At 69.4% G+C, this 112,698-nt stretch carries 100 protein-coding genes and 1 pseudogene (2 of these 101 cut by a window edge); 51 read left to right on the plus strand and 50 right to left on the minus strand.

All coding sequences use genetic code 11. From position 1 onward, the window contains the following. The 5 genes in view from A176_RS35775 to orn are tightly spaced (at most 39 nt apart) and all read left to right on the plus strand, a layout consistent with a single transcriptional unit that may run on beyond the window. Positions 1-330, plus strand: the 3' portion of a protein-coding gene (locus A176_RS35775; protein WP_044890011.1) for a phosphoribosyltransferase. It extends 354 nt beyond the left edge of the window; 330 of the gene's 684 nt are visible here — the last part of the coding sequence; the start codon falls outside the window, past its left edge; it ends in the stop codon at positions 328-330. 24 nt (positions 331-354) lie between these two features. Continuing rightward, entirely contained in the window at positions 355-1,047 is a 693-nt protein-coding gene (locus A176_RS40945; protein ID WP_002633925.1) for a dienelactone hydrolase family protein, read from the plus strand. Further along, entirely contained in the window at positions 1,044-1,520 is a 477-nt protein-coding gene (locus tag A176_RS35785) for an archease (RefSeq protein ID WP_002633924.1), read from the plus strand. The genes A176_RS40945 and A176_RS35785 overlap by 4 nt, the downstream gene beginning before the upstream one ends. Positions 1,521-1,522: 2 nt before the next feature. After that, on the plus strand, positions 1,523-2,725 hold the full coding sequence (locus tag A176_RS35790; RefSeq protein ID WP_002633923.1) for a bifunctional alpha/beta hydrolase/OsmC family protein: 1,203 nt from the start codon (positions 1,523-1,525) through the stop codon (positions 2,723-2,725). A gap of 39 nt (positions 2,726-2,764) precedes the next feature. Continuing rightward, the gene (orn, locus tag A176_RS35795) at positions 2,765-3,316 is read left to right on the plus strand and encodes an oligoribonuclease (RefSeq protein ID WP_002633922.1); all 552 of its coding nucleotides are present in this window, start codon (positions 2,765-2,767) and stop codon (positions 3,314-3,316) included. Here orn and A176_RS35800 read toward each other — a convergent pair. The 3 genes from A176_RS35800 to A176_RS35810 form a co-directional block, all read right to left on the minus strand. Next, on the minus strand, positions 3,313-3,681 hold the full coding sequence (locus A176_RS35800; RefSeq protein ID WP_002633921.1) for a response regulator: 369 nt from the start codon (positions 3,679-3,681) through the stop codon (positions 3,313-3,315). The two genes, orn and A176_RS35800, sit on opposite strands and share 4 nt — an antisense overlap. Then, positions 3,678-5,225 (minus strand): ATPase domain-containing protein, encoded by a 1,548-nt coding sequence (locus A176_RS35805; protein WP_002633920.1) that lies wholly within the window; start codon positions 5,223-5,225, stop codon positions 3,678-3,680. The genes A176_RS35800 and A176_RS35805 overlap by 4 nt, the downstream gene beginning before the upstream one ends. A 101-nt stretch (positions 5,226-5,326) precedes the next feature. Further along, positions 5,327-6,895, minus strand: coding sequence for an AMP-binding protein (locus A176_RS35810; protein WP_002633919.1), 1,569 nt, complete (start codon positions 6,893-6,895; stop codon positions 5,327-5,329). Positions 6,896-7,077: 182 nt separating this feature from the next. On the opposite strand from A176_RS35810, the gene A176_RS35815 reads away from it, so the two are divergent. The 7 genes from A176_RS35815 to A176_RS35845 all read left to right on the plus strand — a co-directional run bounded on the left by A176_RS35815 (position 7,078) and on the right by A176_RS35845 (position 17,570). After that, entirely contained in the window at positions 7,078-8,322 is a 1,245-nt protein-coding gene (locus A176_RS35815) for an HlyD family secretion protein (RefSeq protein WP_002633918.1), read from the plus strand. Further along, a complete protein-coding gene (locus A176_RS35820) occupies positions 8,319-10,748 on the plus strand; it encodes an ABC transporter permease (protein ID WP_002633917.1) in 2,430 nt (809 codons plus the stop codon). Before A176_RS35815 ends, A176_RS35820 begins: the two co-directional genes overlap by 4 nt. Before the next feature lie 63 nt (positions 10,749-10,811). Then, on the plus strand, positions 10,812-11,573 hold the full coding sequence (locus tag A176_RS35825; RefSeq protein ID WP_002633916.1) for an ABC transporter ATP-binding protein: 762 nt from the start codon (positions 10,812-10,814) through the stop codon (positions 11,571-11,573). 18 nt (positions 11,574-11,591) lie between these two features. Continuing rightward, positions 11,592-14,009: an ABC transporter permease gene (locus tag A176_RS35830; RefSeq protein ID WP_002633915.1), complete on the plus strand. Its 2,418-nt coding sequence runs from the start codon at positions 11,592-11,594 to the stop codon at positions 14,007-14,009. Between the two features lie 18 nt (positions 14,010-14,027). Further along, positions 14,028-14,705, plus strand: coding sequence for an ABC transporter ATP-binding protein (locus A176_RS35835; protein WP_002633914.1), 678 nt, complete (start codon positions 14,028-14,030; stop codon positions 14,703-14,705). A gap of 103 nt (positions 14,706-14,808) precedes the next feature. Continuing rightward, positions 14,809-16,230 carry a sigma-54-dependent transcriptional regulator gene (locus A176_RS35840; RefSeq protein WP_002633913.1) on the plus strand — a complete coding sequence of 474 codons (1,422 nt, stop codon included), beginning with the start codon at positions 14,809-14,811 and terminating at the stop codon, positions 16,228-16,230. Further along, positions 16,227-17,570: a sensor histidine kinase gene (locus A176_RS35845; protein WP_044889951.1), complete on the plus strand. Its 1,344-nt coding sequence runs from the start codon at positions 16,227-16,229 to the stop codon at positions 17,568-17,570. The genes A176_RS35840 and A176_RS35845 overlap by 4 nt, the downstream gene beginning before the upstream one ends. Before the next feature lie 15 nt (positions 17,571-17,585). Here A176_RS35845 and A176_RS35850 read toward each other — a convergent pair whose 3' ends face one another. Then, the gene (locus A176_RS35850) at positions 17,586-18,119 is read right to left on the minus strand and encodes a hypothetical protein (protein ID WP_002633911.1); all 534 of its coding nucleotides are present in this window, start codon (positions 18,117-18,119) and stop codon (positions 17,586-17,588) included. Between the two features lie 218 nt (positions 18,120-18,337). Here A176_RS35850 and A176_RS35855 point away from each other — a divergent pair, with 218 nt between their 5' ends. Then, positions 18,338-20,911: a glycoside hydrolase family 15 protein gene (locus A176_RS35855; RefSeq protein WP_044889950.1), complete on the plus strand. Its 2,574-nt coding sequence runs from the start codon at positions 18,338-18,340 to the stop codon at positions 20,909-20,911. Between the two features lie 102 nt (positions 20,912-21,013). Here the strand turns inward: A176_RS35855 and A176_RS35860 are convergent, their stop codons facing one another. Next, complete coding sequence (locus A176_RS35860) at positions 21,014-22,870, minus strand: penicillin-binding transpeptidase domain-containing protein (RefSeq protein ID WP_144429812.1); 1,857 nt, start codon at positions 22,868-22,870, stop codon at positions 21,014-21,016. Positions 22,871-23,217: 347 nt separating this feature from the next. Here A176_RS35860 and A176_RS35865 point away from each other — a divergent pair, with 347 nt between their 5' ends. Together A176_RS35865 and A176_RS35870 are read left to right on the plus strand one after the other, a co-directional pair. Then, the gene (locus tag A176_RS35865; RefSeq protein WP_002633907.1) at positions 23,218-23,721 is read left to right on the plus strand and encodes a CinA family protein; all 504 of its coding nucleotides are present in this window, start codon (positions 23,218-23,220) and stop codon (positions 23,719-23,721) included. 84 nt (positions 23,722-23,805) lie between these two features. Then, positions 23,806-24,273 carry a DUF4150 domain-containing protein gene (locus A176_RS35870; RefSeq protein WP_002633905.1) on the plus strand — a complete coding sequence of 156 codons (468 nt, stop codon included), beginning with the start codon at positions 23,806-23,808 and terminating at the stop codon, positions 24,271-24,273. A gap of 24 nt (positions 24,274-24,297) precedes the next feature. On the opposite strand, the gene A176_RS35875 is transcribed toward A176_RS35870, so the two are convergent. From A176_RS35875 to A176_RS35925, 10 genes are all read right to left on the minus strand, one after another. Beyond that, positions 24,298-25,095, minus strand: a complete 798-nt coding sequence (locus tag A176_RS35875) for an immunity 49 family protein (protein WP_002633904.1) — start codon at positions 25,093-25,095, stop codon at positions 24,298-24,300. A 6-nt stretch (positions 25,096-25,101) separates the two neighbouring features. After that, a complete protein-coding gene (locus A176_RS35880) occupies positions 25,102-25,683 on the minus strand; it encodes an imm11 family protein (protein WP_082282892.1) in 582 nt (193 codons plus the stop codon). A gap of 67 nt (positions 25,684-25,750) precedes the next feature. Then, on the minus strand, positions 25,751-26,332 hold the full coding sequence (locus A176_RS35885; protein WP_002633902.1) for an imm11 family protein: 582 nt from the start codon (positions 26,330-26,332) through the stop codon (positions 25,751-25,753). Positions 26,333-26,450: 118 nt separating this feature from the next. After that, a complete protein-coding gene (locus tag A176_RS35890) occupies positions 26,451-27,029 on the minus strand; it encodes an imm11 family protein (RefSeq protein ID WP_002633901.1) in 579 nt (192 codons plus the stop codon). 102 nt (positions 27,030-27,131) lie between these two features. Continuing rightward, positions 27,132-27,713 (minus strand): imm11 family protein, encoded by a 582-nt coding sequence (locus A176_RS38480; RefSeq protein ID WP_226994091.1) that lies wholly within the window; start codon positions 27,711-27,713, stop codon positions 27,132-27,134. 31 nt (positions 27,714-27,744) lie between these two features. Continuing rightward, complete coding sequence (locus A176_RS35905; protein ID WP_002633900.1) at positions 27,745-28,464, minus strand: hypothetical protein; 720 nt, start codon at positions 28,462-28,464, stop codon at positions 27,745-27,747. Beyond that, entirely contained in the window at positions 28,461-29,588 is a 1,128-nt protein-coding gene (locus A176_RS35910; RefSeq protein WP_044889945.1) for a beta-ketoacyl synthase N-terminal-like domain-containing protein, read from the minus strand. Before A176_RS35910 ends, A176_RS35905 begins: the two co-directional genes overlap by 4 nt. A 38-nt stretch (positions 29,589-29,626) precedes the next feature. Beyond that, a complete protein-coding gene (locus A176_RS35915; RefSeq protein ID WP_002633898.1) occupies positions 29,627-30,943 on the minus strand; it encodes a TIGR02270 family protein in 1,317 nt (438 codons plus the stop codon). Between the two features lie 37 nt (positions 30,944-30,980). Continuing rightward, positions 30,981-32,012 (minus strand): DUF2169 family type VI secretion system accessory protein, encoded by a 1,032-nt coding sequence (locus A176_RS35920; RefSeq protein WP_002633897.1) that lies wholly within the window; start codon positions 32,010-32,012, stop codon positions 30,981-30,983. A gap of 91 nt (positions 32,013-32,103) precedes the next feature. Then, entirely contained in the window at positions 32,104-32,727 is a 624-nt protein-coding gene (locus tag A176_RS35925) for a hypothetical protein (RefSeq protein WP_002633896.1), read from the minus strand. Between the two features lie 193 nt (positions 32,728-32,920). Here A176_RS35925 and A176_RS35930 point away from each other — a divergent pair, with 193 nt between their 5' ends. Genes A176_RS35930 through A176_RS35945 form a run of 4 tightly spaced genes read left to right on the plus strand, consistent with a single transcriptional unit; the run spans position 32,921 to position 39,411 of the window. Continuing rightward, positions 32,921-35,788 (plus strand): FG-GAP-like repeat-containing protein, encoded by a 2,868-nt coding sequence (locus A176_RS35930; protein WP_044889944.1) that lies wholly within the window; start codon positions 32,921-32,923, stop codon positions 35,786-35,788. Beyond that, positions 35,785-36,558 carry a hypothetical protein gene (locus A176_RS35935; RefSeq protein ID WP_002633894.1) on the plus strand — a complete coding sequence of 258 codons (774 nt, stop codon included), beginning with the start codon at positions 35,785-35,787 and terminating at the stop codon, positions 36,556-36,558. The genes A176_RS35930 and A176_RS35935 overlap by 4 nt, the downstream gene beginning before the upstream one ends. A 7-nt stretch (positions 36,559-36,565) precedes the next feature. Beyond that, positions 36,566-38,233 (plus strand): GH3 family acyl-acid amido synthetase, encoded by a 1,668-nt coding sequence (locus A176_RS35940; RefSeq protein ID WP_002633893.1) that lies wholly within the window; start codon positions 36,566-36,568, stop codon positions 38,231-38,233. After that, on the plus strand, positions 38,230-39,411 hold the full coding sequence (locus A176_RS35945) for an aromatic ring-hydroxylating oxygenase subunit alpha (protein ID WP_002633892.1): 1,182 nt from the start codon (positions 38,230-38,232) through the stop codon (positions 39,409-39,411). Before A176_RS35940 ends, A176_RS35945 begins: the two co-directional genes overlap by 4 nt. A 17-nt stretch (positions 39,412-39,428) precedes the next feature. Here the strand turns inward: A176_RS35945 and A176_RS35950 are convergent, their stop codons facing one another. The 3 genes from A176_RS35950 to A176_RS35960 all read right to left on the minus strand — a co-directional run bounded on the left by A176_RS35950 (position 39,429) and on the right by A176_RS35960 (position 43,092). Beyond that, the gene (locus A176_RS35950; protein ID WP_002633891.1) at positions 39,429-40,853 is read right to left on the minus strand and encodes an ATP-binding protein; all 1,425 of its coding nucleotides are present in this window, start codon (positions 40,851-40,853) and stop codon (positions 39,429-39,431) included. A 254-nt stretch (positions 40,854-41,107) separates the two neighbouring features. Then, the gene (locus A176_RS38485; protein ID WP_002633890.1) at positions 41,108-41,698 is read right to left on the minus strand and encodes a hypothetical protein; all 591 of its coding nucleotides are present in this window, start codon (positions 41,696-41,698) and stop codon (positions 41,108-41,110) included. Between the two features lie 149 nt (positions 41,699-41,847). Next, entirely contained in the window at positions 41,848-43,092 is a 1,245-nt protein-coding gene (locus tag A176_RS35960; protein ID WP_002633889.1) for a trypsin-like serine peptidase, read from the minus strand. Positions 43,093-43,228: 136 nt separating this feature from the next. On the opposite strand from A176_RS35960, the gene A176_RS35965 reads away from it, so the two are divergent. Further along, entirely contained in the window at positions 43,229-43,654 is a 426-nt protein-coding gene (locus A176_RS35965; RefSeq protein WP_002633888.1) for a 2TM domain-containing protein, read from the plus strand. A gap of 11 nt (positions 43,655-43,665) precedes the next feature. Here the strand turns inward: A176_RS35965 and A176_RS35970 are convergent, their stop codons facing one another. Then, positions 43,666-44,643: a gamma carbonic anhydrase family protein gene (locus tag A176_RS35970; protein ID WP_226994092.1), complete on the minus strand. Its 978-nt coding sequence runs from the start codon at positions 44,641-44,643 to the stop codon at positions 43,666-43,668. A 301-nt stretch (positions 44,644-44,944) separates the two neighbouring features. Here A176_RS35970 and A176_RS35975 point away from each other — a divergent pair, with 301 nt between their 5' ends. Both A176_RS35975 and A176_RS35980 read left to right on the plus strand, forming a co-directional pair. Further along, positions 44,945-46,399 (plus strand): MATE family efflux transporter, encoded by a 1,455-nt coding sequence (locus A176_RS35975; protein ID WP_044889943.1) that lies wholly within the window; start codon positions 44,945-44,947, stop codon positions 46,397-46,399. Between the two features lie 18 nt (positions 46,400-46,417). Beyond that, the gene (locus A176_RS35980) at positions 46,418-48,271 is read left to right on the plus strand and encodes a PPC domain-containing protein (RefSeq protein WP_021781208.1); all 1,854 of its coding nucleotides are present in this window, start codon (positions 46,418-46,420) and stop codon (positions 48,269-48,271) included. 6 nt (positions 48,272-48,277) lie between these two features. Here A176_RS35980 and A176_RS35985 read toward each other — a convergent pair whose 3' ends face one another. Then, positions 48,278-49,384: a hypothetical protein gene (locus tag A176_RS35985; RefSeq protein ID WP_002633884.1), complete on the minus strand. Its 1,107-nt coding sequence runs from the start codon at positions 49,382-49,384 to the stop codon at positions 48,278-48,280. 106 nt (positions 49,385-49,490) lie between these two features. Between A176_RS35985 and A176_RS35990 the strand changes: the two genes are divergently transcribed. Further along, positions 49,491-49,688, plus strand: coding sequence for a hypothetical protein (locus A176_RS35990; protein WP_002633883.1), 198 nt, complete (start codon positions 49,491-49,493; stop codon positions 49,686-49,688). Between the two features lie 36 nt (positions 49,689-49,724). Here A176_RS35990 and A176_RS35995 read toward each other — a convergent pair whose 3' ends face one another. From A176_RS35995 to A176_RS36010, 4 genes are all read right to left on the minus strand, one after another. Further along, positions 49,725-51,398 (minus strand): ABC transporter permease, encoded by a 1,674-nt coding sequence (locus A176_RS35995; protein ID WP_002633882.1) that lies wholly within the window; start codon positions 51,396-51,398, stop codon positions 49,725-49,727. Continuing rightward, positions 51,395-52,441 (minus strand): ABC transporter substrate-binding protein, encoded by a 1,047-nt coding sequence (locus A176_RS36000; protein ID WP_002633881.1) that lies wholly within the window; start codon positions 52,439-52,441, stop codon positions 51,395-51,397. Before A176_RS36000 ends, A176_RS35995 begins: the two co-directional genes overlap by 4 nt. Positions 52,442-52,558: 117 nt before the next feature. After that, positions 52,559-53,800, minus strand: coding sequence for an SO2930 family diheme c-type cytochrome (locus A176_RS36005; protein ID WP_193409826.1), 1,242 nt, complete (start codon positions 53,798-53,800; stop codon positions 52,559-52,561). Between the two features lie 23 nt (positions 53,801-53,823). After that, a complete protein-coding gene (locus A176_RS36010; protein ID WP_002633879.1) occupies positions 53,824-55,368 on the minus strand; it encodes a parallel beta-helix domain-containing protein in 1,545 nt (514 codons plus the stop codon). 199 nt (positions 55,369-55,567) lie between these two features. On the opposite strand from A176_RS36010, the gene A176_RS36015 reads away from it, so the two are divergent. The 3 genes from A176_RS36015 (at position 55,568) to A176_RS36025 (ending at position 58,484) form a co-directional block, all read left to right on the plus strand. After that, positions 55,568-56,491 carry a heme-dependent oxidative N-demethylase family protein gene (locus tag A176_RS36015; protein WP_002633878.1) on the plus strand — a complete coding sequence of 308 codons (924 nt, stop codon included), beginning with the start codon at positions 55,568-55,570 and terminating at the stop codon, positions 56,489-56,491. Between the two features lie 222 nt (positions 56,492-56,713). Next, positions 56,714-57,496, plus strand: a complete 783-nt coding sequence (locus A176_RS36020) for an FKBP-type peptidyl-prolyl cis-trans isomerase (protein ID WP_002633877.1) — start codon at positions 56,714-56,716, stop codon at positions 57,494-57,496. A gap of 157 nt (positions 57,497-57,653) precedes the next feature. Then, the gene (locus A176_RS36025) at positions 57,654-58,484 is read left to right on the plus strand and encodes a dienelactone hydrolase family protein (RefSeq protein WP_002633876.1); all 831 of its coding nucleotides are present in this window, start codon (positions 57,654-57,656) and stop codon (positions 58,482-58,484) included. Here A176_RS36025 and A176_RS36030 read toward each other — a convergent pair. The 4 genes from A176_RS36030 to A176_RS36045 form a co-directional block, all read right to left on the minus strand. Further along, positions 58,478-59,071 carry a CAP domain-containing protein gene (locus tag A176_RS36030; protein WP_002633875.1) on the minus strand — a complete coding sequence of 198 codons (594 nt, stop codon included), beginning with the start codon at positions 59,069-59,071 and terminating at the stop codon, positions 58,478-58,480. The genes A176_RS36025 and A176_RS36030 overlap by 7 nt on opposite strands. Positions 59,072-59,176: 105 nt before the next feature. Continuing rightward, positions 59,177-59,848, minus strand: coding sequence for a CAP domain-containing protein (locus A176_RS36035; RefSeq protein WP_002633874.1), 672 nt, complete (start codon positions 59,846-59,848; stop codon positions 59,177-59,179). A 76-nt stretch (positions 59,849-59,924) separates the two neighbouring features. Further along, positions 59,925-61,265, minus strand: coding sequence for a DUF1552 domain-containing protein (locus A176_RS36040; protein ID WP_002633872.1), 1,341 nt, complete (start codon positions 61,263-61,265; stop codon positions 59,925-59,927). After that, the gene (locus A176_RS36045; protein WP_044889942.1) at positions 61,262-62,956 is read right to left on the minus strand and encodes a DUF1592 domain-containing protein; all 1,695 of its coding nucleotides are present in this window, start codon (positions 62,954-62,956) and stop codon (positions 61,262-61,264) included. Before A176_RS36045 ends, A176_RS36040 begins: the two co-directional genes overlap by 4 nt. Before the next feature lie 465 nt (positions 62,957-63,421). Between A176_RS36045 and A176_RS36050 the strand changes: the two genes are divergently transcribed. Beyond that, complete coding sequence (locus tag A176_RS36050) at positions 63,422-64,171, plus strand: ferredoxin--NADP reductase (protein ID WP_002633869.1); 750 nt, start codon at positions 63,422-63,424, stop codon at positions 64,169-64,171. 66 nt (positions 64,172-64,237) lie between these two features. Here A176_RS36050 and A176_RS36055 read toward each other — a convergent pair whose 3' ends face one another. Then, the gene (locus tag A176_RS36055) at positions 64,238-66,346 is read right to left on the minus strand and encodes a M3 family metallopeptidase (RefSeq protein WP_002633868.1); all 2,109 of its coding nucleotides are present in this window, start codon (positions 66,344-66,346) and stop codon (positions 64,238-64,240) included. Positions 66,347-66,428: 82 nt separating this feature from the next. Between A176_RS36055 and A176_RS36060 the strand changes: the two genes are divergently transcribed. From A176_RS36060 to A176_RS36080, 5 genes are all read left to right on the plus strand, one after another. Next, positions 66,429-67,253 carry a CheR family methyltransferase gene (locus tag A176_RS36060; protein ID WP_002633867.1) on the plus strand — a complete coding sequence of 275 codons (825 nt, stop codon included), beginning with the start codon at positions 66,429-66,431 and terminating at the stop codon, positions 67,251-67,253. A gap of 124 nt (positions 67,254-67,377) precedes the next feature. Continuing rightward, positions 67,378-68,274 (plus strand): hypothetical protein, encoded by an 897-nt coding sequence (locus tag A176_RS36065; protein ID WP_044889941.1) that lies wholly within the window; start codon positions 67,378-67,380, stop codon positions 68,272-68,274. 18 nt (positions 68,275-68,292) lie between these two features. Further along, on the plus strand, positions 68,293-68,655 hold the full coding sequence (locus A176_RS36070; protein WP_002633865.1) for a hypothetical protein: 363 nt from the start codon (positions 68,293-68,295) through the stop codon (positions 68,653-68,655). 17 nt (positions 68,656-68,672) lie between these two features. Beyond that, on the plus strand, positions 68,673-69,230 hold the full coding sequence (locus A176_RS36075) for a hypothetical protein (protein ID WP_002633864.1): 558 nt from the start codon (positions 68,673-68,675) through the stop codon (positions 69,228-69,230). A gap of 203 nt (positions 69,231-69,433) precedes the next feature. Then, positions 69,434-70,054, plus strand: coding sequence for a hypothetical protein (locus tag A176_RS36080; RefSeq protein ID WP_002633863.1), 621 nt, complete (start codon positions 69,434-69,436; stop codon positions 70,052-70,054). Between the two features lie 27 nt (positions 70,055-70,081). Here the strand turns inward: A176_RS36080 and A176_RS36085 are convergent, their stop codons facing one another. Next, positions 70,082-70,483: a hypothetical protein gene (locus tag A176_RS36085; RefSeq protein WP_002633862.1), complete on the minus strand. Its 402-nt coding sequence runs from the start codon at positions 70,481-70,483 to the stop codon at positions 70,082-70,084. A 145-nt stretch (positions 70,484-70,628) separates the two neighbouring features. On the opposite strand from A176_RS36085, the gene A176_RS36090 reads away from it, so the two are divergent. Continuing rightward, positions 70,629-71,288, plus strand: a complete 660-nt coding sequence (locus A176_RS36090) for a hypothetical protein (RefSeq protein ID WP_021781205.1) — start codon at positions 70,629-70,631, stop codon at positions 71,286-71,288. A 62-nt stretch (positions 71,289-71,350) separates the two neighbouring features. Here A176_RS36090 and A176_RS36095 read toward each other — a convergent pair whose 3' ends face one another. From A176_RS36095 to A176_RS36110, 4 genes are all read right to left on the minus strand, one after another. Beyond that, a complete protein-coding gene (locus A176_RS36095) occupies positions 71,351-71,650 on the minus strand; it encodes a hypothetical protein (RefSeq protein ID WP_226994095.1) in 300 nt (99 codons plus the stop codon). Between the two features lie 215 nt (positions 71,651-71,865). Then, on the minus strand, positions 71,866-72,354 hold the full coding sequence (locus A176_RS36100; protein WP_044889938.1) for a hypothetical protein: 489 nt from the start codon (positions 72,352-72,354) through the stop codon (positions 71,866-71,868). Between the two features lie 145 nt (positions 72,355-72,499). Further along, entirely contained in the window at positions 72,500-74,008 is a 1,509-nt protein-coding gene (locus tag A176_RS36105) for an HAD-IG family 5'-nucleotidase (protein WP_002633858.1), read from the minus strand. Positions 74,009-74,103: 95 nt separating this feature from the next. Next, a complete protein-coding gene (locus A176_RS36110; protein WP_002633857.1) occupies positions 74,104-74,655 on the minus strand; it encodes a glutathione peroxidase in 552 nt (183 codons plus the stop codon). Between the two features lie 134 nt (positions 74,656-74,789). On the opposite strand from A176_RS36110, the gene A176_RS36115 reads away from it, so the two are divergent. The 6 genes from A176_RS36115 (at position 74,790) to map (ending at position 78,244) form a co-directional block, all read left to right on the plus strand. Continuing rightward, a complete protein-coding gene (locus A176_RS36115; protein WP_002633856.1) occupies positions 74,790-75,407 on the plus strand; it encodes a hypothetical protein in 618 nt (205 codons plus the stop codon). Beyond that, on the plus strand, positions 75,404-75,643 hold the full coding sequence (locus tag A176_RS36120) for a hypothetical protein (protein WP_002633855.1): 240 nt from the start codon (positions 75,404-75,406) through the stop codon (positions 75,641-75,643). The genes A176_RS36115 and A176_RS36120 overlap by 4 nt, the downstream gene beginning before the upstream one ends. Positions 75,644-75,808: 165 nt before the next feature. Then, positions 75,809-76,456, plus strand: coding sequence for an START domain-containing protein (locus tag A176_RS36125; protein ID WP_226994096.1), 648 nt, complete (start codon positions 75,809-75,811; stop codon positions 76,454-76,456). Between the two features lie 183 nt (positions 76,457-76,639). After that, a complete protein-coding gene (locus A176_RS36130; protein ID WP_002633853.1) occupies positions 76,640-76,903 on the plus strand; it encodes a TraR/DksA family transcriptional regulator in 264 nt (87 codons plus the stop codon). A gap of 127 nt (positions 76,904-77,030) precedes the next feature. After that, positions 77,031-77,252: a hypothetical protein gene (locus tag A176_RS36135; protein WP_002633852.1), complete on the plus strand. Its 222-nt coding sequence runs from the start codon at positions 77,031-77,033 to the stop codon at positions 77,250-77,252. Then, complete coding sequence (gene map, locus A176_RS36140) at positions 77,249-78,244, plus strand: type I methionyl aminopeptidase (protein WP_002633851.1); 996 nt, start codon at positions 77,249-77,251, stop codon at positions 78,242-78,244. Before A176_RS36135 ends, map begins: the two co-directional genes overlap by 4 nt. Positions 78,245-78,295: 51 nt before the next feature. Here the strand turns inward: map and A176_RS36145 are convergent, their stop codons facing one another. Further along, the gene (locus A176_RS36145; RefSeq protein ID WP_002633850.1) at positions 78,296-79,030 is read right to left on the minus strand and encodes a class I SAM-dependent methyltransferase; all 735 of its coding nucleotides are present in this window, start codon (positions 79,028-79,030) and stop codon (positions 78,296-78,298) included. A 239-nt stretch (positions 79,031-79,269) separates the two neighbouring features. Here A176_RS36145 and A176_RS36150 point away from each other — a divergent pair, with 239 nt between their 5' ends. From A176_RS36150 to A176_RS36160, 3 genes are read left to right on the plus strand one after another with little or no spacing between them, the layout of a single operon-like run. Further along, a complete protein-coding gene (locus A176_RS36150; RefSeq protein ID WP_226994097.1) occupies positions 79,270-80,175 on the plus strand; it encodes a sigma factor-like helix-turn-helix DNA-binding protein in 906 nt (301 codons plus the stop codon). Beyond that, entirely contained in the window at positions 80,172-83,303 is a 3,132-nt protein-coding gene (locus A176_RS36155) for a serine/threonine-protein kinase (protein WP_002633848.1), read from the plus strand. The genes A176_RS36150 and A176_RS36155 overlap by 4 nt, the downstream gene beginning before the upstream one ends. 21 nt (positions 83,304-83,324) lie before the next feature. Then, complete coding sequence (locus tag A176_RS36160) at positions 83,325-83,930, plus strand: hypothetical protein (RefSeq protein WP_002633847.1); 606 nt, start codon at positions 83,325-83,327, stop codon at positions 83,928-83,930. Positions 83,931-83,969: 39 nt separating this feature from the next. On the opposite strand, the gene A176_RS36165 is transcribed toward A176_RS36160, so the two are convergent. Together A176_RS36165 and A176_RS36170 are read right to left on the minus strand one after the other, a co-directional pair. Beyond that, the gene (locus A176_RS36165) at positions 83,970-84,743 is read right to left on the minus strand and encodes a hypothetical protein (protein ID WP_002633846.1); all 774 of its coding nucleotides are present in this window, start codon (positions 84,741-84,743) and stop codon (positions 83,970-83,972) included. An 84-nt stretch (positions 84,744-84,827) separates the two neighbouring features. After that, positions 84,828-85,172, minus strand: coding sequence for a DUF2917 domain-containing protein (locus A176_RS36170; RefSeq protein ID WP_002633845.1), 345 nt, complete (start codon positions 85,170-85,172; stop codon positions 84,828-84,830). A gap of 193 nt (positions 85,173-85,365) precedes the next feature. Here A176_RS36170 and A176_RS36175 point away from each other — a divergent pair, with 193 nt between their 5' ends. Beyond that, positions 85,366-86,802, plus strand: a complete 1,437-nt coding sequence (locus A176_RS36175) for an aminotransferase-like domain-containing protein (RefSeq protein ID WP_044889934.1) — start codon at positions 85,366-85,368, stop codon at positions 86,800-86,802. 8 nt (positions 86,803-86,810) lie between these two features. On the opposite strand, the gene A176_RS36180 is transcribed toward A176_RS36175, so the two are convergent. Next, the gene (locus A176_RS36180; protein ID WP_002633843.1) at positions 86,811-87,524 is read right to left on the minus strand and encodes a hypothetical protein; all 714 of its coding nucleotides are present in this window, start codon (positions 87,522-87,524) and stop codon (positions 86,811-86,813) included. 389 nt (positions 87,525-87,913) lie between these two features. On the opposite strand from A176_RS36180, the gene A176_RS36185 reads away from it, so the two are divergent. After that, on the plus strand, positions 87,914-89,908 hold the full coding sequence (locus A176_RS36185) for an FG-GAP-like repeat-containing protein (RefSeq protein ID WP_144429680.1): 1,995 nt from the start codon (positions 87,914-87,916) through the stop codon (positions 89,906-89,908). A gap of 111 nt (positions 89,909-90,019) precedes the next feature. Here the strand turns inward: A176_RS36185 and A176_RS36190 are convergent, their stop codons facing one another. Both A176_RS36190 and A176_RS36195 read right to left on the minus strand, forming a co-directional pair. Continuing rightward, the gene (locus tag A176_RS36190; RefSeq protein ID WP_044889932.1) at positions 90,020-92,449 is read right to left on the minus strand and encodes an ABC transporter permease; all 2,430 of its coding nucleotides are present in this window, start codon (positions 92,447-92,449) and stop codon (positions 90,020-90,022) included. Between the two features lie 155 nt (positions 92,450-92,604). Beyond that, on the minus strand, positions 92,605-94,428 hold the full coding sequence (locus A176_RS36195; RefSeq protein ID WP_002633837.1) for a hypothetical protein: 1,824 nt from the start codon (positions 94,426-94,428) through the stop codon (positions 92,605-92,607). A 179-nt stretch (positions 94,429-94,607) separates the two neighbouring features. On the opposite strand from A176_RS36195, the gene A176_RS36200 reads away from it, so the two are divergent. Both A176_RS36200 and A176_RS36205 read left to right on the plus strand, forming a co-directional pair. Beyond that, entirely contained in the window at positions 94,608-95,072 is a 465-nt protein-coding gene (locus tag A176_RS36200; protein ID WP_002633836.1) for an acyl-CoA thioesterase, read from the plus strand. After that, positions 95,069-95,839 carry a methyltransferase domain-containing protein gene (locus tag A176_RS36205; protein WP_002633835.1) on the plus strand — a complete coding sequence of 257 codons (771 nt, stop codon included), beginning with the start codon at positions 95,069-95,071 and terminating at the stop codon, positions 95,837-95,839. Before A176_RS36200 ends, A176_RS36205 begins: the two co-directional genes overlap by 4 nt. Positions 95,840-95,891: 52 nt before the next feature. Here A176_RS36205 and A176_RS36210 read toward each other — a convergent pair whose 3' ends face one another. Both A176_RS36210 and A176_RS41310 read right to left on the minus strand, forming a co-directional pair. Continuing rightward, positions 95,892-96,605 (minus strand): immunity 52 family protein, encoded by a 714-nt coding sequence (locus tag A176_RS36210; RefSeq protein ID WP_021781204.1) that lies wholly within the window; start codon positions 96,603-96,605, stop codon positions 95,892-95,894. Positions 96,606-96,617: 12 nt separating this feature from the next. Beyond that, positions 96,618-96,824: pseudogene (locus A176_RS41310) on the minus strand (AHH domain-containing protein); the annotation flags it as partial. A 173-nt stretch (positions 96,825-96,997) separates the two neighbouring features. On the opposite strand from A176_RS41310, the gene A176_RS39500 reads away from it, so the two are divergent. Continuing rightward, positions 96,998-97,168: a hypothetical protein gene (locus A176_RS39500; RefSeq protein ID WP_002633833.1), complete on the plus strand. Its 171-nt coding sequence runs from the start codon at positions 96,998-97,000 to the stop codon at positions 97,166-97,168. Positions 97,169-97,325: 157 nt separating this feature from the next. Here the strand turns inward: A176_RS39500 and A176_RS36220 are convergent, their stop codons facing one another. From A176_RS36220 to A176_RS36235, 4 genes are all read right to left on the minus strand, one after another. Continuing rightward, positions 97,326-98,225, minus strand: a complete 900-nt coding sequence (locus tag A176_RS36220; protein WP_144429681.1) for a hypothetical protein — start codon at positions 98,223-98,225, stop codon at positions 97,326-97,328. Then, entirely contained in the window at positions 98,222-98,806 is a 585-nt protein-coding gene (locus tag A176_RS39000) for a DUF6932 family protein (protein WP_420811423.1), read from the minus strand. The genes A176_RS36220 and A176_RS39000 overlap by 4 nt, the downstream gene beginning before the upstream one ends. A gap of 427 nt (positions 98,807-99,233) precedes the next feature. Continuing rightward, positions 99,234-99,500 carry a hypothetical protein gene (locus tag A176_RS36225; protein WP_049872433.1) on the minus strand — a complete coding sequence of 89 codons (267 nt, stop codon included), beginning with the start codon at positions 99,498-99,500 and terminating at the stop codon, positions 99,234-99,236. Positions 99,501-100,529: 1,029 nt separating this feature from the next. Then, positions 100,530-101,612 (minus strand): hypothetical protein, encoded by a 1,083-nt coding sequence (locus A176_RS36235; RefSeq protein WP_002633830.1) that lies wholly within the window; start codon positions 101,610-101,612, stop codon positions 100,530-100,532. Between the two features lie 201 nt (positions 101,613-101,813). Here A176_RS36235 and A176_RS36240 point away from each other — a divergent pair, with 201 nt between their 5' ends. From A176_RS36240 to A176_RS36255, 4 genes are all read left to right on the plus strand, one after another. After that, entirely contained in the window at positions 101,814-102,197 is a 384-nt protein-coding gene (locus A176_RS36240) for an Mpo1-like protein (protein ID WP_002633829.1), read from the plus strand. A gap of 172 nt (positions 102,198-102,369) precedes the next feature. After that, complete coding sequence (locus A176_RS36245) at positions 102,370-104,436, plus strand: carbon starvation CstA family protein (RefSeq protein ID WP_002633828.1); 2,067 nt, start codon at positions 102,370-102,372, stop codon at positions 104,434-104,436. A gap of 1 nt (position 104,437) precedes the next feature. Then, positions 104,438-104,641: a YbdD/YjiX family protein gene (locus A176_RS36250; protein ID WP_002633827.1), complete on the plus strand. Its 204-nt coding sequence runs from the start codon at positions 104,438-104,440 to the stop codon at positions 104,639-104,641. 125 nt (positions 104,642-104,766) lie between these two features. Next, positions 104,767-105,489 carry a YebC/PmpR family DNA-binding transcriptional regulator gene (locus A176_RS36255; RefSeq protein ID WP_002633826.1) on the plus strand — a complete coding sequence of 241 codons (723 nt, stop codon included), beginning with the start codon at positions 104,767-104,769 and terminating at the stop codon, positions 105,487-105,489. A 60-nt stretch (positions 105,490-105,549) separates the two neighbouring features. Here A176_RS36255 and A176_RS36260 read toward each other — a convergent pair whose 3' ends face one another. The 4 genes from A176_RS36260 to A176_RS36275 all read right to left on the minus strand — a co-directional run. Beyond that, positions 105,550-106,353: a lectin OAA family protein gene (locus A176_RS36260; RefSeq protein ID WP_002633825.1), complete on the minus strand. Its 804-nt coding sequence runs from the start codon at positions 106,351-106,353 to the stop codon at positions 105,550-105,552. Between the two features lie 298 nt (positions 106,354-106,651). After that, on the minus strand, positions 106,652-111,112 hold the full coding sequence (locus A176_RS36265) for a discoidin domain-containing protein (RefSeq protein WP_226994098.1): 4,461 nt from the start codon (positions 111,110-111,112) through the stop codon (positions 106,652-106,654). Positions 111,113-111,410: 298 nt separating this feature from the next. Continuing rightward, on the minus strand, positions 111,411-112,067 hold the full coding sequence (gene msrA / locus A176_RS36270; protein WP_002633822.1) for a peptide-methionine (S)-S-oxide reductase MsrA: 657 nt from the start codon (positions 112,065-112,067) through the stop codon (positions 111,411-111,413). An 84-nt stretch (positions 112,068-112,151) separates the two neighbouring features. Continuing rightward, positions 112,152-112,698, minus strand: partial view of an ATP-binding protein gene (locus A176_RS36275; RefSeq protein WP_002633821.1) — the final stretch only. It continues 1,484 nt past the right edge of the window; the window shows 547 of its 2,031 coding nt (coding positions 1,485-2,031); its start codon lies beyond the right edge, outside the window — the gene reads right to left on this strand; its stop codon occupies positions 112,152-112,154.

The following is a 112,698-nucleotide window of genomic DNA, read 5'->3' on the forward strand; positions in this document are numbered from 1 at the left end:
GGCGGGTGCACGGTGCTGCTGGTGGATGACGGCCTGGTGTCGGGCGCCACGGCGCTGGCCGCGCTCCAGACGCTGCGCAAGCAACGCCCGGCCCGGCTGGTGCTGGGCATCCCCGTGGGCACGCCCCATGGCCTGGCGCGCGTGCGGTCCGCGGCGGACTCCGTGCAGTGCGTGGAGGTGCTGCCCGCGATGCGCACCGTGGGCGAGGCGTACGACGACTTCCGGCCGTTGCCGGACGTGGAGCTGCGGCAGTTGCTCGCGCGAGCCCGCGAGCCCGTTCAGCCGCGCGAGGTCCTCGAGTCCACGGACCTGAGTGGCTTCTGGATGTGAGCCAAGACAGGGAGGCAACGCGACATGCGGCAGGAAATCAGCATGGACCCGGACGTCCGGGAGGTGAGCGTTCAGGCCGGTGGGGTGACGCTGGGCGGCAGTCTGGGTGTTCCCACGGGAGCCCGCGGCCTGGTCATCTTCGCCCATGGCAGCGGCAGCAGCCGCTTCAGTCCACGCAACCGCGCCGTGGCCCGGGTGCTGCGCGCGTACGGACTGGCCACGCTGTTGTTCGACCTGCTCGATGAGGCGGAGGAGGTGGAGGACGCGGGCTCGGGGGAGCTGCGCTTCGACATCCCCTTCCTCGCGCGGCGTCTGGCGGCGGTGACGGACTGGGCGCGGATGGAGCCGGAGCTGGCGTCGCTGCGCCTGGGCTACTTCGGCTCCAGCACCGGGGCCGCGGCGGCGCTCGTCGCGGCGGCGCTGCACCCGGACCTCATCCACGCCGTCGTGTCGCGCGGCGGACGCCCGGACCTGGCCGGCCCGGTGCTGCACCGGGTGCAGGCGCCCACGCTGCTGCTGGTGGGAGGCCAGGACGTGGGCGTGCTGGAGCTGAATGAGTCGTCGCTGGCGCGCCTGGAGGGATTGAAGGGCATCCAAATCATCCCGGGGGCCACGCACCTCTTCGAGGAGCCCGGCGCGCTGGAAGAGGTGGCGCGACTGGCGGGGGCGTGGTTCCGGCGCTTCCTGGGCCGCGCGGAGCTGGAGGCACGCGCGTGAGCCTGGAGCCCGGACAGTCCAACGAAGGCGCGGGGCCCGCGGCGACACCGGGCACGCCCGCGTGCTGGGAGCACGTGACGCGCGGCTCGGAGCGGCTGGTGCGGGGGCGGGGCCGCTCGCTGGAGGTGGCCTTCGAGCAGGCCGCGGTGGCGCTGTGCGCGCTGGTGGAGGACCCCTCGACGGTGGAGGTTCGTGAGGAGGTGGAGTTGGTGTGCGAGTCGCCGGAGCTGGACCGGCTGCTGGCGGACTGGCTGCGCGCCGTCGTCCATAAAATGGCGTCGCGTCATCTGGCCTTCCGCTGCTTCGCGGTGCGCATGGATGGCACGCGCCTCTTCGGCCACGCCTTCGGAGAGCCCCTGGACCGGGAGCAGCACCCCTTCGCGGGGGACGTGCGCGGCGTGTCGCTGGTGGACGCCCACGTCTGGCAGGGCGCGGACGGGCTCTGGACGGCCGAGTGTGAAGTGGAGCTGTGAGCATGGGCACGCGGGACGTGACGCTGCGGGGCGCGGAGGGCGAGGTGGCGACGGCGCGGTTGGACCTGCCGCCAGGGCGCGCCGTGGCCAGCGCCGTGCTGGTGGGCTGCTTCGCCTGCTTGGGGCCTTCCCCCGGGCCTTCGCGATTGGCCCACGCGCTGGTGGCGCGCGGCTTCGCGGTGCTGACGCTGGACTTCACCTCACCCCCTTCCACGGGGGCGAGCAATCGGCCGGACACGGTGCCCTCGGTGGACGCGGTGGTGGCCGCCGCGGCGTGGCTGCGCGAGCGTCATCCTCCAGCCCGGCTCCTGGTGGGCCACAGCCTGGGCGGCACGGCGGCGGCGGCGGCGTTGCCCCGGCTGCCGGAGGTGGCGGCGTTGGCGCTCGTCAATGCGCCGGTGGGCGGCGCGCCCGTGCGCGAGCGGCTGCCCTCACCGGCGCGCGAGGCGGGCGAGGGGGACGTGGACTTCGGGCCCGGGCGGCTGCGCCTCACGCACGGCTTCATGCGGGACATCGACGAGGCGCGGTTGCGGCAGGCCCTGGGAGCCTTCCCTGGCGCGGTGCTGGCGATGCAGGCCCCGGAGGACCGGTACGTGTCGCTGGAGCACGCCCGGCGGTGGATGGCGATGGCGCGCCGCTCCGCGAGCCTGATGCTCCTGGAGGGCGCGGACCACTTCCTGTCGCATGACGCGGACGCGGGCTTCGCCTCGGACATCCTGGGCGCCTGGGCCACGCGGCAGGTGGCGCCGGTGCGGGAGCGCGAGGCGCCGCTGCCGCCAGGGGTGGTGGAGGTCCACGAGGCAAGGGAGGGCCGCTTCGCGCAGGACATCCGCGTGGGCGCGCACCGGCTGCGCTCGGACGAGCCGATGTCCGTGGGGGGCGAGGACACCGGTCCCACGCCCTTCGGCCTGCTGACCGCCGCGCTGGGCGCGTGCACCGCGATGACGCTGCGCCTCTATGCCGCGCGCAAGGGCTGGCCGCTGGAGCACGTCCACGTGCGGCTGAGCCACCAGAAGGTGCACGTGAAGGCCTGCGAGGAGTGCGAGGAGAAGGACGGGAAGATGGACCAGCTCCGGCGCACGGTGAAGCTGGAGGGGCCGCTGACGGAGGAGCAGCGCGCGCGGCTGGTGGCCATCGCGGACCGTTGCCCGGTGCACCGGACGCTCGCCTCGGAGGTGAGCGTCCGCACGGACGAGGAGCAATGAACGCCCCCCGCTCACTCGGGGACTGCTAGGGTCCGCCGCATGAGTTCGCGTGAGCAGCGCCTGGTCTGGCTGGACCTGGAGATGACCGGGCTGGACCCGGAGACGTGTTCCATCATCGAGGTTGGCGTCATCATCACGGGCCCGGACCTGCGGCCCCTCGCGGAGTTCGAGCGGGTCATCTGGCAGCCGGAGGAGTCGCTGCTGCGCATGGAGCCCGTCGTCCGGGAGATGCACACCCGCAACGGGCTGCTGGAGAAGGTGCGCGCCTCCACGACCTCGCTGCGCGTGGCGGAGCGGGAAGTGACGGCGCTCGTCGCGGAACACTGCGCCCTGGGCGAGGGCATCCTCGCCGGCAACTCCATCCACACCGACCGGCGCTTCCTGATTCGCTACATGCCCCTGCTGGAGCGCTACCTGCACTACCGCATGGTGGATGTGACGAGCCTCAAGGTGCTGACGCGCGCCTGGTACCCGAACCTGGTGGAGCCTCGCAAGGCGCCCAGCGGGCACACGGCGCTGGCGGACCTGCGCGCCAGCATCTCCGAGCTCCAGTACTACCGCGACACGCTCTTCCGCCCGACGCCGGCCTAGGCGTTGGGCTGGGGCTCGACGAGCAGCTCGGCGATGGTGTCGAGCAGCACGTCCAGCTCGAAGGGCTTGGCGAGGAAGCGCGCGCTGGAGCGGCGCTCCTCGTCGGAGATGCGGCCCGCGCTCATCACCACCACGGGGATGCCCTGCAGCCCGGCGTCCTCGCGCATGCGGCGCAGCATCTCCCGGCCGTCCATGACGGGCATCATCAAGTCGAGCAGCACCAGGTCCGGCCTCGCGTCCGCCATGCGGTGCAGGCCCTCGGCGCCGTTGAAGGCGGTGACGATGTCGTAGCCCTCCACGGACAGGATGTCCTGGAGCGCCTCGACGATGGCCAGCTCGTCGTCCACGATGAGAAGCCGCTTCATTCTCCGCGTCCCCCGCGCCGGGGCGGCTTGCCTCGCCGCGCCGGTTTCGCCCCTGTCTTCGATTTCGACCTCCGCGCCGGCTTCGCCCGGGCGGGTGCGCGCCCGCTGAAGATGGCCTCGGCGCTCTCGCTGTCCTTCGCCACGTCGATGCCCCGGGCCGTCATCGTGAACTGCCGCCAGGCGGCATCATGCCCGCTCTCCCGGGCCTTCGGCACGGAGATGACATGGAAGCGCCGCGAGCGCAGGTCCACCTGGCGGAGCTCGAGGATGGTGTCGACGAGCACCTCCACCCCCTGGGGCAGCACATCCCCCGAGGGGGCGATGAGCGGGCGGGTCTGCTGGATGGCCAGCGGGGTGACTCCCAGGGAAAGCAGTTCGTGCATGAGCGCGGCGAGAAAGCGGGGTGTGCGTTCCGGGTCCGTGAGCTCCTGGCAGAAGGACGCCAGCCCGTCCAGTACGAGGCGCTGGGTGCCGTGTTGTTTCACATGGCGGAACAGCTCCTCGGCCATCGCATCCGGCAGGGACTCCGCCGCCGCGCGGGTGCGCAGGTGGATTCGCCCCGCCTCCACGTGCTCCCGCAGGCCCAGGCCCATCCGCTCCGCCTTGTCGATGAGCCGGGGCGGCGTCTCCACGAAGCCGAAGAACAGCCCGGGCTCGCCCTGGCGCGCGCCCTCCGCCAGGAAGTGCAGGCCCAGCAGCGTCTTCCCGCTGCCCGCGGAGCCTGCGACGAGCGTGGACGACTCGCGCACCAGGCCGCCCGTGAGCATCCCATCCAGCGCGGGGATGCCGAAGGCGAGCCGTTCATCCAGCGAGGGCACCCGGAGGGGTTGCGGGATGTGGAGTGTCTCGATGCGGGGATGGACGCACACGCCATCGTTGGTGATTTCGAAGCTGTGCCGGCCGGAGAGCTGCTCGCCGCCGCGGAACTTCGACACCTCGATGGAGCGCACCGCCTTCACGCCGAACTGCTCCTGCGTCACGCCAATGATGCCGTCCACCATGGTGTAGCGCGGGTCGGCCGGGTCATTGTGCTGCCCGGTGAGCATCAGCGTGGTGCAGCCCGCGAGCGCGTTGTGGACGCACAAACCGTGGAGGAACTCCCGCAGGCCGGGCGCGTTCTCCGACCGCTCCTCCAGGGCCATCAGCCCGTCCACCACCAGCACCGTGGCGCCGTGCTCGCGCACCGCGCGGAAGATGAGCCGGCTGAGTCCTCCCAGCCCCTCGGACTTGAGGGCCGCGGAGCCGCTCTCGTAGTTCAGCGCGCGGCCAACGTCCTCCTGGCGGAAGAAGCGCTGGCTCTTGAGGTGCAGCATCATCCGCGAGTGGGATTCGCCCATCACCGTGAGGTAGATGGCCCGTCCTCCGCGCGCGACGGTGGTGAAGCAGAACTGGTTGCCCAGAATCGTCTTCCCCGTCCCCGGCGCGCCCGTGACGATGTACGTGCCCCCGCGAAGAAAGCCGCCGCGCAGGAGCGCGTCCAGCCCTGGCACGCCGCTGGGAACCCGCGCGTCGGGTTCGGCCGGCCGCTCAGAGGTGTCCGTCACACGATGCTCCTTCCATCTTGGGGCGCGAACCTAGGCCAGCACGGAGCGCGTGCCACGCATTTGCACAGCGTGTGTTCGGAACCGGGCGCTGGCGGCGGCGCTCACCGCGCGCCGGGCGTCCCGGCTGTCGACAGCGAGGCGCGGAGCAGGTGCTTCTGGACCTTGCCCAGCGCATTGCGCGGCAGCGCGTCCGTGAAGACGACCTGACGGGGCTTCTTGAAGCTGGCGAGCCGGTCCTTGCACCAGTCCACCAGGGCCTGTGGCTCCGGCGCGGAGGTGCCCGCGTGGGGCACCACCACGGCCACCACCTGCTCCCCCAGGTCCGCGTCTGGCAGGCCCAGCACGGCCACCTCGGCGACGGCGGGGTGCATGGCGAGCACCTCCTCCACCTCGCGCGGGTACACGTTGAAGCCGCCGCTGATGATGAGCTCGCGCGCGCGTCCGGTGATGCGCAGGTAGCCTTGCGCGTCGAACTCCCCCAGGTCGCCCGTGCGGAACCAGCCGTCGGCGTCGAAGGACTCGGCGGTGGCGTCCTGACGGCGCCAGTAGCCCGCGAAGACGTGAGGCCCCCGCACTTCGATTTCCCCCGTCTCACCGGCGGGCAGGAGCTGACGCGAGCGCACGTCCACCACGCGCGCCTCCTGGCCCGGGTAGGGGACGCCCACCGTGCCCGGCCGGCGCTCGCCGTCGTAGGGGTTGGTGGTGTTCATGATGGTCTCCGTCATCCCGTAGCGCTCCAGGATGCGGGCGCCCAGCTCCGCCTCGATGTCCGTGAAGAGCTGGGGGCTGAGCGGCGCCGACCCGGACACCCACAGGCGCAGCGCGCGCGGCTTCACGCGGGACGCGCGGGCCTCCTCCAGCAGGCGGCTGTACATGGTGGGCACGCCGAAGAACATCGTGAGGGAGGCGTCGTCGCGCAGCGTGGCCAGCACCTCCGGCGCGGTGAAGCGACGGCGCAGGTCCACGCTGGCGCCGGTGAACAGCGTGCCATGCAAGCCCACCATGAGCCCGTGGGTGTGGAAGAGCGGCAGGGCGAGCAGGAGCCGGTCCTTTTGCGTCCACCGCCACGCCTCGGTGACGGCCCGCACGTTGGCCAGCAGGTTGCGGTGCAGCAGCATGGCGCCCTTGGAGCGGCCCGTGGTGCCGGACGTGTAGCCCAGCACCGCCAGGTCCTCCGGACGCGGCAGCGCCAGCGGCGCGGTGGACGCCGTGCCCTCCGCCAGCAGCGTGTCGAAGGGGACCATGGCCAGGGACTCCGGCAGCGCGGCGGTGGGCGGCTCCACCGTGACGAGCCACTGGAGCGAGGGGAGCTGCGGCCGCAGCGGGGCCAGCTCGGCGGCGCCCGCGGCACCGGTGACGCAGACGCACACCTCCGCGTCGGACAGGATGTGCGCCAGCTCCACCTGCCGGTAGGCGGTGTTCACCAGCACCACCACGCCGCCCGCGGACTGCACGCCCAGGTAGGCGATGGCGAAGCGGGCGCTGTTCTCCAGGAACAGGGCCACCCGCTCTCCGGGCTGGAGCCCGCGCTGCTTCAGGCCTCGCGCGAAGGCCGTGACGTGCGTGGCGAGCTGTCCGTACGTGAAGGACTCCCGCTCGAACGTCAGCAGGGGCTGTCCGGGGGCTCGGTGCGCGTGGTCCAGGAACACTTCGAGAAGGGAGGACGACATGGGCGCGCACCTTAACGCCGCCGCACCCCAGGGCTTCCACCCCTTGAGGGGGCTGTCCGCTTCTGGGACGAAGCTTTTCGCAAGCGGGCACGGCCTCCCCGGGAGGTCCTCGGGTCCTGAATGGTTTCAGGGGGTTGGGTGACGAAAAGGCCTTGGCACGCGCCTCGCTCTAGGGAGGCCCCGTGGACATTCCCAAAGCCAAGAAGCCACGTCGCAAGCCCTGGATTCTCGCCATCGGTGGCGCCTGCGCGCTCCTGGCGGTGACGGTCGGGCTGTCGCGGCTGCGCCCCGCCGCGCCCTCCGTGGAGCGTGCCTCGGTGTGGCTGGACACGGTGAAGCGCGGGCCCATGGTGCGTCAGGTGAAGGGCGCGGGCACGCTGGTGCCGGAGTACATCCGCTGGCTCACCGCGGACACGGCGGGCCGGGTGGAGCGCATCCATGTGCGCGCGGGCGCCACGGTGACGGCGGACACGCTCCTCATCGAGCTGTCGAACCCGGACGTGCAGCTCCAGGCCCTGGAGGCGGAGCGGCAGCTCGCCAGCGTGGAGGCGGACCTCATCCAGGTGCGCATGGAGCTGGAGACGCAGCGGTTGGCGCAGGAGGCCACCGTGGCGACGCTGGTGAACGAGTCCGCCGAGGCCGGGCGTCGCGCGGAGGCGAACGAGGCCCTCCTCGGGAAGGAGCTCATCGGCGACCTGGAGGCGCGGCAGACGCGCGACAAGGCGGCCGAGCTGCGCCGCCGGCTGACCTTGGAGGAGAAGAAGCTCGTCGTCGTGGCCTCCAGCATGAAGGAGCAGCTCGCCGCGCAGCAGGGGCAGGTGGACCGCCTGAAGGCGGTGGCCCGCTTCCGCCGCGCGCAGGTGGAGTCCATGAAGGTGCTGGCGGGCGAGGACGGCGTGCTCCAGGACCTGCCGCTGGAGCTGGGGCAGTGGGTGACGCCCGGCGTGCTGTTGGCGAAGGTCGTCAAGCCGGATCGGCTGAAGGCGGAGCTGCGCATCGCGGAGACGCAGGCGCGCGACATCTTGCCGGGGCTGAAGGCGTTGGTGGACACGCGCAACGGCGTGGTGGAGGGCGAGGTGGCGCGGGTGGCGCCCGCCGCGAGCCAGGGCACCGTGCGCGTGGAGGTGTCGCTGCCCGCGGAGCTGCCCCGGGGCGCCCGGCCCGACCTGACGGTGGAGGGCACGGTGGAGCTGGAGCGGCTGGGCAACGTGCTGTCGGTGGGGCGCCCGGCCGGCGCGCAGCCCAATGCCACCATGGCCCTCTTCCGGTTGATGCCGGGCAGTGATGAAGCCGTCCGCGTGCCCGTGCAGCTCGGCCGGGGTTCGGTGAACGCCATGGAGGTGCTCCAGGGCCTCCAGGAAGGCGACCAGGTGGTGCTGTCGGACATGGCCGCGTGGGACGCGGTGGAGCGGGTGAGGCTGCGATGACGACCCTGGACACGTTGCGGCAGGACCTCCGCTACACGCTGCGCGCGTTGAAGAAGAGCCCGGGCTTCGCCGTGGTCGCGGTGCTGGCGCTGGCGCTGGGGATTGGCGCGAACAGCGCGGTCTTCAGCGTGGTGAACGGCGTGCTGCTCACGCCGCCCCCGTATGCCGAGCCCGACCGGTTGGCGCACCTGGGCGGGAACATGGCGGCGCTGGACCTGCTGAACATCTCCGTGTCCGTGCCGGAGTACCAGGACCTGCGCTCGCGGCCTCACGTCTTCGAGTCGGTGGCGGCCTACCACCCGGCCAGCGCGACGTTGACGGGAGGGGAGACGCCCCAGCGACTGGGCGCGGCCGTGGCCACGGCGTCCTTCTTCTCCACGCTGGGGGTGAAGCCCGCGCTGGGACGCGGCTTCACCGAGGAGGAGGAGGTTCCGGGCCGTCATCACGTGGTGGTGCTCACCGACACGGCGTGGCGCGTGCACTTCGCCAGGGATCCGAACGTGCTGGGCCGTGACCTTCAGCTCAGTGGTGAATCCCATACGGTGGTGGGCGTGTTGCCGCCGGGCGTGGCCTATCCCTCCTGGGCGGAGGTGTACCTGCCCTTTGCGCCCACCGACGAGCAGCGCGAGGAGCGCCGCCGCGGCGCCCGGTTCTTGTCGGTGCTCGCGCGGCTGAAGCCCGGGGTGACGTTGGACGGTGTGCGGCAGGACCTGGCGCGCGTGACGCGGGACCTGGAAGCAGACCACCCGGAGCGCTACCGGAAGGTGGGGTGGTCCTTCTCGGTGCTGTCGCTGGAGGAGGAGGTCGTCGGCGGTGTGCGAGGCACCCTGTGGCTGCTGCTGGGCGCGGTGGGGTTCGTGCTGCTGGTGGCGTGCAGCAGCGTGGCCAACCTGCTGCTGGCGCGGGCGGCGGCGCGGGGGCGCGAGGTCTCCATTCGCGCCGCGTTGGGCGCAGGCCGTGGCCGGCTGGCGGCCCAGTTCCTCACCGAGAGCCTGGTGTTGTCCGTGGCGGGCGGCGTGTTGGGCCTCTTGCTGGCGCTGTGGGGCACGGACGCGTTGCTGGCCCTGGTGGGGGACGCCCTGCCGCGTGCGAGTGAGGTGCGGCTGGATGCGCGTCCGCTGCTGTTCACCGCCGGGGTGAGCCTGCTGACGGGCCTGCTCTTCGGCCTGGGGCCGGCGGTGCAGGGCAGCCGGGCCGACTTGCGCGCCGCGATGCACGAGGGCGCGCGAGGCTCGGACGGGCGCGGCTCCGGCAGGCTGCGCGGGGGACTGGTGGTGGGCCAGGTCGCCCTGGCGCTGGTGCTGCTGGTGGGCGCGGGCCTCTTGTCGAAGAGCTTCCTCGCGCTGCGCTCGGTGGACGCGGGCTTCACGCCGGAAGGTGTCCTGACTGGCAACCTGGCCCTGCCCGAGTCGGCCTATCCCGACGCGGCGCGGAAGCAGGCCTTCCAGCGCGAGCTGCTGGCGCGTCTCGAGTCCCTGCCGGGGGTGGAGTCCGCGGGCTTCACCACGCTGCTGCCGCTGGGCGGCCGGTCGGACCAGAGCTTTGAAATCGAAGGCCGCCCGAAAGAGCCCGACGCGCAGTGGCCCGCGGTGGAGTTTCGCGCCGTCAGCGCCGGTTACCTGCGCGCGCTGAAGGCCACCTTGCGCCAGGGCCAGCTCCCGGAAGGCGTGGAGGGACCGGAGTCCCCCTGGCAGGTGGTCATCAACAAGACCTTCGCGAACACGTATTGGCCTCAAGGGGACGCGCTGGGCCAGCGGCTGAAGCCGCACGGAGCGACGGCGCAGTGGACCACGGTGGTGGGCATCATCGATGACGTGCGCGAGTGGGGGCTGGACACGCCGTCGCGTCCCACCGCGTATTACTCGGTGGCGCAGTATCCCTCCGCGTACCTGGGGTTGGCGGTGCGCGCGAAGCGCGGGGACCCGGAGGCGCTGCGTCCCAGCATCGAGGCGGAGCTGCGCGCGGTGGACGCGAGCCTGCCGTTGTTCGGCGTGGCGCCGCTGACGTCCATCGTGGATGGGTCCATCGCCTCGCGTCAGTTGGCGGCGCTGCTGATGGGGTTGTTCGCGGGCACGGCGCTGCTGCTGGCGGCGCTCGGCATCGCGGGCGTCATCGGTTACTCGGTCACGCAGCGCACGCGGGAGATGGGCATCCGCATGGCGCTGGGGGCCACGCGCACGAGCGTGCTGACGCTGGTGTTGAAGCAGGGCCTTCGGCTGACGGGACTGGGCGTGGCGGTGGGCCTGGCCTTGTCGCTGGGCCTCGCACGGCTCCTGGACGCAATGCTGTACGGGGTGGCGGCGTATGACGTGTGGACCTTCGCGGGCGTGGCGGCGCTGCTGAGCACGGTGGCGCTGGTGGCCACGTGGCTGCCAGCTCGCAGGGCCACACGCGTGGACCCCATCATCGCGTTGCGCGCGGAGTAGCCAGGTGGCGTTTTCGAATTCAGACAGGGCCGCGGGGAACGCGGTGGAGCGGGTGAGGCAGCCATGATGACGAACGAGACGAAGACAGACGCTTCCCCCGAGAGCTCGGCGGTGCATGGCGGCGTGGGTGCGGAGCCGGGCAAGCCGCTCATCCATCTGGACGGGCTGACCAAGGTCTTCGAGACCGAGGACGTGGAGACGCACGCGCTCTCCAACATCCACCTCAACGTGCACAAGGGCGAGTGGGTGGCGATTGTCGGCCCCTCGGGCTCCGGCAAGTCCACGTTGCTCGCGGTGCTGGGCCTCCTGGACACGGCGACGCGCGGGGCCTACCTGCTGGACGGCCGCAGCGTATTGGACCTGTCCGCGGCGGACCGGGCCTTGGTTCGCAACCGGCACATCGGCTTCATCTTCCAGAGCTTCAACCTCATCGGCGACCTGACGGTGTTCGAGAACGTGGAGCTGCCGCTCACGTACCGGGGCATGCCCGCCGCCGAGCGCAAGCAGCGGGTGGAGCGCGCGCTGGAGAAGGTGGGCATGGCGCACCGCGCGCGGCACATGCCGGGGCAGCTCTCCGGCGGTCAGCAGCAGCGCGTGGCGGTGGCGCGCGCCGTGGCGGGAGACCCCCTCATCCTCCTGGCGGACGAGCCCACCGGTAACCTCGACTCGAAGAACGGCGAGGCGGTGATGCAGCTCCTGACCGAGCTGCACAAGGCCGGGGCCACCATCTGCATGGTGACGCACGACCCCGCGCACGCGCGCGTCGCCACGCGCACGGTGAGCCTCTTCGACGGCCGCATCGTCCAGGACGAGCAGCGCCGCTGACCGGCCGATAGGAACCTCATGGACCCCCTCCTGCAGGATGTCCGCTACGCCCTGCGCTCGCTGCGCAAGAGCCCGGGCTTCGCCGTGGTCGCGGTGCTCGCGCTGGCGCTGGGGATTGGCGCCAACAGCGCCGTCTTCAGCGTGGTGAGTGGGGTGCTCCTCACGCCACCGCCGCTGTCCGAGCCGGACCGGCTGGTGGACCTGTCGAACACCTTCGCGAAGGCGGGCCGCAAGGGCCTCACCTCGTCGGTGGCGGAGTACCGCGACTACCGCGAGCTGCCGCGCGTCTTCGCGTCCGTGGCGGCCTTCACGGACGGGGACATGACGCTCACCGGCCTGGACACGCCGCAGCACCTGCGCGTCGTGGAGGCCACCGCGTCCTTCCTGCCGACGCTGGGCGTGACACCGGCGCTGGGCCGTGGCTTCACCGAGGACGAGGAGACGCCCGGACAGCACCAGGTGGTGGTGCTCTCGCACGCGATGTGGCGGACCCACTTCTCCGAGGACCCGGGCGTGCTCGGGCGCACGCTCCAACTCGACGGCGAGCCCTACACGGTGGTGGGCGTGCTGCCCCGGGGCGTGGTGTTCCCGGCGGACTCCGACCTCTACCGGCCCTTCGCGCCCTCGCCGGAGCTGGCCTCCGAGGAGAAGCGGGAGACGCGCTTCCTGGAGGTGCTCGCGCGCTTGAAGCCCGGGGTGACGTTGGAGGCGGCGCGAAAGGACCTGGCGCGCGTGTCGTTGGCGCTGGCGGAGGCGCATCCCAAGTACGGGCTGGCGGAGCGCTCCATCGGCATGGACTCGCTGGAGGACACGTTGGTGGGCGAGGTGCGCGGCCCCTTGTGGCTGTTGCTGGGCGCGGTGGGCTTCGTGCTGCTGGTGGCGTGCAGCAGCGTGGCCAACCTGCTGCTGGCGCGGGCTGCGGCGCGGGGGCGCGAGGTCTCCATTCGCGCCGCGTTGGGCGCGGGCCGTGGCCGGCTGCTCGCGCAGTTCCTCACCGAGAGCCTGGTGCTCTCCGTGGCGGGCGGCGTGCTGGGGCTCTTGCTGGCGCTGTGGGGGACGGACGCGCTGCTGGCCCTGGTGGGCGACGGGCTGCCGCGCGCGGCCGAGGTCCGGCTGGACGGGCGCTCGCTGCTCTTCACCACGGGGGTGAGCCTGCTGGCGGGCCTGCTCTTCGGCATGGCACCGGCGCTCCAGGCGAGCCGCGCGGACCTGGGCGCGGCGATGCGCGAGGGGGCGCGAGGAACGGCGGGGGGCAGGTCGAGCCGGGTGCGCTCGGCGCTGGTGGTGGCGCAGGTGGCGCTGGCGTTGGTGTTGCTGGTGGGCGCGGGGTTGATTGGCAAGAGCCTGGTCGCGTTGCTGTCGGTGGACACCGGCTTCACGCCGGAGGGACTGCTCACCGGCCAGTTCTCGCTCCCGGACACGGCCTATGCCGAGCCGGAGCGGAAGGTGGCGTTCCAGCGGGAGTTGCTGCGGCGGCTCCAAGGCGTTCCGGGAGTGGAGTCCGTGGGGCTCACCAACGCGCTGCCCCTGGGGCGCTCCATCACCTTCGGCTTCGCCATCGACGGCCGGACGCGGGAGCCCGGTGAGGTGTGGCCCGCGGTGCAGTTCCGCACCGTCAGCGCGGACTACCACCGGACGTTGCGCGTGCGGCTGCGGGAGGGCCGCCTGCTGGAGGCGACGGATGGGCCCCAGGCGCCCTGGGCGGTGGTCATCAACAAGACCTTCGCGGACACGTACTGGCCCCAGGGCGACGCGCTGGGGCAGCGGCTGAAGCTCAACCGCCCCGACGCGGAGTGGACCACGGTGGTGGGCATCGTGGAGGACGTGCGCGAGTGGGCGTTGGACCGGCCCACGCCGCCCATGGCGTACTACGCCGTCGACCAGCTCCCCAACAGCGGCCTGGCGCTCGTGGTTCGCGCCCGGGCTGGCAATCCGGAGTCACTGCGTCCCGGCATCGAGGCGGAGCTGCGCGCCGTGGACCGGAACGTGCCGCTCCACGGTGTGGCGCCCATGGTCCGGCTGGTGGATGCGTCCATCGGGTTCCGGCGGCTGTCGGCGCTGCTGATGGGGCTGTTCGCGGGGACGGCGCTGCTGCTGGCGGCGCTCGGCATCTCCGGCGTCATCGGTTACTCGGTGGCGCAGCGCACGCGGGAGATGGGCATCCGCATGGCGCTGGGGGCCACGCGCACGAGCGTGCTGGCGCTGGTGCTGAAGCAGGGCCTGCGGCTGACGGGCCTGGGCGTGGCCGTGGGCCTGGCCCTATCGCTGGCCTTGGCGCGGTTTCTGGATGCAATGCTTTACGGGGTGGCCGCGTATGACGCGGGGACCTTCGCGGGCGTGGCGGCGGTGCTGGCCCTGGTCGCCCTGGTGGCCACGTGGCTGCCAGCACGCAGGGCCACCCGTGTGGACCCCATCATCGCCCTGCGGGCGGACTGACCCTTCGAGACGACTCCCATGACATCACCGCTCATCTCCCTGAGGAACGTCGAGAAGTCCTACCCCCTGGCGGGAGGCCGGGCCTGGGTGCTGCGCCGCATCGACCTGGACATCCAGCCGGGCGAGTTCGTCACGCTCATGGGCCCCTCCGGCGCGGGCAAGTCCACGCTGCTGTCCATCCTGGGCATGCTGGACGTGGACTGGACGGGCGAGTACCTGCTGGACGGTCAGGCCGTCCACGCCATGAAGCCCAAGGCGCGCGGCGAGCTCTCCCGAAGCACCATCGGCTTCGTGTTCCAGCAGTACCACCTGTTGGACAACCTGACGGTGGCGGAGAACCTGGAGGTGCCGCTGTCCTACCGCGACCTCAAGCGCGGCGAGCGCGAAGCCCTGGTGGGCGACATGCTGGACCGCTTCCAGCTCGTGGGGAAGAAGGACCTGTTCCCCTCGCAGCTCTCTGGCGGGCAGCAGCAGCTCGTGGGCATCGCCCGGGCGCTCATCGCCAGCCCCAAGGTGCTGCTGGCGGACGAGCCCACGGGCAACCTCCACTCGCAGCAGGCGAAGCACATCATGGAGGTCTTCCAGCGGCTCAACCAGGAGGGCACCACCATCATCCAGGTGACGCACTCGGACGCCAACGCCGCCTACGGCCACCGCGTCATCCAGCTCACGGACGGCTGGTTGCAGAAAGCGTGAATCCTCACTGACGCCCATGGCCCGGCTCCCTCAATGGGCGAGCGGGCCATCGGCGCGTGGTTGTCCCCAAGTCCTTCTGGCACATTCCACCCCCGGTACCCCCGTGTCCGAACCCGCCCTGTCCCTCCCGAATCCCCCCGGCGCCGTCGCGCGCCCTCCCTGTGTCCTCATCGCCGATGACCAGGCCGATGTCCTGGAAGCCCTGCGGCTGCTCCTCAAGCGGGACGGCCTCACCGTCGTCACCGCGCAGTCGCCCGCGGGCGCGCTCGCCACGCTCGAGGCCGAGGACGTGGACCTGGTCTTGATGGACCTGAACTACGCGCGTGACACAACGTCCGGGCAGGAGGGCATCGACCTGCTCGGCCGCATCCGTGCCCAGGACGCCTCCTTGCCCGTGGTGGTGATGACGGCGTGGGGCAGCGTGGAGGGCGCGGTGGAGGCCATGCGCGCCGGTGCCCGCGACTACGTGCAGAAGCCCTGGGACAACACGCGCCTGCTGGCGACGCTGCGCACCCAGTTGGAGCTGCGCCGCGCGCTGAAGCGCAGCCGCCGGCTGGAGGAGGAGAACCAGCGCCTGCGCCAGGGCCAAGGAGGCCTGCCCTCCATGGTGTCCGAGTCCCGCGCCATGGTGCCGGTGCGGCGCCTCATCGAGCGCGTCGCGCCGTCGGGCGCCAACGTGCTGGTGACGGGCGAACACGGCACGGGCAAGGAGGTGGTGGCGCGGCTGCTCCACGCGGCCTCCACGCGTTCGGAGCGGGCCTTCGTCGCGGTGAACTCGGGTGGCCTGTCCGAGGGCGTCTTCGAGAGCGAGCTCTTCGGCCACGTGAAGGGCGCCTTCACCGACGCCAAGGCGGACCGCATCGGTTGCTTCGAGCTGGCGGACGGCGGCACGCTGTTCCTGGATGAGATTGGCAACATGCCGCTGTCGCAGCAGGCGAAGCTGCTGCGGGTGCTCCAGACGGGCGAGCTGCACCCCGTGGGCTCGTCGAAGACGCGCCGGGTGGACGTGCGCGTGGTGAGCGCCACCAACGTGGACCTGGCGAAAGCGGTGTCGGAAGGGCGCTTCCGGGAGGACCTGCTCTACCGCCTGAACACGGTGGAGGTGCAGTTGCCGTCCCTGCGCGAGCGGCGCGAGGACATCCCGCTGCTCGCCGCGCACTTCCTGGCCGAACAGGGCCGCCGCTACGGCAGGCCCGGCGTCCGGCTGTCCCCGGAGGCGCTGGAGGCCCTGCTGACCTATTCGTGGCCGGGCAACGTGCGCGAGCTGGAGCACGCGGTGGAGCGCGCGATGCTGATGTCCTCGGGGGATGAGGTGACGCAGGAGGACCTGCTGCTCAAGCGCGCCGGACGGGAAGGCATGGCGCGGCTGGAGGAGATGACGCTGGAAGAGGTGGAGCGCTACCTTATCGAGCGCGCGCTGGCGCGGCACGAAGGCAACGTGAGCGAGGCGGCCAAGGGCCTGGGCCTGTCCCGCAGTGCGCTGTACCGGCGGCTCCAGTACTACGGCATCAAGGGCGCTCGGTGAAAGAGCGGCGGCCGCCACCACCGCATGACTTGCAGGTGCTGGGGCTCGCGTGGCTCGCGGGCCTGCCGGGCTCGGTGGCCGCGCTCGTGCTGGTGTGGCTGGGGGACTTCTCCACCAAGGTGCAGTGGACGCTGACCTCGCTGGTGGTGGGCACCTTCCTGGGCGTGGGTCTGCTGGTGCGCGAACGGGTGATGCGGCCGTTGCACGCGGTGGCGAATCTATTGTCCGCGCTGCGGGAAGGGGACTACTCCGTGCGAGGCCGGGGCGCGCGCGCGGGCGACGCCCTGGGCGAGGTGCTGCTGGAGGTGAACGCGCTGGGCGACACCTTGCGCGAGCAGCGGCTGGGCGCGCTGGAGGCGGACGCGCTCCTGGAACAGGTGATGGAGGAGATTGACGTCGGGGTGCTCGCCTTCGATGTGGCGGGCACGCTGCGCCTGGTGAACCGCGCGGGTGAGCGGCTCCTGGGGCTGTCCCGCTTGCAGTTGATGGGCAAGGGCGCCGGAGCCCTGGGCCTGTTGGACCTGCTGGAAGGCCCCGTGCCCCGGCGGTTGACGCGCACCTTCGCGGAGGAGGGCGGGCCCTACGAGCTGCGGCGCGGCAGCTTCCGGCAAGGCGGGCTGCCCCACCAACTGGTGGTGCTCGCGGACCTGCGGCTGGCGCTGCGCGAGCAGGAGCGCGAGGCCTGGCGACGGCTGGTGCGGGTGCTGAGCCACGAAATCAACAACTCGCTGGCGCCCATCGGCTCCATCGCGGAGGCGCTGCGGGACACGCTGCTGCTCCAGCCGCGCCCGTCCGACTGGGAAGACGACGCGAAGAGCGGCCTGGGCATCGTCGCGCGGCGCTCCCAGTCCCTGGCGCGCTTCATGTCCGCGTACGCGAACCTGGCGAAGCTGCCGCCGCCCACGCTAGGCCAGGTGGAGGTGGACGCCTGGGTGCGCCGGGTGGCCGCGCTGGAGAAGCGCCGGAGCGTGGGCGTGCGCGCGGGGCCCGGGCTGGTGGTGCGCGCCGACTCGGACCAGTTGGAGCAACTGCTCATCAACCTGGTGCGCAACGCCGTGGATGCGGTGCTGTCGGAGCCGGGGACCCCGGGCGAGGTCTGGGTGTCCTGGGCCGTGTTGTCACCCGGCGCGGTGGAGGTCTGGGTGGAGGACGAAGGCCCGGGGATGACGGACTCCGGCAACCTCTTCGTCCCCTTCTTCACCACCAAGCCGCAAGGCAGCGGCATTGGCCTGGCGCTCAGCCGTCAAATCGCCGAGGCCCACGGAGGCAGCCTCCGTCTGGAGAACCGCCCCGAGGGCAAGGGCTGCCGCGCGCGCCTCAAGCTGCCACAAGGCGCATGAGGCTTCGCGAGGACTTCAGGCCACCTGCGCGTGCGCGCGGCTGGTGGCGGGAGGCGCGTCGTAGTCCGGCGTGAGGTCCACCACGTCGATGGTCAGCAGGTGGTAGACGATGCAGTTGCTCACCCAGAAGAAGAGCGCGCTGTAGTGCACGTAGACGAGCGGCGACGTGGGCCACACCTGGAGCGGGTGGTTGAAGACGTTGGCGGCGATGTACCCGCCAATCCACTCGCCCACCCAGCAGACCACGGCGCCAATGGCCAGCCGGGGCCAGACCTTGACGCGGCGCGGGTAGAACCAGAAGTAGTGCAGGCTCCACAGCAGCGCCACGCAGCCGGCCCACAGGATGAGGCTCCCGAAGGAGAACCAGTGGTACGGGGACTTGGGATACATCCAGCCCCATTCACCGTTCATCCACCGCCAGGCCACGTTCTGCGCCAGCTCCATGAACCAGAAGAGCGGCGCGACGTAGAGCACCTGGGTCAGCAGGATGCGGAGGAAGGGTCCGGAGTTCTTCCAGGTCAGCCTCGCGGGCCGGGCGAGTGAAGTCATGGTGTCCCCTGCGGCGGCAATGGGTCGTCCGGTGCCGCGTCAAAGTCAGTACGCGATGAGTCCCATTTCTTGAGCGGAAGATGGCGACAGGTGCTTACGCGGAGGCGCCAGAATCCAGTAGTGACGGCCGCTTGAAACGGCCATTCCTGGAAATGACAGGGAGAAAGGTGGTTTCACACCCGTTGGTTTGAGGCGGGAAGGGCCCCAGAATCCGCCGGATGATTCCCACCCCCCGCCTGTCTCATCACCTCGGCCGGCCGCCCGTGCTGCTCGTCGCGCTCCTCTGCGCGGTGTCCACGGGCGCCCGCGCGGAAGTCCCCATCCAGCGCTCCTTCCTGCGCATGCCGTCCTCCAACGGCCATGGCGCGGTGATGCTGGACGTGGAGCAGCGCAAGGTGACGCACTTCCGCGAGCACCTCTTCGCCACCGAGGAGCCCGTGATTGACGCGGCGGGCAATGACGTCTTCTCGCATGGCCATCCCCAGGTGATTCATTCGCGGGACCTGCTCTACGACGCCTTCTTTGGCCTGCGCTCCGGCGGCACGCAGCGCTGGCTCAGCACGCTGGAGGCGGACCGGGACGCCAGCAACTACGCGGCCTGGACGACGGAGAAGACGGGCGGCACGAGCGTGGCGTCGCTGGTGCAGCGGGTGGGCACGCTGGAGGCGACGACGTACGTGTTCGCGCCCCAGGGGTTGCCGCACGCGTCCTTCGTGATGGCGCTGCGCGTGCGCAACACCGGCGCGGCGGCGGTGACGGGCGTGAGCGCCTTCTCGCTCCACAACTTCCACCTGGGCTTTGGCCGTCCGGGCGTGATGGCGGACCTGGAGGAGAATGGCGAGACGGTGGAGCTCAGCGGCAACGACTTCGTGGAGAAGGGCTTCGCGGGCGTGGTCGTGGCCCATCCGCTGGGCGCGGTGGCGCGCAAGTCGGCGTGGCTGTCCAGCACCACGGGTTCGCAGAACGCGTACACGGTGGTGAACGGGGGCGGCGGACAGGACCTGCAGGAGTTCACCGCGCAGCCCTCGCCCGGCACGGGTTGGGCGACGGCGTACCAGTTCAACCTGGGCGACATCCCGGCGGGCGCGGAGCGGTGGGTGGGCGTGGCCTTCGCGCACCACGGCAATCCCGAGGCGGCGACCACCGCGCGGCAGTGGCTGACGGAGTACGCGGGCGCGTCCGGCGCGAAGGCCCTGGTGGACGCGGAGGTCGCGCGGTGGGCCGCGTTCCAGACGGACACGGTGAAGGTGCCCGCGGGCATGTCGGCGGACGAGGAGTCGCTGCTGCGGCACTCGGCGGTGGTGTTGCACATGGCGCAGGTGCGTTCGCGTGACGCGTTCCTGCGCGAGTCGCTGTCCCGGGATGGGGAGCCGCGCCGCACGCGCTTCCGGGCGCCGGACGGCTCACCCGCGACGTTGCCGGGGATGGTGCGGCACGCGGGGTATGGCGCGGTGCTGGCGAGCCTGCCGCCCGGGCAGTGGACGTATGCCTGGATTCGCGACGGCGCCTACGCGGTGGCGGGCATGGCCACGCTGGGCATGCGGAGCGAGGCCCGCGACGCGCTGGCCTACTACCTCAACGCGGACAGCGGCCGGTTCCAGAACTGGCGTGAACTGGAGCCGTACTCGATGCCGCCGTACATCATCACGCTCACGCGCTACCACGGCTTCGGCGTGGAGGAGACGGACTTCAACGAGGCGGGGCCGAACATCGAGTTCGACGGCTTCGGTCTCTTCCTCTGGGCGCTGCGGCACTACGAGCGCACGACGGGCGACACCACGCTGGTGGACGAGACGTGGCCCACGGTGTCCACGAAGGTGGGCGACGCGCTGGTGGCGCTCATCGACCCGGCGACGGGGCTCATCCGGCCGGACTCGTCCATCTGGGAGACGCACTGGAACGGGCGTCAGCGCGCGTGGACGTACACCAGCCTCACGGCGGCGCGTGGTCTGTGTGACGCGGCGGAGCTGGCGCAGCGGGTGGGGGACACGGAGCGCGCCACGCGTTACCGGCAGGCGGGTGAGTCCATTCGCCGGGCGATGGCGGAGAAGCTGACGGACGGCAACTTCGCGCTGGCCTCCAACCTGGAGGAGCTGACGGTGGGCCGGGGGTATTGGGACGCGGCGGTGTTCGACGCGTTCGCCTTCGAGCTGTTCGACCCGGCGGGGAAGATTGCCCAGGCCACCTACCGGGGGCTGGACCTGCGGCTGTCTTCACCGGCGGGCGCGGGCTGGCAGCGCAACGATGACCGGTATGACCACCCGGGCAGCACGGACCTGAGTCCCTGGGGCGGTGAGTACGACAGCGCGGAGTGGGTCATCGTCAGCCTGCGCGGCGCGGTGGCCAAGCGCATGGGCGGTGACGCGGCGCGCGCCGACCGCGTGCTGAAGTGGGTGACGGACCAGTCGATGAAGAACTACCTGGCCATCGCGGAGACGTACGACGAGACGAACGGTACGTACAAGTACAACACGCCCATGGCCGGCTTCGGCGCGGGGGCGTACGCGCTGGCGCTGGACCACCGCGCGACGGGCGAGAACGACCCGGCGTGTGGCGCGTACTTCGACGAGAGCACGCTGACGAAGCAGCCGGACGCGGGCACGGGCACGCCGGACGCGGGGCCGCAGACGCCAGATGCCGGGCCGCAGACGCCGGACGCGGGCACGCCGCCGGATGACAGCGGCGTCGGCGGTGGTGGCGGCTGCAACGCCACGGGGCCGGGCGCCGTGGCGCTGTGGATGGTGTTGGCCTTCGCCGGACTGGCCGTGGCGTTGCGCCGTCGCGGCGTCTGACCGAGGTCTCGTGGGGAGCAGGGCCCGCGGTGGATGGAGCACCGCGGTGAGACAGGTGGGCACGGCGCGCGGTGGAGGAAGCACCGCGTGCCGGTTCCACGGCTACAGCGCGCCGGCGAACTTCGCGGCGATGGGCGCGGCGACACGGCCGCCCACGCCGCCCCCTTCGACCAGGACCGCGAAGCCAATGCCCTTGCGGAAGCCGATGAACCACGCGTGCGTCGGCAGCGGCGGGACGGTGCCGAACTCAGCGGTGCCCGTCTTCCCTCCGAGCCCGGAGACCTGCCGGCCCGCCTTACCGGAGCCCTCCATCACCACGGCGCGCATGAGGACGGAAAGGGGCTTGCGGACGCCGTCCGCGAGTTCGCTGCTTGGTCCATCCTCCAGTCCCTCCACGAGATAGGGCGCGCGCCACTCGCCGGACTCCGCTGCCGCCGCGACCGAGGCCATGTGCAGCGGCGTCGCCAGCACACGCCCCTGGCCGATGGCTGCGGCTGCCAGCTCGATGTCATCGACGGGCGTGGGGAACGACGAGGCCGCCGAGGTGAGCCCGGGGAAGTAGGGCACATCGAAGCCGAAGCGGCGGGCCGCCGCGCCGAGCGCCTCCTTCCCGAGCTGCGTCGCCATCGTCACGAACGCGGTGTTGCACGAGTGCGCGAAGACCTGCCGCAGCGTGGTGGTGCCCATGGACTCGCCTTCAAAGTTCCGGAAGGGCTTGGTGCGGACCATCGTCACGGGAGGACAGTCGACCGGTGAATCCGTGCGCATGCCCCGCGCGAGCAAGGCCTCCGTGGTGACGACCTTGAAGGTCGACCCCGGGGGATATCGTCCGGTGAGCGCGCGGTGCAGCGGCTGCGACAGGGGCCTGCTCGCGACGGCGAGGACGGCACCCGTCGCGCTGTCCACGGCGACGAGGGCCGCGGGCTGCGTCACACTTTCGAGCGCGGCCTCGGCGGCTGCCTGGACTTCGCGGCGAATCGTGGTGGTCAGCGGCGCGCCCGGCTCACCATCGAAGTGGAAGAGCACGCGGGTTTCGCCCGAGGGCCGCGTGAGGATGACATCGCCAGAAGGGCTCCCCGCGAGCTGGACCTCATAGGCCCGTTCCAGTCCGGAGAGGCCCACGAGGTCGCCGGGCAGGTAGGTGACTCCAAGTTGGGGGAGCAGTTCGGCGGTCACCTCGCCCACGCGGCCCAACGTATGGGACGCGAAGCCATCCACCGGTGTCCGCGCGCTCTTGCGGCGGAAGAAGATGCCGGGCACGGGCGCCAGGGTGGGGCGCACCTGCTGGTAGCGCTCCTGGGGGATGTCGATGATGGGCACGAAGCGACTGGTCACCGGGCCCGCTGCGTTCAGTGCTGCATCCAAATGCGCCGGGGGCACCCCCAAATGCGCCTGGAGCACCGAGGCCACGTCCGCGCGGTTCCGGATGCGGGTGGGGTCGACACCAATGGCGATGACCTCGCCTTGAAGGGTGAGGAGGGCTCCCCTGGCGTCGAGGATGTCCGCCCGCTCCGGCGTCGTGCGGGTGCGAGAGAACCGGTCCCCATCGCGCACATCGGGATGGAGCACCGCGGGGGTCCACCGGACACGCCATGGCCCTTGCTGCCGGACGAAGTGCAGCGTGCCTTCCAGCGCCCACTCCCCGAGCCCTCGCAACTGATGCACGGCGTGGTAGGTGACGCGCGCCGAGTCGCCGTCACTCTGAACATCGCCGAGTTCAAACTCGGATGCAGTGATGCGCAGCCCATCGCGGAACGCCTGGTGCAGCGCCTCGAAACGCGCGGGCGGCTCGGCCACGGCGCGACGCATGGCGGCGAGGTCTCCGGCGGCCCAGGCGCGCAGATAGGCCTCGGCCTCGGCATCCGGCCCGGGTGCCCGGACAGGACTCGGGGCCGTGGGGCTTGGACTCGGGCGTACGGGGGGCTGCACCTGCTGGGATGCGCAGGCCGTCAGGAGCACGGCCGCCAACGCAAGGACTCCGACCTTCCACGCTCGCCAGGACACGGAGGCACTCTGTTGCGCACGGAGACGAGGCGGGCAAGAAATCCACCGCGAGGGGCACTCCGCGTCCCTCCTCGGTGCGGCTGTCAACGGACCGGGAGACCGAGGACGGGGGCGGACACGCAGCGCCTCCGGGAGATTCCACGGGGTTCGGTGCGTGCTGCTACGGTGAAGTCTTCTCCGTGAAGGTGTGCGTGGTGGTACGGGTGCGGCATGGCCTCCCGGGTGAAGGCTCGGCCCACGGTCGAGCGCGTGGCTCGATGGGCGCTGTGCACGCCGGTCGCGGAACGGAGGGAGTGAGCCCCATGACGGAAGCAGCCCTGGAGGAGTTGGCGCGGCAGGCGCTGGAGCGGTGTCGCGCGGCGGTGGTGCGGCTGGCGCTGGTGGAGGCCTGCACGGGCGGGCTGCTCTGCGAGAAGCTGACGGCGGTGTCCGGGGCCTCGGCGGTGGTGGAGCGTGGCTTCATTCCCTACTCGTACGAGTCGAAGGTGGAGCAGCTCGGTGTGTCGCTGGCGTTGCTCCAGGCGCACGGCTCCGTCAGCGCGGAGGCGGTGGAGGCCCTTGCGCAGGGCGCCCTGGCGCGCTCCACGGCGGACTGGGTGGTGGCGGAGACGGGCATCGCCGGGCCTGGCGGTGGCACGCCGCAGAAGCCCGTGGGGCTGGCCTTCGTGGCGGTGCTCCAGCGAGGTGGGCAATCCACGGTGGAGCGCCACGTCTTCACCGGAGACCGGGCCGAGGTCCGCCGCGCCATCGCGGGCCGGGTGTTGTCGCTGCTGTTGGAGCGGCTGGACGCGCCGGCCTCTTCCTGACGGGGCACCCCTGGGGGTGCTTGTTCCCGCGAGAGGCATTCGTCAGACTCCTGAAGATCCTGTTTGGAACACCGGGAGGTCCGCGTGGCGAACACCGTGGGAGTCAACAAGATGTCCGTGGTGACGAAGGCCACGAACGGCGTCACCGTCGCCTTTCCGGATGTGTGCAAGACGCCCAGCCCCGCAGGTCCCGTCCCCATTCCCTATCCGAACGTCGCCATGTCCTCGGACACGGACAAGGGCACCAAGGACGTGTCGGTGGCGGGGAACCCGGTGTGCGTCCAGGACTCCAACTTCAAGATGAGCACGGGAGACGAGGCCGGCACCGCGGGTGGCGGTGTGGCCTCCAGCAAGACGAAGGGCAAGGCCGAGTTCGTCAACTACTCCTTCGACGTGAAGTTCGAGGGGAAGAGCGTGGCGCGGTCCTTCGACCTGATGCTGCACAACGACAAGAACACGCCTCCCGCGCCGCTGATTCAGCCGCCTGTCATCGCCCTCGGGAAGGATGGGAAGGCGGAGTACACCTGTCCCATCTGCGAAAAGGTGTCGTGACGTAGCGCACGGGCGCCGCCGCGCTCAGGGCAGCGGCACGGACGGGAAGGTCGTCACCTGGAAGGCGGCGTAGCGCGTCTGTCGCGCCAGGGAGGGGCAGAAGGCGTACTCGGGCTCCGTGGGGATTTCGGCGCGCTCCAGGATTCGAAGCCACGCGAGCCCCTCCAGGTAGATGGAGGACTGGGGCACGAAGAGGCTGTCAGTGGCGTAGATGGACTCGCGCTTCATCTTCTTGAGCTTGGCGGAGCGCTCTTCGATCAGGTCCGCGAACGCCTGCGCGCAGCCCGCGGCGTCGCGCGCCAGGAGCTGGCGTCCGAGGTCGAGCCGGGGATTCGTCCCGCCCTCCAGCACGGCCTCGAAGCGGTCGAGGATGGCGCGCAGCTCGTCCTGAGGGGCGTCCAGCACGTAGCGGTGGAGAAAGTGGGCGGCGAGGAAGTCGTCTTCGTACTCGGTGCCGTCCGAGCAGGTGGTGCGGGAGACGCGGGCAAGCTGCCGGGCCAGCTCCCACTGATTCGCGGCGAGGGCCGCGTGGAGGCCCCGGGCGTTGCTGGCCTTGAGCAGCTTGAGGGGCGGCGGGTTGAGCTTCGCGCCACGCTCGAGGACCCAGTGTCGCGTCTGGGCGCTCCGGATGAGCTGGTGGAAGAAGCCATCCACCTCTGCGTCCAGGAGGAGCTCGCAGATGCCCACGGCCTGGTAGTAGACGCAGGCGGCATCGGCCTCGGCGAGCTGCTGAACCGGGTCGGAGGTGGCCTGCAGCACGCTATGGATGTGGAAGTTCAGCAGGGTGACCATCTCGCCGCTGATTTCGTCCAGGGGTTCCATGGGGCCTCAGTTGCCTTGGTACTCGGCGACTTCAGGGGTGGAGAAGCCACGGAAGCCCGCGGCCTTCAGCTTCGCTGCAAGGTCTCGGTGGATGAGCATCGCTCCCGAGACGGCTTTGAGGCGCAGGAGCTGGAAGTCTGCGGGAATCTTGTTCTCGTCAACCGTGAGGTTCCGGATGTTCATCAGTTCATCCGGGTCGAGCAGGTTCTCTTCGTGCTCGGTCTTCTCCAAGTCGATGCAGTCGACGAGGGGAAGCATGTTGGCGATGAAGTAGCGCTCCTGGGGCTCCCGGTCTTTGTGGTTCAGGACCCGGACCGGCAGGTATTCGATGTGCTGGACGCGTTCGGCATCGAGGAAGGCTCTCGCCTTTTCGTTGACGATCAACTGGCTGTCCAGGTTGTAGAGCACTTCATGCAGCGAGGTGCTGTCCGGAAAGTCATCCCGCATTCGGTATGCAGCGTGCTGCGGGAACGAGGATTCCAGCGAGAGCCCTGCGCACAGCTTGAAGGACTGTCCGTAGTTCAAGATGTAGCCGCAGCGAGCCCCGTCGCCTTCTGGTACGGGTTGAATGAGAACGTAGTTCGTCATGGCGATATGCGGCTCGGCGCTCGGGGAGGTAGGTCGTACGAAGCTGGGGCTACACAGGGTTCACGCATCAGGCGGCATCAAACTCTGAGAGTTCTGCGATATTGAAGCCCCTGAACCCGGCGGACTTCAGCTTCTCGGCGAGCTTTCTGTGAATCAGGACCGCGGACTGCACCCGGTCCATTCGAAAGAGCAGAAAGTCCGCAGGGATCATCTCCTCGATCACAGTGAGATTGGAGACCTCCATGAACGAGGAGGGATCGAGCGGATTCTCCTCGTATCGGGTTTGCTCCAAATCGACGCAGGCAACGAGCGGGAGCATGTTGATGATGAAGTAGCGCTCACCAATCTCACGGCCTTTGTGGTTGAGGACCTTTACCGGCAGGTATTCGACGCGCTTGACGCCTTCAGCGTCCAGGAATGCTCGTACCCTCTCGTTGATGACGAGTTGCCGATCCAAGTTGTAGAGCGATTCGTGCAGGAGGATGTTGTCCGGAAAGTCATCGCGCATGCGATACGCCGCATCAGAAGGAATCTTGCCCGACAAGGGGATGCCTTCACGGAGTTCGAATCGGTTGTCGTAGTTCTGCAGATTGCCGAATCGAGCCGCGTCGCCTTCGCACGTGGACTCAATATAGACGTAGCTTGTCATGGGCATTCCACTGCCGCGCTGGTCTGGTACTTCATGGTCTTGTAGATGCCAGAGTTGGCTGCGGCTCCGCCAGTGGTGTTGCGTGGGCGTGCCCTAGAGGGATGGGCTGCAATGCGGCCTATGAGGCCCGAAAATCGGATATTTCCGATATCTTGAATCCGCGAAAATTTGCCGCGTTCATCTTATCTGCGAGATCTCGGCGAATAAGAATGGCTGCGGTGAGCAGATCCATGCGCACGAGTTTCGCGGTCGCCGGAATTTTGTCCTCGTGCACGGTCAGGTTGGAGACGTGCATGAGCTTCTTGGGATCAAGCCGATTGCGCTTCGCCTGAGTCTTTTCCAGGTCGATACAGTCGACAAGCGGAAGCAAGTTGATGATGAAGTAGCGCTCGTTGACCTTCCGGTCCTTGTGATTGAGGACGTTGACCGGAAGGTATTCGACGTGCTGGACGCTTTCGACTTCCAGGAACGCCTTCACCTTCTCGTTGACGACGAGTTGCCGATCCAGATTGTAGAGCGAATCGTGCAGGGCAACATGGTTCGGGAAGTCATCGCGCATGCGGTATGCGGCGTCGTGCGGGATTTTCCCTGTCAGCGGGATGCCTTTACGCAGTTCGAATCGACTGTCGTAATTCTGCAGATTGCCGAACTGGGCTGCGTCGCCTTCATACGTGGATTCGATGAGGACGTAGTTCATCGTTGGCGTGGTGTGCCCGCAGGGCAGTCAGGGTTTCCGAAATTGAGGATGGGAGTGGGTGCGTAGGCTGACAGGGGGACTGCCAGCCAATGCGTGACTGAGTCAGTTCCCGCTGTATTCGGAAACTTCAGGAGTGGCGAACCCACGGAAGCCTGCGGCCTTCAACTTCGCTGCAAGGTCTCGGTGAATCAGCATCGCCCCCGATACGGCCTTGAGACGCAAGAGTTGAAAGTCGGGGGGAATCTTCTCTTCGTGTACCGAAAGGTTGGAGATGTCCATCAATTGGTCTGGATTGAGCCGGTTCCGCTTGAATTTCGTCTGGTCCAGGTCAACGCAGTCAACGAGCGGGAGCATGTTGACGACGAAATAGCGCTCTTTGACCTCTCGGTCTTTGTGATTGAGTACTTTTACCGGGAGATATTCGACGTGTTGAACATTTTCCTTTTCGAGGAATGTTCGCACTTTTTCGTGGACGACGAACTGACCGTCAAGGTTGTAGAGTACCTCATACAGGGCTGTCTTGTCCGGAGCCTCATCGCTCATTCGATAAGCTGCGTCCGAAGGGAATGTTCCTGAAAGGGGGATTCCTTCAGAGAGTTCGAATTGGTCATCGTAGTTCCGCATATGCCAAAAATGAGCTGCGGTTTCATCGGTCGTTGGTTCAAGAAGGAGGTAGGTTTTCATTGAAATGAACCGTGGTGATTTTAGCGGAAGGTTAGAGGAGGCTCGGAGAGACGGGTGGGGATGTTACGCCTTTCGACATGCATAAAGGTTTCCACCAGCCATCTTTGGATTTGTCATAGCGATTTCTGAGGTTGGCTTCGGCGCCCGAGAGGCCTCCACCCCCAGGCCCCTTCCCGATGCTAGTCAACTGATTCCAAAAGTAGGTGACTTCGTCCTCGAGCATTGCCCGAATGTCCTCGGGCTTGGGGTGTTTATTCTTTTTCCTCAAGCTCTCTAGCTCAAGCCAGACATTTCGTTTGAGGCGTTTGGCCACCTCGTCGTTATAGAGGGTATGCCCCCAGTTGCACGGGTTGTGCACTGGCAGGTCGCCCGGGAACGTGACCGCCATGTGGGCCTGGTTGGCGTACTGGGTAACCGCGCCCCACCGTTGCATGGTGACGGTCTGTTCCCGCGCGAAGATGAAGGGGACCGTCTTGTCCTTCTGGAAGTACAGGATGAACGCCGTCAGCTTCGGCAATCCGCCCATCGCATAGGGCTTGTTGATGTCGAAGTCCGTGGTCCGCAGGCACTCATGGATGAACGGGTCCGTAATCTGCCCGAACACGACGCCGGGGAGGATATGGTGCGCGTCCCAGCGGTTGCCGTGGTAGCCGCGGCCGCAGCCTTCGCACTCCTTCCGGTAGTCCTTGGACTCGTACTTCTGGAAGACACCCTTCCAGTCCGTTTGCGGTTTGAGGCAGTCGTCGCTCACGTCATCCCCCTGGCTGTATGGCGCGTCAGCGTGAAACTTCCCTTGGCTCCGTTGTCGGAAGCGGCCCAGACGAGGAGCGACTCCGAGGCATGGTACCCGCGCGCGAAGGCCTGTGTCGCCATGCTCGCGGCGATGAATCCATGGGCCGCGCGCGTCTCTCCGAAGGACAGTGCGGGGAGCGTCAGCGACGCGGGCGTGTATTCCTGCCGCAGCTTCACCAGCGCCATGCCCCAGTCCTGACTCCGGACCACATCTCCATTCAGGTCGCCGTAGAGGCCCAGGCAGGGCTCAGGCGCCTGGCGCAGCGTGGCGCGGATGACCTCGCTCAGGACGCGCCCGTCCGGCGGCGGGGACGCGAAGCGATGTGCGCCATCCTGCTGTAGGTTCAATCCCTCCACCGTGGCCAGGATGCGGTGCTCCTCTCGCCGGGCCCGCTCCGTCTCCTCCAGCATCAGGAACGCCGCGCCCTCGCCGGGCATCAGACCGACAGGGTGCGTGGCCGTCTTGAGGATGCGCAACGTGTTGCATGCCTCCAGCCACCGGGGCTCCAGCAGCGAATCCACGCCCCCCACGAGGCACCGTGTCACCCGCCCGGTGCGCAGCAGCTCCGCCGCCGTGCGCAGCAACGTGACGATGCCCGCCTGGTCCTCGAAGAAGACCTCCTGCACGGCGGGGCTCGTGGACACACCCGCCGCGCGCAGCAACCGGCGCACGTACTCCGCGCGGTACCACGGTTGGAGCGCCTCGTAGGACACGGGCTGACCGCTGACGGGGTGTCCCTGGCGCTGGTGCGCGGCACGCAGCAGGTAGTCGCTCGGGAGGTTGATGAGCACCGCGGTCCGTTCCATCCCTCCGGCGGGAACCCGGCGCAGCAGGTCCCTCAACGCCAGCGAGCCCAGCCGGACCCAGCGGCCCAGCTCCGCGAACCCCTGCGTGAGCGCGCCCACCGTGTGGACCGTCACGGGAACCATCGCCTCGGCCTGGACGTCCCGGGCCGCGAACTCACCGTCCGTGGTCTGGGTGATGCCCGCCCGAGCGGCCGCACACACCAGTTCCACGTCGGCGCCCAGGCTGGAAACCAGACCGGCGCCCGTGATGGCGAGTGTGCCTCTCGCGGTCGACATGGCCTTCTTCTCTAGCACGGCAATCCCCCTCTATTCCGTTACTCCTGACCCAGGAAGTGCTTCAGGGGCGCGCGGACATCCGCTTCCCGAAAGGTCCAGGGCCGCACCAACGCAAACCGTTGCTGGAGCGCGGGCGTACGCGTCTCCAGTCGCTGCGTCCCCCGGCTCCGCAGCGTGGCCTCTTGTGCCAGCACGTGCCTGCGCCGCATGGGCTCCTGACGCAGGGCTTCCTGCAGCACGGGCGCGCTGAAAGGCTTGCCCCGGAGGTAGCGTCCTTGCGTGTCGAAGCGCTTGCGAGCCTCGGCCCACCACGCGGTCACCCGGTCCGCGGCGGCGGCCGGCAAGTCCTCCTCGGGCGAAGGCGTGAGGTCGGCGTCGAGGTCCTCTTCTTCGAGTGGGATGTCGGCCTCCTCCTCGTCCAGCTCACGCCGATAGACACCCTCCAGCTCCAACCCGGTGATGGCGGAGAATGCCTCCGAGGCGAGCTTCGCGAAGCGGAGGTCCTCATCCCGCATCCAGGCGAGCGCGGCCTCGGCCACGGAGACGCGGCCACTGAAGCCCAGGGCCCAGACGGCATCACAGCGCAGCGCGGTGACGCGGGTCAGCGCGAGAAGCGCCTCCAGGTCCGACGGCTCTCCACCCAGTGCGAGCCACTCCATCGCCCGGCGGCTGCCGCGCGCCTGCTGCGCGACGAGTTGCTGACAGCGCCGCAAGGCGGAGCGCGAGCCCAATGCCACGCCCAGGGCCAAGGCGGCGTCGCGGACCTCCAGCGAGGGCGAGTCCAGCAGCGGGTGAAGCATGCGCGGCTCCACGCGGGCCGGTGTGGCGCGCGCGGCCCGGAGCGCGGCGGCCGTCACCTCGGGGGACTCGCTCTTCAACGCCGGGAGCAGCGCGGCGCCAGCATCCCATCCTCGCAGTGCCTGCACTTCGAGCACCGCGACCCGTGCGCTGTCGGGAAGGGATGAAGGCAGGGCCGCCAGTCGGGCTTCGAGGTCCTCGCGCTCACAGCGCTCCAGCGCCCTGCGCAGCGCCTGGTGCTGGAACTCCGTCCCTTCCTTGAGCAGTCCGAGCACGCCCGCCACCTGCGCCTCCTGGAGCAGCAGGGCCGTGGCCGCGGTGGCGACGAGCGCCGCGTCTTCTTCCTCCAGCGCGGGCTTCAGCAGACGCGCGGCGACGGCGTGACCGCCGATGAGGAGCCCGTCGACGTGCGCGCGCAGCCGCTGCTCCTGCTCCGCGGCGTCTTCGAGGGTATGGCGAGAGGAGCGATAGATGTTCTCCAGCCGCGCCCACAGGAACGCGCCCTCGGAGAGGTGGCGCTCGGAAATGGCCCAGCCGTGAACGATGTCCGGGTACATGTGACTCCAGTGTCCGCGGGGTCCAGGAGAAAGGCGTTCACGCCTTCGTGGACACGCCCTCGGCGGTGATTCGCACGCGGCTCAGGTCGTGCAGTCCCTCGTCGAGCACCACGTGTCCGCGCCACATCAACTGCACCTGCTCCGTGTCGGTATCGAGGATGACTGTGTCCAGGCGCATCTCCGGCTTCGCATCCTCGCGTCCCACGAGCGACAGCATGACGACGGGCGCTGCCTGTCCCGGGAGCGCGAAGGCGCGGCGGCCCTTGGGCGATGCGCCGGCGATGATGACGGGCTCGTCCCCCTTCAGGTAGCCCGGCGCCACCAGCCCTGGCGCGGCGGCGTTGAAGAAGCGCCGATCGAAGTCCTTGGGGAGCAGGGGCTTGCGCGTCTTGTTCCACGTCTCGTCGTACGTGCCGCCCAGCTTCGAGCGGGGCTGCCAGTGGGGCGACGTGAAGCCGAAGCAGGTGGGGAGCACCCGCTGGCCGAACTCGCGCAGCGACTCCGTCGCGGGGTCCTCCAGGTTGGGGAGCTTCAGCCCTTCCTCGAAGTGACGCGGGCTCGCGCGAAACCCCACCCCCACGGGGTTGCGTGGCTCGAACGAGGGCTTCGCCGCGTCCGTCTTGTCCCATCCGCCAAAGGCTCGCTCCCAGGTCAGCGGAAGCTTGTCGAAGGGCAGCGGCTTCGTGGCGGCCACCCGGCCCATGCTCTTGAACCAGGTCCGTTCCCCCACCACGCGCACGGCCTTCTTCAGCGGCCCCACTTGAAGGGCCACCAGCACCTCCGTGGCGCCCTTTTGAGGCGCGTGGGCATGGCCAATGAGGGCCACATCCGTGGCAGGTTTGATGAAGGCGCACTCGGGTTCGTACTTGTCGCTGGACGCCCCGGGCTCACCCCAGGCTTCGCCGCCCCAGCTCACGGGCACCTGCTCCTCCGCGAGCTTCAGTCCGTCGTCGCCCATGGCGTAGGTGGCCTTCACGACGAAGAGGCACAACGGCCGGCCGTCCTCGTCGCAGAGGCCCATCATGTCGAAGGCGAAGGGCGTCTCGTTCTCGAGGGTCGGATGTCCCATGTGAGCTCAGGTCCCCCGGAGGCGGAGGCCTCCGTCACTAGGACGCCGAGTGTATCAGTCTTTGACTGACGCGCGCCCCCCGAGATGGCGCTCAGGCACTGGCCGCCAGCAGCCCCACCAGTCCCGCATACAGTGGCACGTTGAGCGCCAGCGTCAGCCGGTTGATGCGGCGGAACCGGGCCTGCTCCTCGTCCGCGAACCAGATGCCGTCCTCGCCGGTGGTGCGGCCCTCTACGGCGTGGAAGAACAGCGCGGCATAGGCGACCTCGACGACCAGGCTCACGAGGACGAGGCCCAGGAAGGCCAGGGCCCACACGTCCCCGGGCGCGAGCACGCCGAGCCAGCGCGCTCGGCCCCAGAACAGGCCGCCGAGCACCAGGGCGATGCACGCCACGTCATGGGCCACGCCGTAGGGAGGCCGCCAGCGCTTCACGCCGTAGAGCAGGTACAGCTCCGCGATGCCGCGCAGCCACATGAACGCGGCGAAGGCCCCCAGCACGCCGCGGGCCTCGCCTGGCACCGCGGTGTCCAGCGCCACGAGCGGGCAGACGAGGAACCAGAGGAAGACCGCGTAGAAGAGCCACGCCAGCTTGGGCCCGGAGATGCGTCCGCCGCGTGAGCCCTTCACGTTCTGCGTGTGACGGAACCAGCCCGCGGCCAAGGCGCAGAGGGCCGCCAGCAGGGCGAGCAGGATGAGCGTGTGCGAAGAGAGCATCGGTGCCGGATGTTCGTGCGGTGGGCGCGTGTGCCCGAGGCTTGCAACGTCGTGCGCGTCGAATGACGACCGCGACAGGTGAACACACGCGGCGGGGGCTGTTGCAAGCCCCTGCCCTGAATGGACAGGGCGCACGGCGCAAGGCACGCTCCGCTCGCGCGTGCGGACGCGCTACGGCGGGAGGCCGGCATCCATGAGCGCTGGACCCGGGGTGAACCCGGCTGCACAGGTGTACGCCCCATTGCACACGGCGCCACGTGCCGAGCGATGGGGCTGGGTGTGGCCTCGCTGGAACGACCCACGCCTGCCCTTCGCCTTCCTGCTGACGCTCTACGGTGTGCTCGGCTTCACCTTCTTCGGCTTCAACCGCAGCCCGTGGCAGATGGCCGCCATCGTGGTGACGGGCAGCCTGCTGGACATGGCGCTCGGGTGGGTGCTGAAGCGGCAGAAGGTCGTCCCCCTCAGCGCCTACATCTCCTGCTGTTCGCTGGCGCTGCTGCTCAACTACTCGCATTCGAGCTGGCTGCTGCTCTTTCCCGTGTGGATCGCCATCGGGTCGAAGTACGTGCTCACCTTCCAGGGACGCCACGTCTTCAATCCGTCGATGTTCGGCGTGGCGATGTCGCTGCTCTTCACCCGCGAGCTCATCACCGCCGCGCCCGCGTACCAGTGGGCCAACGGCGAGGTGGCCCTCTCCGCCTTCATCCTCATGGCGGCGCTGGTGCTCTTCTTCTTCCGCGTGGGCCGGGGTTGGCTGGTGGTCAGCTTCCTGACCTTCTATGCGCTCCAGACGGCGCTGAGGGCCTACGTGATGCGGCATCACCTGCCGCCGGAGGTCCTCTTCCTCGGCACGCTGGGCGCGCCGTCGTTCTTCATCTTCGTCTTCTACATGCTCACCGACCCGGCCACTTCACCGGGGACGCGGCGTGGGCAGATTCTGCTGGCGCTGGCCATCACGCTGGTGGACCTGGTGCTGCACTTCAAGGAGAGCGTCTACACGTTCTTCTACGCGGCGCTCACCTGCGCCACCGCGCGCTTCGTCTTCGTCCATGCGCGCGCGGCCTGGCAGCGGGGTGGACGTGACTCCCTGCGCGCGTTGGTGTCCTCGGGCTGGTTGAAGCGCGCGGCCGTGGTGGGTGGGCTGGGCTCCGTCATGCTGGGCGGCTACACGTTGGCCGCCGCGCCGGGTGTCCGGGCGGCGCCGCTCGCCTTCCGGATGGAGCGTGTGGATGTCCGGGCCGCGGGGCTGGGCTCCACCATGGGTCGCACGCTGGAGGAGCTGGACCCTCGGCTCGGGCACGTCGCGAAGTGGTTGGTCGCGGTGGGCGATGCCGTCGCCGTGGGGGACTACGACGGTGACGGACGGCCCGACCTGTTCATCACGCACCCGCTGGGCCGCCCCGAGGACCACGCGGTGCTCTACCGCAACCTGGGGGACTTTCGCTTCGAGCGTGTGCCCGTGCCCGCGTTGGAGCGCTTCGCCACGCGCTACAAGGAAGAGGGCCTGCCGGGCGGCGGAACCTTCGTGGATTGGGACGGAGATGGAGACCTGGACCTCGCGGTGGCGGTGGCCTTCGGGCCTGTCCGCCTGCTGCGCAACACGCTGCGAGAGACGGGCACGCCGGGCTTCGAGGACGTGACGGAGGCGGCGGGCGTCGGCGACCACGCGGTGAGCCTGGGCCTCACCTTCCTGGACTATGACCGCGACGGGCACCTGGACCTCCTCGTCCTCAACGTGATGACCACGCACCTGCCGGACTACGCGCCGCCCGTGCCGCTCAACCTCTTCCGTTTGCCCCAGCCCGAGCACCCCGACGACCGGCGCATGTTCCGCTTCATGCACGACGGCTGGCACAACGCGACCAACGGCGGGCTCAACGCGCTCTACCGGGGCCGGGGAGATGGCACCTTCGAGAAGGTGGACATCGCCGCCATGGGGATGCCGGAGACGCACTGGTCGCTCGCGGTGAGCACGGTGGACTTCAACCGCGACGGTTGGACGGACCTGTACGTGGCCAACGACTTCGGGCCGGATGACATCTACCTCAACGAGGGCGGCAAACACTTCCGGCGCGTGCAGGGCCGGCTCTTCGGGGAGATTGGGAAGGACACGTACAAGGGGATGAATGCCTCCGTCGCGGACTTCGATCGCAACGGCTGGTTGGACCTGTATGTCTCCAATGTCCACCACTCGCTCCAGGCGGAGGGCAGCCTGTTGTGGATGGTGGGGCCGGGCAAGGACGCCTTCACGCCTGAGTTCCGCGACGAGGCCACCTTCCGTGGCGCGCTCAACGAGCGGCGCTTCGGTTGGGGCGCGGCGGCGGGCGACCTGGACAATGATGGCTGGCCCGACCTGGTGCAGGCCAACGGCATGGTGGACGACCGGTTGGACGCGGAGCGGTGGCGCATTCCCGACGGACAGCGGAAGGACTACTGGTACGTCAATCACAAGCTGATGCAGTCCGGTCCGGAGATTCACACGTACGCGGACAAGTGGGGCGACATCCGAGGCCGCACCATCTACGCGAACGAGGCGCGCCGCGCGTATCTCAACCTGGGTGACGCGAAGCCTGGACACTTCGTGGACATGGCGAGGGAGCTGGGGCTGGACGACCCGGACAACTCGCGAGGCGTGCTCCTGTCGGACCTGGATGGTGACGGCGACCTGGACGTGCTCATCACCAACCAGCACGGACCGGTGTCGCTGTACCGCAACACGCTGCGCGCCGAGGGCGGTCCGGACACGCACTTCGTGGGCCTCACCTTGGTGGGGCAGGGGGACCGCACGCACCGGAGCGCGGTGGGCACGCGGGTGGTGCTCTCCTACGACGACGGTGGGAAGCGCGTGGAGCAGGTGCAGGAGGTGGGGCTGATGGGCGGCTTCTCCGCGTCGGCGGATGCCCGGCTGCACTTCGGGCTGGGAGGGTACTCGGGGCCGGTGACCGCGCGGGTGCACTGGTACGGCGGCTCCGTTCAGGAGGTGTCGCTGACTCCGGACGTGACGCACGAGCTGCGGCAGCCTCCCGTCACCGATGCGCTCCAGGGACGCACGCGTCCATGATGTCTCCGCTGAAGGGCTCGACGGTGCGGCGGGACTCGCTCACGGAGGTGCAGCGGGCGCAGATGCTGGCGCTGATGCAGCTCTGCTACGCGGGCGTGTCGCCCGAGCGGTTCGCGGCGGACCTGGAGGACAAGCAGTACGTCATCCTCCTCCACACGCGTCGCACCGGTGAGTTGGTGGGCTTCAGCACGCTGCGCGTCGCCGAGGAGTCCACCGGAGGCAGACAGGTGGAGGTGGTGTATTCGGGGGACACGGTCATCCACCCCGACTGGTGGGGGCACAAGGTGTTGCAGGTGTGCTTCGGGCGCTTCGTGTTGTCGCGCAAGCTCCGCCGTCCCCTGCGCCCGCTGCACTGGCTGCTGTTGAGCGCGGGCTTCAAGACGTACCTGCTCGCGGTGAACTACTTCCCTCGGACGCTGCCCCGGCGGGACTGGGCGCCGCCGGTCGGGCGGGCGGACTTCCTCCACGCGCTGGCCACCCGCTGGTTCGGTGAACAGTACGACGCGGTCCGGGGCACGCTCCGCTTCGATGGCGCGCATTACCGCGTGCGTGATGGCGTGGCCCCCATCGACCGCGCGGCGGCCTCGCATCCCGACATCGCCTTCTTCGCCGAGCGCAACCCTCGCCATGGCGAAGGCGAGGAGCTGGTGTGTCTGGTGGAGATCCGCTGGTGGGACCTTTTCCGGGCCTTGGGGCGCAGCGTGTCCGGGCAGCTCCGTGGGTGGGCTCGCCGCGGGCTGCGACACGCGGGCGTGCGCGTGGGGACGTGAGAACGCCGTGATTCCGTCAGCGCTACCACTCGAGGGGCTGCGCGCCGTGCTCGCGCCGTCCGCGCTGCGCTTCCACCGGGCCCTGCGAAATCCCGAGGCCGCGCAGGCGGTCTGTCTGGAACGGGTGCTCCGCTCTGTTCGCGGGAGCCAGCAGGCGGAGCGCATCGCGGGCTTCCGTCATCTCCGAAGCACGAGAGACTTCCAGGACGCGGTGCCGTGGGTGACGCCCGACGCGCTCGTGCCGGACCTGGAGCGAATCGCCGCCGGTGCGTCCCGCGTGCTCACGCGGGAGTCCGTGCTGCGCTTCGAACTCTCCGGGGGTTCTTCTGGCGCGAGCAAGCGCGTGCCCGTGACGCGGGGCCTCCTGGACGAGTTCCAGCGCGCGTTGTCTCCCATGCTCTTCGAGATTCTCCACCGGAGGCCCTCGGTGCGGATGGGACCCAGCTACTGGTCCATCTCGCCGCTGGCGCGGAAGCAGGAGCGAACGGCGGGGGGCATTCCCGTGGGCAGCGCGGACGACAGCGCCTACTTCTCGCGGACCTTGCGCCCCTTGCTGTCGCGCATCTTCGCGGTGCCGGGGGACGTGGGGGCGCTGCCAGACGTGGAGTCCTGTCGCTACGTGACGCTCTGGCACCTGGTGGCGTGCGAGGACCTGACGCTCATCAGCGTGTGGAACCCCAGCTTCCTCTCGTTGCTCATGGCGGCGCTGGAGCGGCACGGCGACCGGCTGGCCGAGGACCTGCGTCGAGGCGTCTGCCGGCCACCCACCTCCGGGGCGGGACAGGACGACGCGGCCCTGCGACAGGTCATGTCCCGGATGTGCTTCTCGCCGCGTCCCGAGCGGGCCTCGCGCCTTCGTGACCTGTTGCGAAGCGGAGGGAGTGCTCGGGAGCTGTGGCCCCGCTTGTCGCTGCTCAGCATGTGGACGGATGCGCAGGCCGCTCACGCGCTGCCCGCCGCATGTCAGCGATTCCCTGACGTGGAGGTGCAAGGCAAGGGGTTGTTGGCCACGGAAGGTGTCGTCACCGTGCCGCTCTTCGATGCGCCCGCACCCGTGCTCGCGGTGCGCAGCCACTTCTACGAATTCATCGACCCCGAGCAGCCCACCTTGCGTCCGCGCCTCGCGCACGAGCTGGAGCAGGGGCGGACGTACGGGGTGCTGCTGACCACGTCGGGCGGGCTGCTCCGTTACCGGCTGGGAGACCTGGTGCGCGTGGAGGGCTTCCGGCAGGCCACGCCCTGCTTGCGCTTCGTGGGCAGGGCGGACGCCGTCTGCGACCTGGTGGGCGAGAAGCTCTCCGCCACCCGGGTGGGTGCCGTGTTGGATGCCATCCTGCCGGAGCACTTCGGTGGCGCGCGGCCCCGCTTCGCCATGCTCGCGCCGGAATGGGCGCCGACTCCGTCGTACGTCCTGTTCCTGGAGACCCAGGCGCCCCTCGCACGGCTCTCCGCCGCCGCCGAGGCCGTGGAGCGCGCCTTCTGTGAGGGGCATCACTACCGTTACGCGCGGGAGCTGGGGCAGTTGGGCGCCGTGCGAGCGGTGCGCGTGGTGGAGGGGGTTCGCCACTATGAGTCCCGCTGTGTCGCTCTGGGCCAGCGCGCGGGCGACATCAAGCCAGTGGACCTGCACCGCCTGCCGGGTTGGTCCGACCACTTTTCTGGAGCCGCCGCATGAGACAGCCGCTGCACCTGCTCCCGCGTGATGTCGCGCCGGTGCCGAACGTGGACCTGGAGGCCGAAGCCGACCTCGCTCGCTGTGGCGCGCTGAAGGACTATTGGTATGTCGCGTGTCTCTCCACGGAGCTGAGGCCGGGCAAGCCCCTGGCGCGCACGCTCTTCGGGACGGGGCTGGTCCTCTTCCGCGATGCACAGGGGCAGCCCACCGCGCTGAGGGACCGGTGCCTGCACCGCAATGCGCGGCTGTCTCGGGGCGCGGTGTTCGACGGCCGCATCGGCTGCCCGTACCACGGCTGGGTCTACGACGCGTCGGGCGCCGTCGTGGAAGTGCCCTCGTTGGGGCCTTCGCAGCGGAGCGAGTTGCTCAACGCGGAGGCCTGTGCGCGGGAAGGGCTCAAGCCCGAGCCCTGCGCGCTGGGCCGGGTGTCTCGCTTTCCCGCCGTGGAGCAGGACGGCCTGGTCTTCGTCTACATGGGCGGCGACGCGCCCGCGCGGGCCGCGCCCTTCCGCGTCCCTCACTGGGGCCAGGACGGCTGGACCGTCTACTTCATGGTGACGCGCTTCCCGAACGGGGTGACGAACCTCGTCGAGAACTTCATGGACGTGCCGCACACGCTCTTCGTGCATCCGGGGTGGTTCCGGAAGCCCGCTCGCAAGCGCGTGCCGGCCACGGTGCGGCGCGCGGAGGGCAGCGTGCTGGTGACGTACAAACAGGCGCAAGACACCCTCACGGGGCTGGGCCGCCTGTTCAATCCCCGGGGTCTGCCGCTGGTCCACACGGACATGTTTCACGTGCCCAACGTCACGCGCGTGGATTACCTGTGGGGCGAGCATGGCTTCGTCATCAACTCGCAGTGCACACCGGCAGGGCCCACGGACAGTTGGGTCTACACGGCCATCAGCTACCGGCTGCCCGTGGATGTGCCGGGGGCACTCGTGGGGCGTGCCCTGAAGCCGCTGGTGCGCTGGTACACGCGGCAGGTCATTCAGCAGGACGTGGACATCATGGACATCCAGCGTGAGGCCTTGCTGGATGGGCCCGGCGGCGGCGTGTACTCCGGCACGGAAGCGGATCTGCACCACGCGGACATCGAGGCGTATCGCCGGTGGTTGCGCGAGGGCGGCCAGGGCTCGGGGCCCGAGGCCGCCGAGCGCGACATGGTCTTCTGGATTTGAGGGCGGGGCCGCTGTCGTTACAGCGGGTGATAGGGCAGCTCGACGATGAACGTGGCGCCCTTTCCGGGTTCGCTCTCCACGCGCAGCGTGCCGCCGTGGGCGGACACGACCTGTCTCGCGGCCCAGAGGCCCAGTCCCAGGCCGCCGAAGGCGCTGGAGGAGACGGCTCGCTCGAAGCGCTGGAAGATGCGCTCGTGATGCTCGGGGGCGATGCCAATCCCGTGGTCTCTGACGATGACCCGGGCGTGGTCCAGCGCGGCCTCCACCCGGACCTCCACGGGCCTGCCTCGGCCGTACTTGAAGGCGTTGACGAGGAGGTTGCCCACCACCTGTTGAATCCGCAGGGGGTCCCAGACGCCGGGGATGCTCGTCGCGTCCGTTCGCAGGTGGACGTTGCAGTCGGCCTCGGCCGCCGTCGTCATGGCGCGGGAAACCGTGTCCCGGACGAGGCGTGACAGGTCGAGCTGCTCCACCATCAATGGCACTTGCCCGTCCCCCAACCGAGAGACGTCGAGCAGGCCATCGATGTGCGTGGCGAGCCGCTCCGTGTGGCGGATGGCCTTGTCCAACCGCTCCAGCAGCCGTCCTCCGCCGTCCTTCCTCGCCGCCGCGGAGGGCAGGGACTGCAGTTGGAGCTGGAGCGCGGTGAGGGGCGTCTTCAATTCATGGCTGGCCAGCGCCAGGAATTCATCTCGGCTGTGGAGCGCGTCGCGCAGGGCCTGTTCGGCCTGACGGCGATGCTCGACCTCCGCCATCAGGGCCTGGGCGCGCTGCTGGAGGAGGGTGACCTCGAGCATCCGAGCCTCGGGTGCTTCGAGCCGCAGGTAGCTTTCGGTGGGGATGACACGCGCGTGGGCCTTGCAGACGTCCCGGAAGGGCCGCGAATGCTCCGCGTTCCCGAAGTGCCCGATGGCATAGGTGCACAAGAGGGAGAGTGGATACATCACGCCGAGGTCGTTCCACATCGACTCCAGCGCGACCGCCACGTCCGGCATTCCGTCCTGGCAGAGGACATCCACCATCTCGCCGTAGGCGCGCACCTTGGTGCCGGGCCGCGCCGTCTCGAGGCTCCGCTCCAGCACGGCGCCGACGACTTCCCGGAATCGCTCCCAGTCCGGGCGACCGTTCACCATGAAGCGAGCCAGGGTTTCACGGGCATCGAGCAGGGTGAGTTGTCCGGTTTCGACGGCCGCGGCGGTGTCCACGCCCGCGGTCATGAGCCGGGCGATGAGCTGCTCCCGGTGGGACGTCTGCGCGATGATGATGAGCGGGTCCCCTCGCGCAAGCCCGCCCGTGATGTAGGCCTCGATGATGTCGATGACAAAGGCCTCGTCCTCGTAGAACTGGACGGTATGGGCATGCTCCGACGGCGGGCCGACGAGCGGTTCGCTGGTTTGCGGCCGGTGGTGATTCCCAAGAGATGCGGCGTCGGATGGAGGCATCGTTCTCACCAGGTGCGTGGGCGCCTCATTATTCTGTCGCGTGGTTTGGGCGCGGAACGACCCCGAAGGGCAGGCGAGCGACAGGAAGGCATCACTTCTCCGCCGGGCTCGCTTGACTCGCGTTGGGACTGAGCGCCGTCCTCGAGACGCCGAAAATGCTTGGGGCGCAGGGCACCGGAGTGGAGGTCTCCGGGCCTGCGCCCCTGAGGCCCCGATTGGGGCCGTGGCTCGATGATGTGCTGGCTGCCGTCGGTCTACCCGCGCCGCGGGCCGTGGGCGGTGCCACCGCGCGACGGGTAGTCGCGGCTCAACCGCTGCTGCCGCTCACGCTCGATGCGTGCCAGTCGCTCACGCTCCTGCCGCTCACGCTCGATGCGTGCCAGGCGCTCCCGCTCCTGACGCTCGCGCTCGATACGGGCCTGACGCTCACGCTCCTGCCGCTCACGTTCGATACGGGCCTGACGCTCCCGCTCCTGCCGCTCGCGCTCGATACGGGCCTGACGCTCCCGCTCCTGACGCTCACGTTCGATACGGGCCTGACGCTCCCGCTCCTGACGCTCACGCTCGATACGGGCCTGACGCTCACGTTCTTGGCGGCGCTCGCGCTCGATACGCGCCAGCCGCTCCTTCTCCTGTCGCTCGCGCTCGATACGCGCCTGCCGCTCCCGCTCCATCCGGTCACGTTCCGCGCGCTGTCTGGCGGCCTGGCTGTTGGAGTTCTGCGCCCACGACGAGGTGTTGCCTGCCTTCTGGATTTCGGAGGCGCCGTGCACGGTCTGCGCAAGGACAGGGCTTCCCGCGGACATCGCGATGACCACCAGCACCTGCATCAGCTTCCCACGCATGGCTGCCTCCCTTTCGTGGCCGGTGTGGCCAGGATTCGTCGTCGTGTTCCTTCTGACGGGGGGCATCGCGGCGCATTCACCGGCGGGTATTTCGATTCATGAACGAGGCGGGCGCGCACCCGGGCCGTGGTGCGCGCCCCGGCCCTCTCTCACGGATAGAGCGACTTGAAGTAGCTGATGGTGCTGTTCCAGGAGGGCGTCAGGTGCCCCATGGTGTTCGGGAAGGAGTTCCCCGCGCAGCCGGTCCCCGTGCAGTAGTACTGGTTGTACTGCCCCACCACGACGGGGCCCGAGACGGGCGCGTCATACGAGTAGATGGGCGAGCCACTCTGGCCCGGGCTGCCATCGCAACTGATGTCGATTTCCCGGTGCCACCCATCCGCGTCCGGGCTGTACGCGTTGCCCGTCCTGCACAGGTTGACGTCGCCATACAGCGTCCGCGACGTGCAGCTCGCGGGTGCCGCCGCCCCCGAGCAGCCGGGGTAGCCACGCATGTACATGCTCCACTGCTTGAGCGTGTCCGTGGACGCGTTCCAGTGTCCCATCCAGCCCGGGTGGCCGTTGGGGAAGTTGTCCGCGAGCACCATGATGGCGAAGTCGTGGGGATTGCAGTTCCCGGCGTTGTTGCAGGTGCCGTTGATGTACTGCTCCGGCACCCAGTACCAGATGGCGTCCTGGACGCCCCACGTCGCGGAGGCGCCGTCCCGCCGCGCCGTGAAGGTGTTGAAGATGGGGTGCCACCCGCTGTTCGCGCTGACGACACAGTGGGCGGAGGTGACGACGACCCGGCGTCCCACGAGCGAGCCCGAGCACCCAGCGCTCAGATGTCCAATGGTCCGGTACGGCCACGAGTTCGAGGCGTAGCCATCCGAGATGGCCATGCGGATGCGCGTGTCCACGCCGTTGCTCCACGTCTGCCCGGAGACGGTGTCCGACGTCGCGGGCTCCTCGCCACGCACGGGCTGCGCGGAGGCATCGTCGAGCGTGCCTCGGGACGCGCCATTCAAGCCCCGCCGAGCCAGTTCGTCCGCCACGCGGCCCAGGTTGGCCTCATCGGTGCGCAGGCGGTACGCCTTCTGGTTCTTCAGGTCGATGCCGATGAAGCTCCGCTCCGTCGAGGGCCGCTCCGGCGTCGCCGTCTTGGCGCTCGCGGCGCGCTCGGGGGACCGCGCGGCGGCTTCACGGAAGAGCTCCTCCGCGTTCACGTCGGTCAGCAGTTGGACGTCGCCCAGGGCTTCGAGCCGCGGGAGCTCGGCCCCCACTGTCTCTCCCATCCAGGCTTCCGGGACGATCTGGACGGGCGCCTCTTCCTGTGTGCGGGCGCCTTCGTTGCCACACGCAGCGGCCATCAAGCCGAGTGCACAGAACATGGACCTGCGAATGCCACGAAGCATGGGTGTCCCCTTCGCTGTTGTGAAAATGGGTGAGGCGCGAAGAGAACGGGCGGGGCGCGAACCCTTCGCCCACGGGGGTGAAGCGGCGTTGTGTCCGGTCGACGCAGTCAGTCCGCCGCGCTAGCGTTCCGGCTTCATGGCGACCACCCGGCAGCGCAGCGCACCTCCCAGTTTTTCCCAGGAAGAGGCCGCGGACATCATCCGAGAGGCCACGACGCGGGCCCTCTCCGGCAAGGACCCGGACCGCGCGCTCACGCGGGAGGACTTGCTGGCGATGGCCCGGGAGCTGGGCGTGAGCGAGACCGCCGTGGAGAGCGTGCTGTCCTCGCGCGCGGGCCGGGACAAGGCGAAGCGGCGCCTGCGCACGGCCTATCTCGGCCTTGTGTCACACGCGACCAGCTACACCATCGTCATTGGCGGGCTCACCCTCATCGACCTGTTCTCCGGGCCGAGCTGGTGGGTGCAGTACCCCGCCATTGGTTGGGGCATGGGACTGGCGTTCCATGCCATGGGCACGGTGCGCGCGGCCGTTCAGCAGGCCGAGCGGCACCGGTCGGAGTAGTTGCGCGCTAACTAACCAATGCGCCGCAGGCCGGGCAGGTCCTCGGGCCGCAGGGCCCAGCGCGGCACGGGGGGAAGCGACGTCAGCGTGCCCGTCTGGGCCGCTGGGAAGCCATCCACGTGGGCACCGTCCGCGAAGTTGCTGCCCTGCTTCACCAGGCTGCCCGCGCCCACGAAGCTGCCGCGTCCCAGCCGCGTTCCGTCGCAGAGGATGGCGCCCGGCTCCACCACGGTGTTCGCGCCCACGTGGCTGCCATGCACCGTGCAGCCCGGGCCAATGATGACGCCGTCCTCCAGCGTCAGGGCATGGTCCGACAGCCGGTGCAGCACGGTGTTGGCCAGCACCTGAACACCCGCGCCGATGCGCACCGGGCCGCTCGCGTCACCGAGGATTTTGACCCCGGGCCCGATGATGCAGCCAGGGCCGATGATGACGTCTCCCGTCACCTCGGCCGAGGAGAAGAGGGTGGCGGTGGGGTGCACCAGTGGGTGCTTGTCGCGAAACGTATAGAGCTGTCCCATGGGGGCGTCCTCTGCGCGATCTCTCGCGGAGAAAGCGGTGAGTGGTTGGCCAGGAAGGTCGAGGCTGCCGCCGCGTCGCTTCCGAAGCCGTTCCAGGTCATCCGCGGTGGTTCTGCGAAGAATGCGGCCGGGCCGTCCCGCGACGACGGAGTCGTCCGGCACCACGATGCCCGCGGGAATGACGGTCCCTTCGCTCAGCAGGCAGCGAGCGCCCAGCCGCGCGCCGGGCATGAGGATGGAGCCGCTCCCCACGTCGCAGAGCGCGCCGACCTCCGCGCCCAGCACCAGGCTGCGGTGGTCGAGCAGGGTTCGCTCTCCCACCGAGACCGGGTGCTGTGGCAGTCCGATAACGACACTGTTCTCCAACACGGCCGAGCCGGCGCCCAACTTCACGGCGCCGTCATGGGAGCGCACCACCGCGCCTTGCGCGATGATGGCTCCTGGACCCAGGTGGAGAGTTCCCAGCACCCGCGCGCTGCTGGAGAGGCTGAAGTGCGCTGCCCCCCCTGCTGGCACGCCGGGCGCACTCTCGTGCGGCAAGCTGATGACCATTGCGGCGGACCCTACACCCATGGGCGCTGCATCCCGACGGCCCGACGGCGCAGGTAGGTTGTCCAGCGTCCGACGGTCGCCCGCCCGAGGCTTGCCCTGCGGAGGCTGCTCGCTCGTGGCGTGAGGGAGTGGGAGCCGCGCGGTCAGGAGGGGTGGGGCGCATCGTCCCTGGACCTCTTCGCGCCAGGCTGACAGAAGGGCGCCCACGGAGGAAGGCATGTCTGACACGTCCTCGGCCGGAGTTGAATCCGTGCCGGCGGAGGCAGGAGGTCCACCCGAAGGCGGCGCGCCAGGGCGCTGGGCGTCGTTGAAGGAAGCCCTTCACGGAACGCAGAAGGACCTCACGAAGCTGCCAGTCCGCCACGCCATCTTCCTGCTCGCCGTGCCGATGGTGCTGGAGATGATGATGGAGTCCGTCTTCGCCGTCGTCGACGTGTTCTTCGTCGGGCGGCTGGGAGCGGACGCGGTGGCGTCAGTGGGGCTGACGGAGTCGCTGCTCACCATCATCTACGCGGCGTCCGCGGGGTTGAGCATCGGCGCCACCGCGTTGGTGTCCCGCCGCATCGGTGAAGGGGATTCGGAGCGGGCCGCGCGCACGGCGGTGCAGGCGTTGGGGCTGGGCGTCGTGCTGTCCATCCCGGTGTCGGTGGCGGGCGTCTACTTCGCGCGGCCGCTGATGGCGATGATGGGCGGCTCGCCGTGGGTGTTGGAGCACGGCATCCGCTACACGCAGGTGATGTTGGGCGGCATGGGCAGCGTGCTGCTGCTGTTCCTCATCAACGCCATCTTCCGGGGCGCGGGCGACGCGGCCATCGCCATGCGCGTGTTGTGGCTGGCCAACGCCATCAACATCGTCCTGGCGCCGCTGCTCATCTTCGGCGTGGGGCCCTTCCCGGAGCTGGGCGTCATGGGCGCGGCGGTGGCCACCACCTTCGGGCGGAGCTGCGGCGTGGTGTACCAGCTCTACCGGCTGGCGAAGGGCTCTGGGCGGCTCCGGCTGCGCCGCGAGCATCTGCGCCTGGAGCCCGGCACCATGGTGGCGATGTTGCGGATGTCGGGCGCGGGCACGGTGCAAGCGCTGGTGGGCACCACGAGCTGGGTGGTGCTGGCGCGCATCGTCGCGACGTTCGGCAGCGCGGCGGTGGCGGGCTACACCATCGCGCTGCGCGTGGTGCTGTTCGCGCTGCTGCCATCCTGGGGATTGAGCAACGCGGCGGCCACCCTGATGGGGCAGAGCCTGGGCGCGAAGAAGCCGGAGCGGGGCGAAGAGGCCGTGTGGACGGCGGCCCGCATCAACGCCGTGTTCCTGGGGACGCTGGGGCTGGTGTTCTTCCTGGCCGCCGAGCCGGTGGTGGGCATCTTCACCCAGGACGCCGCGGTGATGCGGGAGGGCGTGATGGCGTTGCGCATCCTGAGCGCCAGCTTCCTGTTCTATGCTTTCGGCATGGTGCTGACGCAGGCGTTCAACGGCGCGGGAGACACCGCCACGCCCACGCTCCTCAACATCTGCTGCTTCTGGGCGCTGGAGCTGCCCCTGGCCTGGGTCCTCTCCGGGCCCATGGGCATGGGACCTCCGGGGGCGTTCCTCGCCATCTCGGTGGCCTTCTCCGTGATGGCGGTGGTGGCGGTCATTCTCTTCCGGCGCGGGACCTGGAAACACCGCGTCGTCTGATGGGGAGGGCGGGACGTCATGTCGCCTGCATCGCGTTCCGTCCGTGCCCCCGGGGTGCTCCGGGGGACACTGTTGTGGGTCCTGGTCGTCTTGTCGTGCAACACCGTGGAGGTCCCCGGAGACGCGGAGGCCTGCGCCGGACTGCAATGCACGGCGGGGACCTGCTTCTCCAACGCGGGGCAGCCCATGTGCCGCTGTGGCCCGTGGGAGGCGGCCGCGGAGCTGACGTGCTCCGTCGCCACCTTCCGGCAGCCGGATGACCATGGGGGCTCGCCCGACAGCGCGACGGTGCTGACGCTCCCCATGTCCCCGCGCGAGGCCCGCATCAGTGAGGGCACGCGCGTGGAGATGTGGGACCGCGACCTGTTCGCCGTCACCGTGCCCGAGCGCGGCCTCTATGCCTTTTCATGCACCCGGCTGACGCTGGCGGAATGTCGGGTGCGGCTCCTGGATGCGGAGGGGCGGAGTCGCCACGTGCTCGCCGCCAGCGAAGGGGCTCGGGAGTCGTGGTTCGCGACCCTCACCGAAGGCACCTGGTACTTCGAGGTCTCCGGTGGCGCGTCCGCGGGTCGTTACAACTACCAACTGGTGTCCCTGGGGACGGACGACCACGGGGATACGTTCGAGGAGGCCACGGTGCTGGAGGAGGGCTCTCGTGGCCCGTTCTCCGTGCGGCTCTCCCACATCTTCGACCAGGACATGTTCGTCTTCCGGTCGCAGGTGGGCCATGGCTATCGCTTCATCTGCGAGGCGCCTCCCGGGCCTGGCCTGTGGATGGAGCTGGGGTTCGATGACTTCGCGTTCGTGGACCAGGCCTCTGGCGCGACAGGGGCGCCGCTGGCGCTGAGCCTGGGCGCGACGTCTGTCCATACCTGGCGCGTCAGCATCGTGGCCGACAGCGGCCCGTTCCCGGTGGAGGCTCGCTGCCGTTTCGAGGACCTGGGGCGTGATGAACACGGAGACACGCTGGAGACCGCCACCCCCGTGACGGCGGGCGTGCCCGTGGGCCTCACCCTCCAGTCTCGCGATGACGTGGATGTCTTCTCCTTCGCGGGGGAAGCCGGTCATGTCTACTCGGTGCGGACGGACGGCGCCGGGCCGTGGTCCGCGCAGGTGGTGGATGGGACGGGCGCGAACGTGGCCTCGTCGACGACGGACCGGCTGCGGGCCCGGGTGGGCACCGCGGGCACCCATTACCTTCGCATCCAGGGCGGGCCCGACTGGGAGCACACCTTCTCGCTGACGCTGGTGGATGCCGGGGTGGATGACCACGGGGACTCGCCGCAGACCGCGACCGTCATCACGCCGGGAACCACCGTCACGGGCCGCTTCGAGACACCCGCCGACACGGACGCCATCGCCTTCCTCGCGGAGCCCGGAGGCATCTACCTGGCGACCTATGCGCCGTCCGAACGCCTGTCCTTCAACCCTCGCGGCGTCGCGGGCAGCCTGACCCTGGGCGAGGGCCGCCACCTCTTCGGCGGATGGGAAGCCGGGCCCGTCACGATGATGTTCCAGCCTCGGAACGACGCGGAGGGCTTCTCGTTGCACTTGGAGCAGGTGGCCGTCGATGACCACGCCGACCACAGCGCGGAAGCGCAGCAGGTGAGGTTGCCGGTCGATATCTCCGGCGTGGTGCAGACAGCCATCGACACGGATGTGTTCTCCGTCAGGTTGGAGGAGGGGCGCAGGTATCGACTGGGGCTGGACACCGGTCCGCTGGCCGTGACGCTGGTCGCGCCCGGAGGCGGGTTGTCCAGGCCCGTGTCGGGTGTGCTCGTTCCCGTCTTCACGGGCCCCCACTTGATGATGCTCACGGGGGCCTCGGGGCTGGCGCAGGTCCCGTGGCGCGTCACGCTTCAGGCTGAGTGAGCCCGGTCAGGGCAGACAGATTTCGAAGCCGGTGCGTCCTGAAGGGAAGACCTCCCGAGCGCGTGAGGCCGGCGTCACGGCGTAGAGGTGGAAGTCGAGCCGGCGCTGCAGAAATCCCTTCAGCGCGGGCGCCAGCGGGTCCACCGCGTCTTGATACAGCGTGAAGAAGTGGAAGCCCTGGCCGTGGAAGTCCGCGTACACCTGCTCCACCAACGCGCGGAGGATGGCGGGGTCCTCGCCGCGCACGTAGGTGTTGCAGAGGTAGAAGTAACGGAAGTCGCTGCCGGGCGTGGGCAGACGCGGTGCTCGGGCGACGGAGGCCAGCGTGTTCCATCCCCACCGCACCCAGCGCATGCCGCCGCGGTAGGCGTGGACGCGGTAGCGCTTCACGGCCTCGGGGTTCCAGGCGGTGGTGCAGCCCACCAGGGCGCCACCCGCGTCGAAGGCGAGGTAGGTGTCCTCGACGCGCAGCCCGGGCCAGTGCGCGAAGCGGTGCTCCAGCTCGCCGGTGTCGAAGCGGTAGCCGAAGGGGCGGGTGCGGTGGTCCGCGTCCAGTCGCGCCGCGATGGCGGGGACATCCGCGGGCGTGGCGCGGCGCACGGTGTAGGCGCCGCGCGGGGGACGGCGGCGTAGCAGGAACTGGATGGACACGGCGGAGAAGCGGCGCAGCAGGGCGTAATGAGGCTGGCTCACGCGCCCGGGCCGCTTTCTGACGAGCGCTTGAAGCGCCGTGGCGTTGGAGGCCATCACCGCCGTGAGGAAGGTGTCCACGCCCAATCGCTGGGCGCTCTCCTCGAGCATGGGCCCGTAGAAGCGCGCGACGCCACGGGCCCGTCGCGCGGAGAAGCGGGTGCGCAGGTCGCCCAGGTACCCGACCCGGCACGGGCGGCCTTCCAACCAGCCCTCACGGACGTGGAGGGTGCCCATCCCGTCGAGCTGTCCGGGCGCGCCGTGAACCCAGACCTCCGTCTGGCCGCGCTGCATGTCGTAGAGGTGGAAGTAGTCGGGCTCGCGCTGGGAGGAGAGGACCAGGTCGCCCTGCATCGGCACCGCGCCGAACAGGTCGAGCAGCGCGGCGTTGTCATCACGGGTGGCACGTCGGAGGTCGCTCATGCGGCGCCGTGGAGCCTACTCCGGACGTCGCCGTTTGACGCGGGGCGTGCCCGGTCCGGCGTCAGGGTCCGGCGATACGGTGGACGCTCCCCAAAGGAGCCACGACATGAAGAAGACGCTGAATGGAATGGCGATGCTGATGGCGTTGGGCGTGGGGCTGGCCGCGGGCTTTGGAATGGCCTTCGCTCCCGCGACGGCCCAGGCCGAGGCGCGAGGCTCCGCGCGCATCTGCCCGGACTGTGACCTCATCTGTGGTGAGGGCTACGGCCGCTGCAATCCCGCCGGGTGGTGTGAGTGCTGGTAGCCCGCATCCCGGTGTGACGGGGGGCCCGGTGGTCCATCACCGTCTGTCGATGGGCCGCCGGGCCAGCAGCGCGAGCATCGCTTGCCCCATCACCACCAGCACGACGAAGGCGCAGGCCAGCACCGCGGCGGCGGCGGGGTCGGCGTAGCTCTGGAGCTCGAAGAGCAGCGTGCCCAGCACCTCGGTCCCCGCGGGAACGAGCAGCACGGACATCGTGATTTCTGTCGCGCACGCCAGGAACGCGAGCACGAAGGCCGCGGTGAGCGCGGGCCGTAGGAGTGGCAACGGCGCATCCACGAACGCCCGCCAGGGCCCCGCGCCGCTGACGCGCGCCGCCTCCGTGAGGGAGGTGTCCAGTTGCGCGAGCGCCTCCTCGCTGTTGCGCGCTCCCAGCGCGAGGTACTTCGCCACATAGGCGATGAGCAGCAGCCACGGCGTGTGCGCCAGCGCGAGCACGAAGGCCACCCGGTCCATCAGGATGAAGCGCAGGTCCCGGGAGAACACGAGCAGCAGCGCCAGGGCCAGCACTGTTCCCGGCACCGCGTAGGGCCAGACGGCCAGCGCCTCGACGCCCGCGCCCAGCCGCCGCGAGCCCCGTCGCAGCACCGCCGCGGCGAGCCCCAGCCCACACACCAGCGTGCCCGCCCCCACCGCGAGCAGGAGGCTGCGCCCGGTGGCGTGCAACGTGCGGGGCTCCATCAACACGCCCGCCCAGTGCGTCAGCGTCAGCTCGCTCCAGGCCAGCCGGGCGCCGAAGCTGCGCTGGAGCGACGTGAGGAAGATGGCGCCCAGGGGCAGCAACACCAGCACCGTGGCCGTCAGGCCCACCGCCACCAGGACACTGTTTCGCGCGGTGCCCAAGGGGAAGGGCCTGGCCGACAGGCCCTTTCCCGCGCTCAGGCGGACGCGCCCGGTCCGGCCCAGCATCTGGTTCACGCCCATGGCCAAGGGGGCCAGCAGCAGGAGCGAGGCCGCCAGCAGCGCCGCGCGCCCCAGTCCCGCGTCGCCTCCCATCAACACCAGCTCATAGATGCGCGTGGTGAGCACCCGCGTGGGCGGCGAGGCCGACACGCCCAGGAGGTAGGGGACGCCAAAGGACGAGGCCGCCATGAGGAACACCATGACCGCGCCGGACAGCAGCGAGGGCAACGCCAGGGGCAGCGTCGTGGTCAACAGCACCCGAGGCGTCGATGCGCCACACACGCGCGCGGCCTCCTCCATCGCCGGGTCCACGCGTCGCAGGGCCGCCGCGCCCGCGAGCAGCACCAGGGGAAGCCCCGACACACCTTCCACGAACGCGATGCCCACCGGGCCGTAGATGTCGAAGGTGTCCGCGCCCAGCAGCCGGTTGAGGTACCCCGCGCGAGGGCTCGCGAGCGACAGCCAGCCCATGCCCCAGATGAAGGCGGGGACGGCGGAGGGCAGGGTGAACAGCACCGTGAAGGCGCCGCGCAGGGGCAGGTCGGTGCGGAACAGCACCAGCGCCAGCGGTGTCCCCGCGACGAAGGCCAGCACCGCCGCGCCCGTGGCGATGGTCAGCGTGTTGCCCAGCGCGCCCCGCTCCGCGAGCAACCACGTCAGGCCCCCGTCCTCGACGGCCCCCAGGCCGCGCCAGAGCAGCGCCGCCACCGGGAGCACGGAGAAGCCCAGCACCGGCACCAGCCACGCGCCGAGCCCCAGCCACCAGGACCTGGCCGCCGCGGCGCTCATCGCGCGAAGGCCTGCTGGAAGCGCTCCTTCACGGCGCCGCCCTGGGTGAGGCCTCGCTCGAGCAGCTCGGGTGTCCAGGGGCGCGCGCGCTCCAGCAGCGCCTCGACGCCGGGTTCTCCCCTGGGGCCTGGGAGCCTGGGGTCCACCGCGTGCATGTCGCCCTGCTCGACGATGATGCGCTGGCCTTCGGGTGACAGCAGCACGTCCACCACCGCCTTCGCCGCCACGGGGTTGGGCGTCGTCGCGAAGAGGGCCGCGGGCCCGGGGATGACGACGGCACCGTCGGTGGGCCACACCACCTGGATGGGACTGCCGCGCGCCTGGGCCGCGAGCACGTTCTCCAGGAGCAGCACGCCCGCGTCGGCCTCGCCGCTCTCCACCTTCTGGAGCACCGCCGCGTTGCCTCCCGCGACAATGGCGCCGCGCTGGCGCAGCCCCGTGAAGAAGGTCGCGCCGTACCTCGCGTCACAGAACACGGCCCATGTGAAGGCGGTGCCCGACGTGAGCGGATCGCCAATGGCCACGCGCCCCGTCCAGGGGCCTTGGGCCAGCGCCTCGAAGGACGTGGGGGGCGGCGGTCCACCCTTCCGGTAGACCAGGACCATGGTGGACAGGCGCAGGGCCGCGTAGCGCGCATCCAGGTCTACCAGGGCGCGGGGCACGCGGAGCACGTTGGGCGAGGCATGGCGGAGCAGGGCGCCTTCGCGCGCGAGCCGCTCGTAGAGGAACGGGTCGGAGGTGGCCAGGAGGTCCGCGCGGACGGCGCCCGCGGCGCGCTCGGCTTCCAGGCGGCTGGCCACCTTCTCGCTGCCGGCCTGGTACCAGTGCACCTGGACGCCGGGCAGCCGCTCCTTCAGCAGGGGCTCCAGCGCGTCCAGGACGTGCCGGTACATGGACGTGTAGACCCAGACGTCTCCGGACGGTGTGCCCTCGCGCGTGGGGGCCGGCCCGGCCGAGGGCGCGGCGGACTCGATGCGGCAGGCGGCGAGCAGGATGAGCGCGCAGGTGAGGCCCGCGCCCCGGAGCAGCGTGGGCAAGGACATGCGCCCCGGATTATGCGGCACGCGCGCGCCCTGTCACGCGGCGTGGGCGTCACGGCCCGGAAAAGCGAAGCCCCTCCGCGCGCGAGGCACGGAGGGGCCGCTCAGCAGGCAACGGGCCTACTTGCAGGACTGCGGCGGCATGGCGTCAATCCAGTCCGCGATGAGCCTCGATGCCTGGTTGTGACGCAGGGCGCGGCCCAGCTCCGGCATCATCTTCCCCGACTCCTCGGTGTCCATGCGGTACCAGAGGATGGACGTCGAGTGGCTGCCGGGGACGATGTCGAACTCACCGCCCACGCCGCCGCCCGCGGACCCGGGCCGCTTGCACACGCCCAGCGTGAAGGCGTCCGTGTTCTCGACGTTGAGGAACAGCCGGCTGGTGGTGCCCGACGTCGCCTTGGGGTTGTGGCAATGCGCGCAGTTGATGTCCAGGTAGGTGCGCGCACGGTGCTCCAGGCTGGCCTCCTCCTCGTTGAACGCGTTCGGCGCGCGCGGCACCGAGTCGAGCGGCGGCAGCCCCGTCAGCCGGCCCAGGTTGGCCAGGTGCTGGAGCTGGTTGAGGGCCTCACCGCCGTAGTCGTGCTCCCGGTTGAGATACCGGGCCTTCACGCCGATGGGCACCAACACCTGGTTGTCCTGTGCGTCCTGGACGTGGTGGCACTTCAGGCACTGGTTCTTGCTGGGCACCAGGTAGTCCAGCCGCCGCTCCACGCCGTCCTCGCCGATGAAGCGCACGTCGCGCACGACGCGGCCGCCGTTGGCCAGCGTGGCCTCCGTCTGGGCCTCGTTCCAGAAGTAGGGGAACGCCTCCCAGCCACCGGGCCGCCGCACCAGCACGCGCGTTTCAATGACGCGCACGTTCTCCTCGGGCACGCGGAGGTCCGCGGGGAAGGCGAACGTCTTGGTGATGATGGTGCCCACCGGCAGGTCCAGCACTTCGCTGGCCGAGTACCGGGCCGAGGTGTCCGGCGGGATGAACAGCGTGCGCGTCTTCACCGAGTAGTCGGAGAAGAGCGGCGTGGTCAGCGTGTAGGGGATGTTCCCCTCCACCGGCCGCAGCCCGCCCGCCGCCGGTGTCCCGGTGAAGAGGCCGAAGCCCGACAGCGTGGTGGGCGGGAAGACCTCGCCGGCATCCGGTGTGCCCGCGTCGTCGCCGCCGGCATCCGGTGTGCCCGCGTCGTCGCCCGCGTCACCCGCGTCGGGCGTGCCGCTGTCCTCGGGGGGCAGGCCCGAGTCACGCTCGGTGGTGCCGGCGTCGGGCTGGGGTGTGACGCCGTCCTCGTCACCCGAGCAGGAGGCCAGCGCCGCGGTCAACAGCACCGCGGCGAGGCCCAGGCCCGGGATGAACGGCTTGTGCATGCGTCCGTTCGTCACCAGGCGTCTCAGCGGATGGTGAGGGCCGGGGAGAAGCCGGAGCAGTTGTAGGGCGCGGCGCCCTGCTCATAGCGGCGCGTCTCCTCCCAGGCCGCGGCCACGTTGGGCGTGGGCGACAGGAGGTGGCCACCCACCGCCTGCAGGTCGAAGTCCACCAGCGCGGACCGCGTGCCCTCCGGCAGCGTGTTGCCGGTGACGCAGATGTTGATGGGGTTGGACAGGCTCTCGTTGCGAGGCGCCGGGTCGATGCCATCCCAGAGCACGTGCTCCACGCCCGGGGAGTCATGCACCGCGGCGCCGTAGGCGTACACCGCGCCCACCAGCGCGCCCAGCGGGCGGCGCTCCGCGTCCGGCGTGCCATTGTCCACCCTGCCGCCGCTGCCGCCGGTGAAGGTGTTGTCGTGGATGTAGATGTCCGCGCTGGGGTAGTTGAAGAAACCGGGCGCCCACTGGACGGGGTCCGCCTCGATGGCCAGGCCGCTGAGGATGGCGATGTCCACCGTGTTGTTGTCACCCCACGTGTTGTGCTCGAACTCCACCCGGCGCGAGGCCAGGATGAAGGTGCCGGTGCCGGCGGGGACCTGGGACACGGTGCTGCTGCTGGCCTCCACGGAGGCGAAGTTGGGGCGGTTGTTGCCGGTGATGGTGTTGTGGGCCACGTAGATGTCCGTGCCCCGGATGGGGTTGCCCGGCAGGTCGAACACCACCAGGCCCGTGGTGTTGTCCGTGGCGGTGTTGTTCGTCACGTGCGCGAACTTGGTGTTCTCGATTTCGATGCCGGCCACGTTCTTCTTGGCCACGTTCCGCCGGACGATGGTGTGCGTCGTCTGACCGACGTAGATACCGGCGTCGGCGGCGTTGTAGGCCTCACAGTCCTCCACGAGGACGTAGGTCGACTTCACCGGGTAGATGCCGTACTTGCCGTTGCTCTCCAGGTTCTCCTGGGACCACTCGGTGCGCACGCGCTGGATGAACACGTTGCTGGAGGACTCGATGCGCATGCCGTCCTTCTTGGCGTTCCACACCGTCAGGTCCGTGACGGTGAACAGCTTGCCCACCACGTCCAGGCCGTTGGTGTTCGCGGCCGCGTTGGAGAAGTCCAGCACGGTGCTGGCCTCACCGCCGGTGGCCTCGCCCTGGGCGCCCTTGCCCGCGCCCTTGACGGTGATGCCGTTGGCGCGGATGGTGATGGCGTTGTCGAACTGGAAGGTGCCCGCGCCCAGTTGGATGGTGGTGCATTCGACCAGCGCGTTCACCGCGTCCTGGAGCTCCTGCTCCTCGCCCGGGTTGAACGTCAGCGTGGCCTGCTCCTTGCCCTCACACGAGAAGTCCCGCGGCCAGTTGGCGGGGTCCGCCACGCCGCCGGTGCCACCGTCACCCGTGCCGGCATCCGTGCCCGCGTCCGTGCCGGCGTCCGTCGGCGTGCCGGAGTCCGGCTGGCCCGCGTCCGGCGTGTTGTTGTCGTCGTCGTCCGAGCAGGCAGGAAGGGCGAGCAGACCCACGAGGGCCAGGAGCGCGGCACGAGGCGCGCGCGACAGCGGCAGAGGATGCATCAGGTATCTCCCGAGGAAGTGCTGCGACCTGGGCTGCCGAGCAGGGGGCTCCAGGGCTCAGCCAGGACGTGCGAATCCTCTCTGTGAAAGTGGGCAACCTCAAGGGTGAGACATCAAAAACAGCCACACTGCCCGTGACGCGATGCGTTCTGCAACACGGTTGATAAATTGCTCCAATCCTTCATGAGAGGTCCAAGCAGTGCTGCCTTACTTCCCCTTCGAGCAGGATGTCTTTTCAATGTCGCTGGGCGTGCGTGCGCTGCGGCCTGAGGAGACACTCATTGAAGTAGACGCGCCGCGCTATGCGCATGAGCTGGGGTTGAAGACGTCGCTGCTGGCGGCGGGCCACGCGGAGCGCTTCCAGGGGGGGCCCGACACGGAGCCGCTGCAATGGGAGACGCTGACGGTGCTGCTGCCTGCCATGGCGCGTCAATCTCCGGAGCACTTCGCGCTGGACGTGGAAGGCTCGCGTTGGACGTGGCGCAACCACCTGCTGGGCACGCGGACGGAGTTCACCCCGGGGGAGGCCGCGAGCCTGCCGCAGGCGCCGCTCGACTGGCTCGGGCGCCAGGTGCAGGAGGACCTGCTGCTGCTGGATGGCACGCGTGAGGGGTTTCCACTGGTCGCGGGGCAGTTGTGCTTCCCCTCCGGCTGGTGCCTGGGTGACAAGCTGGGCCTGCCGCTGCTCGCGGTCCACAACCCGGTGCCCCAGTTCAACGCGAAGCTGGGCACCTCCACGCTGAAGTTGATGGAGGGGCTGAAGCCAGGGCGGCCGGTGACGCGCTGCAATTGGGCCTTCAGCGTCACCGAGCGGCTGGACCTGGAGCCCCGCACGCTGCCGGAGTGGCGCCACCTGTTCGACGGCATCACCCCGGACAACGCGGGCGAGCGCTGCTTCCTTCGCCTGGAGCGGCAGACGCTCACCCGGATGCCCCAGACGCGCGCCATCCTCTTCACCATCCACACCTATGTGGCGCCCATCGCCACGGAGGTTGCGGCGCCTGGAAGGCGGCGGCGGCTCGCCAGCGTGCTGCGCTCCGTGCCCGAGGACACCGCCACCTACAAGCGGTTGACGCCGATGCTGGCGCCGCTGCTCGGCTACCTGGAGGCCGCGGAGGGGTGATGGCCCTCGGGGGTTCCCACAGAGGCGGGTAATGAAAAGTCACACCTCCCCCGGGACTGAAAGGGACGCCTCGGTGCTGGGCAAGGTGTCAGCCGGAAACGAGTCCGGCCGCCCCGTGCGGTCGGGACCATTGTCAGGCCGTTTCTGTAGTAAGTCGGCCCTCCGGAACTGACTGCGGCGATGTCTCACTGCCGCTCCAGAAAGCAAGGAAGAGGGCACGACATGCGTAAGACGTGGCTGGTCGCGGGAATGCTGGTGCTGGCGGGCTGCCAGCAGCAGGGCAAGACGGATGCGGCGTCGACGGCGGCGCCGGCTGCTGCGGGCGCGAGCGCCAACCCGCAGACGGAAGACCAGAAGACGCTGTACGCGCTGGGCCTTTCCATTGGCCGCAGCGTCAGCGTGTTCGACATGACGCCGGAGGAGCTGGCGTACGTGCAGTCTGGCATCACCGCGCAGGTGAAGGGCGAGAAGCCCGCGGTGGACCTGGAGACCTACGGTCCCAAGCTGCAGGAGCTGGCCCGCGCGCGCAGCACCCGCAAGGCCGAGGCGGAGAAGGAGAAGGCCAAGGCGTTCCTGGAGACGGCCTCGAAGGAAGAGGGCGCCCAGAAGACGGAGTCGGGCCTCATCTACAAGGAGCTGACCGCCGGTACGGGCGCGACGCCCGCGGCCTCGGACATCGTGAAGGTGCACTACCGCGGCACGCTGCCGGACGGCACCGAGTTCGACAGCTCGCACAAGCGTGGCGAGCCCACGCAGTTCCCGCTCCAGGGCGTCATCAAGTGCTGGACCGAGGGCGTGCAGAAGATGAAGGTGGGCGGCAAGGCCAAGCTCGTGTGCCCGTCCGACATCGCCTACGGTGACCGTGGCGCCCCGCCGAACATCCCGGGCGGCGCGGCCCTGGTGTTCGAGGTGGAGCTGCTCGAGATCGTCAAGCAGCCGGAGATGCCGGCCATGGGTGGCACGCCCCCGGCGAACAAGCAGCCCTCCGCGGCCGAGAAGAAGTAGTCACTGTCGTTCGCGCAGGACGCAAGGGGGGCTGGTGAGGGACGCATCCCTCCCAGCCCTCTTCGCGTTTCGCTGGGCCGCCTCGCTCGAGGTGGCGCGAGGCGCCATCCCAGGATAGTCGTCCTCGGGTTCCCCCACCCACGGAGGTCGACACACCATGCGCCAGGGCCTGTTGCTGATGATGGGAGCGCTGCTCCTGGGAGGCTGCGTCCAGGGCCGCGCCCGCGAGGTCCAGCGCGAGCCGTCCGCCACGGGCGCCGTGTCCGAAGAGGCGTTCAAGGCGCTGCACACGCTGCGCAAGGACGCGCCGCCGCCGCTCCAGGGCGAGGAGGTGGAGGTGGCCGGCACCAAAGCCTACCTGAGCCTGCCCCAGGGCGTTCAGGGGCCGTTGCCCGCGGTCCTGGTCATCCATGAGTGGTGGGGCCTCAACCCGCACATCAAGCACTGGGCGGACCGGCTCGCCGCGGAGGGCTACGCCGCGCTGGCGGTGGACCTGTATGGCGGCAAGGTGGCCACCTCGCGGGAGGAGGCGCTGTCGCTGCTGAAGGCCGTGGACGCGGGCCGCGCGCAGGAGACGCTGAAGGCCGCGCACGCGTTCCTCCAGCAGGACGCGCGCATCCAGGCGCCGCGCACGGGCAGCATCGGCTGGTGCTTCGGCGGCGGCTGGTCCCTGCGCACGGCCATGGCCATTCCGGAGCTGGACGCGGCGGTCATCTACTACGGCAACCCGGTGACGGACCCGAAGGCGCTCGCGCCCATCCAGGCGCAGGTGCTGGGCATCTTCGGCACTCGGGACGCCTCCATCCCTCCGGAGACGGTGCAGTCCTTCCGGGACGGCCTGGATGCGGCGGGCGTGCGGCACTACATCCTGGAGTTCGAGGCGGACCACGCCTTCGCCAACCCGTCAGGCGAGCGCTACGACGGCGGCGCCGCCGCGGGCGCCTGGCAGCAGGTGGCCGCCTTCCTGGACCAGCACCTGCGTCAGTAGGGGCGCTGGCCCACGTAGTTGCCCGGCGGCGCGTAGTTGCACACCCAGAACGTCCAGTTGGGGCGCCCCGGGCCGAAGGGCGAGTTCTCCGTGCACGCCTGCTCCGCGCAGCCCAGGGCCCGCGTGTTGCGCCACACCACCTGCGTGTAGTGGCCGCAGACCTTGCCGCTCGCGCAGGTGTTGTTGGCGTGGTTGTAGTCCGCCGCCTCGTCCACCCAGCCCTGCACCACGCCCTGGGGCCCCATGGCGTTGGACGTGGCGGCGGTCAGGTTCTCCCCCAGGTTGCCGCGGTCGGGGTTGTGCCGGAACTGGCACTTCGCGGCGTAGGCCTTCGCGGTGCGCGTCGCCGCCTCGTCCCACGTCAGGTCCTCGAGCGCGGGCGAGGCCGCGGGCGACACGTTCCTCCGCGCGGCGTTGTGCGCGGCGAGCATGTCGCGGTCGAACTGCGTCATGACGGGCGGTTCGGTGCCGGCATCCTCTCCGCCAGGGCCGGGGCCGGGGCCGGGCTCATCGGAGCCACAAGCGGCGAGGAGCAGCGGGGCGAGCAGGCCGAGCGGCCGCAGATGACGGAGCAGGGAGCGGGACATGGCGCCGAGTATCCGCCGCGGAACCGAGGCCCGTCATCCCTCCGTGGAGGGAGTGTCGGGCACCCCGGGTCGCACCGGCCCTGGAGGGCGCCTTCGCGCTCACGCTCAGTAGGGACGCTGTCCCACCCAGTTGCCCGGCGGCGTGTAGTTGCACACCCAGAGCTGCCACGTGGGGAACTGCGCGCCGAAGGGCGAGTTCTTGTTGCACATGACGGTGGCGCAGCCCACGGTCACCGTTTTGCGCCACACCACCTGGGTGTAGTGGCCGCACACCTTGCCCTTCGCGCAGGTGTTGCGGCGGTAGTCGTAGTCCGAGGATTCGTCCGCCCAGCTCTTCACCACCTGGGACGTCGTCCAGGCGCCGGGCGTGGCGGCGGCGAGGTTCTCTCCGAAGTCGCCCCGGTCCGGGTTGTGTTCGAAGCGGCAGGACTTCGCCCAGGCCGTGGCCTTGCGCTCGGCCTCGCTGGACCAGACGAGCGGCGGCAGCGGGGGCTTGGGCGCGGGCCGGGCGCCGGTGCGCGCCAGGTTGTGCGCGGTCACCATGTCCCGCGAGAACTCCTTCGCGGAGGGCAGGGCGGCGCGAGGCTCCGGGGCCGGCTTGGGCTTGGTGGCGGACGACGCGGCCTGCCGGCCCGGCGCCACCGGGCGGCGGCCCTGGGCCTTGGCGCCACCTCCGCAGCCGAGCAGCAGCGGCAGCAGGACGAGCGCGGACCACCGGGAGACTGGAGGCAGGGAAGGCATGGGAGCGATGATGCGCCAGGACGCCCGCTCATGCATGTGAAGCGTGCGCGGCGGGCGAGGCGCGCGGTGGGCCGCCCGCTCGCCTGCTCCGCCGCGCACGGTGTGCCGAGGACTACACGAGGCCGGCCAGCGGGCCCGTGCCGTCGTCACCGAAGGTGGTGACGCCGGGGACGCCCATGGCCTGCATCAAGTAGATGTACAGGTTGGCCAGCGGGTCCTTCTGGTAGCGGACGTGCCGGCCCGGCGTGAGCGCGCCGCCGCCCTTGCCCGCCAGGATGATGGGCAGGTCCACGTGGTTGTGCGAGTCGCCGTCGCCCACCTCGCTGGAGAAGTAGACCATCGAGTTGTCGAGCAGCGACATGCCGTTCACCTCGATGACCGACTTCATGCGCTCCAGCAGGTACTGGAGCAGCGTCACCTCCCACCGGTCGATGGTGGCGAGCGCGTCGTAGTTGGACTGCACCTTCTGGTGGTGCGAGTACGTGTGGTGCCCGCCGCTGAGCCCCAGGAAGGGGTAGACCTTGTTGGCGCGCGCGTTGGCCAGCATGAACGTGGCCACGCGGGTGAGGTCGCATTGGAAGGCGAGGACGATGAGGTCCATCATCGCCTTCGTCTTCGCCGTCGGGTCCTCCGTCACCAGCGGCGCCACGCCCGGCGCGCAGGCCACGGCCGGCACGGTGACGTCCTCCACCTGCTTCTCCAGCTCCCGGACGCTGACGAAGTACTCCTCCAGCTTCTGCAGGTCGGCGGTGCCAAGCTGGCCCTGCAGCGCGGCGGCGTCGTCGCGCACGACGTCGATGATGCTCTTGCCGTAGGCGCGGCGCTTCGCGATTTGCGCCGCCGTCTCGCCCGGGACGCCACCCGCGAAGAGCCGGTCGAAGGCGGCCTGGGCGCTGGTCTCCTTGGCCACGGGCGTCCGCGGCCCGGACCAGGCGATGTTGTTGGCGTACGGGCACGCGTAACCGGAGTCGCAGTTGCCGATGCCGCGCCCCGCGTCGATGCCCAGCTCCATGGAGGCGTAGCGGGTGGCCCGGGTCGCCGCCAGGTGGTTGGCGATGACCTGGTCCATGGAGATGCCCACCCGGAGGTTGGTGCCCTCCGTCTTGAAGACCTTCGCGCAGCTCAGGAAGGCGCCCGTGGCGGCGGCGTGGTGTCCGTCACCGTCCGGGAAGGCCGGCATGTTCGCCAGCCCGGAGACGACCAGCAGGTCGTTCTTCACCGCCGCCAGCGGCTCCAGGGTGGGCGTCAGCTCCCACATGGGGCCTTCCGCCGTGGGCGTCCACTTCGGCATGTGGATGCCATTGGGCGTGTAGAAGACGGCGAGCCTGCGAGGCACGTCGCCCGGTGCGCCGTGCGCGGTGCGCGGCAGCATCTGCTCCAGCAGGGGGAGCGCCATCAGGGCGCCCGTTCCCCGAAGGACGGTACGTCGCGAGAGTCTGAATTTCTTGCTCATGGCGTCTGCTCCTCCTCGGCGCCACGCTGCGTGAAGTGGCTGCTCGAGACGATGCTGAGGACGTAGTCGACGAGCCGCCCACCGCGAGCCTCGGCCGTGGTGGCAATCTCCTTCACCGCGCAGTGGTCGGCCGACTCGATGCCACGACCCGTGGCGTAGGTGAGCATGTGCTCGGTCATGCAGTTGGTCAGCTTCGGTTCTTCCTTCAGGTAGCGCTGCGTGTCGTTGACGCCCGCGAGGATGTGGCCGTCGGGCATGTCACCCGTGGCGTCCACGGGCGCGCCGCTCACCTCCTGGAGCCTCCACCGGCCAATGGGGTCGAAGTTCTCCATCGACAGGCCCAGCGGGTCCATCAACCGGTGGCAGCCCTGGCACGCCGGTGCGCTGCGGTGCAGCGCCATGCGCTCCTTCATCGTCATGTTCGGCGTGATGGGCGGCGGCAGGTTCTCCACGTCCGGAGGCGGAGGCGGAGGCGCCGAGCACAGGAGCTGCTCCAGCACCCAGACGCCGCGCTGCACCGGTGAGGTCCGGTCCGGGTTGGACGTGACGGTGAGCAGCGAGCCCTTGCCGAAGATGCCGCTGCGCTCCGGATGGCCGGCGAGGTCCACGCGGACGTGCGTGGGGCTGCCCGGCAGCGGCAGGCCGTAGTGGGCGGCCAGTGCGTCGTTCACGTAGGTGAACGGCGCGTCGATGAGGTCCTTCAGCTTGTGTTCGCCGGTGACGAACTCCGCGAAGAAGAGCTCCGTCTCCGTTCGCATGGCGGCGCGCAGCTCCTCGTTGAACGCGCCGTAGAGCGTCGAGTCCGGCACCGCCGTGCCCAGCGCGCGGGTGAAGAGCCACTGGCCGGCGAAGTTCTCCACCAGCGCCCGGGCCTTCGGGTCCGCGAGCATGCGCCGCACCTGGGCCTCCATCTCCGCGGGGTCGCTCAGCTTCCCCGCTTCCGCCGCGGCGAAGAGCGCGTCGTCGGGCATGCTGCTCCACAGGAAGTAGGAGAGCCGCGTGGCCAGCTCGTGGTTGTCGAGCGTGTACGGCTCCGTGCTCCCAGGGGGCGCGTTCTTCTCCACCCGGAAGAGGAAGTGCGGCGATACCAGCACCGAGCGCAGGGCCAGCCGCACGCCCGCGTCGGGCGGGTCCGCGTGCTGCCGGGCCAGGTCGACGAAGGTCATCAGCTTGTCGATTTCGGCCTGCTGCACGGGCCGGCGCCAGGCGCGGCGGGCGAAGTTGGAGAGGATTTCGTGTGCGCAGGGCGCCGGGTTGAGCGGGTCCAGCGCGCACGTGTTGAAGACGCCCCGCGCCCAGGCGTCGTTCACCAGTCTCTCCGACGCGGTGGAGTACTTCTCCATCAGCAGCGGCGACAACGACAGCACGTCCGCGATGTTGTCGAAGCCGTACCCGTGGTCGTCGATGGGGAAGTCGTTGGCCGGCTGGGTGGTGTCTCCCAGCAGGTCTCTCACCGTGGCGTTGTACTCCGCGCGGTTGAGGCGGTGGAGCGTGACGCGGCCTGGGTTCTTCGGCGCGCTCTCACACTCGCCCGCCACCGGCGGTGGAACGGTCTCCGGAGGATTCGGTTCGTTTGGCACCTCCTCGCCGGGATTGACCCGGGCGACGGGTTCGTCATCGGTGCAACTGGTCACCAGCAGGGCGAAACTCGCGCTCGCCAGGAGGAACCAGCCCCCTCTTCGTCGATGCATGGGTGTCACGTCGGCTACCCCCCTCCACACTGCCCCATCCGATGCCGGGACAGCCGGAGCCGTAGCAAGGTGCTCTCCAGCCAGACGCGTGGGATGCCCAACCCAACGGGTGTTTCCGGGGGCGGGCCCGCGTTGGCTACCGGCCGCCGCGCGGGAAGAGGATGGGCACCGGTGGGTAGTGAAGTTCCCGGAGCGGGCAGTGCGGGCGGACGCGCGCCACGGCAGGCAAGCGCCGCGAGCGGCCTCGAATCACCGCGCTTTTCCGGGGCGCCCCCGCGCCAATCCATTGGAGTCTTGCCAACATATCAGCCAAGCAGGCGACGGATTGACAGGAACGCGGCAATCGGTGATGACCCCGCACACGGAGTCACCATGACGTTGGCAAACCTCAGCAAGCAGTCCGTCGACGTGTCCCCGACGTCGGCCGTGAACTGGGATTTCGCCGCGAAGAAGCAGGACTGATCCATGGCCACTGGTTTCACGACCGAGCGTGTACTCTCGGTGCAGCACTGGTCCGACCGTCTCTTCTCCATCGTTTGCACGCGCGACAGCGGCTTCCGATTCCAGAACGGTCAATTCGTGATGATGGGCCTCGAGGTCGAAGGCCGCCCGCTCATGCGCGCGTACTCGATGGCGAGCGCGAACTACGACGACACGCTCGAGTTCTACTCCATCAAGCTTCAGGACGGCCCGCTGACCTCGCGGCTGCAGAAGGTCGCTCCGGGCGACTCCCTGCTCGTGGGCACGAAGGCGGTGGGCACGCTCACCGTCGCGAACCTCCGGCCGGGCAAGCACTTGTGGATGCTCGCCACCGGCACCGGGCTCGCGCCGTTCCTGAGCATGGTGAAGGACCCGGAGACCTACGAGCGCTTCGAGCACGTCACCGTGGTGCACGGCTGCCGCCACATCGCCGACCTGTCGTTCTCCAAGTTCTTCGAGGAGCAGCTCCCCAACGACCCGTACCTGGGTGAGCTGGTGCAGGGGAAGCTGACGTACCACCCGACGGTGACCCGCGAGCCGTTCCGCAACCAGGGCCGCATCACCGACCTGCTCCGCTCCAAGCCGCTCTCGCCCGAGCACGACCGCGTCGTCATCTGCGGCAGCCACGAGATGATCAAGGAGACCGCGGCCATCCTCGAGGCTGGCGGCTTCCAGGAAGGCGACTCGCACGAGCGCGGCGACTTCCTCATCGAGAAGGCCTTCGTCAGCCGCTGACGCGCCGGTGGTTCCTTCCGTGGCCCCAGACCCCGCAGGGGGGACTGGGGCCACTGTGCGTTCAGGCTACTTCGCGTCGAGCCAGGCGCGGTACGCGTCGAAGCCGTACTCCCGGCCCAGGAAGTCCTTCACCAGCTCGGAGGCGGGCTTGGAGCCACCGGGCTCCAGCACGGTGCGGCGGTACTTCATCGCCGTCTCCCGGTCGAGGAAGCCCTTCTTCTGGAACTCGGTCTCCAGGTCCTTCGCGATGACGGACGACCAGAGGTACGTGTAGTACGCGGCCGAGTAGCCATCCAGGTGCCCGAAGGCGACCTCGAAGTGCGTGCCGTCGCGGTGCTCGTGCTTGAAGGGGCTGAGCTTGTCCTGCAGCGCGACGAGGGCCTGCGTGGTGTCGAAGCCCGGCGCGCGCGAGTAGTAGTCCAGGCTCACCGCGGACAGGAAGAGCTGGCGGCGGGACCAGAGGCCCTGGCCGAACTCCTTGGACGCGCGGAGCTTCTCCACCAGCTCCGCGGGGATGGGCTCGTTCGTCTGGTGGTGCTTCGCGAACTCCTTGAGCACCTCCGGGTTGCCGGCCCACTGCTGGAGCAGCATGGACGGCGTCTCCACGAAGTCCCACTCCACGCGCGTGCCCGCGATGCCCGCCCACTTCAGGTGGCCGCCGAAGATGGCGTGCAGCAGGTGGCCGAACTCGTGGAAGAAGGTCTCCACCTCGTCGTGCGTCATCAGCTCGCCGGGGCGCGCGAAGTTGCAGACCAGCGCGGCCTCAGGGTAGCGCTTCCCGGCCTGTCCCGCGACGAGGTCGAACTGCGCCGCGTGCTTGTACTTGTCGTCACGCGGGTGCATGTCCAGGTAGATGCGGCCCAGCAGCGTGTCGCCGTCGAACACGTCGTAGGTCTCCACCTCCTGCTGCCACACCTGGGCGCCCTTCACGGGACGGTAGGTGATGCCCCAGATGCGCGAGGTGATGTCCATCACCCCCGCCTTCACCCGGCCGTACTCGAAGTAGGGGCGCACGGCCTGCGAGTCGAAGCTGAACTGCTCGGCGCGCAGCCGGTCCTCGTAGAAGTCCTGGTCCCAGGGCTCCAGCACCTTGGCGCCGCGCACGTCCTTCTGCTTGCGCGCCAGCAGCTTCGCGTACTCCTGCTTCGCGCGGGCCTCGGTGGCCGCGCCCATCCGGTCGATGAAGTCCGCCGCCGCCTGCTGCGTGCGCGTCATCTTCGTCTCGGTGGTGTACGCGGCCCAGCTCGCGTAGCCCAGCAGCGTGGCCAGCTCGTGGCGCTTCGCGATGAGCTGCGCCAGCACCTCCTGGTTGGCGGGGTACGCGCGCTGGCGGTAGGTGCGCCACAGCTTCTCGCGCGCCTTCGTGTTCTTCGCGTACGTCATGAACGGGAAGTAGTCCGGGTAGTTGGTGGTGATGACCACCAGCCCGTCCGCGCCCGCGGGGTGCGCCTTGCGGTAGTCCTCCGGCAGGCCGTCCAGCTCGGAGGGCTTGAAGGTCGCCTTGCGGACGTCCTCGGCGATGTTCTTGCTGAACTGCTGCCCCAGCTTGAGCAGCTCCTCGTTGAGCGACTTCACCTTCGCGCGGGTGGCGTCGTCACGGTCCACGCCCGCGCGGCGGAAGTCCAGCAGCGCGCGCTCCATCCAGTACTTCGTCGCGCCGTCCGCGCCGGACAGGTCCACCGCGGCCAGCGCGTCATAGACGCCCCGGTCCTGGGACAGCTCCACGTTCGCGGAGTCCACGCGCTGCTCGCACGCCCGCGCGGCGTCGCGGAAGGTCGCGTCCGGGTGCACTTCGCGCGCGAGGCTCGCGCGGTTGGCCGAAGCCAGCAGCGCGCCCAGGGCCTCGTCGTACGCGGCGAGCACGGCCTGCCCGTCCTTGCGCGCATCCAGCGTCTTGAGGGCGGCGACCTGCGCGCGGGTGCGCTCGAGGTCCGCGTCACACGCGGCGGTGAAGTCCGCGAGCGAGCCGGACATCACGCTGGCGCCTTCGGGCGCGGGCACGGGCTTGGGGGCGGACGCCTCGGGGGCGGGGGCCTGCTGTGCGGTGGGCTCGGGGGCCGCGGGGGTGTGCGTGCAGCCGGCCGACGCCAGGGCCGCGGAGAGGGTGAGGGCGCTCAGTCTCTTCAAGGGTGGGTTCCTCCGGGTTCGACACAACGTCGAAGCGTCATGCCACATCCGGCCTCCTTCCGCGCGGCGCAAGGGCTTCCGCTTGCCCATGGGAAGCGTCCATGTCGACATCAGGAAGGAGGCCGCGCCGATGACCGACCGTGACTGCGTGGAGTTGTTGCAGTGGGCCGCGCCCCGCCTGCGGCTGCGGTGGGAGGGTTTCCGGCGCGTCCGGGGGCAGGTGTGCAAGCGCATCGGCCGCAGGCTGAGGACGCTGGGCCTGCCGGACGTCGCGGCCTACCGCGCCCGGCTGGAGGCCGACCCGGCGGAGTGGGACGTGCTCGATTCGCTCTGCCGCGTCACCATCTCCCGATTCTACAGGGATGGGCGTGTCTTCGACCTGCTGCGCCACGGGTTGCTCCCAGCGCGCCTGGGGACGCTGCGCGAGCGGGGCGAGTCAACGCTGCGTGTGTGGAGCGCGGGCTGCGCCTCCGGCGAGGAGCCCTACACGCTCTCCGTGCTGTTCTGGCTGGGGCTCCAGCCGTACTTTCCCGCAGCGCGGCGCCTGGAGGTGGTGGCCACCGACGCGGACGCGGCCCTGCTGGAGCGGGCGCGTCGTGGGTGCTACCCACGGGGGACCCTGCGCGAGCTTCCCGCGGCGTGGGTGGCGCGGGCCTTCCCCTCGGGGGGAGACGTGCTCTGTCTCGCGCCGGAGTACCGGCGGGGCATCGAGTTCCTCCAGCAGGACCTGCGCTCCCAGATGCCGGACGGCCCCTTCGACCTGGTGCTGTGCCGCAACGTCGCCTTCACCTACTTCGCGCCGGCGCTCCAGCGCGAGGTCCTCACCCGGCTGGTGGAGCGGCTGGTCCCCGGCGGCGTGCTGGTGATTGGCGGCCGTGAGTCGCTCCCAGAGGGGGACTTCGGACTGAAGCGCGCCGAGGGTTCGCTGCCCGTCTTCCTGCGGACAGTGACCTGAGACTCGCGTCCCCTATCGGCGAAGCCGGTGGGTGCGAGCATTCCGCGTCGCTGGTCCGTGCGCCGCCCCGCCGCGAGGAGGTGGGGCGCCTTTCGGACCGTTCCTGGCCGGAGGGAGCCCGACGATGCGGACGTGGTGGTGGGCAATGGTGGTGCTGGTGGCGGGGGCCTGCGGGGAGACGCCCATTCCGGACGCCGCGCCGAGGCTGGAGCAGAACGGGCTCGCGCTGTCCTCCGCGCCGCGGGAAACGCGGGGAACCTTCGTCCACGAAGGGGAGGCGGTGCGCTTCTCTTCCCAGGAGGTGGAGCCCGGTGTGTTTCGCATCGAGGTTCGGCTGCGTGGCCTGACGCTCACGGGACTGATGGAGCCGCTCCAGGGCATTTCCACGCTGGATGGCTTCGCCGACGCGAACGGCGCGGACGTGCAGGTGGAGGGAATGGACCGTACGCTGCTCATCGCGCTCTACCGCGCGCTCAACGCGAAGCTCCCGGCCGGGGATGACGCGGCGCCCCAGGCCAGGTACCTGCGCCGCGCGGTGGGGGTGTGGTCCCAGTTTCCAGACAGCGTGGCGCTCCAGCGCGCGGTGATGGGAGAGAAGGGACGCGGCTATACGATGTTGTGCAGCTATGCGCGGTGCAACGGGCGCAACACCGGGAGCTGCGAGGGCATCTACAACTGGTACGCGTACGCGGCGCATGACTGTGACCGGGGCGGCTTCGACTGGCCTGGCAACCAGCAACTGGCGCAGCTCGGTGACCATTACCGGTGCAATGGCGACGAGTACTTCCTGGCCGGGGGCGTGTGGCAGTGTGGCTCGCCCAATCACTGGCACCGGCCCAAGGTGGTGGGCAACTGCTTCGGCCGCTGCGGCCCCGAGTGTGGCGGCGACACCCAGTACACCCGGGACGCCACCAGCCACGACAGTTGCGTGCGCAACGGGCACATGCTGGTGAGCGGCTGGTGCAATGACCAGTTCGTCGCCGCCATCGATGACGAGCTGTTCGCCCCCAACTGCTACTGAGCCATGTCACGACGGGTCATGCAGGGCAGGTGGGCGGGGTGGCTGCTGCTGACCGCGCTGGGGTGTGCTTCTCCCGCGTCGAAGACGCGGTCCGCGGAGGCGGCGGTGCGCCACTTCTTCTCGGTGCTGCCCACGGGGGACTGCCAGGTGCTGGCGCCGCTGCTGGCCACGGGAGGCAGCGCGAGGCCCTGTGTGGAGACGGTGCGGGAGCTGCGGGCGCATGGACTCGGGTTGGTGGGGATTGTCGGGTCGTCGGTGGATGGCCGGGACGCGGAGGCCGTCATCGTGCGGGCCCGGGTGGCCCATGGTGGACGTGAGCGCCCGGCACCGTGGTTGCTACGCGTGGAGCGGCAGCGAGGGGCCTGGCGGGTGCGCTTTTGAGCGCGGGGGATGGGGGCATGCGGATTCGTTACTGTCTGGTGCTGGGTGGGGCCGGTGTGCTCGCCGTGGCGTTGGGGGCCGTGAAGCTCTGGCCCGAACCTGTCCTGGAGCCGGTGCCGGTCGCGGCGTTCTCCATGCCGGAGCCGCTGCCCCCACCACCGCCTCCTCCCGCGCCTCCGAGGCGGGTCCCGGTGAGGGCGGTCGAGGCGGTTACGCCGCCGCCACCGCCCCCGCGCGAAACGCCGCAGGTCTCCGTGGCGCGGATGCCGCCCGAGCCCATGATTCCCGAGCCCGAGCTGTCCCACCCTCCGCCGCAATACAACGACGACATCGAGCCCGAGCTGCCGCAGACGGCCCAGTGGGAGCTGGACAAGACGGCGCGGCTGGCGGCGCTGGTGGAGCGTGACGTGGTGCGGCTGGCGCGCGAGCGAGAAGACGCGGTGATGCAGGGGGACTACCAGCGCAGCGAGCAGATTGACGCGATGCTTCAACGGAACCTGGAGCATCTGCGCGGGTTGCACGACGAGATTCGCAAGCTGGTCGCCGTGGTGAATGGCGTTGAGCCGTCGGAGTGAGGCGCGCACGCTGGGTTTGACTGCGTCCGGTGGTGCGTGACTGTTTATGTCACAGAGAGTGTGGGTTTGTGACAGGGGCTGTCACGAATGGGGTTGGGGAGTCTGTCTTTTCGGGCGGAAGGCTGGCTGTCAGGTTGGTATTGATAATGCAGGGCGGCCACTCTCCAACTCCAAACTCGGGTTTTCTCATGATGCGACAGTGGGTGAAGGCGGTCTCCAGTCTTGCCGTGGTGCTTTTGGCGTCGGGGCAGGCGTGGGCCGCGAGTCCAAGCTTTTCGTCCTATCTCGCGCGTGCGAACGCGGCCCAGGCGACGGCCAATTCCTGTCAGGACGCCAGGGCGCAACTGAAGACGGCGGCGGACGAAGCGGGTTACGCCATCAATGATCGGCAGACGGTGTCCGCGTCCGCCGAGGGAATGACGGCCGTGGTGAGCAGCATCGCTGGCTTCGAGCAGGTGCCCGCCAGCGGATTCATCAACGGCGCGGACATGGGCTTCATGTACTGGGATGCGCAGGAGTCCGAGATTCCGTCGGGCTACTATCTGCTCAACGTCCAGGCCAACGCCGAAGACATTCACGTGGGAGAGTATGGTGGGACCGTCCGGTTCATGGACCTGTCGGGCAACATCGTGGCCAGCCTTCCCGCGACCATTCAGACGTGGAGCCTGGATGTTCCCGAGGACCTGCCGTTCCCCGAGACGACCGTGAGCCTGATGATTACGCGTCCGCCCCGTGAGTTTTATCGTGTCGTCACCACGCACTCATTTCGCTGCCCCAACGGGTCGGTCATCATCTACCAGGTCGTTTCCGGCGGTTATGGGTGAGCAGGGTGAGCCCACCCGCGCGGGGGCTCAGGCGCGCAGGCTCGACTTCCTCGCGCCCGCGCGCCGGTAGGCCTTGCCGGCTTTGAGCGGCGTCGTGTCGCCGCGGCCTGTCGTCTTCTTGGGACGTCCTTCCTTGCGGTAGGCCGCCGCGGCCACGGCCGGCAGCGTCTTTCGCCGAGAGGTGCTGCTCTGGCCCGGCTCGGGTTCCGGCAGCTTGCGGCTCTTGGCGGTGAGGCCCTGTCCAGGCGCACGGCGGGGGCTCACGCTGCGGTCCTCGAAGGTGCGTTTGCCAATCGCACGGCGACCGCTCTTCTTGGCTTTGTGTGCGCTGTCTGAGCCGGCACGGTGTACGTCCGTGGGCTTCAACTCCAGCGTGGTCCCCTGTCGCTTCGCGCGCTTCACTCGCTCCGCCTGACTCTTCTCTGGCATGCGGCCTCCCAAGCGACACAGGTAGGGACGCGGTGTGAGGGATGCCAGGGGGCGACGGAGCGGGCGGGCCCCGGTGCCCATGTCCGGCGCGGCCCCGGAGGGCGGGTTGCGCGGGGGAAGCGCCCGGTGCTCCCATGGCGTCATCGTGCGCCGCCCCCGGACCCTTCAGGCCGAGCCATTCTCGTCAACGGACCTGGGTGAGCTGCGCATCGTCTGCCCTGGCTGTGGGCATGCCGTTCCCGTGCTCGACGAGGCGCACTGTGTGACGTGTGGCGCGAGCCTGGAGGCGGCCCTGGGCGCCTCGCGAGGCCCACCGCCGTCGTTGCCGCCTCGCCGGCTCACGCGGGCTCAGCGCGCGGCCGTGTTGCGTCCTCTGCGGCACACGCACCATGCCTGGGGGACGTTCTTCCTCCTCGCCGGGGTGGTGATGCTGCCGGTGGCGTTGGGCTTTGTGTGGCCTCTGCTGCTGTTGTCCTCCATCTTCATGGGCATGGGGCTGTTGTTCCGGCGCTCGGCGTGGCCCGCGCAGGTGCGGCGCGAGCAGAAGCGCCGGTTGCAGGCGCTCGTCTGGGGACTGCCCGCCGCGGCTGAAATCACGAAGGTGGAGCGACAGGTGGTGCCAGGACTGGAGGCCGGGCGGCTCGTGCAGCTCGACTATGTCTTCACCGTGCATGGCCGGCGCATCGCGGGGAGCCAGCCTTCACCGCATGCCTCGGACCTGCAGCGGCATCCCCGGGAGCGGGTGTGGGCCGTCTACGTGGCGGAGTCGCCGGAGGTCAGCGCGCTCTGGCCTCCGGGGCCCTGAATGGACACGGCCCCTTCCGGGGCATCGCCAGGAAGGGGCCGCGTGGTGCTGGAAGCGGGAGGTCAGCCTCCGTGAAGGGGCAGGCGCTTCTTGGGGCCGCCCACGTGCTTCACGTTCATCTCGCTGGGGGCCTTCTTGCGGCCCTTGAGCGTGGTGGCCCGCCGCCGATGGCTCTTGGGCTCATGGAGTTCCGCGGCGGGGCCCAGCGTCACGCGTTCCAGTGTCTGCTTCCGCCGCAGCGCGGCCGCGTCATCCCGGGGCAGCGTCTTGCGCCCCTTGCTGGCCTGCATGCTCGGCTGGGCTCCGTGCGCGTCGACCCGCCGCCTGTTCTTGATGCCTGCCACTGTCGTCCGAACGGCCATGTTGCCTCCTCGCGGTGAGGTATGGACGGCGCCCTGGCTTTTCCATCCCCCTCCGGGGGACGGCGGAGGTCGTTGCCCCCTTGGTTGCTGGCGACGGCTCAGCGAGGTGTGAAGCCTCCGCCCGTCCACTCCCTGAGCGTCAGCGCCGCGCTGAGTCCAAGCTGGCTCAGGGGCGGGGAGGTCAGGCTCAAGACAGCACGTACTGCCTGTCCGCCCTACGTCGACGACCCCTTGCCGCGCCGGGGCGGGCGGGTGCTGGTGGTGCTCTCGGGCGGGAACAGCCATCCCTCCGTGCTGCGCGGGGCCGTGGAGTTCATCTGCGCCACCGGCGAGGGCTCCAGGTGCAGGCCACGGCAGCCGCGGCACCAGGATTGGGGCCGGCGCTCGCCGCGCATGATGCGGTAGCCGAAGTCCTGCGCCGTGGGGCCCCGGTGGCCGCAGCGGGGGCAGGTGCTCAGGGACGTGACGCCCGTCTCCTTCGCCTTCTGCTTGCCATGCTCCACCACCAACGCCAGCGCCGCCGCGAAGCCCACCCGCCGCTCCGAGGCGACATGGAAGCGCCGCGCGCGCTTGCGGCCCTTGCCGCCCAGCACGGGTACCAGGTCCATGCCCCCAAGCAGGTTGCGCTGCTCAAGAACGAGGGTCGACGAGCTGTTCGTGGTCGAGTGGCTCACAGGTCCACTCATACCGAGGCGGTCTGACATGCCCCGTGGAGGGGGATGCCCGCCCGCCCTCCCCTCGGAGGGGTACTGATTAAAAGTTCAGTAAATCCGAGGTTCTACGCATCCACCCCTGTCGGTAGGAACGGCGGCGCCACGGACCGGGGCCGTGGCGCCGACGCCTGCCTGCCTACTCTCCGCCGTCCGTGCCGGAGATTCCGCCGCCCGCCTCGCTGGCGCCGAAGACGGGCGTGCCACCGGGGATGCTCGGGTCATGCGGGAGGCTGCCGCGCGGGCTGCGCAGGTAGACGAAGGGCGTGGCGAACAGGAAGTTGGACACCCGCGACGTGTAGATGTCCGCGTAGCGCTCCACCTGCCGCGCCAGGTGGCTCTTGTCGTTGCCCGCGCGCGTGAGCAGGCCCCAGATGGGGTTGGACAGCTCGGTGGCGGCGCGCGCCATGGGGCCCAGCTCCGCGTCCAGGGACTCCATTTCGGTGCGCAGCGCCGCCAGCCGGGCCACCAGCTCCGGCTCCGTGGGCGTGTCCGAATGGGGGCCGTACTGGAAGCGCCGCCGCTGGAGCTCCAGGCGAATCTGGCAGCTCTCCGCCTCCATCCGCTCCTTCACCACCATGCGCTCGGCCAGCCGCGTCTCGGTGGCGCGGAACGAGGCGATGGCGCGCACCTCGTCCTCCAGCTCGCGCAGGATGAGCGCCGTGCGCCAGCGCAGCACGTTCTTCGTCACGTGCACGTCGCCGAACATGTGGTCGCCCACGTAGAGAATCTGGTCGCCGCTCAGGCCCAGGTGGCGCTCCAGCTCCACCGCGCTGCCGCCGAAGTACGGCGTGCCCGGCTTGAAGGGCCCCGTGTGGGGACGCAGCAGCGCCTCGCCGCTGGACTCCACCACCTCGAAGAGCGACGAGCGCGTGGTGAAGAACTCCGGCTTGCGCGCGGAGACAATCACCACGTCGAAGAGCTGCCGCCACGTCATGCCCGCCGGCAGGTGCCGGTCGAAGGCGAAGTGCATCATGGGCTCGGTGTAGGCCCACTCGCTGTTGGTGATGAGCAGCAGCTTCTTGCCGGCGTTGCGCTGGTCCAGCAGGGCCAGCGGCGTCTCCGGGTCGTCGATGACGTAGCGCTCCGGGTCGGCGATGATTTCCGCCTTCAGCCGCCCCTGCATGTGCGTGGCATCCAGGTTCTTGCGCACGTGCTCGTAGAGGTCCGAGTAGCCCATGGGACCCGGGAGCTGACCGGCGTCCAGCCGGTCCACGAGCTGCGCGTAGATGCACGCCTCCGACAGCGAGAAGAGCGTGTTGAGGAACACCCAGCGGCGCTCGTGCAGGTCAATGATGGTGCGAGCGTACTCGTCGCGCTGGGCCTCGAAGCTCATGGCCTGCGTGCCATGGAGCGCCTTCTTCACGAAGCCGAAGCGGTTGGCCTTGAGAAGGTTGCCCTTCTCCGTGTCGATGATGAGGCCGCGCATCGACAGCTCGGGGTCGAACGAGAGGTCCGCCACCGGCCAGCCCTGCTCCACGAGCCTGTCTCGGATGTGCTCGTAGGCGCGGCGCTCCCACGCTTCCACATGGTAGTGGATGAGCGTGTAATCCATGTCGTAACCCACGGCTTTGATGGCGCGCAGGTTGAGGGTGCGATTGCAGAACAGGCCGCGCTCGGGCGGCGGACCAGGAATGAACGGGCTCATGGCCCCCCTGGCTTGCCCCGGTGCGGGGCAAAAGTCGATGCTTTCGTCCACGCAAGTCCGCTGGAGGGCAGAAGTCCAGCGGACCTGGGGCCCGGTCAACCCTGCTTCGCGAGCTCCGCGTCGATGGCGGCGGTGATGCGCGGGTCGTCCGCGGCGACGTCCGGGGCGAAGCGGGCCGCCACGCGGCCGTCACGGCCGATGAGGAACTTCTCGAAGTTCCACTGCACTTCCGGGATGGGGTTGGCGGTGATGCCGTAGCCCTGCAGCCGCGAGCGCATGGGGCCTTCGCCCACCGCGTCCGGGATGGCGCCCGTCAGCGCGTGGTAGAGCGGGTGCTTGTCCGCGCCCACCACCGACACCTTGGAGAAGAGCGGGAACTTCACGTCGTAGGTCAGCGTGCAGAACTCCTTGATCTCCGCCTCGCTGCCAGGCTCCTGACCCAGGAAGTTGTTGGCGGGGAAGCCCAGCACCTCGAAGCCCTCGGCGCGCTTGCGCTCGTAGAGCTTCTCCAGTCCTTCGTACTGCGGCGTCAGCCCGCACTTCGAGGCCACGTTGACCACCAGCAGGACCTTGCCCTTGAAGGGGCTCAGCGTCTGCGGGGCACCGTCAATGGACTTGAGGGGAATGTCGTAGAGGTTCTGGCTCATGCCGCCCCGTATAACCGCTCCGCCGGGGGCAGGCCGCAAAGAGTATAAAAACTAGAAATCGCGACTATCCATGGGCCGACAGGAGGTAGGTTTCGCCGCCTCTTTCCAACCTTCCCCTATCTGGAGGTTTGCCCATGACGTGGACGATTCGGAGCCTGTTCCTCGGTGTGTTCCTGCTGGCCGGCTGCAAGCACGGCGCGGGGACGCCCCCCACCACGCCGACGGCGCCGCAGGCGTGCGACGCGCAGCAGGCCCAGATTTCCCGCGAGGCGGACGAGCGCGCCGCGCCGTGGAGCGTGGACCAGCACCTGGCGAAGAACTTCCCCGGCAAGAAGGTGTCGTGGCTGATGACGGACGCCGCGTACCAGAACTTCGTGGTGAAGCCGAACGCGCAGAACTTTGGCCGCTGCAACGAGAGCGGTTGTTACCTGTTCGCGGCGCCGTCGGAGACCATCCAGGCCGCCGTGGAGAAGTCGATGGTGAACGGCGCGCATGACCCGGCGGTGATTGGCCAGGCGCTGGGCCTGCCGGCGAAGAACTTCGAGGGACCGCTGCGGATGATGACGCTGGACCTGGCGGCCACCGGCGTGTGCGTGCGCCTGCCCGTGGACGCGGACCCGGGCGTCTGGAAGTGCACCAGCGACGAGGACACGGACTGCTTCAAGTTCGGCGGCTACACCTCCGGCGGCGTGCCCGAGCTGATGGTCATCGACGCGCCCGTGTCGCAGGCGGTGGTGACGGAGATTCCGTGAGCGAGGAGCAGGTCCTCATCCAGAGCCCGCTGATGTACCGCCTCGTGCGCGCGGGGGAGGGGACGTTGTTCCTCGACGTGGTGGTGGGAGGCATTGCCCAGTTCACGGTGCGGGTGTTCCTCACCGCGCAGGAGGCCGAGGCCTACGCCCGGCTGGGCCGCCCCTACGCGGACCGGCTGGCCATGGACGTCATGGCCAGTCCCTCGTTCGGCGGGCGAGCGGTGCGCGTGCCCTAGCGGGACGTGTGTAGCGATTGCCCGCAGGTCGCCGCCCCGAGCCGCCAGGTGTGGTTCGGGGCGGTGCCGTCTCCAGCCCCTTGCTCCTCGCGAATGCGCTGACGCCCCCGGATGTCGGAGGATGACGCGAAGTCATCCCCGGCTGGAAACGCCAAGGACGTGTGCATGAAGCTGTCGTGGAGTGGAGCGGCCGTCGCCGCGGGTGTGCTGGGCCTCGTCGCCGGGAAGGCCCAGGCGGAAGCGGAATGGAAGACGGTGTCGGAGAAGCCTTACGTGGTGAAGGTCCGGGCCCGTCCCGGTAGCGACGCCAAGGAGGTCTGGGCGGAGGGCGATTTGTCCGCGAGCGCCGCGGACGTGCAGGCCGTGCTGCGGGACGTGGACGCCTACCGGCACTGGATGCCGTACGTGAAGGAGTCCCGCCTCCTGAAGGAGCTGCCGGAGGAGGGCCAGCTCACGTACACGAAGCTGGACCTGCCCGTCGTGTCCTCGCGCGACTACGTGTGCAGCGTGGTGCTGGAGTCCAAGCTGGCGGAGGATGGCTCGGGCGTGTTCTCGCAGCGGTGGCGCGCGGAGCCGGACGCCATCCCCCAGCGGCGTGGGACGGTGCGCCTGCGGCTCAACGAGGGGAGCTGGCGCGTGGAGCCTCGCGGCGAGGGGACGTCGCATGCCGTGTACCGCTTCACCGTGGACCCGGCCGGCTCCATCCCGGGCTTCCTGGCGCGCATGGGGCAGAAGGACGCGGTGGAGGACACATTCCGCGCCGTGGAGAAGCGGGCCCGCCATCATGCCGCGGCCCGGGCGCAGGCGAAGTAGCGCGGGGCGCCGCAATCCCTGCGGGGGCCTGTCCAGGGGGCGCAACGCTTGCGCCCCCGCAAGCCTGTAGCGCCTGACCGCGCGAGGCACGCTTCCTGAAAAGCAGCACCTTCCACTGGAGCATGGCTCTCCAGGGATACCCGCGGCGGGAGGTGGCCGGGGTGGCCGCCGTGGGAGGTGCGCATGGAGCTGCTGGCTCGGGAGGCCCAGGAAGCATTGCGGCAGCGCAGCCACCGGTTGCGCGCCCGCGCGGTGTCGGAGGCTGGCAGGCTGGCCTTCACCGACGCGGAGCAGCAGGAGCTGCGGGACATCGAGGACGCGCTCACCCGCATCGCCCACGGCGAGTTCGGCCGGTGCGAGCGGTGTGGTGGCGCCATGGGCCGGCACCGGCTGCGCGCCGTTCCCGAGGCCCGGCACTGCCTGACGTGCGCGGCGCTCGAGCGCTGAGCCGGCGGGGCCTGACTCCTGGCCAGGCGGGCGGTGAGGCTCGCGAGTGGACTTCCCAGGACTGTCCGGGAAAGAAGCCGTGCACGGGTGCGTGTCTAGGGGTATAGACAGGCCCGACATGTGTCCCATGGTGAAGACCGAAGACCTGATTGACGCTCAGACGGTGGCCGGGTTGCTGCGCCTGCGCCACGCCAACAGCGTCAGCACCTACCTGCGCCGCTATCCCGACATGCCTCGGCCCGTCCTGGACCTGGGCGCCGGGCGGCCCCGGCTTTGGCTTCGTCCCCAGGTGGTGCGCTGGATGCGCGCCCGCAAGCCCGAGCAGCCCCGCGTTGGAGGTGATTCATGACCACAGCCGTTCCCCGTACGCCCCCCGCCGTTCTCCCCGGGCCGAATGACACCTGCTGGTGCGGCAGCGGTTCCAAGTACAAGAAGTGCCACCGGGGCGCGGACGCCGCCGAGGCGCGCAAGAAGGGGCCCGACGTCGCTCGCAAGGGCATCCGCCCGGGCGTCATCAGCCCCCGCCGCGAGGTGCCCCTGCACATCCCCCGTCCGGAGTACGCGCTGACGGGCCGGCCCTCGCGCAAGAGTCCGGGCTCGGACGTCAAGACGCCGGACGTCATCGCGCGCATGCGCAAGGCGTGCAAGGCCGCCGCGGAGGTCCTCCAGGAGGTGGCGTCGCACGTGCGTCCGGGCATCACCACCGACGAACTGGATGCGATTACGCACGAGGCGTACATCAAGCGGGGCGGCTACCCGAGCACGCTCAACTACCACCGCTATCCGAAGTCGCTCTGCACGTCCGTCAACGAGGTCATCTGCCACGGCATCCCGGACAGCCGGGCGCTGGAGGACGGGGACATCGTCAACCTGGACGTCACCATCTTCCTGGATGGCGTGCACGGTGACTGCTCGGCGACGTACTTCGTGGGCAACGTGGACGAGGAGAGCCAGCGACTGGTGCGCGTGACGCGCGAGTGCCTGGACCTGGGCATCGCGGCGGTGAAGCCCGGGCGTCCCATCAGCGACATCGGCCGCGCGATTGAAACGCACGCCACGCAGAACGGGATGAGCGTGGTGCGCGCCTACTGCGGCCACGGCATCGGTGAGACGTTCCACACCGCGCTCCAGATTCCGCACTACTACGAGCCCGAGGCGGACACCGTCATCGAGCCCGGCATGATTTTCACCGTCGAGCCGATGATCAACCTGGGCGGCTGGGGTCACCGCACCTGGGATGACGAGTGGACCGCCGTCACCGCCGACGGCAGCCGCAGCGCGCAGTTCGAGCACACCCTGCTCGTCACCGAGCAGGGCGCGGAAGTCCTCACCGTCGCGTGAGCCCGTGGACCCGTGCGGCCGGGCGTCTTCCGGCCGCGCGGTGGTCCGGGTTCATCCCTGCGTGCCGGGCTGGAACCGCGCCAGGAAGACCTTGAACTGAAGCGAGATGAAGAGGGGCTTCGGAGTGACGAAGCCCGCCTGGGCGAGCATCGCGAACAGGGCGGCATCGGATTCGATGGGCTTCAGCGCCATGAAGCGCTCGCGCCGACGCTCCAGTTCCTCCCGAGGGGTGCCGTAGGCTCGCCACCGCCGCAGCTCCACGTTCAACAGCTCGGGGTCCATGCCAATGCGGCAGCCGACGACGAGCGGGGCTCCGGGCTTGAGCCGCCGGGCGACTTCTCGGAGCAGCTCGAGGCGGGCCGCTTCGCCCTCCACATGGTGGAGGACGCCCATCATCTGCGCGCCGTCGAACGGGGGCCCCGCGGGCAGCGTGTGCAGCTCGCCGTGGTGCAGGTGCGTGCGGGAGAGCAGGCCCTCCGTCTCCAGGCGCTTTCGCGCGACGTCGAGCATGGCGTCGGAGGGGTCGATGCCCGTGAAGCGCCAGCCGGGGACGTCGAAGCGGGTGTAGGGCACCAGCTCCGAGCCCGTGCCCACGCCCACGAAGAGCATCGAGGCCGCGTCCTGGTCGTCGAGCTGGGCCGTCAGGGCGCTGACGCCGAGTTCATACAAGGCCGGGGCGCCCGCGAGCGCGACGGACGCCTGGGCGTCGTAGTGGACGGCGCGGTCCGCGCCGAAGCCCGGGACGATGTGGTGGGCGGGGTGATGGTGATGGGGGTCGTGCGCCATGGTCGGTCCTCGGGAAGTCTGGGGTGGCTTCGAGGATGCGCCCTGGCCTGGGCGAATGGGAGGGCGGGGATTGAGGCCCAATCGGCGCGAACGCGCGTCGTCGCGCGGCTGGCGGGGCGGCCCCGGGGCGGCCCCTGCCGGGCGAGGGGACGGGAGCTCGCGAGCCCGCTCGGGCATTCATGCTAGAGGTTCCGGGGAGGGGCGTGGCCTTCCGCGCCACGGGACGACTCCACCAGCTCATGCATACGGACAGCTCGCTTCCCGGGGAGATTCTCGAAGCCGTTCTTCGTTCGATGGGCTCCGCCGCGGCGGGCCGTTTGCGGTCCGCGCCGGGGTTTCCGCGGGCCCTCGCCCTGGCCCTGCGCGAGGCGGCCTCCCTTCAGGGCACGGCGCCCGAACCCATGGCGTTCGCACGGCATCTGGGCGCGCGGCTCTCCGAGGCCGAGGACCCCGTCGTCGCGCTGGAGCGTCTGCACGCCAGGGATTTGGCCCTCGCGCTTGCCTGCGCGCAGGGGACTCCGGGGGCGGCGGACCTCTTCGACGCGGAGGTCTTGCGCAAGCTGCATGGCTCGCTCGCGCGGTTTCATCCCTCCTCCGCGTTCGTGGATGAGGTGCTTCAGGCGCTCCGGGGAAATCTGTTGATGCCTCGGCCCGACTCACCGCCCCGGCTCCTCGGCTATGCGGGCGTGGGCTCATTGCTGCATTGGGTCAACATCTCCGCGGTGCGGCTCGCGCTGCGGATGCGCAAGGCGCAGGGGCAGGAAGCCCAGGTGGACGCGGAGATGCTGGCCGCGGACCCGGCGCAAGGTGGGCTGGAGCTGGGGCTGGTCCGTGAAGAGGCCCGCGCCCACGTGCGCGCCGCCTTCATCCAGGCGGTGGCCTCGCTGGATGACGAGGACCGGGAGTTGCTGCGCCTCCACTTCGTGGAGCACCTGTCGTTGACGCGCTTGGGGGAACTCTACGGCGTGCACAAGTCCACCGTGTCCCGGCGGCTGGCCGGGGTGAAGGCGCTGCTGGAGTCGCGCACGCATCAGGGACTGACGGAGCGGTTGTCGCTCTCCCGAGAGGAGCTGGACAGCCTGATGCGGGCCGTTCACGGCCGCCTCGACGTGAGCCTCTCCGGACTCCTGGCGGCGAAGGAATGAGCTGCCCGGACGAGAACGACCTCGCACGCCACCTGGAGGGACAGCTCTCCTCCGAGCGGGAACAGCAGGTGCGTGCCCACGTCGCCGGCTGCGCTGAGTGCCGGAGCGTGCTCGCCGCGCTGAGCCCGAACGAGGCGCGGACCTCCTTCTCGGGCGCGGGGCCGCTCGCCCCGGGCACGCGGGTGGGGCGCTACGTGGTGCTGGGGCTGCTCGGTGAGGGCGGCATGGGCCGGGTCCATGCCGCGTATGACCCCGAGCTGGACCGCAAGGTGGCGCTGAAGCTGCTCAAACCCGAGCGCTTCCAGGAGGACACGCTGGCCCTGGCCCGGCAGCGGCTGGAGCGCGAGGCGCGCACGATGGCGAAGCTGTCCCACCCGCACATCGCCAGCCTTCATGACGTGGGCGAGTACGAAGGACAGCTCTTCCTGGTGATGGAGTTCCTGGAAGGCGGCACGCTGCGGCGCTGGTTGTCGGAGCAGCCGCGCCCGCTCCGGGACATCCTCGAGCGCTTCCGTCAGGCGGCGGATGGGCTCGCCGCGTCGCATGCGCTGGGCATCGTCCACCGGGACTTCAAGCCGGACAACGTCTTGCTGACGAAGGGCGGGCTCGTTCGCATCACCGACTTTGGCCTGGCGCAGGCGACCTCGTCACCCAACGCCGCGTCGCCCAGCCCGGTGTCTCCGGCGTCCCTCACCGTCACGGGGGCCTTGCTGGGCACGCTGGCCTACGGCGCGCCCGAGCAGCTCCGTGGCGAGCGCGGCGATGCCCGTTCGGACCAGTTCTCCTTCTGTGTCGCGCTCTACGAGGCCCTCAACGGCCAGCGTCCCTTCGAGGGGAAGACGCGCGAGGTGTTACTGGAGCAGATGGCGCGGAAGGCCGTGCGGCCGGAGCGCCCCGGTGTTCCCGCGTGGCTGCGGGCGGTGGTGCGGCGCGGGCTCTCCGCCGACCCCTCGGAGCGGTTCGCCTCCATGGAGGAACTGCGCGCTCGGCTGTCCTGGGACTCGGGGGCCCGGCGGCGCACCGCGGCCCTGGTGGTGCTGGGCGCGGCGCTGACGGGCCTGGCCGTGTTCGCGTTGCTTCCAAGACAGGAGTCGCGCGCGTTGTGCCAGGGCAGTGAGCGGCACTTCGCGGGGGTCTGGGACGCCGAGGCCCAGGCGTCCACCCGGAGGGCCTTCCTGTCCACGAATGCCCCGGACGCGGAGGCCTCCTTCACGGCGGTGGTGGTGGCGCTGGAGCGCTGGAAGTCGGACTGGACGAACGCGCACCAGGAGGCATGTGAGGCCACGCGCGTCTGGGGCGAGCAGCCGGAGCAGGTCCTGGGCTTGCGCATGGCCTGTCTGGATGCGCGGCTGGACGAGGTGGCCCGCGTGGTGGCGGCGCTCCAGGGGGCGGATGCACGCACCGTGGCGCGCGGCTTCGGGCTGGGCGGCTCGTTGGCGAGCCTGCGGCGTTGCTCGGACGTGAAGACGTTGCTGGAGGCGGTGGCCCCTCCGGAAGACCCGGCTGTCCTGGCGGAGGTGACGGCGGTCCGCGCGGAGCTGGCCCGGGCGAACGCGGAGCTGTTCGCGGGCCATACCCCGGAGGCACTGAAGGTGGCGTTGGCGGCGCGGGAGCGGGCCGTGCTCACGGGCTATCGCCCGCTGGAGGCGGAGGCCCACCTGCTGTGCGCGACGCTCCAGGAAGACGCCAATGCCTTCGACGACGCGCGCGCCTCGCTGGTGCAGGCCAGCCTCGCGGCGGAGGCGGGGCGTCATCATGCCGTGCTGGCTCGGGTGCTCTATGCCCAGGCCTGGCTGAGTGGCCATGACCTGGGAAGGACGGAGGAGGCCTGGGCGCATCTGAACCGGGCCCAGGCGGTGGCGGAGCCGCTGCGTGACCCCGAGTTCGACGCGTTGCTGAACTACGTCCGCGCCGAGCTGTTCGAACAGGAGGGGCGCTTCTCCGAAGCCGAGCCGCTGCTGCTCGAAGCGCTGAATCGTGTCACGGCGAAGGGCCTCCCCCATGCCGCCGCCCGCGCGGAGCTCAATGGACGTCTGGGTTTGCTGGCCCGTCATCAGGGCCGGCTCCTGGAGGCGAAGCGCTGGCAGGAGGAGGCGCTCCGGCTTCACGAGGCCTTGCATGGCCCCGACCACCGGGACACCGGCAGGGCCCTGGTGAACCTGGGCGGCACGCTGGCGCACGCGGGGGAGTTGGCGCGCGCGGAGGCGGTGGTGCAGCGGGGGCTCGTCAGCCTGCGCCGCAGCCTGGGTGAGGAGCACCTGGTGGTGGCGCGCACGTTGTCCAACCTGGCCCTCATCTACTTCGAGTGGGGCCGGGGGCCGGAGGCGTTGCGCGCGGCCGAGCAGAGCCTCGAGGTGGCTCGCAAGAGCGTCCCTCCGGAAGGGGCGGGCGCGCTGCTCATGGGCATGACGTCCAACCGGACCGGGGTGCTGGGCGAGCTGGGTGAGCGCGAGGCCGAGCTGGAGCAGGCTCGGCGCAGCCTGGCCCACCGGGAGCGCGTGTATGGCGCCACGCATCCGGAGGTCGCGCTGGACCTGCACGAGGTGGGGCGGCTGCTTCGGCTGCTGGGGCGCGGCAGGGACGCCCGGAGCTTCCACGCGCGCGGCGTCGCGCTCCAGGAGGCACTGCTGGCGCGCGGAGAGATGGAAGGGGAGGGGCTGCGCTGGTTCGCGGATGCCCTGCTGTTCCTGGGGCGTGTCGAGGAGGCGCGGGGCCTCGCGGAGCGGGCGCTCGCGAGGCTGGAGCAGGACTGGGGCCCGGTGGCGCCGGAGCGCATCAAGGCGCTGGTGCTGCTGGGGGACATCCACCTGGCGAGGCGTGCGCCCGCGGAGGCCGTGGCGCCCCTGCGGGCGGCGTTGACGGCGCTGGCGAGCGAAGGGGTGACGTCCGCGCGGGTTCCCCTGGCGCGGCGGCGGCTCGCCCAGGCCTTGCGCCTCTCCGGAACTCCAGGGGAGGCATGTCAGGAGGCGCGACGGGCCTGGTTGGAATGGGCGCCCTGGCGCAAGGCCTACCCCGGCGAAGTCGTCGAGGCCCGCGCTGAAAAAGACCGCTGTCCGCGCGGAGTTGCTGATTTCGACGCAACACCGGTTCCCGGGATGTCTCTTGGTCGTGGGGCTGATTCCCCATGAACCTTTTCCCGGGAAGTTCCGATGAAGAACCTGACGCGTGCGCTGGTGCTGTCGCTCTCACTCCTCGCTGTGGCGTGTGGTGACACCCAGGAAGACGACAAGGACGGTGACGGCGGCGGAGGCGGCGACAACGGCAACGCGCTCCAGTGCTCCGCGGTGGGCTGGTGCACGACGTGGAGCGCGGATTCCACCCCGGTGACGAATGCGCCGCCGCTGACGGGAGGCACCCTGCGGGAGGGCACCTACCGGGTCGAGCAGGGCAGCGGGTACGACGCGGCGATGGTCCTCCGCGGCACCTCCGTCATCCTGTTGGGAGGAAGCTGGAACAACTACCTGGGCGCCTGGAAGGTGAGCAACGGCAAGCTGGAGCTGACCCGGGCCTCGGCGTGCGACGACTACAGCGAGGGGCCGCTGGACCACGTCGTCACGGAGACTCATGCCTTCGCGGTTCGGGGCGACGAGCTCTTCACCCAGGAAGAGGGCAGTTCCCGGGCGCCCCTCCTCCGTTGGAAGCGGGTGAATGACCTGTGTGAGGAGAGCGCCTCGTTCCAGTGCCGGGGGGGCATCTGCGCCTGCGCCACGACGACGAACAGGCCCCTGACGGGCCAGCAGAGCTGCAGCGGGTAGGTGGCGGGGTTGTCGTGAGTGTGCGGAGAAGCTGTCGCGTCAGTTGGGGGGCAGCTTCTTCCACGCCGTGAATCGCGGGCAGTCGATGCGGGAGGCCGTGGTCTCGTCCATCGCGGTTTCGAGTATCTCGATGGCGTCGGGGATGTTGACGTTGGACACCGCTTCAACGACGCCCCGCACGTTGGGACTCATCCGGGGGCCGCGTTCGGCGAGGTATCGCTTGTGGGCCTCGTTCCATTGCTTCCGGGGCGGCAATGCCTTGTCACTCCCAAGGGCGGATGCCGCCTTGCAAAACGCGTTGAAGTCCTCGCGCGAGCGCGCCAGTTCCGCCGCGCGCTCGGCTTCCGTGGTCTTGAACCGTGCCCAGAGCTCCACGTGCACGCGCTCCTCGACGTTCCCTGGGAAGGTCGGGAAGGTCCACCGCTCCATCGCGGTCTTGACGCAGTGGTCTTGTAGATAGAGGGAGTGCACATCGAGGGCATCTGGTTTTCGGGAAGTCTTTTCAATCTTCCCCTCGGGCGTCAGGGTGAACCGCACGCGAATGCGGTCATCGGTGTCGGGCGCGGGGTTCCAGACAAAGAATTCGAGGCGGTGGTCAGGCCCTTCCGCGGAATTGCGGTGGCCGACAACGCGCTGACAGGGGGCCAGCGTCTGGCGCTGGCTGTCGAAGGCCTTCCGGATGGATTCGGGCGAGAGGCCCGGTGTGGTTTCCACCTTGTTTGCGGGGGAGACCTCTGCGGCCTGCACGGTGAGGACCGACGAAGCGAATACGACAGACATGGCGAAGCGCCGGTAGGCGCGAAGGCTGGGCATGGCGTGAACCATACCCAAAGTGAATCGCGTTGAGCCGCTCGTTGCCTTGGCATGCCTGTGCCGGCGCGGCGCGCCAGTCATCCCTCATTCAGGAACGGCCACGCCCGTCGCTTGTGGAGAAGGCTGTCTGGGGCGCAGGACCTGGAGCCGCTGTGCCAGGCAGAACGTCGAGGGCCTCAAGGCCTGCACCACCACGTGTCCAGGGTGGTCCAGGCTGCACGTGTCGCCCGGGCGCAGCACATGGTCCTTCGTGTCCCCCTCGCGTGTGAGCCACAGCAGCCCGTCTCCGCAGAGGAGCTCCAGTGGCTCGCCGCCAGGTGTGCGCACGCTCCACAGGCCGCCCTGGGGGAGTCTTACCCGGCCTGTCCTCCGAGCCGGCGCTGCTCCGAAGCGCAGCCGGTTCGCCACCGTCCTCAATCCGTTCCACATCGCCGCGTCCTCCTTGGCCCCAACATGCGCCCGGCGGCGGTTGCGGAACAGATTCAGCCCGATGAGATTGTGACCGGTACAGTTCTGCTCCAACGAACTGTACCGGTCGTCGCACGTGAGAGCTGTATCTGGGCAACAGGGCCGTTCTCGACTCCGATGCGGCCCGTGGACGCGGCACACCCTGGGAGGAGCCATGGGCGCGGTGGCGCACAAAGTGAAGCTGTACGAGCAGGTCGCCGAGCGGCTCGAAGAGGCCATCGCGGCGGGCACACTTCAAGCTGGGGACAAGCTGCCTTCGGTGCGGCAGCTCAGCCTGCGTGAGCGGGTGAGCATCTCCACCGTGCTCCAGGCGTATGTGCACCTGGAGTCCCTGGGCCTCATCGAAACGCGGCCCCAGTCCGGGCACTACGTGCGGCGCCGCGAGCGGCCGCAGCTCGCGGAGCCCCAGGTGTCTCGGCCCGCATCCAGCGCCACGGCGGTCAGCGTCAGCGCCCTGGTGGCGAGCGTCTACAAGTCCATGGGCGATGCCCGCATCGTCCCGTTTGGCGCCGCTTCGCCTTCACCGGAGTTGCTGCCCACGCGCCGGCTGTACCGCGAGCTGAGCGCGCTCACCCGGGACACACGGGACCGGAGCATCCTCTACGACGTGCTGCCCGGCTGTCTGGAGCTGCGCCAGCAGCTCGCGCGGCGCTCGCTGGACTGGGGCTGTGCCCTGTCGCCCGAGGACTTCATCACCACCTGCGGAACGTCCGAAGCCATCCATCTGTGCCTGCTCGCGGTGGCGCGGCCGGGGGACACCATCGCCATCGAGTCGCCCGCGTATTACGGCACGCTCCAGGCCATCGAGGCGCTGGGCCTGCGCGCCCTGGAGATTCCCTGCTGCCCGCGCAATGGCATGCAGATGGAGGCGCTGGAAGCAGCGCTGACCCGGCGCCGCATCGCCGCGGTGCTAATGGTGCCCAGCTTCAGCAACCCGGTGGGAAGCTGCATGCCCGATGTGCGGCGCCAACGGCTGGTCAATCTGCTGGCGGCGCATGACGTGCCGCTCATCGAGGACGACATCTATGGCGACCTGCACTTCGGGCCGGAGCGTCCCCGGACCTGCAAGGCTTTCGACACGCGTGGCAACGTGATGCTGTGTGGCTCGTTCTCCAAGACGCTCGCGCCGGGGTTCCGCGTGGGGTACGTGGCGCCGGGGCGGTTCCGGGAGCGGGTGGAGTTGCTCAAGTTCTCGAACTCGGTGGCCACGGCCACGTTGCCTCAGTATGCGATTGCGCGCTTCCTCCAGAGCGGAGGGTATGACCGGCATCTGCGCGCGTTGCGTCGCCGGCTCGCGGCGCAAGTGGAGCGCATGGCCAGCGCCGTGGCGGAGTTCTTCCCCGCGGGCACCCGCGTGACGAGGCCCACGGGAGGGGTGCTGCTGTGGGTGGAGATGCCGCAGCAGGTGGACTCCCTGGTGTTGCACGCGAAGGCCCTGGAGGCGGGCATCAGCATCGCGCCGGGGCCCATCTTCTCCGCGCGGATGGACACGTACCGCCACTGCTTCCGGCTGAGCTGTGGCCACCCGTGGACGCCCCGCATCGAGGCGGCCATGTCCACGTTGGGGGCGCTGGCTCGCGGCCTCGTGTGAGTTTCGCGTCAGCGCGCGAAGAGGAGGCCGGCGCCCTCGCGTGCCGCCCGGTCCACCGCGTGGCTGATGGCGTCGAGCGCGGGGGCGGACTGCCCCCGGCTGGACAGTGACAGCATGCGGCGGAGCGCGACCTTGAAGCGGGCGCCAGTGCGCACGGGCTTGTAGTCCGGGGTGCCACTCAGGTGCTCACGCAGGTCGTCGCGCACCTGCTTCACCTCCGCGGCCGTCCAGTAGCCCAGGGACGGGTAGTTGCGTCGCAGGCCGATGCCCTCGGCCACCGCCCGGTCTGGTGCTCGGCCCCAGACGAGGTGCCGCCACAGGTCGAAGGTTCGCGTGGGGCAGCCCTCCGCGACGACGACGTACGAGGCGCGGACGTCCGCGTCCGTGGGTTTGCGGTCCGTGGCCAGCGCCAGGCCTTCGAGCGCATCCGGCTCCTCACGGGTGAAGAAGTCGGACAGCTCGTCGAGCAGGTCCAGCATCGCTTCCGCGTGCCGGGCGGCGGGCTTTCGCAGGGCCTCGGCGCCGTGTTCGAGCAGGTGGTCCACGAAGTCGAGGATGGCCTTCAGCTCCTCGTCCGACTCCGCTTCGCGGAGCGCCTCTCCGCTCAGGTGTTCCGTGTTCTCCCGCCAGAACCACTCCCGGAAGGCCGCGAGCCGCGCCGGCGCCAGCAGGGGTACGAGCCCGTCGGGAGGCGTCAGATAGATGAAGACAGGGGCGCTCATGTGCCCTGTCTACTCCGGACCGAGGGGAAATGGGCCCAGGATGTGGGGGGGGCGCTGACCCGTCCGGATGTACGTGCCGACTGCGCATGCAATGCCGCCCAAGGGCTCCAGCGTCTGTGGGTGAATAGTGCTGATACATGTTTGTTTTCGGTGTGGGATTTATCGGTCTTTGCGTGGCGCAACGAGTTTGTAGGTCGAGAATTCGTGCATTGGGTGATGTCAGTCCCCTTTGTTAGACACATTTCTGCCCGGCGACTGGTCGATTTGGGGCGGCGGGTGTTTGATTTGTTGTTTAGTCCTTTGTTCCTGGTTTTAGGTGGCTCGCTGCTGCGAGAGCGGAGTGGTCTGTGAAAAGAATAGTAGGTGCTTGGACGTGTCTGGCGGCACTGGTGACGGGTTCCGTGGGCTGCGGTGAGGCGCCACAGGAGGTGTCCCCGAGTGAGGCGGGCAAGGACGTGAGGTCCCCTACGTGGGAGGAGTTCCTGGCGTCGGCTTATTTTCAGCCGTCAACCGGGCTGTATATCGCGAATGGTGACGAGGTCTTCACGAGCCTGGAGGAACTCCGAAGCTATTACGATGCGCGCGTCAGGCGCAGTGAGAACGGGGTTTCGCGCAATCCGTTGATCGTCAATGCTGTCGACGGGGAAATGAAGGTTTGGAGTGCGACGCAGAAGCGTCACTTGACCTACTGCGTGGACTCAGTCTCGCTGGCTGCTCGTTACGACGCTGTTGTGCGTGACCTGGGTGCGGCGATGCGCGAGTGGGAATCCGCAGCCGATGTGAAGTTCGTTCATCTGTCGCAGTACGATGGTAATTGTAATCCGGCGCAGGAGAACGTCCTTTTCGATGTGCGCGAGGCCTATGAGCCCAGCGAAGTGTGTAACGTCGACCCCAAGCTGGTGGGATGCGCGCCGAGGAACGAGCCATCCCCTGGGCTTCCTCCGAGTTACATTTCGTCGATCATTGCCCAGGCATTTTTCCCGGGCGTGCAGCGTTCGGCTCGAAGCCTCATCATCAATAGCTATGATCTGGAGACAGATGAGCGTTACGCAGTCGTTAACAATGTACTCTCTCATGAGGTGGGGCACATCCTCGGCTTCCGCCATGAGCACATTCGGATTCCAAGCACGAATCCTTCCTGTTCAGGAACGGACTGGCTGGAGGTGACTGAGTATGACCAGCAGTCGGTGATGAGTTTCACTTTGTGCGGTGGTCTCGACTACCGACGAAAACTGTCTGACCTGGATCGCGCCGGCGCCCGGGCAATCTACGGATTGCCCAAGGACGTGGGAGCGGACTTCAACCGCGACGGGCAAGACGACCTCTTCCTGTACAACCCCACAACGGGCGCAGTGGAGACTCGCTACGGTCACCCCTTGATGAATGGTTTGCACTTCGAGGCCGCCACGCAGCAGACCTGGAGTTCTAATCTGAAGCTGATCCCCGGCGACTTCAACGGAGATGGGTACCAGGACCTGTTCCGGTATTCGCCTACCACTGGCGCAGTCGAGATTCGCTATGGCTCGGCCGCGATGGGAGCGTTCGTCGTCAGTCCTTCTTCCCAGGTGTCGTTTAGCCCAGGGCTGGAACTGATTCCTGGCGACTTCAACGGGGATGGTTACACGGACATCTTCATCTACTACCCGGCCACGGGTAACGTGGAGATTCGTTATGGCTCACCCGTCATGACGCAGTTGCTCTTCAGCTCGTCATCGCAGCAGGTGTGGGCTGCGGGCCTGAAGCTGATTCCCGGCGACTTCAACGGCGATGGCTATACTGACCTCTTCCGATACAACACCACGACAGGCGCGGTGGAGATTCGCTACGGCAATTCCAGCATGGGCGCTCTGTCCTCCAGCGCCAGCTCGCAGCAGACCTGGAGCTTGAATCTGAATCTGGTGGCGGGTGACTACAACGGAGATGGCCGTACCGACCTCTTCCGATACAACACCACGACGGGCGCGGTGGAGATTCGTTACGGCGCCAGCGGCTCAGGGGCGTTGCTCACCAGTCCCTCGTCTCAGCACACCTGGGTTCTCAATCTGACCCTGGTGCCTGGAGACTTCAATGGAGATGGCTACACGGACATCTTCGTCTACTACACGCCCACGGGAGCCGTGGAGACCCGCTTCGGTGCGGCCGGAACAGGGCCGCTGCAGTTCAGTTCTTCGAGCCAGGAGGCGTGGAGTGCGAATCTGAAGTTCGTTCCTGCTGACTTCAACGGGGATGGTCGGACAGACCTCTTCATCTACTTTCCGGGGTTTGGCGGATCCGAGATTCGTTATGGCCGCGAGGGGGCGACATCCTTTGTTTTCAGCCCCTCGTCTCAGCACCTCTGGAATCCTGGATGGGAACTCATCAGCGGTTACGTGCCCAGCCACTAATCCTGGGTGCGTCGTCCTCCTCCTGAGTGGATGACGAAATACGGGCTGAAGCGGCGCATCACCGCTTCAGCCCGTGTTGTCGTGCGGCATCGCTCACGTGGCAGCGCTGCCTTACTCAGGCGACATCGCCACGCCGGGGGACACGCGGGACGCGCGGCGAGCGGGCAGCCAGCTCGCCAGGGTCATGACGCCCAGCAGGAGCAGGGCCACGGCGCCGAAGGTCAGCGGGTCGCTGGCACTCACGCCGTAGAGCAGCCCTTCGAGCAGCCGCGACAACACGAATGCGAGGACCAGGCCCACCGCGAGCCCCGTCGCGCACAGGCGCAGTGCCTGGTGCATCACCAGTCGCACCACGTCGCCCGGCATGGCGCCCAGGGCCAGCCGGATGCCCAGCTCGCGCCGCCGCTGCGTGACGCTGTAGGCCATCAGGCCGTAGAGGCCCAGTGACGCCAGGGCGAGCGCCGTCACCGCGAAGGTGAGCAGCAACACCCGTTGGAAGCTGCGGCCCGCCACGGATTGTTCAAGGCTCCGCGCCAGGGTGATGGGCGTCGGAATCGTCAATTGGGAGTCGAGCTGCCGCAGCTCGGGCTTCACCGCGGCGGCCACCTGGGACGGCGGCAGCCGGCTGCGCACCACCAGCGTGGCCTGCCGCCAGGGCGTCTGCGGGAGCGGGGCATACACCTCCGGCTTCGCGGCCTCGTCCAGCGAGTAGGATCGCATGTCCCCCACCACACCCACGATGGTCCGCGGCGCCATCTCGCCGTAACCGATGGCGATGCTCTTTCCGATGGCGTCCTCGCCCGGGAAGTAGCGCCGAGCGAAGGTCTCGTTCACCACCACCACCGCGGGCGCCTCCGCACTGTCGTCCGGCGTGAAGTCACGTCCCTGGCGCAGCGGGATTCCCAGGGTGCTGAAGATGCCGTCGCTCACCGCGCGGTAGCTCGTGTCGGGCTGCTTCCCTGGCGGGAAGGGCTTGCCCGGAAGGTCCAGGGAGATGGAGACGGCGCTGCCGGACACCACGCCCGGTATCATCCAGCTCGCGGCGTCGACACCGGGGAGCGCGCGCACGCGCTCCAGCAGCCGGGTCTGGAATCGCGTCGCCTCTTCCATCGGGTAGCGCGCGTTGGGCAGCGCGACGGGCATCATCGAGACGCCTTCGGGCCGATAGCCCGGGTCCACCTCCGCCAGCCGCTGCGAGCTGCGCACCAGCAACCCCGCGCCCGCCAACAGAATCAGCGCGAGCGCCACCTGCGTGGACACCAGCACGGAGCGCCAGCGCAGCGCGCCTCGGCTGGCGCTGGTTCCGCGCGTGCTCTGAATCAGGCCGCCCAGGTTGACGTTCGCGGCGGTGCCCAGCGGCGCGAGTCCGCACAGCAGGGCCACCGCGATGGACAGCCCCGCCGTGTACGCCAGCGCCCGTCCATCCACCTCCACCACCTGCACGCGCAGCACGTCCTCGGGCAGCAGCGCGTTGAGCCCGCCCACGCCCCACACGCCGAGCAGGAGTCCCAGGGCGCCCCCCGCCAACGCCAGCAGCGAGCCCTCCGCGAGGAGTTGCCGCACCAGCGCCCCGCGTCCCGCGCCCAGCGCCGTGCGGATGGCGAACTCCTGCTGCCGAGCCAAGGCCCGTGCGAGGAGGAGCTGCGCCACGTTGACGCAGGCGATGAGCAGCAACAGGCCCACCGCGCCCAGCAGCATCAGCGCGGGGCGCCGTGTGTCGGCGGACATCCGCAGTTGCAACGAGTCCACACCCACGCCGGCCCGGCCGCTGGTGTCGCCGTGCTCCCGCGCCACCGCGTCGATGAGGCGACCCAGTTCGTCCTGGGCCCGCGCGATGCTGACGCCCGGCGCCAGGCGCCCCAGGGCCTTGAGCATGTGGGCGCCACGGTTGTCCCAGTTCTGCCGGACGGAGTCCTTGGCATACAGGGGCGCCCACAGGGCCAGTGTGTCCGGCGTGCCCTCGCGGGGGAAGTCGAAGCCCTGCGGCATCACGCCCACCACCTGGTACGGCAGGCCGTCCATCTCCAGCGTGCGCTCCAGCACACCCGGGTCGCCACCGAAGCGGCGCGCCCACAGGCCGTGTGACAGCACCACCGCGCGAGGGCCGTCAGGCACCTGCTCCTCGGCGGAGAGCCCTCGGCCCAGCAACGGGGGCACGCCCATGACCGTGAAGAAGTCCTCGCCCACCGCGGCGGCTTCCACGCGCTCGGGCTCCATGTCGGGGCCGGTGAGGGTGGGGGCCAGGGTGGTGTAGGCGGCCAGCCCGGTGAGGGAGGTCATCTTCTGCCGGAGGGCGTCCACGTCCATCCGCGCCAGCCGCATGTCGGCGGTGCCGTGCTCGGCGTCCTGGCCCCACACCGCGACCACCTGCTCGGCCTGGGGCAGGGGCAGGGGGCGCAGCAGCAGCGCGCTCACCACGCTGAACAGGGTGGTGTTGGCGCCAATGCCCAGCGCCAGGGCCAGCACGGTGGCGAGCGTGAAGCCGGGGCTGCGACGCAGCGAGCGCGCCCCGTAGCGGAGGTCCTTGAGGAAGGAGGCCATGGATTCCACCCAGAGCCATTCGCGTGCCAACGCGGAGGGCGGGTTCAACCGCGCGGAGTCCCAGTGGGCGGCGTGGACTCGCGCGGTGACGGTTGTGCGCTTCTGGGACGGCGGGTGTCCGGTGGTGACACGGCCCCGCCCGAACGGCTCGTGCGTCAGAGGCGGATGGGCGGCTCGATGAGCTGGGGCTCGGTGGCCTTCGCGTCGTCCGGGTCGAAGGCGGGCGCGTAGGGCCCGGCGTGCGTCTCCTTCCACTTGCGGGGCACGCGCTCGACGCCCACCGGGAAGACGGTGAGCCGGCCATCCTCGCCAATGCGCAGCCGCAGGAAGTTCTTCCAGTCCGGTGAGGCCAGCGAGATGAAGGCCTCGTTGGAGTGGGCCCCGAAGCGATTCACGCTGAGCCACAGGTACAGGCCCATGACGAAGGGGCCCACGAGGAAGCCGCCCAGGAAGGTGAAGCTGGAGGACAGGAGGAACTTGCCCGCCAGGTGCCACCAGCCGGCTTCACAGTGGATGCCGTCCGACGCGAGCTCCGGACAGACGCCCAGTCCGCTCACCGTGAGGTAGGTCGCCCCCCAGGCCACGAAGAAGGCGGCCGCGATGTGCGCGAGCCCATGGAGTGTTCCCGCCAGGGTTCTCCATTTGCCGAAGGCCGAGTCCGCCATCCCGATGAGCCCCCCGATGGTGCCCAGGCCCAGCACCAGCGTCCAGGGCCGGGCCACCATGCTGTTGGCCACCGCGAGGATGACCTGTGGGAGCTGCGATATCCCGAAGGAGCCCACCTCCGCGAAGGCGGCCAGCGCGAGCAGCAGGTACAGCGCGCCCGTCATCAAACCGAAGAGCGGACTGTGGCGGATGAGCAGGAGGTTCTGCCGCGCGAGCCGCCGCGACGTCCATTCATCCGGGAAGCTCTTCTGGAGCGTGTAGCCGTCCCGCAGGACATGGGCGGAGGGCGCGTGCGTGGGATGGAGGAACGCGCCACCACCGCCCGCGGTGATTTTCTGCCGACCCCCGGCGTCCTCGTGCCGCCGGTAGTGGTGCAGGTCGCCCGCGAGGAAGACGTTGATGCGGCGGCCGAACACCTTCTCCTGGAGGTACTCCAGGTTGTTCTCCAGGTAGCTGCCCTTGCGCCGCTCGGTGGCCGCGAGAATCCAGGCGGGCTCCGCGTTGCAGAGGATGATGCGGTCCTCGGGGCCCATGTGGCTGGCCACCTCGCGGAAGTACTCCACCTGCGGCACGTCGATGTCGCTGTTGAGCTGCACGTCCGTGCCGATGAGCCACCAGCGCTGCGGCAGCTTCAGGGCGAAGTAGCTGCGGCTCTGCCGCGTGCGGCGCCCGGCAATCCACCGGCTCGCGCAGAACAGTCTCAGGAAGGCGCCGAGCCCGTCGTACCAGTCATGGTTGCCCGGAATCACGAACAGGTCCGGGCTGGGCGCGTGCGAGCGGCGCATGGCCGCTTCGTAGGGCTGGACGAGCCGCTCGTCGTAGATTTCGCGGCTGGCGCCGGGGTACACGCCGTCGCCGCCGAAGATGAGCAGCCGGCCGCGCCGCGTGTCGTGGGGCTCCGCCTGGGGCTCGCCGCGCACGGACAACGCGAGTTCGGGCAGGGCCAGCAGCCGCGCCACCGCGTAGGTGGAGTTCCAGCCGTCGCCAGTGTCCGACACGTAGTCCAGCCAGAAGCCGCCCTCCGGCATGGGCTCCTGCGAGTAGTCGAAGTAGGGGACCTGGGGACGCACCACCGCTTCGATGAGCCGCTGGTCCGCGCGCGCGCCGAACACCGCCGCCACCACCGCGTCCAGGCCCGTGCGCAGCAATTGAGCGGGGTGCAGCCAGCGCACCATGTCCGCCCGCTTCGCTACCCGCGCGGCGAGTCGCTGGTCGGAGAGCGGCGGGCCTTCTCGTGACGAGACCGCGTAGGGGCGCGTGACTTCGCGTTCGGGTTCGCGCTCCGGTGCCGGCTGTTCGCGCTCAGCGGCCATGGCGAGGCTGTTCCAGGCGAGAGCAGGAGAGGACGGCGAGCCCGGTGGCCGCGGGCAGGGAGGCGCTGAATCGTGAACGCATGGCAGTCCTGGATTACCACGTTCACACCCCCCGACTGGAGAGCAGGCAGGCGCGGTTCGCGGTTCCCAGGGGCGCTCGGGTGGGGCACCCTGGGGGCATGCCGGATTCGCCGCTCAAGGATTTCCCGGTGGTTGTCGCCTTCCCCCTCCACTGGGGGGAGATGGACGCCTTCGGCCACGCCAACAACACGCGCACCTTCACGTGGTTCGAGACCGCTCGCATCACCTACTTCGCGCGCATCGGCCTGACGGGGCCCTCCGCTGCGGGGAATGACCGGATGACCGGGGGCGGGATTGGCCCCATCCTGGCCGCGACGAACGCGGACTATTTGCGTCCCGTCCTGTTTCCCACGCGCCTGGTTGCGGGCTGCCGCGCCACGCGCATCGGCACGTCGTCCATCACCCTGGAGCACGCGGTGGCTGGGGAGGACGACGGCGTCCTCTACACGCGGGGAAGCGCCGTCATCGTCACCCTCCGCTACGCCACCCACGAGAAAATCCCTGTCCCCGCGGAGATTCGCGAGGCCATCGAGGCGCTCGAGGGGCGCTCCTTCAGCGCGTGACCGACGACACGCTGGGGTTCTACGAGGGCATGGCGGAGGAGTATCACCTGCTCTTCGCCAACTGGCCGCAGGTGGTGGAGCGCCAGGGGGCCATGCTGGACGCGCTGCTGCGCCGCTGTGGCGCGCCGCCGCCGCGGCGGGTGCTGGACTGCGCGTGTGGCATTGGCACGCAGGCGCTGGGCCTGGCGGGACGGGGGTACAGCGTTCACGCCACGGACTTGAGTCCCGCCGCCGTGGCGCGCGCCGAGCGTGAGGCCCGTGTGATGGGCGTGCAGCTCACCACGGGCGTGGCGGACATGCGCGCGCTGGGCACGCAGGTGGCGGGCACCTTCCCCGTGGTGGTGGCGTTGGACAACGCGGTGACGCACCTGCTGACGGATGCGGATCTGGACGCGGCGGCACGCGCCATGGCGTCGAAGCTGGCTCCCGGCGGTCTGGTGGCGTTGAGCGTGCGCGACGCGGAGACGCTGGTGGAGCGGCAGCCGCGCTTCACCTCGGAGCGACTGCTGGAGGCGCCCGAGGGGCGCCGCATCCTCTTCCAAATCTGGGACTGGGCGGCGGACGGGCGCACGTACACGGTGCACCAGTTCATCCTCCGCCCCGAGGGCAAGGGCTGGCAGGCGACTGAACACACCGGTGTGTATCGCGCCCTGCAACGCGTGGAGCTGGAGCAGGCGCTGACGCGCGCGGGGCTCGTGGACACGCGGTGGTACTCGCCGGAGGAGACGGGCTTTCATCAGCCCATACTCACGGCGCGGCGGGCCTGAGCCGGGTGCTTGGGCCCGTGGCGCAGGGAGTCCGCTGTTCGGCTCCCTCGACCTACGGTTGAGCCTGGAGCGGCCGCATCAGCCCTGCTTGCTCCAGCGTGGCATGCACCACCTCCGCCAGGGCGACATGTTCCGGGTTGCTAGCCGTGAAGCGCTCAGGCGTGAGGATGATGAGGGTGCCCTTGTCTTCCACCTGCTCGAGGCGCACCGGCGCGGGTAGCGGAGGCACCGCTCCTCGCTGGCGAGCGACGTATATGAGCCAGCCTGCGAACGTGCCCGGGTCAGCGAATTCCGACGACATGTCCCGATGGCTGACGGACGTGGCGATGGCCCATTCCGGCTCCCATGCCAGCGCCATTGCGCTCACGACCTGGGCGAGTGTCACCGAGGAGAGGAGTCGCTCCGCAACAGGTCCAGTCGAGGGAAGCGTGAGGGTGCAGCGATCCAGTACATGTCGCGAGCGCGAACCGCACGAGATGTTCGCCACGCTGCTTCCAACGACTGAGCCGTTCCAAGCAGCGAAAGCAACGTCTCCCGCCCCTTGCTGGTACTTCTCCATCGCGAACAGGCCTGTCAGCGCCCTGTGTTCGAGCTCGACTCCACGCTTTCGCGCAGCATCCGGAGAGTTCGCTTGTTCGAACCACTGTGCGAAAGCGTCGTCGATGAGCGCCAACCTGCGGAAGAAGGACTCGGCACGTCGAGCGTACGCATCCACGGGCTCCCTGCGTCCCGGCCAGTAGCCGCCAGCGTAGTATTTTTCGGTCATCTGGCTCCGTGCCTACAAGGCTGGCGGGGTGTGTACGACGCGAATCCTACCGAGGCCTTCATTCCTGAATAGCTCACGGACGAAATCCGCGGCCTCGCGCTCCGCGAAGTGCCAGCGAATCGGCGTGCCGTTGGCCACTTCGAGCTGACGCTCGGCTTGAACCACAATCTTTCTGAAGCCCTGAAACCAGCCGCCGTTCTCCGCTGCATCGGGGATGAACTTGGCGTAACTTGAGGGTTAGCGCCGCCCTGGGCGGACAGGGCGAGCACTGGCACCGTGGCTTCAGCACCCGCCAGCGCGCCTGTCACCGTGCGTGTCGTAGCCGCGGCCGTGCCCGTCGTGATAACGAGAGGGGTGGCCAACTCGGCCGTGTCCTCTCCGATGTGCCCGTGATGTCGGGCTACCTGGAAGCCCAGGCCGGCGTGTTCTCGCTTTTCGGCGCCTACGCGCGCCTGGAGGCGGGGGCACGGCTCCGGTCGAACCTTGGGCTATTCGCCTTCGGTGAGGCCAATGCGCGCGAGCGCATGGCTGGCGCGGCCGTGAGGTGGACGTTCGGTTGGTGAAGTGTGGCGACTCGCTCCAAAGCACCGGGGCGGGCCGCTTTGTCCCAGGGGCGGCGACGCGCCTTGGTGTGGCGGCTGTTTGGTCCGGGGATGCACGTTGGCAGGCGACGATCTTCGAGCTGAGGGCGTCTCCCCAGTTGCTGGCCTTTTTGCAAGCCTATGACTGGGCCTTATCCTGCGGCGGGTGGAGGCTCACCAGCGTGTGGCTCTTCTTCAATGGACGACCCGGACGAGCAACAATTGTCGTCTGAATCCGAGCAACGCATGGCTTGAAGGCGAATCGTTGCAAATCCTCATCGGAGACAAGTCCGCCCAGCTTACCCTTGTAGATACTGCCCGCCGCGTCCATGTGCTCGAACTGTCGAGAGGAGCCAGTAAGGAAGCCTCGGAGCGTGCCTGGAATGCTGGCCTCAGTGACAGCAGGCTCGGTCTCTTCCATCCAGCCGAAGGCACGGAAGAGGTGTTGCTCCGAAAGTGCCACCTCGCTGGAGTCGCTTACGAAGCGAAGGGTGGCACTCGAGTTGGCGAGCACCTTCACGAATTCATGAAGCGATTTGAGAACACGAGGATCCGCTTCGCTCATGAATTGTGCGAATGAATCCTCTTCGGCGGCTAAGTATTGGAGTACGCCAGATGTTTCTTCGACAGCAGCTTTCGCCTGCTGAATGTTAACTGGAGCTTCTTCCATCTGGGTGAGTTCAAAGCCAAACGAGCCTCTGGCAATGCCAGTGATGTGGAGGCGAAAGTCCTTGTTCTGTGCGCCGCCGCCCCGTGCAACCCCCACTTTTTCAACTAGCGATTGGAAGCGGGCGAGCGCGTCGGCCGCAAAGGGGGCCTCGATGCCCTCTTGTGCCAGCACAGGCTGTCCCCCAAAGAAGAGGGTGGCCTGTGCAGGATCGGGTACGTCCGCCAAGCGAAGCAATTCCTCTTTGATAGCGTCTAAGCGCGACTCTAGGCCGATTCGTTCAATGAATTGTCCTGGAGCAAGGCGCCGCAAGAGGGAGTCTGCTGCGGCGTGCTCGGCCTGCAGAAACGTTCTTCGATTTGACCGGCTCATCCTGCCTTCCTCTGCAAGCCTGAAAGAAGAGCCAGAAGTTTTGCTCGGGCTTCAACGTCATCTTCGCCCGAACCCAGGGGCAGTTGTACGAACCCCTTCCAGGCATAGGTTCCACGACGATGTGAGAAGAGCCCATACCAGTAGGAAACCTGATCCACCAGGGATGTAGCAAGTTGTTCAGGCGTGACGCTGTGGCCGGAAGGATAGCTCAGCGGAATCGTATATGCGTCACAGTGATACGTGGCCTTGGTGTCTTGCGAACGGAAAAGGGGCATGGCCGTCGCGGGGATCGAAACGAACGGGACATGGAGGAAGTTCACCACATCGACATCATTGGGCTCCCGCTCGATGGCTTCAACAAAACTCCCAGTTAGCCACTGGTGACCATCGAGGAAACCCGTACCCCGAAGTGCATCACGATAGTCAAGGAGTCCCAGGAGGATTTGCATCCGATGTGGGGACGTTGCGAACCGTTCGATTGCCTCGTCCCAGGTCGTTGGATACGGTGACCGATAGTGGGACGTGGGGTTCGCCGCATCGAACGGCGGAATAAGCCCTTCCCGATTGTGGTCTGGCACCATGCGAATTGTCCCCCTAGCAATGTTGACCTCGCACGTTCGTGATGCGCGAATCACCGCGTTCTATCGAGAATCTGACCTCGGCCTCAATGGGTCATCCCTGACGCTCTTTTCCTCCCTCCGATTGACGCTGATCGTAGCGTGAGTGATGGCAGGCGAGAAGCCGCGCATGGTGCCTGCCGCCCCACGAAATCTCAGTCGTCGTGCCTGCCCAGGGCGCCAATGAGCCCGCGCTTGACGCGCATTAGCGGCCCGCCGCACCAGCCCTTCCTATCGGGCTCGCGAGGGGAGGGGGCGGGGGCTCGGGCTCGCCGCGGAGTCGGCGCAGGTCGCGGGCGTAGTCGTCCCGTACGCGCTTGCGGCGGAGCTGCTCAGTAGTCTGGGCGGGCGGTATGTCTCGACGCATGCCCCGGTAGACGGGACGCGCACGTCACGCGGGCGGCACGAGGAAGTCTTGCTCCACGTGATCGAGCTGCGCGTCCTGGTGGGTGAGGGCGTCGCGGGCCGTGGGCAGCCAGGCGCCGCAGTTGAGGCATTCGGCCACCGCCTGAATCTGCTCGCCCCGTGTCATGTGTCGGAATCGCTCGAAGTATTCCGGTGAAGAAGCGATGAGCGCCGCCACGCCAGCGGGCAGATTCTTGAGGGCAGCGAAGCTATCCATCGGATAGGTGAGGAAGTGGCCTACGGAGAGCGCCACCTTACGGCCGCCGCTTCAGCTCCGTCCAGCGTGAGCCCGACGTAGTCTGCGTCATCGTAGACCTCCGCCAGCGTGTGCCTATCCGCTTCCCGCAGCTCGCCATCCAGCAACCGATGGACACCCGTGCGTCCGTCGTAGCAGCGCTCCAGCTCGAAGCAGTGCGCCCCTCCCGCCACTCGACAGGCGCCACGAGTTGTTGTGCCTTCCCACTGCGCACCCATGCGAGGCAGCCGTCAGGCCGAAGCACCGCCACTCCGGAGATGCGCTCGGCTTGGCGCAGCAGCGCGGCGCGCGACATCTCGCCCTCTTTCAGCGCCTTGTGTAGCAAGTGGCCGACGGCGAGGCGTGAGGGAAACTGTCCCAACGTAACGGGCTTTCCCAACAACACCTTCAGCAGCCGCGCCGCCTGGGGTGGGCTGAGAGGGCCGCCAGCCACTGGACGCACGTCCCGCTCCGCGATGCCCGCGCGCAAGAGCAGGGCTTCCCATTCATCCACACGCGAGGGTCCATGTGTTACGGTGCCGCCCACGGTCGGCGTCATGCTGTCTGCCGAGTTCTCGCGGAAGGCTTGACGGCGACTCAGCCTCGTCGCTTCAGCGAAACTCGCGAGGACGGGCTGCGCAACCGTCAGGGCACGGGGCGAGTCCCCTTTTGGCGCCCCTGGCCGCGTGTTCTTAAACGCGACACTCGAGGCAGGAGTCGGCTTTCGCCCCTGATTCGAGGTGGGCGCAACCGAGGCACAACCTGTCGCCATCTGCACCACGGCAACTACCAGGACGCTGGCGCGCAGGGTCCCCCTCCAGTCAATTCGAGTCGAGCGCACCCGACCACAGCGCTTCTACAGGGGTGAATCCGTCGTCACCGCAGGAGGGTGCAACACCACCGTTGTCGTCTCCAGACGCATTCAGCGGCCTGCGCCGTGCAGATGGAAAACTTTGCTGGGATGCGTGTGATTGAGGGCCGCCGTCAACAGTACAGCTCCCTGGACCCGACGCGTGAATGGAGCGGCTGGGCACGTCGGCGTGAGTCTCAACCTCCGCCGCGCTTCGCCTCCGCCGGAGCATTGGGATGTCTGGCGAGCAGCATCCGCAACTGCGGCTGACGCCGCACCGCCTCCTGCTTCAACAGGTGCGCGATGAGTGCCGGTGGGGCCGCGCTCCAGCGGGCGATGTTCTGGATGAGCATGGGCGAGCGGTAGGTGCGCCCGCACAGCAGTGACGCTGTCTTCCCATCCACCGGCAGGCCGATGAGCGCCGCCAGCGCGCGGCCTTCCGTGTTGAGGATGAGCTCCACTTTCTCCTCCGCGGGACCGCTGGAGAAGCGCTGCCGCAGCACCTCGCGTGCCGAGCGCCGCGTGGACTCCGGCACGTCGCGGTCGTTGCCCACCTTGTGCAACTCCATGAGCCGGCGCGCGCTCCACAGCCGCCGGAAGAGGCTGGCGGGAAGTTGTGGATTGCGCACCAACCAGCGCCGCACGCCCGTGTCCACCGCGAAGGCCGCGCGAGCACACAGCGCCTCCAGCCCCACGGGGTTGCGGTGGTAGCGCGCCACCAGTCGTGCGTGGGGCAGGCCCGTGCGCGCGTTCTCCAGCACGGCCTTGATGACGGCGGGCACCGGGTCGAAGCAGAGCGCGGACAGGACCGGGTCCTCCGCCGCGTGCGCGTGGGCGACGCGCTGGTCCTCCGGGAGCGGGTGGAGCCGCACCTCGAAGAGCTGGCGGTAGTTGCCCAGCGCCGCCTCGGGCTCCTCCTCATCGCCGGGGACATCCTCCGGCGCGGCCGCGGCCTCGGGGCCGTCCTCGTCCTGCTGCGTCAAATCGAGGACGGGCAGTTCCTCCGCGTCGACAGGGGCCTCTGGGGGCGGAGGCGTGACGCGCTGCGGCTCGAACGCCGAGGGCGGGGACGCGGGGGCCGGGGTGGGCAGCAGCGCGCCCTGGGTGACGAGCCGGGACAGAATCACCTGAAGCCGCTCCGGGGGCAGCCCCGTCAGCGCCGGCAGGTTCCTGGCGGGCGTGGTGCCATCCAGGCGCGAGAGCACGAAGCCCTCTTCCGGACTCAGGGCCAGCGTCCGCAGGTCGACCGCGGGGTTCGGCTTGGGCGTCCATTCCGTCATCGCGCCAGAGTCTTTCATGACCTGTGGAGCGCGCGTAGGCCCGGGCTCGGAAGCGCGGCAGCGCGGTGGAAAACACGGCTGGTGCTGGACGGCCTGCCTGGCCGGTGGCCGTGCGAGGTGGACTCCCCCGTGTCCATGCCTACACGCTGCGGCGTCCAGACGGGTTGACGGGAGGGCGCCCTGAGGCCCTAACTTCACTTCATGTCTGACCGCATCGAGACCTATGCCGAGTTTTGGCCGTTCTACCTGCGGGAGCACGCGCTGCCCTCCACGCGTTGGCTTCACTTCACGGGCACCAGCCTGGGCGTGGGCCTGGGCGTGACGGCCGCCGCCACGGGCCGCGCCGCGCTGATTCCGGCCGCGCTGGTGGCCGCCTACGGCTTCGCGTGGTTCAGCCACTTCGTCATCGAGCGGAACAAGCCGGCGTCCTTCAAGTACCCGCTCTGGTCGTTCATCTCCGACTTTCGCATGGCGGGACTGATGGCCGCGGGACGGCTGGGGCCGCACATGGAGCGCGCGCTGGACGGAGGCATGGGCTCCGGACAGGTGAACCGCGCGGTGCCCGCGGCGCAGCAGGCCCCCTGATGCGCGCCGGTCCAGGGCTCACGGCGAGGCCGTGACACCCGGGCCGGACGTGTTGACGGACGACAGTCGGCGCCGGGCATTTGTCACCCAGGCCGGACAGTCCGAGCTATAGCCGCCCGTGACAGGCTGGCCCGCACCGTTCACGGGTGGGCACGGCCGCACGGAGGCCGGCATGGGTGGAGTCGCGCGGAAGTTGGGCTGGGTGCTGCTCGCCGCCGTGGGCGCGGTGAGCCTGGGCACCATCGCCTTGCATCGAGGCGAGAGCATCAACGCCATCTGGTTGGTGGTGGCGTCCGTCTCCGTGTACCTCATCGGCTACCGCTTCTACGGGAGCTTCGTCGCGCGCAAGGCGCTGGCGGTGGACCCCACGCGCGCCACGCCGGCGCACCTGCGCAACGACGGTCTGGACTACGTGCCCACGGACAAGTGGGTGCTGTTCGGCCACCACTTCGCCGCCATTGCCGGCGCCGGTCCGCTGGTGGGCCCGGTGCTGGCCGCGCAGATGGGCTATCTGCCCGGCACGCTGTGGATTCTGGTGGGCGCGGTGCTGGCGGGCGCGGTGCAGGACTTCGTCATCCTGGTCTTCTCCGTGCGCCGCGACGGCAAGTCCCTGGGCGACATGGTCCGCCTGGAGCTGGGCGCCGCCGCCGGTGTGACGGCGATGATTGGCGTGTTGATGATCATGATGATCATCCTCGCCGTGCTGGCGCTGGTCGTCGTCAAGGCGCTGGCGCACAGCCCCTGGGGCACCTTCACGGTGGCGATGACGATGCCCATCGCGGTGTTGATGGGGCTCTACCTCCGCTACCTCCGCCCCGGCCGCGTGCTGGAGGTCTCCATCGCGGGCTTCGTGCTGCTGATGCTGTCCATCTGGCTGGGCGGCCACGTCGCCGAGCACCCGACGTGGGGCGCGGCCTTCACCTTCGACGCGAAGTCGCTGGCGTGGATGCTCATTGGCTACGGCTTCTGCGCGTCCGTGCTGCCGGTGTGGCTGCTGCTGGCGCCGCGCGACTACCTGTCCACGTTCCTGAAGATTGGCACCGTGCTGCTGCTGGCGGTGGGCATCATCCTGGCCGCGCCCGAGCTGCGGATGCCCGCGGTGACGCGCTTCATCGACGGCAGCGGCCCGGTGTTCTCCGGCGGGTTGTTCCCCTTCCTGTTCATCACCATCGCCTGCGGCGCGGTGTCCGGGTGGCACTCGCTCATCTCGTCCGGCACCACGCCGAAGATGCTGGCCAACGAGGGGGACGCGCGGATGGTGGGCTACGGCTCCATGTTGATGGAGTCCTTCGTCGCCATCATGGCGCTCATCGCCGCGTCGGTGCTGGACCCGGGCGTGTACTTCTCCATGAACGCGCCGCCGTCGGTGATTGGCACCACGGTGGAGGAGGCCGCGCGCACCATCAGCCAGTGGGGCTTCGTCATCACCCCGGAGGTCCTCAGCCAGACGGCCACGGACATCGGGGAGACGTCCATCCTGTCGCGCGCGGGCGGCGCGCCGACGCTGGCGGTGGGCATGGCGCAGATTCTCCATGGCCTGGTGGCGGGCGAGGGGATGATGGCCTTCTGGTACCACTACGCCATCCTCTTCGAGGCGCTGTTCATCCTCACCACGGTGGACGCGGGCACGCGCGTGGGCCGCTTCATGATTCAGGAGCTGGCGGGCCTCGTGTACGCCCCGCTGAAGCGCACCGAGTCGTGGACGGCGAACATGATTGCCACGGCCATCTGCGTGGCGGCCTGGGGCTACTTCCTCTACCAGGGCGTGGTGGACCCGCTGGGCGGCATCAACACGCTGTGGCCACTGTTCGGCATCGCCAACCAGATGCTGGCCGCCATCGCGCTCACGCTGGCCACGGTGATTCTGGTGAAGATGAAGCGCGAGCGCTACGCGTGGGTCCCGGCGGTCCCCGCGGGCTGGCTGGTCATCTGCACGCTGACGGCGGGCTGGCAGAAGGTGTTCGGGAGCGACCCGCGCGTCTCCTTCCTGGCCCACGCGCGCCAGTTCTCCGCCGCGGCGGAGCAGGGGAAGGTGGTGGCGCCCGCGGCCTCCGTGGAGGAGATGGAGCGCATCATCGGCAACGACTACCTGGATGCCACCCTCACTGGCGTGTTCATGGTGCTGGTGGTGGCCACGGCGCTCTTCGGGGTCCGCGCGGCGCTGGCCGCCTTGCGCTCGCCGGTGCCCACCGCGAAGGAGTCCCCCGCGGTGCCGCTCCCGGCGGCGGAGGTCCCCTGACATGGGCGCCGTGTGGGCATGGCTGGGCCCGGCCTGGCGCCGCGCGGTGCGGGTGGCCCGGCTGATGATTGGTGTTCCCGACTACGACACCTACGTCGAGCACATGCGCCGCCACCACCCGGACCGGGAGGTGATGAGCTACGCGCGGTTCTTCGACGAGCGGCTTCAGGCCCGCTACCGAGGGGGCGGCGGGCGCTGCTGCTGAGCGCCGCTCGGAGGGGGCGCCGGGATGGCCCGGCCGCCGGGCGGCCTTCCCTGGTGGACATTGGGCCTCCAAGGGGCGCGACAGGGAGTAGCCACGCGGAACGTGGCCGACCTATACATCCTCCCATGGGACGCATTTTCGAGACACGCAAGGCCACGATGATGGCCCGCTGGAACAAGATGGCGAAGGTGTTCACGCGGATCAGCAAGGACATCGCCATCGCGGTGAAGTCCGGTGGGCCGAATCCCGATTCGAACTCCACGCTGCGCCGGGTGCTCCAGAACGCCCGCGCCGCGAACATGCCGAAGGACAAGGTCGACGCGGCCATCAAACGCGCGAGCGGCCAGTCGGCGACCGACTACGAAATCGTGCTCTACGAGGGCTACGCCCCCCACGGCATCGCGCTGCTGGTGGAGACGGCGACGGACAACGTCGTGCGCACCGTGGCGAACGTGCGCATGCGCTTCAACAAGTACAGCGGGAATCTGGGGACCAGCGGCAGCGTGGCCTTCATGTTCCAGCGCATGGGCGTGTTCCGGCTGAGCCCGGAGGGGCTGGACCTGGACTCGCTGGAGCTGGAGCTCATCGACCACGGCCTCCAGGAGATGGGCGAGGGCGTGGGCGAGAAGGGTGAGAAGCAGATCATCATCCGCTCCGCCTTCGCGGATTTCGGCCAGCTCCAGGCCGCCATCGAAGCGAAGGGCCTGACGCCCGTGTCCGCGGATTCGGAGTACGTGGCGCAGACCCCCGTCGAGCTGCCCGAGGACAAGGCCACCGAGGTGCTGGAGCTGGTGGACTCGCTGGAGCAGGACGACGACGTCCAGCGCGTGTTCCACAACCTGGCGTGAGCCGTGAGGCCCGGCCGGCCCGCGAGTCGGGGCCGGCCAGGCCATGGCCACGCGCGGAGGTCAGCCGAGGCTGGCGCGGAAGCCGATGGGGCCCTCGCCGTTGTAGGTCATGTCGCCCGAGAGCGTCTTGCCGCCGTCGCCAGACGCGACCTTGAGGGCGACGACGTTCTGGCCGTTACGGGCGCCAATCATCCAGAAGCCACCCGGGTTCCAGGGCGCGGAGTTGCCGCCCCACTGGTTCTCCACGGTGTAGGTGTCCGGCGAGGTCAGCGTGCCCCGGAAGCCGATGGGGCCCTCGCCGTTGTACGTCATGGTGCCGGTGAGCGTCTTGCCGCCGTCCGTGGACTTCGCGTCGACGTTGATGACGTTCTGCTTGCCGCGGGTGCCCAGCACCCAGACGCCGCCGGGCTGCCAGGGCGCTGTCTTTCCGCCCCACTGGTTCTCCACGGAGTAGCTGTCGCCTTCCGTCACTTCGCTCTTGAAGCCGATGGGGCCCTCGCCGTTGTAGGTCGTGGTGCCCGTGAGCGTCTTGCCGCCGTCCGTGGACTTGATGCTGACGGCGACGATGTTCTGCTTGTTGCGCGCGCCGAGCACCCACGTGCCGCCCGGTTGCCAGGGCGCGGAGGAGCCACCCCACTGGTTCTCCACCCGGTAGTTGTTCGCCTCCAGCAGGGTTCCGCGGAAGCCGATGGGGCCTTCGCCGTTGTACGTCATGGTGCCCTTCAGCGTCTTACCGCCGTCGTCGGACTTGATGTCGAAGGCCACCACGTTCTGCTTGTCCCGGGCTCCAATGAGCCAGAGCCCACCGGGATTCCACGCCGCCTGCGAACCGCCCCACTGATTCTGAACAAGATACGCGGCCATTCTTGACGTCCTTTGAGTCGAGATTGGGACTGACGTGAGTTGCGGGCTGGAGCCATGACGGGGGTCGTCGGCTCCGCGCGGCCCCGAAGCAGAGGTCGTGCCATGCGTCTCGGGACGTCGTCTTCCGGAGGGGCTGCACCTGCGGGCTGAGGTGATTGCCCTGGAGGGTAGGGTCCGGAGGCCACCGTGTCGGGTAGGGTTCGTTTGATATGTCTTTGAGGCTAGGACCGCGGGGCGTCGCCCCTTGGGGCTGGGTGGCCACCGCCCGAGTCGCGGTGGCCACCGGGGTGTTATCTGACTACTTGGTGAAGGTGATGGGGCCGTTGGACAGCGTGCTGTTGCCCGCACCGTCCACCGCGCGCACCCGCCACGTGTGGCTGCCCGTGGAGAGGCCCGTCACGGACATCTGTTCCGTGCCCACGCCGTACACCGCGAACTCCCACAGCGAGTACCCGTAGGCGGTCGCGCGCTCCACGCCGCGCATCCGCACGTAGCGCCCGACGCCGTTCAGGCCGGTGAGGTCATCCACCCCGCCGTTGCCGGCCGCCTCCGTGTGCAGCGTCCGCCAGCCGGTGCTGCCGTCGATGGACGTCTCCACCACGTACCGGCGGCCGTACGCGGCCTCCCAGCTCAGCACCACGCGCTTGAGCGAGTACACGGCGCCCAGGTCCACGGTGATGGACTCCGTGTCGGGGCTGGGCACGTCGTTGCGGCTGGCCCAGCGCGTCTCCGGGTTGCCGTCCACCGCGTCGTTGGGGCTGCCGAACTCGGACGAGGTGGCCGACACGTTGCGGCCCAGCGCCAGGTTGGTGGTGGGGCCCACGTAATCCCGGGGCGTCACCGCGGGCGTGCGGTCCGCGCCGTCCACCACCAGGACGTAGCGCGCCACGCCCGCGCCCACGTCCGTGGTCTGCTCCCAGATGAACGTCGTGGACGTGCCCGGCACCGACGCTCCGGCCGCCGGAGACAGCGCGGTGAAGGCCGCGGGCGGCGCGGTGTCGTTGAGCGTGAAGGTGGCCGTGGCGGACGTCGTCACGCCGCCCGCCCAGTTGTAGGCCCGCACGAACCAGGTGTGCGCGCCGTTGCCCAGGGACACGTTGGTGAGCGTCGTGGAGGGCGTCCGCGTCGTCGCCACCGGGAAGGGGCTGCCGTCCAGGAAGACCTCGTAGCGGTGGATGCCCGTCTGCGGGTCGGTGCTGGGCGTCCAGGTGAAGGTGGGCCGCGTGGTGATGGTGGAGCCCGGCGCCGGCGTCAGCAGCGTGAAGGCCGTGGGCGGCGTCGAGTCCGACAGCCCGAAGCCCTGGATGCCCGCGCCGTACTGGAACAGCGGGTTGCCGTAGATGGGGGAGATGGGCAGGCCCTGGGCGATGCGCTGGCGAATCTCCGCGCGCTGGGCCGCGGTGGCGCCCACGTCGAAGGGCAAATCCCAGTGCTCCAACTGGTTCGTCTCCACGTCGGTGCCAATCTGGTCCAGCGAGCGCGGGAGCTGCCAGGGGAGTTGGCCGCGCGGCAGCACGTCACCGAAGAGGACGTCCGCCACGGCGACGCCGCCCATGTCGCCGGGCCGGTACGCCATCAGCAGCGCGTTCGTCTGCGGCACCACGTTGGTCAGGATGTAGGGCCTGGGCAGAATCATCACCGTCGTCACCGGGATGTTCTGCGCCCGGTAGCCGGTGATGAGGCCGTATTGGTTGCCCCACTGCGGCTCGTGCGGAGGGCCAATCGGGTCGCCGGGCAGGTAGGGCTTCTCCTTGTCCCACTCGGTGCCGTGGGTGAAGTAGCTTTCGCCCACCACGACGATGGCCGCGTTGACGGTGACGCCCGCGGGCGCCGCGTCCTTGTAGACGGTGATGCCGTCCTGCTCCGCGCGCTGCTTGATGGCTTGATAGATGGTGAGGTCGCCGAACTCCGTCCCGTGGAAGTCGGAGCGCCACGTCACCATGCAGGCCGGGTCATCCGCGCGAGGCCCCGCCACCACGATGCGCGAGCCCGCGGGCAGCCGCAGCGGCAGCGCGCCGTCGTTCTTCAGCAGCGTCATCGCGTTCTGCGCCGCGCGGCGCACCAGCGCCTTGTGGTCCGCCGTGTGCCACTCCGACATGCCCGCGGGGCCGTTGCGGTACGGGTCCTCGAAGATGCCCAGGCGGAACTTCAAATCGAGAATCTTCCGCACGGCCTCGTCGATGCGAGCCGGCGTGACGACGCTCTCGAAGTCGCCCATCTGCAGCGGGTTGGCGCCGCCCATGACGTCCGAGCCCGCCATCGCCGAGCGCGACCACGCACCGGACGGCAGCCAGTCCGAGCAGATGACGCCCGTGTAGCGCAGTTGATTGCGCAGGTAGTTGAGGATGCCGGGGTTGTCTCCGGCGCCCCAGCCCTCCGGCCCCAAGAGCCAGCTTCCGGCGTAGCCGGGCATGATGCCGCTGGTACCCGCCTCGATGGCCGCGTGCCACGGACGCATGTGGTAGTGGATGGTGGTGCCGTCGTAGGTGATGCCGCCCTCGCCGCCCGCGCCCTGGCCCGGCCAGTGCTTGGTGGTCACCCAGAGGGAGTGCGGGTTCACCTCGGGGCCGCCCTGGAGGCCGGCAATCAACGCGCGCGTCATGCCCGCGGCCAGGTCGGCGTCCTCGCCACCGCCTTCCTGGATGCGCGGGTAGAGCACCTTGGTGCCCACCTCGGCCAGCGGTGACAGCGTGCCGCGGCTGCCCACCGCGAGCTGCTCGCGGCGCTGCATGTCACCCAGCTCGTAGACGGTGTCCAAATCCCGCGACGCGGCGAGCGCGGGCTGCGTGGGCCAGCTCGTCTTGAAGCCGTGGATGGTGTCACCCGCGTCGATGTGCGGGATGCCCAGGCGCGTGGCCGCGGAGGCGCGCTGGAAGCTCACGATGTCCGTCGGGGAGAGCGGCCCCATGGTGAAGCCGGCCTGGGGCACCGTCCGGGCCTCGTAGAACATCTGGAGCGCCTTCTCGTGCGGCGTCATGCGCGCCATCAAGTCGTTGACGCGCACGGAGATGGGGTTGGCCCAGTCCTCGTACGGGTCGATGACGCCGTTCTTGTTGAGGTCGCGCCGGCCGTTGATGAGCGCGACGCCGTCCGGGGCCGTCTCCACCACGGGCAGGTAGACGCTGAAGGTGCGCAGGTCGGAGCGGCTGGTTCCGCCACCGCCCAGGTTGGCCACGATGTACCACTTGTACGTCCAGCGGTCGGGCAGGTCCTGCGGCAGCGTGAAGGACGTGCCGGTGGTGGTGCCCACCTGGGTGAAGCGGTTGAGCAGGCTGCCCGGCGCCATCCAGTCGTAGTCATTGCGGCTCAGGTTGACGAACACCGTGTAGCCGGTGGCGCCGGTGACGGGCGCCCACTGGAGCGTGGGCCGGCGGGTGGTGGTGATGACGGCCTCGTTCGCGGGCGCCACCACGCGGAAGGCGCCGGCGACGGCGGGCGGCGCGGGCGCCTGGTAGGGGTCAGGGATGATGGTGCGGTCGCGGCCGTCGGGGCCGGTGGTGATGGTGAAGATTTCAACGCGCCACTCCGCGCCCTGGACGGCCAGCGCGGACACGGACTGGCCGCGCAGCACGGTGCCGGTGGACGTGGTGACGACCAGCCGGATGTCGGTGTTGGGCGCGGTGGGGGAGAACTGGTTCTTCGACATCGTCACCACGGTGTTGGGCGCGAAGGTCAGCTCGTAGGTGAAGGGCCCGGGCGGGTTGCGTACCGACGGGGTGGTGTTGCCCTCCTCGGGCGTGGGCGTGACGCTGAGGGGCGCGGGCGACACGTTGATTTTCGCGTACGCCAGCTCCGGGAACATCAGCCTCACCGTCTGCGGCGTCGTCTGCGGCGGCGGCTCCTGGGGGCCACCGCCGGGCGCGTAGACCTCGAAGGACCAGAGGGAGTACCCGTACCCGGTGCCGCGCTCGATGCCGCGCATGCGCACGTAGCGGGCGGTGCCCGACACGGTGATGCTGCGGCTGCCGGGCGCGCCGTCGGTGATGGTGGGTGCCAGCGCCGTCCAGGTGGTGTCGTTGGTGGAGCCCTCAATCACGTACCGCCGGGCGTAGGCGCCCTCCCAGTCCAGCACCACGCGGCCGAGCTGCTGGTTCGAGCCCAGGTCCACCCGAATCCACTGCGCGTCGGACGTGTCGTCGGAGGACCAGCGCGTCGTCGAGTCACCATCCACCGCGTAGGCCGGCATCAGGTGCGCGACGTTGCCCTCCACGCTGGAGGCCGTCGCGGGCCGGCTGCGGGCCAGGTCGCCCGAGGCGTGCGCGCCGCCGTACACGGCGAACTCCCACAGCGAATAGCCGTAGTCGGGGGCGCCCCGCTGCGTCCCGAGGATGCGGACGTAGCGGCCGTTGCCCGTCACCGCGAGGTCGTCCACGCCGCCGTCACCGTCGGTGATGACGCGAACGTCCTGCCAGGTCGTGGTGTTGTTGGAGACCTGCACGCGGTAGCCCCGGCCGTACGCCGTCTCCCACGTCAGCACCACGCGGGTGATGTCCGTGGGCTGGCCCAGGTCCACGTAGAGCCACTCGCCCTCCGCGAACAGGCTGCCCCAGCGCGTTCCTCCGTCACCATCCACGGCGAAGTTGCCGGTGAGGCCCTCCTGCGAGGAGGACGTCACCACCGGCCGGTTGAGCGCGAGGTTGGGCCCGGATTGGGCCTCCGCGCGAGCGCCCAGGGCGGCGCACAGCCATACCGCGACGACAGCGCAGGCCCTGGCCAAAGACAGCCAGGCACCCCGCAGGGGGAGAATCGGCACACTCATAGGGAAAAGCGGACCGCTGGAGAAAGTGAGGGGAGGGGTGAACCAGCGCGCAGCGACGATGAACGGCGTCCGAGCGGTCCTTTCCTTTCTGCCTCTCATTCTATTCGTTCGGCATCGCAACAAAGTCAAACCAGGGTCGGACAACGCGTTAAGTCGAGGAAGTCATGTGTAGGGCCTGGAGCGCACGGCTCCCGCCACACGATTCTTTTGCGCTGTCTTTGTCTGGGATTGCACCGCGTGCCGGTACGGCGGGCGCATGGGAGTCCTCACACGCGCCCGCGCACGTCGGCGTCCTGCTTCAGGCGTTGACGCCCACGCCCACCGGGCAGCTCACGCCGGTGCCGCCCAGGCCGCAGTAGCCTCCCGGGTTCTTCTCCAGGTACTGCTGGTGGTAGTCCTCGGCGAAGTAGAAGGCGGGCGCCGGGAGCACCTCGGTGGTGATGGCGTCGAAGCCCCGCGCGGACAGGGCCTGCTGGTACGCGTCCCGGCTGGCCTCGGCGGCGCGCTGCTGGGCCTCGCTGGTGACGTAGATGCCGGAGCGGTACTGCGTGCCCACGTCGTTGCCCTGGCGCATGCCCTGCGTCGGGTCATGGCTCTCCCAGAACACGCGCAGGAGCTGCTCGAAGGGGATTTTCTTCGGGTCGAAGACGACGCGCACCACCTCGTTGTGGCCGGTGAGGCCGCTGCACACCTCGCGGTAGGTGGGGTTGGGCGTCAGTCCGCCCGCGTACCCCACCGCGGTGCTGTACACGCCCGGCGTCTGGTAGAACTTGCGCTCCGCGCCCCAGAAACACCCCAGGCCGAGGAAGACCTCCTCCATGCCTTCGGGGACGGCGCCCTTGATGGGCGTTCCCAGCACCTCGTGCTTCGGGGGGACGGGCATCTCCTCCGACCGGCCTGGCAGTGCTTCCTCCGGGGTCGGAATCCTCAGCTTCTTGGTGGGATTGAAGAACATGCCCCAAGGAATAGCGACCTTGCGCCCGCGATTCACGCCCAGAAGGGGCCAGCGGCCGGACGAAGGGTGGGCGGCCGTCCCGCCTCACCCCTCCTGTCGGGGCCAGTGGACCGTGAAGCGGGTGCCGTCCTCCCGGGTGGAGCGCACCTCCACGCGTCCCCCGTGGACCCCCACGATTTGGCTGACGATGTAGAGCCCCAAGCCCAGGCTGCGCTTCTTGCGGGCCAGGTCCGGCTGTGGCGCCGCCGAGGGCATGCTCTTGAACGGGTCGAAGAGGCGCGACATCAGCGCGGGGGCAATCGGCTCGCCGACGTTGTGGACGTCCAACACCACCTCGCGTGCCCCGCCGCGCACGGAGACACGCACGGGCCTGTCCTCCTGTCCGTGCTGGAGGGCGTTGGCCACCAGGTTGCCCAGCACCTGTGAGACGCGGTCCGGGTCCCAGCACCCTCGCGTGTCGCCGCTCGTGTCGAACAGGAGCGCCCGCTGCGGGGCGCTGACCTGAAGCTCCTCCAGCGCCGCCTGACACACCTCCGCGAGGTCCATCTGTTGCCGGGCCACGGGAATCCCCCCGCCCAGGCGGCTGCGCGCGAAGTCGAGGATGTCCGTAATCATGCGCCCCATGCGCGCG

Origin of the sequence: Myxococcus hansupus (assembly GCF_000280925.3) — a bacterium.
Taxonomy (GTDB): Bacteria; Myxococcota; Myxococcia; order Myxococcales; family Myxococcaceae; genus Myxococcus; species Myxococcus hansupus.

What these genes read in the sequence shown, in the direction of transcription:
- A176_RS36155 (WP_002633848.1), top strand. Translation starts at nt 80,172, where the DNA reads ATGAGCTGCCCGGACGAGAACGACCTCGCACGCCACCTGGAGGGACAG.
- orn (WP_002633922.1), top strand. Translation starts at nt 2,765, where the DNA reads ATGAGTTCGCGTGAGCAGCGCCTGGTCTGGCTGGACCTGGAGATGACC.
- A176_RS35930 (WP_044889944.1), top strand. Translation starts at nt 32,921, where the DNA reads ATGAGCGCTGGACCCGGGGTGAACCCGGCTGCACAGGTGTACGCCCCA.
- A176_RS35830 (WP_002633915.1), top strand. Translation starts at nt 11,592, where the DNA reads ATGGACCCCCTCCTGCAGGATGTCCGCTACGCCCTGCGCTCGCTGCGC.
- A176_RS36030 (WP_002633875.1), bottom strand. Translation starts at nt 59,071, where the DNA reads ATGTCCCGCTCCCTGCTCCGTCATCTGCGGCCGCTCGGCCTGCTCGCC.
- A176_RS35820 (WP_002633917.1), top strand. Translation starts at nt 8,319, where the DNA reads ATGACGACCCTGGACACGTTGCGGCAGGACCTCCGCTACACGCTGCGC.
- A176_RS35935 (WP_002633894.1), top strand. Translation starts at nt 35,785, where the DNA reads ATGATGTCTCCGCTGAAGGGCTCGACGGTGCGGCGGGACTCGCTCACG.
- A176_RS36050 (WP_002633869.1), top strand. Translation starts at nt 63,422, where the DNA reads ATGGCCACTGGTTTCACGACCGAGCGTGTACTCTCGGTGCAGCACTGG.
- A176_RS36130 (WP_002633853.1), top strand. Translation starts at nt 76,640, where the DNA reads ATGGAGCTGCTGGCTCGGGAGGCCCAGGAAGCATTGCGGCAGCGCAGC.
- A176_RS35980 (WP_021781208.1), top strand. Translation starts at nt 46,418, where the DNA reads ATGTCGCCTGCATCGCGTTCCGTCCGTGCCCCCGGGGTGCTCCGGGGG.
- A176_RS36040 (WP_002633872.1), bottom strand. Translation starts at nt 61,265, where the DNA reads ATGAGCAAGAAATTCAGACTCTCGCGACGTACCGTCCTTCGGGGAACG.
- A176_RS35800 (WP_002633921.1), bottom strand. Translation starts at nt 3,681, where the DNA reads ATGAAGCGGCTTCTCATCGTGGACGACGAGCTGGCCATCGTCGAGGCG.
- A176_RS36035 (WP_002633874.1), bottom strand. Translation starts at nt 59,848, where the DNA reads ATGCATGAGCGGGCGTCCTGGCGCATCATCGCTCCCATGCCTTCCCTG.
- A176_RS36025 (WP_002633876.1), top strand. Translation starts at nt 57,654, where the DNA reads ATGCGCCAGGGCCTGTTGCTGATGATGGGAGCGCTGCTCCTGGGAGGC.
- A176_RS35990 (WP_002633883.1), top strand. Translation starts at nt 49,491, where the DNA reads ATGAAGAAGACGCTGAATGGAATGGCGATGCTGATGGCGTTGGGCGTG.
- A176_RS35810 (WP_002633919.1), bottom strand. Translation starts at nt 6,895, where the DNA reads ATGTCGTCCTCCCTTCTCGAAGTGTTCCTGGACCACGCGCACCGAGCC.
- A176_RS35875 (WP_002633904.1), bottom strand. Translation starts at nt 25,095, where the DNA reads ATGGAACCCCTGGACGAAATCAGCGGCGAGATGGTCACCCTGCTGAAC.
- A176_RS35975 (WP_044889943.1), top strand. Translation starts at nt 44,945, where the DNA reads ATGTCTGACACGTCCTCGGCCGGAGTTGAATCCGTGCCGGCGGAGGCA.
- A176_RS35825 (WP_002633916.1), top strand. Translation starts at nt 10,812, where the DNA reads ATGATGACGAACGAGACGAAGACAGACGCTTCCCCCGAGAGCTCGGCG.
- A176_RS35865 (WP_002633907.1), top strand. Translation starts at nt 23,218, where the DNA reads ATGACGGAAGCAGCCCTGGAGGAGTTGGCGCGGCAGGCGCTGGAGCGG.
- A176_RS36055 (WP_002633868.1), bottom strand. Translation starts at nt 66,346, where the DNA reads ATGTGGCATGACGCTTCGACGTTGTGTCGAACCCGGAGGAACCCACCC.
- A176_RS36115 (WP_002633856.1), top strand. Translation starts at nt 74,790, where the DNA reads ATGACGTGGACGATTCGGAGCCTGTTCCTCGGTGTGTTCCTGCTGGCC.
- A176_RS36150 (WP_226994097.1), top strand. Translation starts at nt 79,270, where the DNA reads ATGCATACGGACAGCTCGCTTCCCGGGGAGATTCTCGAAGCCGTTCTT.
- A176_RS35855 (WP_044889950.1), top strand. Translation starts at nt 18,338, where the DNA reads ATGATTCCCACCCCCCGCCTGTCTCATCACCTCGGCCGGCCGCCCGTG.
- A176_RS36095 (WP_226994095.1), bottom strand. Translation starts at nt 71,650, where the DNA reads ATGGCCGTTCGGACGACAGTGGCAGGCATCAAGAACAGGCGGCGGGTC.
- A176_RS39500 (WP_002633833.1), top strand. Translation starts at nt 96,998, where the DNA reads ATGTCGGGCTACCTGGAAGCCCAGGCCGGCGTGTTCTCGCTTTTCGGC.
- A176_RS35960 (WP_002633889.1), bottom strand. Translation starts at nt 43,092, where the DNA reads ATGCTTCGTGGCATTCGCAGGTCCATGTTCTGTGCACTCGGCTTGATG.
- A176_RS36195 (WP_002633837.1), bottom strand. Translation starts at nt 94,428, where the DNA reads ATGGCCGCTGAGCGCGAACAGCCGGCACCGGAGCGCGAACCCGAACGC.
- A176_RS36220 (WP_144429681.1), bottom strand. Translation starts at nt 98,225, where the DNA reads ATGAGCCGGTCAAATCGAAGAACGTTTCTGCAGGCCGAGCACGCCGCA.
- A176_RS36085 (WP_002633862.1), bottom strand. Translation starts at nt 70,483, where the DNA reads ATGCCAGAGAAGAGTCAGGCGGAGCGAGTGAAGCGCGCGAAGCGACAG.
- A176_RS36105 (WP_002633858.1), bottom strand. Translation starts at nt 74,008, where the DNA reads ATGAGCCCGTTCATTCCTGGTCCGCCGCCCGAGCGCGGCCTGTTCTGC.
- A176_RS36260 (WP_002633825.1), bottom strand. Translation starts at nt 106,353, where the DNA reads ATGGCCGCGTATCTTGTTCAGAATCAGTGGGGCGGTTCGCAGGCGGCG.
- A176_RS36170 (WP_002633845.1), bottom strand. Translation starts at nt 85,172, where the DNA reads ATGTGGAACGGATTGAGGACGGTGGCGAACCGGCTGCGCTTCGGAGCA.
- A176_RS36255 (WP_002633826.1), top strand. Translation starts at nt 104,767, where the DNA reads ATGGGACGCATTTTCGAGACACGCAAGGCCACGATGATGGCCCGCTGG.
- A176_RS36000 (WP_002633881.1), bottom strand. Translation starts at nt 52,441, where the DNA reads ATGTCCTTGCCCACGCTGCTCCGGGGCGCGGGCCTCACCTGCGCGCTC.
- A176_RS36010 (WP_002633879.1), bottom strand. Translation starts at nt 55,368, where the DNA reads ATGCATCCTCTGCCGCTGTCGCGCGCGCCTCGTGCCGCGCTCCTGGCC.
- A176_RS36245 (WP_002633828.1), top strand. Translation starts at nt 102,370, where the DNA reads ATGGGTGGAGTCGCGCGGAAGTTGGGCTGGGTGCTGCTCGCCGCCGTG.
- A176_RS36100 (WP_044889938.1), bottom strand. Translation starts at nt 72,354, where the DNA reads ATGTCAGACCGCCTCGGTATGAGTGGACCTGTGAGCCACTCGACCACG.
- A176_RS35925 (WP_002633896.1), bottom strand. Translation starts at nt 32,727, where the DNA reads ATGCTCTCTTCGCACACGCTCATCCTGCTCGCCCTGCTGGCGGCCCTC.
- A176_RS36200 (WP_002633836.1), top strand. Translation starts at nt 94,608, where the DNA reads ATGCCGGATTCGCCGCTCAAGGATTTCCCGGTGGTTGTCGCCTTCCCC.
- A176_RS36235 (WP_002633830.1), bottom strand. Translation starts at nt 101,612, where the DNA reads ATGACGGAATGGACGCCCAAGCCGAACCCCGCGGTCGACCTGCGGACG.
- A176_RS36005 (WP_193409826.1), bottom strand. Translation starts at nt 53,800, where the DNA reads ATGCACAAGCCGTTCATCCCGGGCCTGGGCCTCGCCGCGGTGCTGTTG.
- A176_RS36110 (WP_002633857.1), bottom strand. Translation starts at nt 74,655, where the DNA reads ATGAGCCAGAACCTCTACGACATTCCCCTCAAGTCCATTGACGGTGCC.
- A176_RS35850 (WP_002633911.1), bottom strand. Translation starts at nt 18,119, where the DNA reads ATGACTTCACTCGCCCGGCCCGCGAGGCTGACCTGGAAGAACTCCGGA.
- A176_RS35790 (WP_002633923.1), top strand. Translation starts at nt 1,523, where the DNA reads ATGGGCACGCGGGACGTGACGCTGCGGGGCGCGGAGGGCGAGGTGGCG.
- A176_RS35915 (WP_002633898.1), bottom strand. Translation starts at nt 30,943, where the DNA reads ATGTACCCGGACATCGTTCACGGCTGGGCCATTTCCGAGCGCCACCTC.
- A176_RS36240 (WP_002633829.1), top strand. Translation starts at nt 101,814, where the DNA reads ATGTCTGACCGCATCGAGACCTATGCCGAGTTTTGGCCGTTCTACCTG.
- A176_RS35885 (WP_002633902.1), bottom strand. Translation starts at nt 26,332, where the DNA reads ATGACAAGCTACGTCTATATTGAGTCCACGTGCGAAGGCGACGCGGCT.
- A176_RS36160 (WP_002633847.1), top strand. Translation starts at nt 83,325, where the DNA reads ATGAAGAACCTGACGCGTGCGCTGGTGCTGTCGCTCTCACTCCTCGCT.
- A176_RS35985 (WP_002633884.1), bottom strand. Translation starts at nt 49,384, where the DNA reads ATGAGCGACCTCCGACGTGCCACCCGTGATGACAACGCCGCGCTGCTC.
- A176_RS35920 (WP_002633897.1), bottom strand. Translation starts at nt 32,012, where the DNA reads ATGGGACATCCGACCCTCGAGAACGAGACGCCCTTCGCCTTCGACATG.
- A176_RS38480 (WP_226994091.1), bottom strand. Translation starts at nt 27,713, where the DNA reads ATGAAAACCTACCTCCTTCTTGAACCAACGACCGATGAAACCGCAGCT.
- A176_RS36180 (WP_002633843.1), bottom strand. Translation starts at nt 87,524, where the DNA reads ATGAGCGCCCCTGTCTTCATCTATCTGACGCCTCCCGACGGGCTCGTA.
- A176_RS36060 (WP_002633867.1), top strand. Translation starts at nt 66,429, where the DNA reads ATGACCGACCGTGACTGCGTGGAGTTGTTGCAGTGGGCCGCGCCCCGC.
- msrA (WP_002633822.1), bottom strand. Translation starts at nt 112,067, where the DNA reads ATGTTCTTCAATCCCACCAAGAAGCTGAGGATTCCGACCCCGGAGGAA.
- A176_RS36075 (WP_002633864.1), top strand. Translation starts at nt 68,673, where the DNA reads ATGCGGATTCGTTACTGTCTGGTGCTGGGTGGGGCCGGTGTGCTCGCC.
- A176_RS36020 (WP_002633877.1), top strand. Translation starts at nt 56,714, where the DNA reads ATGCGTAAGACGTGGCTGGTCGCGGGAATGCTGGTGCTGGCGGGCTGC.
- A176_RS35965 (WP_002633888.1), top strand. Translation starts at nt 43,229, where the DNA reads ATGGCGACCACCCGGCAGCGCAGCGCACCTCCCAGTTTTTCCCAGGAA.
- A176_RS36135 (WP_002633852.1), top strand. Translation starts at nt 77,031, where the DNA reads ATGGTGAAGACCGAAGACCTGATTGACGCTCAGACGGTGGCCGGGTTG.
- A176_RS36065 (WP_044889941.1), top strand. Translation starts at nt 67,378, where the DNA reads ATGCGGACGTGGTGGTGGGCAATGGTGGTGCTGGTGGCGGGGGCCTGC.
- A176_RS39000 (WP_420811423.1), bottom strand. Translation starts at nt 98,806, where the DNA reads ATGGTGCCAGACCACAATCGGGAAGGGCTTATTCCGCCGTTCGATGCG.
- A176_RS35950 (WP_002633891.1), bottom strand. Translation starts at nt 40,853, where the DNA reads ATGCCTCCATCCGACGCCGCATCTCTTGGGAATCACCACCGGCCGCAA.
- A176_RS36045 (WP_044889942.1), bottom strand. Translation starts at nt 62,956, where the DNA reads ATGCATCGACGAAGAGGGGGCTGGTTCCTCCTGGCGAGCGCGAGTTTC.
- A176_RS35880 (WP_082282892.1), bottom strand. Translation starts at nt 25,683, where the DNA reads ATGACGAACTACGTTCTCATTCAACCCGTACCAGAAGGCGACGGGGCT.
- A176_RS40945 (WP_002633925.1), top strand. Translation starts at nt 355, where the DNA reads ATGCGGCAGGAAATCAGCATGGACCCGGACGTCCGGGAGGTGAGCGTT.
- A176_RS36145 (WP_002633850.1), bottom strand. Translation starts at nt 79,030, where the DNA reads ATGGCGCACGACCCCCATCACCATCACCCCGCCCACCACATCGTCCCG.
- A176_RS35890 (WP_002633901.1), bottom strand. Translation starts at nt 27,029, where the DNA reads ATGAACTACGTCCTCATCGAATCCACGTATGAAGGCGACGCAGCCCAG.
- A176_RS35835 (WP_002633914.1), top strand. Translation starts at nt 14,028, where the DNA reads ATGACATCACCGCTCATCTCCCTGAGGAACGTCGAGAAGTCCTACCCC.
- A176_RS35945 (WP_002633892.1), top strand. Translation starts at nt 38,230, where the DNA reads ATGAGACAGCCGCTGCACCTGCTCCCGCGTGATGTCGCGCCGGTGCCG.
- A176_RS36070 (WP_002633865.1), top strand. Translation starts at nt 68,293, where the DNA reads ATGCAGGGCAGGTGGGCGGGGTGGCTGCTGCTGACCGCGCTGGGGTGT.
- A176_RS38485 (WP_002633890.1), bottom strand. Translation starts at nt 41,698, where the DNA reads ATGCGTGGGAAGCTGATGCAGGTGCTGGTGGTCATCGCGATGTCCGCG.
- A176_RS36210 (WP_021781204.1), bottom strand. Translation starts at nt 96,605, where the DNA reads ATGACCGAAAAATACTACGCTGGCGGCTACTGGCCGGGACGCAGGGAG.
- A176_RS36190 (WP_044889932.1), bottom strand. Translation starts at nt 92,449, where the DNA reads ATGGCCTCCTTCCTCAAGGACCTCCGCTACGGGGCGCGCTCGCTGCGT.
- A176_RS36175 (WP_044889934.1), top strand. Translation starts at nt 85,366, where the DNA reads ATGGGCGCGGTGGCGCACAAAGTGAAGCTGTACGAGCAGGTCGCCGAG.
- map (WP_002633851.1), top strand. Translation starts at nt 77,249, where the DNA reads ATGACCACAGCCGTTCCCCGTACGCCCCCCGCCGTTCTCCCCGGGCCG.
- A176_RS35910 (WP_044889945.1), bottom strand. Translation starts at nt 29,588, where the DNA reads ATGTCGACCGCGAGAGGCACACTCGCCATCACGGGCGCCGGTCTGGTT.
- A176_RS35995 (WP_002633882.1), bottom strand. Translation starts at nt 51,398, where the DNA reads ATGAGCGCCGCGGCGGCCAGGTCCTGGTGGCTGGGGCTCGGCGCGTGG.
- A176_RS36165 (WP_002633846.1), bottom strand. Translation starts at nt 84,743, where the DNA reads ATGCCCAGCCTTCGCGCCTACCGGCGCTTCGCCATGTCTGTCGTATTC.
- A176_RS36125 (WP_226994096.1), top strand. Translation starts at nt 75,809, where the DNA reads ATGAAGCTGTCGTGGAGTGGAGCGGCCGTCGCCGCGGGTGTGCTGGGC.
- A176_RS36265 (WP_226994098.1), bottom strand. Translation starts at nt 111,112, where the DNA reads ATGAGTGTGCCGATTCTCCCCCTGCGGGGTGCCTGGCTGTCTTTGGCC.
- A176_RS36250 (WP_002633827.1), top strand. Translation starts at nt 104,438, where the DNA reads ATGGGCGCCGTGTGGGCATGGCTGGGCCCGGCCTGGCGCCGCGCGGTG.